The 115,343-nt window shown below is 38.9% G+C and carries 94 protein-coding genes (1 of these 94 only partly in view); 32 read left to right on the forward strand and 62 right to left on the reverse strand.

All coding sequences use genetic code 11. The features are described 5' to 3' along the window. Positions 1-154: 154 nt before the first annotated feature. Entirely contained in the window at positions 155-2,587 is a 2,433-nt protein-coding gene (locus ACSZOX_RS16650; protein ID WP_437921269.1) for a hypothetical protein, read from the reverse strand. 597 nt (positions 2,588-3,184) lie between these two features. Here ACSZOX_RS16650 and ACSZOX_RS16655 point away from each other — a divergent pair. Beyond that, positions 3,185-3,820 (forward strand): porin family protein, encoded by a 636-nt coding sequence (locus ACSZOX_RS16655; RefSeq protein ID WP_437921270.1) that lies wholly within the window; start codon positions 3,185-3,187, stop codon positions 3,818-3,820. Between the two features lie 130 nt (positions 3,821-3,950). On the opposite strand, the gene ACSZOX_RS16660 is transcribed toward ACSZOX_RS16655, so the two are convergent. The 13 genes from ACSZOX_RS16660 to ACSZOX_RS16720 form a co-directional block, all read right to left on the reverse strand. Beyond that, positions 3,951-4,694: a LytR/AlgR family response regulator transcription factor gene (locus ACSZOX_RS16660; protein ID WP_437921271.1), complete on the reverse strand. Its 744-nt coding sequence runs from the start codon at positions 4,692-4,694 to the stop codon at positions 3,951-3,953. A gap of 5 nt (positions 4,695-4,699) precedes the next feature. Beyond that, a complete protein-coding gene (locus ACSZOX_RS16665) occupies positions 4,700-5,731 on the reverse strand; it encodes a sensor histidine kinase (protein WP_437921273.1) in 1,032 nt (343 codons plus the stop codon). After that, positions 5,724-6,944: an ABC transporter permease gene (locus tag ACSZOX_RS16670; RefSeq protein ID WP_437921274.1), complete on the reverse strand. Its 1,221-nt coding sequence runs from the start codon at positions 6,942-6,944 to the stop codon at positions 5,724-5,726. The genes ACSZOX_RS16665 and ACSZOX_RS16670 overlap by 8 nt, the downstream gene beginning before the upstream one ends. Positions 6,945-7,085: 141 nt before the next feature. Then, on the reverse strand, positions 7,086-7,826 hold the full coding sequence (locus ACSZOX_RS16675; RefSeq protein WP_437921276.1) for an ABC transporter ATP-binding protein: 741 nt from the start codon (positions 7,824-7,826) through the stop codon (positions 7,086-7,088). Between the two features lie 10 nt (positions 7,827-7,836). After that, entirely contained in the window at positions 7,837-9,063 is a 1,227-nt protein-coding gene (locus ACSZOX_RS16680; protein ID WP_437921277.1) for an efflux RND transporter periplasmic adaptor subunit, read from the reverse strand. A gap of 156 nt (positions 9,064-9,219) precedes the next feature. After that, the gene (locus ACSZOX_RS16685; RefSeq protein WP_437921278.1) at positions 9,220-10,530 is read right to left on the reverse strand and encodes a TolC family protein; all 1,311 of its coding nucleotides are present in this window, start codon (positions 10,528-10,530) and stop codon (positions 9,220-9,222) included. A 239-nt stretch (positions 10,531-10,769) separates the two neighbouring features. Further along, entirely contained in the window at positions 10,770-13,022 is a 2,253-nt protein-coding gene (locus ACSZOX_RS16690; RefSeq protein WP_437921279.1) for a GH92 family glycosyl hydrolase, read from the reverse strand. Positions 13,023-13,030: 8 nt separating this feature from the next. Beyond that, a complete protein-coding gene (locus tag ACSZOX_RS16695) occupies positions 13,031-15,280 on the reverse strand; it encodes a GH92 family glycosyl hydrolase (protein ID WP_437921280.1) in 2,250 nt (749 codons plus the stop codon). Positions 15,281-16,105: 825 nt separating this feature from the next. After that, positions 16,106-18,697: a TonB-dependent receptor gene (locus ACSZOX_RS16700; RefSeq protein WP_437921281.1), complete on the reverse strand. Its 2,592-nt coding sequence runs from the start codon at positions 18,695-18,697 to the stop codon at positions 16,106-16,108. 389 nt (positions 18,698-19,086) lie between these two features. Continuing rightward, the gene (locus ACSZOX_RS16705; RefSeq protein WP_437921283.1) at positions 19,087-19,362 is read right to left on the reverse strand and encodes an NIL domain-containing protein; all 276 of its coding nucleotides are present in this window, start codon (positions 19,360-19,362) and stop codon (positions 19,087-19,089) included. A 776-nt stretch (positions 19,363-20,138) separates the two neighbouring features. Next, positions 20,139-20,321: a hypothetical protein gene (locus ACSZOX_RS16710; protein ID WP_437921284.1), complete on the reverse strand. Its 183-nt coding sequence runs from the start codon at positions 20,319-20,321 to the stop codon at positions 20,139-20,141. Between the two features lie 67 nt (positions 20,322-20,388). Next, the gene (locus ACSZOX_RS16715) at positions 20,389-21,372 is read right to left on the reverse strand and encodes a helix-turn-helix domain-containing protein (protein ID WP_437921285.1); all 984 of its coding nucleotides are present in this window, start codon (positions 21,370-21,372) and stop codon (positions 20,389-20,391) included. Between the two features lie 85 nt (positions 21,373-21,457). After that, positions 21,458-22,075 (reverse strand): helix-turn-helix domain-containing protein, encoded by a 618-nt coding sequence (locus ACSZOX_RS16720; protein WP_437921286.1) that lies wholly within the window; start codon positions 22,073-22,075, stop codon positions 21,458-21,460. Positions 22,076-22,706: 631 nt separating this feature from the next. Here ACSZOX_RS16720 and ACSZOX_RS16725 point away from each other — a divergent pair. Next, the gene (locus ACSZOX_RS16725) at positions 22,707-23,177 is read left to right on the forward strand and encodes a VOC family protein (RefSeq protein ID WP_437921287.1); all 471 of its coding nucleotides are present in this window, start codon (positions 22,707-22,709) and stop codon (positions 23,175-23,177) included. On the opposite strand, the gene ACSZOX_RS16730 is transcribed toward ACSZOX_RS16725, so the two are convergent. The 13 genes from ACSZOX_RS16730 to ACSZOX_RS16790 form a co-directional block, all read right to left on the reverse strand. Continuing rightward, positions 23,158-23,490, reverse strand: coding sequence for a winged helix-turn-helix transcriptional regulator (locus tag ACSZOX_RS16730; RefSeq protein WP_437921288.1), 333 nt, complete (start codon positions 23,488-23,490; stop codon positions 23,158-23,160). The two genes, ACSZOX_RS16725 and ACSZOX_RS16730, sit on opposite strands and share 20 nt — an antisense overlap. Before the next feature lie 175 nt (positions 23,491-23,665). Continuing rightward, positions 23,666-25,582, reverse strand: a complete 1,917-nt coding sequence (locus ACSZOX_RS16735) for a TonB-dependent receptor plug domain-containing protein (RefSeq protein WP_437921289.1) — start codon at positions 25,580-25,582, stop codon at positions 23,666-23,668. Between the two features lie 121 nt (positions 25,583-25,703). Beyond that, on the reverse strand, positions 25,704-26,756 hold the full coding sequence (locus ACSZOX_RS16740) for an FUSC family protein (RefSeq protein ID WP_437921290.1): 1,053 nt from the start codon (positions 26,754-26,756) through the stop codon (positions 25,704-25,706). 170 nt (positions 26,757-26,926) lie between these two features. Then, the gene (locus ACSZOX_RS16745) at positions 26,927-29,209 is read right to left on the reverse strand and encodes a cation:proton antiporter (protein ID WP_437921291.1); all 2,283 of its coding nucleotides are present in this window, start codon (positions 29,207-29,209) and stop codon (positions 26,927-26,929) included. Between the two features lie 432 nt (positions 29,210-29,641). Beyond that, positions 29,642-32,026 (reverse strand): TonB-dependent receptor, encoded by a 2,385-nt coding sequence (locus ACSZOX_RS16750; protein ID WP_437921292.1) that lies wholly within the window; start codon positions 32,024-32,026, stop codon positions 29,642-29,644. A 44-nt stretch (positions 32,027-32,070) separates the two neighbouring features. After that, positions 32,071-34,431, reverse strand: coding sequence for a TonB-dependent receptor (locus ACSZOX_RS16755; protein WP_437921294.1), 2,361 nt, complete (start codon positions 34,429-34,431; stop codon positions 32,071-32,073). A gap of 33 nt (positions 34,432-34,464) precedes the next feature. Further along, positions 34,465-35,706 (reverse strand): hypothetical protein, encoded by a 1,242-nt coding sequence (locus ACSZOX_RS16760; protein ID WP_437921295.1) that lies wholly within the window; start codon positions 35,704-35,706, stop codon positions 34,465-34,467. A gap of 75 nt (positions 35,707-35,781) precedes the next feature. Then, complete coding sequence (locus ACSZOX_RS16765) at positions 35,782-37,005, reverse strand: hypothetical protein (RefSeq protein ID WP_437921296.1); 1,224 nt, start codon at positions 37,003-37,005, stop codon at positions 35,782-35,784. A 96-nt stretch (positions 37,006-37,101) separates the two neighbouring features. Next, complete coding sequence (locus tag ACSZOX_RS16770; RefSeq protein WP_437921297.1) at positions 37,102-38,193, reverse strand: hypothetical protein; 1,092 nt, start codon at positions 38,191-38,193, stop codon at positions 37,102-37,104. Positions 38,194-38,222: 29 nt separating this feature from the next. Beyond that, positions 38,223-39,149 (reverse strand): HmuY family protein, encoded by a 927-nt coding sequence (locus tag ACSZOX_RS16775; RefSeq protein ID WP_437921298.1) that lies wholly within the window; start codon positions 39,147-39,149, stop codon positions 38,223-38,225. Positions 39,150-39,164: 15 nt separating this feature from the next. Next, entirely contained in the window at positions 39,165-39,872 is a 708-nt protein-coding gene (locus ACSZOX_RS16780; RefSeq protein WP_437921299.1) for an HmuY family protein, read from the reverse strand. A gap of 77 nt (positions 39,873-39,949) precedes the next feature. After that, complete coding sequence (locus tag ACSZOX_RS16785; RefSeq protein WP_437921300.1) at positions 39,950-40,219, reverse strand: hypothetical protein; 270 nt, start codon at positions 40,217-40,219, stop codon at positions 39,950-39,952. A gap of 14 nt (positions 40,220-40,233) precedes the next feature. Beyond that, positions 40,234-40,800 carry a biliverdin-producing heme oxygenase gene (locus ACSZOX_RS16790; protein ID WP_437921301.1) on the reverse strand — a complete coding sequence of 189 codons (567 nt, stop codon included), beginning with the start codon at positions 40,798-40,800 and terminating at the stop codon, positions 40,234-40,236. Positions 40,801-41,028: 228 nt separating this feature from the next. Here ACSZOX_RS16790 and ACSZOX_RS16795 point away from each other — a divergent pair, with 228 nt between their 5' ends. From ACSZOX_RS16795 to ACSZOX_RS16810, 4 genes are all read left to right on the forward strand, one after another. Beyond that, positions 41,029-41,874: a heme/hemin ABC transporter substrate-binding protein gene (locus ACSZOX_RS16795; RefSeq protein ID WP_437921302.1), complete on the forward strand. Its 846-nt coding sequence runs from the start codon at positions 41,029-41,031 to the stop codon at positions 41,872-41,874. Positions 41,875-41,880: 6 nt separating this feature from the next. Beyond that, the gene (locus tag ACSZOX_RS16800; RefSeq protein WP_437921303.1) at positions 41,881-42,921 is read left to right on the forward strand and encodes a FecCD family ABC transporter permease; all 1,041 of its coding nucleotides are present in this window, start codon (positions 41,881-41,883) and stop codon (positions 42,919-42,921) included. A gap of 37 nt (positions 42,922-42,958) precedes the next feature. Beyond that, positions 42,959-43,759, forward strand: a complete 801-nt coding sequence (locus tag ACSZOX_RS16805; protein WP_437921305.1) for a heme ABC transporter ATP-binding protein — start codon at positions 42,959-42,961, stop codon at positions 43,757-43,759. 89 nt (positions 43,760-43,848) lie between these two features. Then, on the forward strand, positions 43,849-44,826 hold the full coding sequence (locus ACSZOX_RS16810; protein ID WP_437921306.1) for a helix-turn-helix transcriptional regulator: 978 nt from the start codon (positions 43,849-43,851) through the stop codon (positions 44,824-44,826). Positions 44,827-45,835: 1,009 nt separating this feature from the next. Here ACSZOX_RS16810 and ACSZOX_RS16815 read toward each other — a convergent pair. Continuing rightward, entirely contained in the window at positions 45,836-46,414 is a 579-nt protein-coding gene (locus tag ACSZOX_RS16815) for a DUF6620 family protein (protein WP_437921307.1), read from the reverse strand. A 277-nt stretch (positions 46,415-46,691) separates the two neighbouring features. On the opposite strand from ACSZOX_RS16815, the gene ACSZOX_RS16820 reads away from it, so the two are divergent. From ACSZOX_RS16820 to ACSZOX_RS16845, 6 genes are all read left to right on the forward strand, one after another. Beyond that, complete coding sequence (locus ACSZOX_RS16820; protein WP_437921308.1) at positions 46,692-47,624, forward strand: ring-cleaving dioxygenase; 933 nt, start codon at positions 46,692-46,694, stop codon at positions 47,622-47,624. Between the two features lie 46 nt (positions 47,625-47,670). Continuing rightward, on the forward strand, positions 47,671-48,291 hold the full coding sequence (locus tag ACSZOX_RS16825; RefSeq protein ID WP_437921309.1) for an alpha/beta hydrolase: 621 nt from the start codon (positions 47,671-47,673) through the stop codon (positions 48,289-48,291). Between the two features lies 1 nt (position 48,292). Then, positions 48,293-48,640 (forward strand): hypothetical protein, encoded by a 348-nt coding sequence (locus tag ACSZOX_RS16830; RefSeq protein WP_437921311.1) that lies wholly within the window; start codon positions 48,293-48,295, stop codon positions 48,638-48,640. A gap of 132 nt (positions 48,641-48,772) precedes the next feature. Next, positions 48,773-49,084: a hypothetical protein gene (locus ACSZOX_RS16835; RefSeq protein ID WP_437921312.1), complete on the forward strand. Its 312-nt coding sequence runs from the start codon at positions 48,773-48,775 to the stop codon at positions 49,082-49,084. Positions 49,085-49,097: 13 nt separating this feature from the next. Next, complete coding sequence (locus ACSZOX_RS16840) at positions 49,098-49,682, forward strand: Crp/Fnr family transcriptional regulator (protein ID WP_437921313.1); 585 nt, start codon at positions 49,098-49,100, stop codon at positions 49,680-49,682. A gap of 103 nt (positions 49,683-49,785) precedes the next feature. Further along, positions 49,786-51,816 carry a M3 family metallopeptidase gene (locus tag ACSZOX_RS16845; protein WP_437921314.1) on the forward strand — a complete coding sequence of 677 codons (2,031 nt, stop codon included), beginning with the start codon at positions 49,786-49,788 and terminating at the stop codon, positions 51,814-51,816. A 25-nt stretch (positions 51,817-51,841) separates the two neighbouring features. On the opposite strand, the gene ACSZOX_RS16850 is transcribed toward ACSZOX_RS16845, so the two are convergent. The 3 genes from ACSZOX_RS16850 to lon all read right to left on the reverse strand — a co-directional run bounded on the left by ACSZOX_RS16850 (position 51,842) and on the right by lon (position 57,205). Then, the gene (locus ACSZOX_RS16850) at positions 51,842-53,839 is read right to left on the reverse strand and encodes a heavy metal translocating P-type ATPase (protein ID WP_437921315.1); all 1,998 of its coding nucleotides are present in this window, start codon (positions 53,837-53,839) and stop codon (positions 51,842-51,844) included. 272 nt (positions 53,840-54,111) lie between these two features. Further along, positions 54,112-54,621: an FUSC family protein gene (locus ACSZOX_RS16855; protein ID WP_437921316.1), complete on the reverse strand. Its 510-nt coding sequence runs from the start codon at positions 54,619-54,621 to the stop codon at positions 54,112-54,114. Between the two features lie 121 nt (positions 54,622-54,742). Continuing rightward, on the reverse strand, positions 54,743-57,205 hold the full coding sequence (gene lon / locus ACSZOX_RS16860; protein WP_437921317.1) for an endopeptidase La: 2,463 nt from the start codon (positions 57,203-57,205) through the stop codon (positions 54,743-54,745). 421 nt (positions 57,206-57,626) lie between these two features. On the opposite strand from lon, the gene ACSZOX_RS16865 reads away from it, so the two are divergent. From ACSZOX_RS16865 to ACSZOX_RS16875, 3 genes are all read left to right on the forward strand, one after another. Next, a complete protein-coding gene (locus ACSZOX_RS16865; RefSeq protein ID WP_437921318.1) occupies positions 57,627-58,298 on the forward strand; it encodes a tetratricopeptide repeat protein in 672 nt (223 codons plus the stop codon). A gap of 169 nt (positions 58,299-58,467) precedes the next feature. Continuing rightward, complete coding sequence (rnhA, locus tag ACSZOX_RS16870; RefSeq protein ID WP_437921319.1) at positions 58,468-58,977, forward strand: ribonuclease HI; 510 nt, start codon at positions 58,468-58,470, stop codon at positions 58,975-58,977. Between the two features lie 14 nt (positions 58,978-58,991). Beyond that, positions 58,992-59,909, forward strand: a complete 918-nt coding sequence (locus ACSZOX_RS16875; protein WP_437921320.1) for a DMT family transporter — start codon at positions 58,992-58,994, stop codon at positions 59,907-59,909. Here the strand turns inward: ACSZOX_RS16875 and ACSZOX_RS16880 are convergent. After that, positions 59,902-60,636, reverse strand: a complete 735-nt coding sequence (locus tag ACSZOX_RS16880) for an SIMPL domain-containing protein (RefSeq protein ID WP_437921321.1) — start codon at positions 60,634-60,636, stop codon at positions 59,902-59,904. The two genes, ACSZOX_RS16875 and ACSZOX_RS16880, sit on opposite strands and share 8 nt — an antisense overlap. Positions 60,637-60,737: 101 nt before the next feature. Here ACSZOX_RS16880 and ACSZOX_RS16885 point away from each other — a divergent pair, with 101 nt between their 5' ends. The 5 genes from ACSZOX_RS16885 to ACSZOX_RS16905 all read left to right on the forward strand — a co-directional run bounded on the left by ACSZOX_RS16885 (position 60,738) and on the right by ACSZOX_RS16905 (position 67,548). Beyond that, positions 60,738-63,542, forward strand: a complete 2,805-nt coding sequence (locus ACSZOX_RS16885) for a prolyl oligopeptidase family serine peptidase (RefSeq protein WP_437921323.1) — start codon at positions 60,738-60,740, stop codon at positions 63,540-63,542. Positions 63,543-63,736: 194 nt separating this feature from the next. After that, on the forward strand, positions 63,737-65,926 hold the full coding sequence (locus tag ACSZOX_RS16890) for a glutamine synthetase III family protein (RefSeq protein WP_437921324.1): 2,190 nt from the start codon (positions 63,737-63,739) through the stop codon (positions 65,924-65,926). A gap of 81 nt (positions 65,927-66,007) precedes the next feature. Further along, positions 66,008-66,571, forward strand: coding sequence for an NADPH-dependent FMN reductase (locus ACSZOX_RS16895; protein ID WP_437921325.1), 564 nt, complete (start codon positions 66,008-66,010; stop codon positions 66,569-66,571). Positions 66,572-66,592: 21 nt separating this feature from the next. Beyond that, positions 66,593-67,171 carry a DJ-1/PfpI family protein gene (locus tag ACSZOX_RS16900; RefSeq protein WP_437921326.1) on the forward strand — a complete coding sequence of 193 codons (579 nt, stop codon included), beginning with the start codon at positions 66,593-66,595 and terminating at the stop codon, positions 67,169-67,171. Then, the gene (locus ACSZOX_RS16905; RefSeq protein WP_437921327.1) at positions 67,171-67,548 is read left to right on the forward strand and encodes a hypothetical protein; all 378 of its coding nucleotides are present in this window, start codon (positions 67,171-67,173) and stop codon (positions 67,546-67,548) included. The genes ACSZOX_RS16900 and ACSZOX_RS16905 overlap by 1 nt, the downstream gene beginning before the upstream one ends. 50 nt (positions 67,549-67,598) lie before the next feature. Here ACSZOX_RS16905 and ACSZOX_RS16910 read toward each other — a convergent pair whose 3' ends face one another. The 13 genes from ACSZOX_RS16910 to ACSZOX_RS16970 form a co-directional block, all read right to left on the reverse strand. Beyond that, on the reverse strand, positions 67,599-68,486 hold the full coding sequence (locus ACSZOX_RS16910; protein ID WP_437921328.1) for a helix-turn-helix domain-containing protein: 888 nt from the start codon (positions 68,484-68,486) through the stop codon (positions 67,599-67,601). A gap of 78 nt (positions 68,487-68,564) precedes the next feature. Beyond that, entirely contained in the window at positions 68,565-70,193 is a 1,629-nt protein-coding gene (pruA, locus tag ACSZOX_RS16915; RefSeq protein ID WP_437921329.1) for an L-glutamate gamma-semialdehyde dehydrogenase, read from the reverse strand. Between the two features lie 958 nt (positions 70,194-71,151). Continuing rightward, positions 71,152-71,679 (reverse strand): hypothetical protein, encoded by a 528-nt coding sequence (locus tag ACSZOX_RS16920; RefSeq protein ID WP_437921330.1) that lies wholly within the window; start codon positions 71,677-71,679, stop codon positions 71,152-71,154. 30 nt (positions 71,680-71,709) lie between these two features. Then, on the reverse strand, positions 71,710-74,817 hold the full coding sequence (locus ACSZOX_RS16925) for an efflux RND transporter permease subunit (protein ID WP_437921331.1): 3,108 nt from the start codon (positions 74,815-74,817) through the stop codon (positions 71,710-71,712). Between the two features lie 14 nt (positions 74,818-74,831). Further along, positions 74,832-75,938: an efflux RND transporter periplasmic adaptor subunit gene (locus ACSZOX_RS16930; RefSeq protein ID WP_437921332.1), complete on the reverse strand. Its 1,107-nt coding sequence runs from the start codon at positions 75,936-75,938 to the stop codon at positions 74,832-74,834. 10 nt (positions 75,939-75,948) lie between these two features. Further along, entirely contained in the window at positions 75,949-77,202 is a 1,254-nt protein-coding gene (locus ACSZOX_RS16935; RefSeq protein ID WP_437921333.1) for a TolC family protein, read from the reverse strand. 69 nt (positions 77,203-77,271) lie between these two features. Beyond that, on the reverse strand, positions 77,272-78,609 hold the full coding sequence (locus ACSZOX_RS16940) for a sensor histidine kinase (protein WP_437921334.1): 1,338 nt from the start codon (positions 78,607-78,609) through the stop codon (positions 77,272-77,274). 4 nt (positions 78,610-78,613) lie between these two features. Continuing rightward, positions 78,614-79,291, reverse strand: a complete 678-nt coding sequence (locus ACSZOX_RS16945) for a response regulator transcription factor (RefSeq protein WP_437921335.1) — start codon at positions 79,289-79,291, stop codon at positions 78,614-78,616. Positions 79,292-79,690: 399 nt separating this feature from the next. After that, positions 79,691-81,250: a ribonuclease Y gene (gene rny / locus ACSZOX_RS16950; protein ID WP_437921337.1), complete on the reverse strand. Its 1,560-nt coding sequence runs from the start codon at positions 81,248-81,250 to the stop codon at positions 79,691-79,693. A 255-nt stretch (positions 81,251-81,505) separates the two neighbouring features. After that, positions 81,506-81,796, reverse strand: a complete 291-nt coding sequence (locus tag ACSZOX_RS16955) for a cell division protein ZapA (RefSeq protein ID WP_437921338.1) — start codon at positions 81,794-81,796, stop codon at positions 81,506-81,508. 46 nt (positions 81,797-81,842) lie between these two features. Continuing rightward, entirely contained in the window at positions 81,843-82,151 is a 309-nt protein-coding gene (locus ACSZOX_RS16960; RefSeq protein ID WP_437921339.1) for a hypothetical protein, read from the reverse strand. 38 nt (positions 82,152-82,189) lie between these two features. Then, complete coding sequence (gene pheT, locus ACSZOX_RS16965; protein ID WP_437921340.1) at positions 82,190-84,583, reverse strand: phenylalanine--tRNA ligase subunit beta; 2,394 nt, start codon at positions 84,581-84,583, stop codon at positions 82,190-82,192. Positions 84,584-84,760: 177 nt separating this feature from the next. Continuing rightward, a complete protein-coding gene (locus tag ACSZOX_RS16970; RefSeq protein ID WP_437921341.1) occupies positions 84,761-85,267 on the reverse strand; it encodes a PepSY-like domain-containing protein in 507 nt (168 codons plus the stop codon). A gap of 257 nt (positions 85,268-85,524) precedes the next feature. Between ACSZOX_RS16970 and purL the strand changes: the two genes are divergently transcribed. Next, positions 85,525-89,199 carry a phosphoribosylformylglycinamidine synthase gene (purL, locus tag ACSZOX_RS16975; protein WP_437921342.1) on the forward strand — a complete coding sequence of 1,225 codons (3,675 nt, stop codon included), beginning with the start codon at positions 85,525-85,527 and terminating at the stop codon, positions 89,197-89,199. A 93-nt stretch (positions 89,200-89,292) separates the two neighbouring features. Here purL and ACSZOX_RS16980 read toward each other — a convergent pair whose 3' ends face one another. Then, positions 89,293-90,264: a 1-acyl-sn-glycerol-3-phosphate acyltransferase gene (locus ACSZOX_RS16980; protein ID WP_437921343.1), complete on the reverse strand. Its 972-nt coding sequence runs from the start codon at positions 90,262-90,264 to the stop codon at positions 89,293-89,295. Between the two features lie 134 nt (positions 90,265-90,398). Here ACSZOX_RS16980 and ACSZOX_RS16985 point away from each other — a divergent pair, with 134 nt between their 5' ends. Both ACSZOX_RS16985 and kdsB read left to right on the forward strand, forming a co-directional pair. Next, a complete protein-coding gene (locus ACSZOX_RS16985; protein ID WP_437921344.1) occupies positions 90,399-90,791 on the forward strand; it encodes a DUF1801 domain-containing protein in 393 nt (130 codons plus the stop codon). 271 nt (positions 90,792-91,062) lie between these two features. Continuing rightward, positions 91,063-91,806: a 3-deoxy-manno-octulosonate cytidylyltransferase gene (gene kdsB, locus ACSZOX_RS16990; protein ID WP_437921345.1), complete on the forward strand. Its 744-nt coding sequence runs from the start codon at positions 91,063-91,065 to the stop codon at positions 91,804-91,806. A 61-nt stretch (positions 91,807-91,867) separates the two neighbouring features. On the opposite strand, the gene ACSZOX_RS16995 is transcribed toward kdsB, so the two are convergent. From ACSZOX_RS16995 to ACSZOX_RS17015, 5 genes are read right to left on the reverse strand one after another with little or no spacing between them, the layout of a single operon-like run. Further along, positions 91,868-92,452 (reverse strand): TetR/AcrR family transcriptional regulator, encoded by a 585-nt coding sequence (locus ACSZOX_RS16995; protein WP_437921347.1) that lies wholly within the window; start codon positions 92,450-92,452, stop codon positions 91,868-91,870. A 51-nt stretch (positions 92,453-92,503) separates the two neighbouring features. Beyond that, on the reverse strand, positions 92,504-93,151 hold the full coding sequence (pdeM, locus tag ACSZOX_RS17000; protein WP_437921348.1) for a ligase-associated DNA damage response endonuclease PdeM: 648 nt from the start codon (positions 93,149-93,151) through the stop codon (positions 92,504-92,506). Further along, the gene (locus ACSZOX_RS17005) at positions 93,151-95,592 is read right to left on the reverse strand and encodes a ligase-associated DNA damage response DEXH box helicase (RefSeq protein WP_437921350.1); all 2,442 of its coding nucleotides are present in this window, start codon (positions 95,590-95,592) and stop codon (positions 93,151-93,153) included. Before ACSZOX_RS17005 ends, pdeM begins: the two co-directional genes overlap by 1 nt. Then, complete coding sequence (locus tag ACSZOX_RS17010; protein WP_437921351.1) at positions 95,576-97,186, reverse strand: ATP-dependent DNA ligase; 1,611 nt, start codon at positions 97,184-97,186, stop codon at positions 95,576-95,578. Before ACSZOX_RS17010 ends, ACSZOX_RS17005 begins: the two co-directional genes overlap by 17 nt. Continuing rightward, positions 97,183-98,181 carry a ligase-associated DNA damage response exonuclease gene (locus ACSZOX_RS17015; RefSeq protein ID WP_437921352.1) on the reverse strand — a complete coding sequence of 333 codons (999 nt, stop codon included), beginning with the start codon at positions 98,179-98,181 and terminating at the stop codon, positions 97,183-97,185. The genes ACSZOX_RS17010 and ACSZOX_RS17015 overlap by 4 nt, the downstream gene beginning before the upstream one ends. Before the next feature lie 81 nt (positions 98,182-98,262). On the opposite strand from ACSZOX_RS17015, the gene ACSZOX_RS17020 reads away from it, so the two are divergent. Next, positions 98,263-98,922, forward strand: a complete 660-nt coding sequence (locus ACSZOX_RS17020) for an HAD family hydrolase (protein WP_437921353.1) — start codon at positions 98,263-98,265, stop codon at positions 98,920-98,922. Positions 98,923-98,925: 3 nt separating this feature from the next. Further along, positions 98,926-99,690 (forward strand): sulfite exporter TauE/SafE family protein, encoded by a 765-nt coding sequence (locus ACSZOX_RS17025; protein WP_437921354.1) that lies wholly within the window; start codon positions 98,926-98,928, stop codon positions 99,688-99,690. Between the two features lie 89 nt (positions 99,691-99,779). On the opposite strand, the gene ACSZOX_RS17030 is transcribed toward ACSZOX_RS17025, so the two are convergent. Both ACSZOX_RS17030 and ACSZOX_RS17035 read right to left on the reverse strand, forming a co-directional pair. Next, the gene (locus ACSZOX_RS17030; RefSeq protein WP_437921355.1) at positions 99,780-100,055 is read right to left on the reverse strand and encodes a GNAT family N-acetyltransferase; all 276 of its coding nucleotides are present in this window, start codon (positions 100,053-100,055) and stop codon (positions 99,780-99,782) included. A gap of 8 nt (positions 100,056-100,063) precedes the next feature. Continuing rightward, positions 100,064-100,501 carry an SRPBCC family protein gene (locus ACSZOX_RS17035; protein ID WP_437921356.1) on the reverse strand — a complete coding sequence of 146 codons (438 nt, stop codon included), beginning with the start codon at positions 100,499-100,501 and terminating at the stop codon, positions 100,064-100,066. Positions 100,502-100,716: 215 nt separating this feature from the next. Here ACSZOX_RS17035 and mqnC point away from each other — a divergent pair, with 215 nt between their 5' ends. The 3 genes from mqnC (at position 100,717) to ACSZOX_RS17050 (ending at position 102,699) form a co-directional block, all read left to right on the forward strand. Beyond that, positions 100,717-101,838, forward strand: a complete 1,122-nt coding sequence (gene mqnC / locus ACSZOX_RS17040; protein ID WP_437921357.1) for a cyclic dehypoxanthinyl futalosine synthase — start codon at positions 100,717-100,719, stop codon at positions 101,836-101,838. A 13-nt stretch (positions 101,839-101,851) separates the two neighbouring features. After that, positions 101,852-102,412, forward strand: coding sequence for an SMC-Scp complex subunit ScpB (scpB, locus tag ACSZOX_RS17045; protein WP_437921358.1), 561 nt, complete (start codon positions 101,852-101,854; stop codon positions 102,410-102,412). Positions 102,413-102,543: 131 nt separating this feature from the next. Continuing rightward, positions 102,544-102,699 (forward strand): hypothetical protein, encoded by a 156-nt coding sequence (locus ACSZOX_RS17050; RefSeq protein WP_437921359.1) that lies wholly within the window; start codon positions 102,544-102,546, stop codon positions 102,697-102,699. A gap of 91 nt (positions 102,700-102,790) precedes the next feature. On the opposite strand, the gene ACSZOX_RS17055 is transcribed toward ACSZOX_RS17050, so the two are convergent. From ACSZOX_RS17055 to ACSZOX_RS17080, 6 genes are all read right to left on the reverse strand, one after another. Further along, the gene (locus ACSZOX_RS17055; RefSeq protein ID WP_437921360.1) at positions 102,791-103,120 is read right to left on the reverse strand and encodes a helix-turn-helix domain-containing protein; all 330 of its coding nucleotides are present in this window, start codon (positions 103,118-103,120) and stop codon (positions 102,791-102,793) included. Positions 103,121-103,189: 69 nt separating this feature from the next. Next, a complete protein-coding gene (locus tag ACSZOX_RS17060; RefSeq protein WP_437921361.1) occupies positions 103,190-104,560 on the reverse strand; it encodes a Mur ligase domain-containing protein in 1,371 nt (456 codons plus the stop codon). After that, positions 104,560-105,405 carry a 50S ribosomal protein L11 methyltransferase gene (prmA, locus tag ACSZOX_RS17065; protein ID WP_437921362.1) on the reverse strand — a complete coding sequence of 282 codons (846 nt, stop codon included), beginning with the start codon at positions 105,403-105,405 and terminating at the stop codon, positions 104,560-104,562. The genes ACSZOX_RS17060 and prmA overlap by 1 nt, the downstream gene beginning before the upstream one ends. Positions 105,406-105,407: 2 nt before the next feature. After that, on the reverse strand, positions 105,408-106,175 hold the full coding sequence (gene tpiA, locus ACSZOX_RS17070) for a triose-phosphate isomerase (RefSeq protein WP_437921363.1): 768 nt from the start codon (positions 106,173-106,175) through the stop codon (positions 105,408-105,410). 20 nt (positions 106,176-106,195) lie between these two features. Further along, positions 106,196-107,386, reverse strand: a complete 1,191-nt coding sequence (locus ACSZOX_RS17075) for a putative sugar nucleotidyl transferase (RefSeq protein ID WP_437921364.1) — start codon at positions 107,384-107,386, stop codon at positions 106,196-106,198. 75 nt (positions 107,387-107,461) lie between these two features. Continuing rightward, on the reverse strand, positions 107,462-107,710 hold the full coding sequence (locus ACSZOX_RS17080; RefSeq protein ID WP_437921365.1) for a type B 50S ribosomal protein L31: 249 nt from the start codon (positions 107,708-107,710) through the stop codon (positions 107,462-107,464). 260 nt (positions 107,711-107,970) lie between these two features. On the opposite strand from ACSZOX_RS17080, the gene lysS reads away from it, so the two are divergent. Next, on the forward strand, positions 107,971-109,689 hold the full coding sequence (gene lysS / locus ACSZOX_RS17085) for a lysine--tRNA ligase (RefSeq protein WP_437921366.1): 1,719 nt from the start codon (positions 107,971-107,973) through the stop codon (positions 109,687-109,689). Positions 109,690-109,859: 170 nt separating this feature from the next. Here lysS and ACSZOX_RS17090 read toward each other — a convergent pair whose 3' ends face one another. After that, positions 109,860-110,885 (reverse strand): quinone-dependent dihydroorotate dehydrogenase, encoded by a 1,026-nt coding sequence (locus tag ACSZOX_RS17090; protein ID WP_437921460.1) that lies wholly within the window; start codon positions 110,883-110,885, stop codon positions 109,860-109,862. A gap of 51 nt (positions 110,886-110,936) precedes the next feature. Between ACSZOX_RS17090 and ACSZOX_RS17095 the strand changes: the two genes are divergently transcribed. Continuing rightward, entirely contained in the window at positions 110,937-112,850 is a 1,914-nt protein-coding gene (locus tag ACSZOX_RS17095) for an ABC-F family ATP-binding cassette domain-containing protein (RefSeq protein ID WP_437921367.1), read from the forward strand. Positions 112,851-113,093: 243 nt separating this feature from the next. After that, on the forward strand, positions 113,094-114,197 hold the full coding sequence (locus tag ACSZOX_RS17100; protein WP_437921368.1) for a serine hydrolase domain-containing protein: 1,104 nt from the start codon (positions 113,094-113,096) through the stop codon (positions 114,195-114,197). Between the two features lie 98 nt (positions 114,198-114,295). Here ACSZOX_RS17100 and ACSZOX_RS17105 read toward each other — a convergent pair whose 3' ends face one another. After that, positions 114,296-114,664 (reverse strand): hypothetical protein, encoded by a 369-nt coding sequence (locus ACSZOX_RS17105; RefSeq protein ID WP_437921369.1) that lies wholly within the window; start codon positions 114,662-114,664, stop codon positions 114,296-114,298. Between the two features lie 168 nt (positions 114,665-114,832). On the opposite strand from ACSZOX_RS17105, the gene ACSZOX_RS17110 reads away from it, so the two are divergent. Then, positions 114,833-115,165, forward strand: a complete 333-nt coding sequence (locus tag ACSZOX_RS17110) for a single-stranded DNA-binding protein (RefSeq protein ID WP_437921370.1) — start codon at positions 114,833-114,835, stop codon at positions 115,163-115,165. A gap of 116 nt (positions 115,166-115,281) precedes the next feature. On the opposite strand, the gene ACSZOX_RS17115 is transcribed toward ACSZOX_RS17110, so the two are convergent. After that, positions 115,282-115,343, reverse strand: partial view of an alkaline phosphatase gene (locus tag ACSZOX_RS17115; RefSeq protein ID WP_437921371.1) — the 3' end only. The gene runs 1,351 nt beyond the window's last position; the window shows 62 of its 1,413 coding nt (coding positions 1,352-1,413); its start codon lies beyond the right edge, outside the window; it ends in the stop codon at positions 115,282-115,284.

Genomic DNA, 115,343 nt, shown 5'->3' on the forward strand with positions numbered 1-115,343 from the left:
AGACTTTCTTGTTTTTTTAGAAAAATTTATTCAAATGATCATAACCAATCCCCAAAGATATTTAACGATTTTTAGATTTCCTACACTTATTAATTTATTTTGTATCCTTCATATTTTTGCAAGAACAGAAACGTCTTTCAGTTACACTGATCTATTATTGCCTATACATTTTCTCTTCAAGTTCGCGAAGCTCTGCTTTATCATTTCGGAGTAAAGACGAAATGTCTTCAAATCTTTTCGTTTCTCTGGCGGTTCCATTCACAAACAGTGAGACGACAACTTGTCCACTAGGCTCAATTGCTATATGCGTACCATTTAAAGGTGAGCCATCATCGTTGCATTCCAAATAAGCTAAATAATTTTGTTCATTTATTGGGTAATTCTCGTCCATCGAAACCTCAAAAATTTCTTCAAAATCCTCTTTCTGGAAGTTGGTGTAAAACTCTTGGAAAACAGATTCCACGTCGCTGAGTTCTCTGAAAAGTAAAGATGAATATAATTTAAATAATAAAGATTGGGAAACCTCTTGATCATCTATATCATCATCCTCGATATTTTCGAAAATAGCGGAAACTAACACAAATTCTTTAAGCTGACTATCCTGCAAGTAATATTGTTTAACTGTACGAAAATCTCCTGTAGTCCTAAGAGGTTTTGTTGATTTCAATATCACATTATCTTTCAAAACAGCTGCAACAATAGTCCCATCTTTTTTCCCTATTTCAAGTTTCAAAGGAGATTCGAGTTCTGAAATAGAAAGCACGTCATTCTCTTTTCTAAAAATAATTTTGTTAAAGTAATGCATAGCGAAAAGATTGACATCAAATGCGGTCAGTTTACCATCTTTATAGAACGAGTTGATTAAACGTTCTTTTCCGACAAGTTTATATCCTGGACCATTTAATATTTTTCCTTTTTCATAACTTGTTTTCTGATTATACGTGTAATGAAGGTAATTTTCCATTTGTTCTAAAAAATCAAACGAAAATTTGGATTCAAGTACTCCTTTGTTAAAAAAACTGACTAATCGGATATCATCGACCAACGTGTCCAATTTGAAATACCCGTCAAAGGGTTTTCCTCCAGAATATCTTCCTTTATATGATTTCTGAGGAACTTCTTCAATAGTGAAATCAAAATATTCGATTTGTGTGATTTGATTGTTTTCATATGTTTCGATATGCGTTAAGGTTTCCTTATCACGCTCGAAAACACTCTTTTTTAGGAGTTGTCCGTTGCTATAAGTTAACTGCGAATCACCCTCCCAAATGCTACCTGATAGGACTTGATCTTCCATATATTGACTTTCAAATTGTACATTTCCTTCGTTATAGATACGTCTAAAACCGTTACGCATCCCTAAGCGCATTTCATATTCTTCATCCAACATTATCCCGTTTTGGTCTATAAATTTTCGCTGTAGTCCATCCAACTCCCCATCTTTATAATTTCTAATCTCTAAATGATCACCTGTATAATAAAAAACACCATTCCAAGGCTTACCATCTCGGAAGATTCCCTCAGCAATTAACGAATCATTAAGTATGGAGTGGACTCGCTCTACACCAATCTTTTGCCCTTGTAAAAGTTGATAACTTATAATCTTATTTTCAATCTCTTCATTAAAATAGCCCTCAAATGGAATTCCGTTACGATATTTCTGTGTGTTCATATACTTATTCTTTTCAAACCACCTTATTTCTGCGACATTCCCATCAGCATAAGTTGTTCTGTTTTTTACATCACCACCGATATTATATACAATGGTTTCAACGGGCGAGAAACCATCTTCGGCAAGGATTTGTTCCGTTTTTACTTGAGCCGCAAATCCATTTTGCATATAATAAGTGAAGTTGATAAGCGGCCTTCCTAGCGAATCTTGATTTACAGGCCGCCCGTCGTTATTCCAATACTGTACTTGCGTTAAAGTGGCAGCATCATTATATTTCTTCTCCATTACCGGAATACCATTAGTCCAAAAGACAACTTCGCTAAACCCTGTTTCACCATCAACACGATTCTTTAGAACTTCATCTGCCTCCATGATCAAAGGAGCTTCTAAAGTAACAACTCTTGGCTCGAGGTCCTCTTCGTACACATGTTCGTAATAAGGATCTGGTATTGATGGGCTAAAAACGCCGTAATATCTATCGGCTGTAACTCGCCCTTCAGCAACGATCTTATCGTTTAAAAAAACGCAAATTTTTTCCTTTTTCCCGTCCCTGTTGTAAACTATTTTCTTCCACAAGGATCCATCATGGTTATAATATATAAGTTCCTTTACAGTACTCGTGTTTAAAATCTGTCTTTGTTCTTGATCATTTCCATCCCTATCATACCAGTATACGTCGCCTACATAGACATCCGGATTATTTGCCAAAGCATAACCCTGCATCTGCAATTTTCCATTCTTGTAAAAATCTTGAATGAGATATAGTTCACCGACCTTCTTCACCGGTAACAACCTGTAATAGCTGTATTGGTCACGCGTAGTCTCCTGCCAATCTTGATCAAAATACAACGTATCCTGAGCAAATATTAATAGAGGTAATTGCATAAAACCTATCAGAACAAGTTGCTTTATCATAATACACTATTTAGTTTCTAGAAAAACGTAATAAAAAATTTTGACAAAACCAGTAATTAATAAATTATAATTCTAACGTATTATAATCTGACCCAACTATTTTTGCGTACAGTAGTATTAAAAATGGAAAGCTCCTTGTGTAGGATTCTATTGGAAATAGGACTGTGACTAACAACCAAGCTTAACAAATACAATGATAAATGAAATATCAAAAAAGCCTACTATAATTCATTGGTAATCTCTATACTGTGTAGGGATTGGAACAATCTCAGTTCTGTGCTTATACCCTCCCTACTACGCAGATTGGGTATTGTTGGCCGCACTACTTACAATCCCTATCAACTTTATAAGTTTTGGTTTGATGTACAGTGATGCGGAAATTGGTGTTTACATCTATTTCTTCATAAAAAACTAGTGCATCTATTCCAATCTTCGCCTCTCTTGATCGCATATAAAACAAAAATTTTAACCTCCATTAACAATAAAGTTAAAAATACGGTTAATTTTTGTTAATAAATTTATTATTACGATATTTTTATGGAATTTAGAACCAACAAAATGGACAACAAAAAGTAAATATAAAATAATAATTAATTTATGTACAGAAAATCAATTTTAATTCTAATGGTTATATTTGGAACACTATCACTCCGTGCACAAACAAGTTGGGGAATAAAAAGTGGCGTCAATCTAAGCAAATACACAGCCTTTGACGATGAACAAAGTACCTATACTGGTTTTCATGTCACCGGATTTGTTGATATACCGCTTTCTACACATTTTTCTATCCAACCTGCCTTATCTTTTCAGAAAAAAGGAACGAAATATGAAGATTATTTTTCTGAAGGACGTGTTCAAACTGTGTTCACCCGCTCTGTCAATTCTGTAGAATTACCCCTCAATGTAATGGTAAATATTCCATTCGGCAACGATAAGATTTTTTTTGGTATGGGACCATATATAGGATACAATCTAAGTGGAAAAGAATGGACAAGGAATGTCACCGGATACGGAAAGGGAAGTTGGGATCTCGAAATCAATGGAAAGTACTCTTCGAGTGACCGAAACATGAATAAATTAGAAGGAGGAGCCAACTTCTTAGGAGGCTACCAAATGAAAAATGGTTTTCTTATCAATGTACAATACGGATGTGGAATGAGCCAGTTAATTCCGGAAGATGACAGCACCGTGAGCAATCGGGTTTGGTCTTTCAGCGTCGGCTATAAATTTTAACTCGTTATCATCATTATAAAAGCTAGATGATGAATTCGGGTTGTTTTCATTATCGTGTTTTGGGCGGAGTACATGGCACTCCGCCTTCTTTATCTTATAGCAATGAATTTATGAAACACTACAGCTAGCCTTACAACGTCCTATTTTCTAAAAATAATTTAAATGCTGATTTATATTGCTCCGCTACGGTTATTCTATTTCCCCGGATGACGATCTGATTGCGCTCGACTTCCTCAATTTTTGAGAGCGAAACGATAAAAGATCGATGTACCCGCATAAATTCGTTATCAGGCAATTCAGCCTCCAACTTTTTCATACTTAAAAGCGTCAATATTGGACTTTCTTGCCGTTCGATATAGATTTTAACATAATCTTTTAACCCTTCAATATAAAGAATATCCGCAAGATTAATTTTTAATGTCTTATATTCCGACTTCACGAAAATATATTTGTTTACATTACTATCAGAAACGGAAACAGCGGGCATATTATCTTTACTATGGTGACTAAACCACGACTTTGCTTTGTTGGCTGCTGTAAGAAATTCGCCATAGTCAATTGGCTTTACCAAATAATCTAACGCATTTACCTTATAACTTTCCAAAGCGTATTGATCAAATGCCGTAGTAAATATTATTTTCGTTTTCTCGGGCAGGTTACGAGAAAGCTGCAGCCCATTTAAATCGGGCATTTGAATATCCAGGAATACCAAATCAGGTGTATGATTCTCCATATATTCAAGAACTTCAATACCATTGTTAAATGTTCCTTGTAACAAAAGATAGGGAGTACGTTCCACATAACGCTTCAATAATTCTAGAGCCATAGGCTCATCATCGACAACTATACACGCTATTTTTATATTTTCCATCATATTGTTCATGAAATTGGGCAAAGTTCCAACTCAACAAAATAGCAATTATCTTTTATACTGTTTGTTAACCTATAGTTTTGAGGATATAAAATATCTAATCTCTTTTGCAAATTAGCCAAACCAATACCCGATACACTGAGATCTTCTTCTTTTTTCGTAAACAATGGATTTGAGGCTGTAAATCGGATTTTCTGATTTCCAAGCACATCAAGTTCAAATTGAATAAGAGATGCCTGCCCTGCCGCAACACCATGTTTGAAAGCATTTTCTACCATAGTGATAAAAAGAAGCGGTGCAATTTTCAAATTAGGCAACAGATCTGGGAAAATTGTTCGCACCTCCACATTGCTAGACATACGCAACTCCATTATTTGGATATACTTTAGTAGAAAATCTACCTCTTCCTCTAACGTAATGGTAACCGCATCTGAAGTATGCATCAGATGTCGCATCAATCTGCTCAAACTGTGTAGTGATTGCTGGGCCTTAATCGGATCTATTTCAATCAACGAATACACATTATTTAAGGCATTAAATACAAAATGAGGCTGAAATTGAAACTTAAGATGTTGTAATTCCGATTGCAAACGAATATTCTCGGCCTCCGCTTTTAGAGACTCTACTTTGAGACCTCGTTTGGCAGTCTTTATAGCAATCGATATGGCTACAGGAATTAAATACATCAAAAAATCCATATACCAGGTCAACTGCTTAGGAGGCCCTCCTCCTTGATGCTCAACCGGAGCAAAATACCAAGAAAATATTTGAATTTTTAGCACAATCATACTCAACAGAGCGACAGCGTTCACAATAAAAAACAACAAAACATACCTTGATTGGAAAAGACACCTATCTATCAGATAAAAATAATTTAGATAGAAAATCACACCAATCAATGCCAACTGCAACCAAAAATGCAATATAATATCTGCCATATCCATGTCACTCCCCGTAGAGAGCGCAAACGGAAGAAAATATAAAACCACCCATACGAGTGTATGGATGGTTACTTCTGTAAATTTATTTCTCTTATTCATAGCGTAAAGCAGTAATTGGATCCAATGCAGCTGCTTTTTTTGCAGGATACCAACCAAAAAAAACACCTGTTATTGTACAGACTAAAAATGAGACGACAATAGACATCATCGTTACATTTACAGGCCAATTCGCCACAGTCGACACAACAAAGGTAGCAATTAGCCCGAGAAAAACCCCTAAAATACCACCTGTCAGACTGATCAATACGGATTCAATAAGAAATTGCATAAGAATCGCCGGCCCCTTCGCTCCGATAGACATTCTTAGGCCGATTTCTTTCGTACGTTCTTTAACCGATACATACATAATATTCATAATCCCAATTCCACCAACAACCAACGATATACTCGCAATTGCCACCAAGAGTATCGTTAACATCTCGCTTGTGGAGCTAAACATACTGATGATTTCTTGTTGAGACGATATATTAAAGTCATTCTCTTGATCTTCTCTTATTTTATGTGTTTCTTCCAGAATACCAGTAGCTTCCTTTACCGCCACAGTGGCCTGATCCTCACTTACGGAAGACGCGACAATAGACTCCAGATGATCCTGCGCTAGTATCCTCTTCATAACAGTACTATATGGAGCTAAGATAATATCATCTTGATCCTGACCAAAAGTATTCTCACCCTTTTCCTTTAATACACCAATTACTTTAAACGGTATTTTATCAAAACGAATTGTTTTCCCTATGGGGTCTATATTTTTTGCAAAGAGATTTTCTTGCACAGTTTTCCCTATCACCGCCACTTTAGCCATTTTCGTCACATCCTCATCCGTGAATATTGTACCAGACTCTACACCCCATTCTCGTATTTGAAGGTAAGAAGGTGCGGCTCCATATATACTCGTTGACCAGTTATTGGAACCAGCAATTGATTGCCCACTCCCATTCACCAAGGGAGAAACATAACGAAGATATTTTGATTGCTTCTTTAAGGCATCATAATCAGTTAATTTCAAGGTCTGCATACTCGACGCATCTCGAACGCCCCCAGGCATCATACCTGCACCTGCACGTACCGTTATCATATTCGCCCCCATACTGGAAATATTTTTCTTTATGCTTTCTTTTGATCCTTCTCCAATAGCGAGCATAGCTATAACCGAAGCGACACCTATTATAATGCCCAACATGGTCAGCATTGCACGGGTCTTATTCAGCAATATTGCCTTCCAAGCGATCTTAAATAAATTTATAACATTCATATGTGTATAATTATTTATGAGTGTTAGATTTCATTGGAATAAATGAGCTCGTTTCACTCGGTTTACTTTTTAATGGTCATATGGGATGTCCAGATTATTTTCATTCGTATTTGTATGCTACAATCGTGGACATTTCATATCTTAATCTGCTAGTGGTAAAGCCAACAATTCTTTGGCTGCGTTTCGACGATTAAGAACAGCGGTATCATTCGTGATACGTCCGTCTCTTAAAATAACAGTCCTTGAACTAAACGCTGCAATATCAGGCTCATGCGTAACGAAACCTATAGTCATACCGTTATCATTCAACTCCTGAAACAATTGCATAACTTCGTAAGAGGTTCTTGTATCCAAGTTTCCGGTAGCTTCATCGGCAAGCAGAATTACAGGATTATTTACCAGAGCCCGTGCAATAGCAACACGTTGCTGCTGCCCTCCAGAAAGTTGACTGGGCATATGGCCAAGTCTCGTCCCCAACCCGACACGTTCCAAAGCATCTACAGCCCTTTCTTTACGTTCACGGGCATTAACTTTCGGATTATATAACAAGGGAAGTTCAACATTTTCCACGGCACTTGTTCGAGCTAACAAATTGTAAGACTGAAAAATAAAACCTATTTTCTCATTACGAATTTCCGCTAATTGATTTTTTGACAGAGCCTTAACAGAAACTCCATCTAGTTTATAATCACCGCTCGTAGGCTGATCTAGGCAACCCAATATATTTAAGAATGTTGATTTTCCAGATCCGCTAGTACCCATTATTGTCACAAATTCACCCTCTTCTATCTGAAGATCTATACCTCTTAAAGCGTGTACAACTTCATCACCCATCCGAAAGTCTCGCTTCAAATCCTGTATTCCAATTATTGTTTTACGCATATCTTTCTTCTTATTGCTGACTCGATTTTTTATTATTTTGGCTTGGTCTTTTTGGCATAAATGGACTACTTTGATCCGTCGCGTCATCTGTCTGAACACCGATATGCTCTTCCAATTGAAGCACCACTTCATCATTATTAGATAAGCCTTTCGTAATTTCAACTTTCAGGCCATCACTCTTACCGACGACCACTTCGCGTTGGCTCAAGGTTCCATCTACATGCTTTAACCAAACATATTTCTTACCATTTTCAGAAAGTTTCATTTCGGAAATCGGCTTATTTAATTGGTTCTGTTGATAATATTTCATTAACAAAAGACTATCCGGGATAAAATTCAAAGCTTGAGCCTCAACCGTAGGCACATCGCTAAGCTCTGATGTGAATATAGATACTGTGGCTGTCAAACCTGGCTTGAGCTTTTTATCGGGGTTATCTGCATCAATGATTACCGTGTAGGTAACCACATTCGACGTTGTCTTCGCACCTAGTCTAACCTGTTTAACTTTTCCAGAAAACACCTCTTCAGGGAAAGCGTCAACAGTAAAAGATACACGAAGACCTTCCTTCACGTCACCAATGTCAGCCTCGTCCACATCTGCTTCTACCTGCATCTGATTAATATCACGGGCAATCGTAAATAGCGTAGGTGTGGTCATAGAAGCAGCTACCGTCTGCCCTTCTTCAATATATTTATTCATCACAATACCGTCAATAGGCGCAAATATATTGGCATAGCTTAGGTTTGTTTGCGCCTGAACGAGCACCGTTTTCGTTTGCGAAACATTAGACTCGGCATTTTTCAATTCGTAAAGTGCTTGTTCATAATCGGCTTTACTAATCACACCTGCTTCATACATATTCTTTTGACGATCGTAATTTTGACGATAATACCGAAGCTGGTTAATTGCCGCATCGTAAGATGCTTTAGCATTACTAACCGATTCGTTCAAATTCGTCTTATCCAATTCTGCAATAAGTTGACCTTCTTTAACCATCGTATTATAAGTAACATAAATCTTTTTTACTTGCCCGGAAACTTGTGTACCAACCTCTACGGTATCGACAGGATTCACTCGACCTGTCGCTGTAATTGCCGTAGTAATTGTTCCTAACTGAATTTTAGAAGTCTCTACTTGAATTGTTGTTTTTTCTTCGCCAAAAATCACCTTTAGCGCGACAAATAAGACTATACAAACTGCTACTGCAGCTATAGCTATTTTAAATGTTTTTTTCATCTGTATAAATTTGTTCTTCGGTTGTAATGAAACTCTATCCGGCGATTTCACAAACGTAAAAACCGGTTCTAAATAAAAGGAGTTTTAAAAGGCTTTCAACAGCTATGAAGCCGTTTATCGCCCGTCCCCATATCATAGTTTAATAGTATTTATGTGTTATGCCTTTTCAGCAGTTCCTTGATAAAAATTTAAAAGAGATAAATACAATTCACTGAGATAGCGAGCCTGAAGGTAAGTCTGTTCAGCACTTAAGTATGTATTTCGACTTACGGTGAGTTCCGTCGTAGTCAGACCTCCAAAATCATATTTCTTCCGCGAGAGCTCATACGCCAATTTCGCGTTATCTCTAGCAATCTTTGCAGACACCTCCTGCGCTTGATTAGAAACGGCATTCTGCCAGACTGTTTCTATTTTAGCGTAGAGCGATTTGCTCGCTGATAGTTTATCGAGCTCGTTTTGCTGTATATTTATCTTCGCCAAAGAAATATTTGTTTTATTTTGTTTTTTTGAAAAAATAGGCACACTAAGGGAAAGACCTATATTTTGACTAAAATTGCCACGAACCTGTGTCCAATAGGAACTAGACAAGGAGTTTGTGTACCCACTATTCAATCCCCCATTTAGGCTCAAGCTAGGTTTATAGGCAGCCTTTGTTATATCCAATTCTTTTTTTAGGATATCTGCCTGTAGATCATAAATCTTAACAGTCGGCAACGTAGCCAATGCATTTTGGAATACCTGATCCTTCCTTGGGATCTCCACTATATCTTCTGATAAAGGATTGTTTTGAATCACAAACTCTTCCTGCGGATCAATCTCCAAAAGCTGTTTTAGCGTTAATACCTGTTGCGCATATTGGTTTTCTGCTGAAACAACAGCATATTGATTCGCGGCATACTGTGTTTCCAAATCGGCCAAATCTTTCCGAGCCAGTGCTCCATTGTTAAACTTAACACGTCCCTGTTCTAATTCTTCCTTTGATGAAGCCAACAAATTCTTGGCAATAGAAATACCTTCGAAATAATAAAGCGATTGAAGATATCCCTCTATTACACTAAGTTGAATATTATTTACCGCTTCACTCTTGTATAACTCACTTTGTTTCACAAGAAGTGCATTCTTTTGAATTTCTAGGTTAAGTCGTCCCCCTTCGTACAGAGACAAAGCGGCTGTTACCCCATAACTGTTGGTCAGTTGGAATTGATTCACAAACTCACTGGTGATTGCATTAATACTGGAGCCATTTGCCGCATTCACCGAACCACTACCAGACACGGTAGGTAATGTTTTATTGTAGCGCGCTTGTTTATAATTGAGCTCTGCAGTACTAATATCCAAAGCTGCAGATTTTACCGATATATTGTTTTCCAATGCATATTGAATACAATCGTTTAAACTCCAAACCTTATTTTGTGCATGGAGTGTTTGGTAGCATATAAACATCAAAACTATTATGATCTTTTTCATTGTATCTTTCATTAATTGACACAATGTTAAGTATTAGGTCAATGGTCTTCGAACGAAATAGACATTCGCTAAAATTCCCTCGACATGGGCCTAATTTTTATCGACCATACCCGAGCAATACAAGAGCATATAATCTGTATACAATACGTTATAGAAACCTCTGGACATTCCTACCAAAAGCAAAAAAAAGGATTGTCTCCAATCCTTTTTTACATCAAATTATACGAGGGTAGCACAACCTATTTAAACCAAATTGGTCCACGTTGGCTGTCCATCTCAAATGTTAAAGTACCACCTGCCATGATTTCTTCATGCGTGATATAACTCCGACGAAGTGGCTTTCCATTCAAACTTACCGAATGTATATATTTGTTTTCTTTACTTTGATTCGGTGCTGAAATTTTAAAACTCTTTCCAGCAGGCAATTTGATTTCTACTTGCGGCAATTGCGGTGCTCCAATTTCATACTGTCCGTTAGCAGGGTTTACTGGATAAAATCCCATAGCACTAAATACATACCAAGAGGACATCTGACCACAATCGTCATTTCCACAAATACCATCCGGCCGATTTAAATACAGTTCATTTGTCACTTTGGCAATATATTCTTGGGTCTTCCAAGGCTGTTTCGCCCTGTTAAATAGATAAATAACATGGTGACTAGGCTCATTGCCATGCGCGTATTGACCGATCATTCCTGTACTAAAAATAGGGAGTTTACTTGTATCTGTCGAATGGAAAGTAAACATGCTATCTAGTTTTTCAGCAAACCTTTTCTTACCCCCTAACAATTTTTCAAGACCATCCACATCGTGCTGCACAGACCAAAGGTACTGCCAAGCATTGCTTTCACAAATATCCTCTGTATAAGCTTCAGGATCAAATGCAATCTTGAATTCCCCTTTCTGATCGCGGGGTTGCATAAAAGTACTAACCGGATTATACATATTTTTATAATTCAATGAACGCTTAGAGAAAGCCTTTGCAAGCTCCTTTTCCCCCATCTTCTCAGCCATTTTTGCGATACAATAATCATCAAAGGCATATTCCAACGTACGCGACAGCGACCAGTTATCTGCATTATATTTATCTTCCACATCATATGGAACATACCCTAATGACTTATAAAGGCCGATCCCTCTATAAGAATCTAAATTCGCCGTTGCAACACAGGCTCTTAGGGCCTTTTCCGGATCGAAGTTTCCAATTCCTTTTAAGTAAGCATCCACAATCACCGGAACCGCATGATAACCAATCATCATATCCGTTTCGCTTCCTTGAAAATTCCAAACGGGCAAACGTCCATTTTGTTCATAAAACGCGATAAAAGATTTTATCATATCATTCACTCGTCCTGGATCCACAATAGTAAAAAGGGGATGTGAAGCACGATATGTGTCCCACAAAGAGAACGTGCTGTAATTCGTCCAACCGTCTGTTTGATGAACATTCCTGTCTGGACCATAGTAACTTCCATCTACATCGCCATAGATCGTCGGAGTGAGCATCGCATGATATAAGGCCGTATAAAACTTGACCTTATCATCCGATACGGCACTTTCTACAACGATTTTACCTAACTCACTATTCCAACTCCGTTGCGCCTCTTTTTTGTAAAAGTTAAAATCATCACGAGGCACCTCCACCTGTAAGTTTGCCCGCGCATTATCCATGCTCACAGCTGAAATAGCTGTACTTAACGTAATCTGCTCGCCTTCTTGTGTGTCAAAATCAAACCTAGCGACATAGGACAAACCAATTTTCTTTCCATCAACGACAATAGCCGTAGTATCCATTTCCAACGTATGAAATGGCTTCGAAAAACGGGTATAAAAATAAACCTTCTGCCCCCGTGCCCAACCGTCTGAAAAACGATAGCCACGTATTGTTACTGAATCGACCTGTTCTATGTAAGAATCTTGCGTAAAATCCCAATTCATTGCTTTTTTGAGATTCAGAAAAATAGCAGCACTAGACTTCGGAAACGTATAACGCTGCACACCACAGCGCGCGGTTGCCGTCAATTCTACGGTAATATTATAATCTTTCAATCGTACACGATAATAACCAGCAGAAGCACTTTCGTCATTATGGGAGAAAGAAGAATAAATTCCCAAAGGTTGATCAGCTTGTTTGTAGGGAAGAGTGACAGGCATGAAAGAGATGTCATAAAGATCACCAGCACCAGTACCGCTTAAATGGGTGTGACTAAAGCCTGCTATCGTACTATCCGGGTAGAAATAACCTGAAATACGATCCCACCCTGGTAGCCCATTATCAGGACTAAGTTGAACCATCCCAAAAGGGACCTGAGCTCCGGGATAGGTATTCCCTGTAAAATCAGTCCCGATAAAAGGATTCACTATCGCCGCGTAGTCCTGAAAAGTCTGAGCAAAATTACTCTTTAATAAAAACAAAAAAGAGAATAATAGAACCATACGTCTCTTAAATAGAGAACGACGTAAAACTTGCATTGTGTATTTAATTGTCATTTTTGGTCTTACTTTCTATTTCCAGTTACGATTACAATTTCTTTACTATTTATCAATTGATCATGCGGGATTTTATAGCTTTTCCATATTTTCCCATCGATTACAATTCTTTTAATATAATCTCCTGATTCTTCTGCTTTCCGCTTGATAACGACCTGGCCATCTCCACCATGATACTTTCTGTCTAAATGGATTGTCACTTTATCAAAAACCGGAGTCACAACCGTATAATCGGGTCTACCTGGACAAAACGGATATACGCCCATCATATTCATCAAAGCCCAGGTAGACATTGTTCCCGTATCGTCATTACCAGGAATTCCTCCTGGACTATTTGTAAAATGTTCGTCTAGAATGGATTTGACAAGTTTTTGCGTCCGCCATTCCTGACCACTAATTTCGGAGAAAACGTGAGGATAAAGCATATCAGGTTCATTTGTCACATCAAAATACCCCTTATCAAAAGTCTCCTGTAACTTATTCACAAAATTTTTCTCTCCGCCCATCAACTTTACAAGTCCAGCAATGTCATGAGGCACCGCAAAAGTATAGTTCCAAGCATTACCTTCGTGAAAACCATGGTTAGGTTCAAAATTAGCACCCAACAAGGGGTCGAAAGGAGTAAAAAAGTTACCATCAGGAAGAATAGGTCTAAACGTACCAAATTCTTTGGAATAATAATTTTTGTATCCCTTTGCCCGCGCAGCAAACAAAGACGCATCAGATTTCTTTCCTAAAGAGTTTGCTAGTTGAGACAAATTCCAATCAGCAACATAATATTCGATAGCATGAGATACCGAGTTATCAAAAGGCTCTCGTAAAGGCACATAACCCAACTTCACATAATCCGCATTATCAGGACGAATTTTGTTTGAGCTATCCGTTGTTTGTGCAGATTTTAAAAACGCTTCATATGCTGCGTCAATATCGTAATCCCGAATTCCTTTCATCCAAGCGTCGACAATAACAGGAATAGCCGGATCCCCATCCATCGTATAACTTTCTCTACTATACAGTTCCCATTTCGGCATCCACCCATTCTCTTTATACATGGCAATCATCGAACGTATCATTTCCGTTTGACGATCGGGAAAAAGCAATGACATCAATGGTTGAACGTTACGATACGTATCCCATAAAGAAAACACCGTATAGCGATTACCATCTGTATGTTTTATCGCTCGATTTTCCATAGCAGGATATTCCCCATTTACATCCTGCAAAATATTAGGGTGTATCAATGCATGGTATAATGCGGTATAAAACACTGTACGTTGATCTTCATTCCCCCCCTCAATTTCTATCTTAGAAAGATCCTCGGTCCACCTTTTTTTTGCTGCCGCTAAAATAGTGTCAAAACCAGCTTTTGGTTGTTCTGCATCTAGATTCTCGCGCGCATTTTTGACACTTACGAAAGAAACGGCAATTTTCACCTCTATCTGCTCATTTTCAACTGTTTCAAACGAAAAAAAAGCACCTAAATCATCTCCAGATAAAGCGTCGTAATAATTTGTAAATATCTTATACTTGCCAGCATCCTTGTTCCAATCGTTTTCCCAAGCTTCTCCCGAACGCTGAAACTTCCAATAACCTCTCGTCTTCGGCTTTTTATTCAAACGCATCACAAAATAGATAGGATAGACAGCTTGATTGTTGACATAACAAAAAGAACCCAGCAATTTGGAGCCTTCAATTTCAGTATCATTCACAAAACGCAAGGTTCCACCGGTTTCATTGGTCAACCCCTCCCCTAAATTTAAAAGGATATTACTTTCTCCTTTAGGAAAAGTAAATCTCGAAATGCCTACTCTAGTTGTAGCACTAGCTTCCGTCTTCACCTTATATTTCGTTAAGAAATTCGTATAGTAACCTGGGCTTGCAGCTTCATTTTCATAGGTACTACCATATTGCTTATAATCAACATTTAGGATTCCTGTAGTAGCCATCAGCAATAAACTTCCCATATCAGGACAGCCTACTCCACTGAGATTCACATGCGAAAAACCGGTAAAATACTTATTATTAAATTCATAGGGGGTCGACCACCATCTCGCATCCTTATCAAATGGATTTAAATCTGATCCCATTACATTGAATGGAGAAACGTTCATCAGTCCTTGAGGCACCTGCGCACCTGGATTCGTTGTTCCGTAATTTGAAGTTCCAATGAAAGGGTTAACATAATCAATAGGTGATTTTTGTGAAAATGTCAATTGTGCTGTACATAGTGCTACAGCCAGCAGAAAAATTCTTAGCATAAAAGATATCAGTTTTATGAATAGCTAAAACGAAAAAGCTAAGATAATATTAAAAAAACACATTTATGTTATTTCCCTCGGATTCTTGATTTTGTTTAAATATTGTTGCATAACAAGATTGGAATATTAGCCGATGCCGAAAAATCAAACAAACAACGGGTAGCTTTACTTACCTGTACGTAGATAGCTGGTTTGGATACCAGAAAAAGGAATAGTCGGGGAAACAAATGTTTCCCCTTCTATTTTCGAGAGAGAAGAGCTTATCGATACATGCTATCAGAAGATTTTACCATTTAGACTTTTCTAAATTTAGAACAAAACCGACCGCTATTTTTCCAGCATATAACAAAAAATATTCTTAACAATTAGATTGATTATGCATCGAAAATCTAATGACATAACAAAGATAAAAATATTTTAAATAAAGTCTAGTGAATTTGTAGATTTTTTTTGTAATTCCATTTTTTCTCTTTAAATTTGTATTATCATAAAAGAACATAGGTTTATAATTGGTTAGCAAAAGGTTCCATTCTCCCCGTTTGGAACCTTTTTTCATTCCAATTAAAATACTAAAAAACAATGTAATAAGCTTATAAAAAATATTCATAAAAACAATTCCGGATTTGTTTAGCACGAAAATAAATCAAAATATATCCAACAAAAAAAGAGGAGCTCATAACTCCTCTTTTCTAAAGTATTGACAGGTAGTAAAATTAATAACAGAACAAATTTTCCATTCTTAAGAAACCCCTCTTTAAAGATTATTTATTAAAATAAAAATTGAATTAATTTTAAAAACAACAAATATATTATTCAACAAAATCATTATTTCAAATTATAACGCAAAGTAACACCATATGTCCGAGGATCACCTATCACTCCCGCATATTGTCCATAACTTCCTGGAGCGGCCAACAGCTGCTCGTAATAATCCTTGTCTGCTAAATTTCTACTCCAAACCAGGACAGATAAACCATTTGCTCCTCTAAAACCAACACGAGCATTGATAAGGCTATATCCTTCTATATTCAAATATTTCGATGGCGACGGGTTGGATGAGAAAGTAGACCGAAAAAACACATCTGCCCCCAAGAAATAGCTGCCCGTTAGCCCAAGAAAATTACCTTTTCGTGTTACTTCTGCACCGAAAGAGCCAGACCATTTTGAGATCCCTGGTAATTCACCGCCAGAAATATCTTTGAAAGCCTCTGCACCTCCAACCTCTTCTAAAGGAACCGGAGCATTGGTAAATTTAACATATTTCCCGTCTGTATAAGCCAACGCCGCATTAAGCTGCAAAACCTTCCAGAGTCGAATATTCCCATCGAGTTCCACACCCTGAACTCTTACTTTTTCAGCATTAGCTAAATATCCTCTATTAACACCTGGATCGGGCGTTTGCACTTGTGTCTGAAAATCTTTAATATCTGTTTGATAAACAGTCAAATTCAAGATAGCAGTTCTAAGTGGTGTAGTTTTTATACCAAACTCTTTATGATGAACAGTTTCAGGTTTGACGCGAGCCAAATCCAGTAATACCTCTCCATTAGCGGTAGGTAATCCTCCTACGTTTATTCCTACAGGCTTATAGCTTACAGAATAAGTACCAAACGTGTTAATTTGTGCATTCCATTTATATTGAACAGAAAGTTGACCCGACCAGTTTCCTGCAGAAGCATCCGTATTAAAGGATTGGTTGGTGTATGTCGCATTTTTTAAAGCTAGTAAAGCGGCATCCGACGTTTCTAATCCTCCGTAACGTTGACGGTCGTAATTCGCTACTTTTTTATCATAGTTATAACGTAATCCAGGCAAAAGATGCAATTTGGACGTAATTTCCCAATCAATTTGAGAATATGCCGCTAAACTAGTCGACTTGATACCATATACCGTACGTATACCAAAATTATCAAAAAGCCCTTCCGTTTTCCAAAGCTCACTTGTAGAACTCTGTGCAAATCGCCAGTAAGCAGAACCAGCTTCTTCCGTATGTACCGGATCCGTTTTTAAATCTTGCCACAAACCATATAGTCCTACAACGCCACTAATCTTATCATTGATCCTGCCAGAGTACCTAAACTCCTGAGACCATTGGTCATGCTTCGAATTTCCAGCCGATATCGTAAAAACCGGAATACCAAGGTAATCTCTGTCATTCAGCGGAACCCAATCCCAATAGCGCCAAGCAGAAGTTGACGTAAGTGTGCCGTTACCTATTTTTATGTCCGCATTAACAGATACACCTCCAAGTTCATTATCCGCTTTCGACTGCGTATCTAAATCTACTTTCCGTTCAAATGCGCTATTATAAGGGATACTGTATCCCAGATCTGCGATAATATTATTAAACTGTCGATAATCAGCACGCTGCGTTTCCACTACCCCAGCAATCCCCCATCCATAGCCATCCGGACGTTGTAATGTTTTATCAGCAGCAACGACAATTTTCACATTATCATTCGGTGTATACAAAAGCTGCCCTCGAAACCCCAGATTATTTATGCTGTTAATATCTCGATTCGTATGCACATTAAATAAAGTACCATTCCGCTGTGTGCCTGAAAAAGACACTCGTGCCGCCAATTTACTTGAAATTGGCCCAGTTAACGATGCTTTCCCCTGCACATAACCGTAATTACCATAACTCAATTCAAAATTAGCTTCCGGATTGAACTGTGGCAAACGCGACGTAATGTTAAAAGCACCCGCTGTCGTATTCTTTCCAAACAATGTTCCCTGAGGCCCACGCAACACTTCAATTTGCTCTATATCAATAAAATCCAATGCAGTAGCCGCAGGACGCGCGATATATACCCCATCGAGATAAAATCCCACACCAGGATCTATCCCATCATTCGTCAAACCATATGTCGATCCAAGTCCACGAATGTTTAGTGTTGTATTACGAGGGTTAGAGCTATACAATTGTACTGTTGGCACCAATTCCTTCAATCTGTTTACATTAAATGCTCCTGCATCTTCTATAGCCGCCCCTCTGATCAACGATACGGGAATAGGAATATCCTGCAATTGCTCACGACGACGTCTCGATGTCACAACCACTTCACTAAGATTTTCAACAATAGGCTTCAACTCTATCACTGTGGGCGAGGCAGATACAACCACCGTCTTTTTTTCATAACCTACATAAGAAACAATGATAGTAAGTGGCAATTTTTGGCCTGTTACAAATTGAAATTTCCCTTCCCTATCTGTCTTCACACTATGAGTCACAGCCTCCAATTGTACTGTCACACCTTCGATAGGCTCTTTATTTTCAGCATCAACCACGGTACCCGTTAATGAAGCATTTATAATAGGTTTTGATTCGACCTGTGCGTTCGCTTGTGTGGATAGATGCAATACGATAAGCGTCAATATCCATACGGAATACGAACGTATTCTATAATTTTTCATAATTTAATTCTTGTTTAATTGTTAATAGAAAAAAGTAACTGTTTGGTAATCTCTTGATGAACCATTGTGATATTCTCGAAGCCCATCTTCAAGAATTCTAGGAACGTTAGAACTTGAGATTACACATTCGAAAGTCGCACATTCGAATGCTTCTGCACCCTAAGGATCGGATAGAAAGAGAAGTCATGTAAAAATTCAACATACTGATAAAGAGTTTAATGTGTTTATTTTTCAATTCGTCAACAACGCCAATTGATCAACGATGCTGCAAATATAAAAATACTTTTAAAAAAGTCTACTAATTTTATAGATTTTTATTTTTTTATCAAAACCTGCATCTCAAGACGATAAAAAACGACAAAAAACACACAGCCTTAACAACCCACAAATTATGCAACTTGCATATAATCTTTTATAACTACCACAATCTTATTTCTTAAAAAATACTGGAATGCCAAACCAAATTGTTCTTCTGATCCCATCAAATGTAAAATCACATGTCCGAAATTCAGGTTGTCTATAAACTCAACCTCCGCTTTCAACAATCTATGAGGGATCTTTAATTCTTCAGCCATCATAGATAATAGATGGAACAACGTAACATTTCCTTTGAGCTCAACCTCTACAACAGGAAAATATTCAAGTAAATTTCTTTGCATTTTCATTGTCGATTTACATATCCTGTGTCATCATATAACATACCACATTCTATGAATTAATAACTGTTCGCAAACACGTTCTCCCTGCCAAATTCCCAATTTACATCTGAACGCCCCCTCTCTCTAAAAAAAATATTGTAAAAAAGGCCCTATGATGAACGTAGAGCCTTGAATAGTAATGATTAAATAAGGCACTAACTCTTTTTAACAGCCATACATCCTTGCATGATCTTTTCGGTATTTTGATAGGCCGTAGTTTCAATCATTACTTTCTTATCATGTTATTTAGTAAATAAAACACGCTATTTTGCTGTTCACACTCTTTTTATTAGAAAAAAAAATAGACATCAATAAAACAGTTGGGGGAAATAACAGCTCCCCCCTTCCATTCATATTTAGAGAGAGAAAAGTCTACTAAAGACACATTCGACAGTATAATGTGGAATTTCTGTCGCCGATTAACCTCAGACAATAAGATGTAATTAAGTTAACAAATGCATTCATGAGATAATTTATTTAATAGTTATACCATCGTTGCCAACACCAATTGAGTAACGATAACGCAAATATAACAATAGTTTAAATAAAGTCTACTAATTTTATAGATTTTATTTTTACACTTGAGGATAACACTAAAAGCGGATGTAATTTCACAAATAAGAAGCTTTAAAAGTAATCATCAAAAAATTGATTACGGGTTAAATGAATAAAAAGGTATAGAGGAATATGGTTAAAAAAATATCCCAAAATCTAATCGGTAAAATACCGATTAGATATGGAATTTATATGGAAACAATACCTGAGAAAGCAGGTGCTTTCTCCAACGTCCCCTCCCCGATCCGTGGAATATTATCCCACAATTTTATCAATATCAAAAAGATTTGGTATCCTAAAACATTGTTATTGAAATCAAAATTCTTAGGACGCTCAAATATCAAAAACATCGCCGATTTCGACTGTCTCATTTTTAATTTTGTTGTTCACTTAAAAATTTGAGACAAGAAAAAGTGTCTCAAAAGCCGAAAAGACAGATTAGGGATTATTTTTTTTCAATTTCACTTCACGGTAAGTCAGGGGGGTACATCCCATTTCTCTGCTAAAATTCCGGTAAAAAGAAGCTCTGGAATTAAAGCCACACTGAGCGGCCAATTCCTCCATACTATAATCCAGCTGTTCATGGAGCAATAAACGACAAGCATGGACAATACGCATACTATTGATACATTTAGAAAATGTCTCGTCATGGTATTGAACAAAATATTGGGCAATAGTGGATTTGGGAAGCTGGAGATCCTTCACCATAGTTTCCTGTTTAAACTCAGGTTCAAGGTATTTACCTTCCTGCAGATACGCGTCTATTTTTATCTTTATAACAGACGGAATTTCTTTCACCTCAGGAAATCGGAGCATCTCTTCCTCAGATTTTTTTTCCAAGATTTTCGATTCAAGAAATTCTTTACGAACAAGCATATTCCGGACGAAGTACAAATATACAGCAGCCACGCCCAAGAACATAAAGGTCGCCATTATCATATCGATCGTTGCTCCATCATCATTCCTATTGGCTATTTTTAGCATAGCAAGTGGCAACATCAAAGCAAATAATGATGCAAATACAAGCATCCCGTATTTGTAAAGCCTATCCAACCAATGCGATACTTGCAGTATTCGAAACAGAAAGACCACCGTATAAACAGCCCAAGATATCCCCGTCATTCCATAAAGAAAAATAGCATAAAACATATCGTATGCACCAAAAAACCTTCGCTTGGAGATAAATATGAAATAAATAGTAACGGCTAAAAAGAAAGGAATCAAATGAAAATAATATATGCGTCTTAAAATCGTGGTATTGCAAGCTGCACAATAGACGAAATAAGCTAACGGTCCATACAAAAGACCAAAAGGCAGTACCGTATAGATACGCCTCTCTTCCGTACAGTTTCGAAACACACATCCTTGAATAGCTTGAATTAAGATCGTCAACAGAAACAACAACAAGATTTTATCTAACAAAGAGCGCTGTTTTCGAATACAATATAAGTGAATGCCAACCAAAGCTAGCATAATCGTAGCAATATGTAAAAAATACAGAAGCATCTTACCTTGATTCGATAGACGATCGATAATTTGAAGGCGAGATACCAACCTGTGTCTTAAAATGTTTATTAAAGCTCGTCTTCGAGAGGAAACCACTTTCCTTCGCTAATGCTTCCATTTTTAATGGTTGAAATTCGCAATCCAACAATGCTATTGCATATGTTATTCTGTAAGAAGCTACCCATTCATAAAAATTGCTTTTTTTATAAACACGTAAATATTCGGAAATATGTGCTTTTGAAATTCCCGTCTCTTCAGCAAGCGCATCTAATGTCAATTTAGGGTTGAGAAACACTTTCTTTTTTTGCATAGATTCCACAAGACGTTCTTCATATTGCTCAATAATTTTCTCGTTATGCCAAAAAGTGAGATGAAGAGGCTGCTCTTCTATATACACTTGAGCCGTAGATAACCTACTTCTAACAAATAAAAAATGTAAAAGTAAGATAACAGCAAAAAGCATAGCAATAGCAACAACATGCAAAGGGTTGATATCTAACTCCAAGGCCAAAAATTCACTTGACATAAGGAGCGTAATAAATACAGAAACAGCAAGCCCATATCCTATTAACTGTCTTAATAACTGCACCTGCAGGTCTTCACTCGAAGCTAACCTCATTTGATACAATACATACAAAGGATAACTAAGCATAGAAAATGACATGAAAGGCAAATACCATTGAAAATAAAACCATTGAAACTCAAACCTTAGGATCAAATTCCAAACAAAATATACGACAAAAGGAATATAATGCAACAGTATAGTCCATTTACCTCTGCGATTTCCCTCCCTCACTTGCTTGTACATTCCGTAAATAAAAGGGCCATACAATAACGGAAACGGTATGCTATGGACATGGAAAAGAAATAGCAAATGTATTAACAGCGTGACTGAGAACAAAACCACATACATGTTAAAACATTTTTTTTGCGGTAAGTTAAATTTGTACACGCTATCCGTCATTCCAATAGTCCTATTTTTCTGCTAATTTCTTCTGTAGATTAATCCGTTTTACAAACCTAAATAAATTCACTTTTATATGCAATTTACCTTCTCGGACATCTTACATAAATTGGAGCAAAAAGCGATTGAATTTTAACTATTGATGAAATCTAGTTTTCTATCTCTACGCTTCAGCCGAAAAAAATAATGTTTAAAAGCACTTCTCTAACCTGTATTTCACTTTTACTTACAATAAAGTAAGTACTTTCTTTTGGCGTTTTCGTTGTCTAAGTTTACAAAAAAAATTATGACACTATCAACAAATATTATTGGCTTCCACCATTATGCCATAAAAGCTCAGGATTTTGAACAAACTACTGCTTTTTATCAAACTTTAGGGTTTGAGATTCTACACGAATGGTCGCTTCCAAACTTTAATTTAAAAAGATGCGCTATGCTTTATCAACCTTCTATTGCTGTCCACCTTGAAATTTGCGATAAGGATGCAGACATGCCCACACAAGGAAGAAAAAGGTCAGCCGATGACGATATCACAGAAAACGCCCTTCTACATATCTGCTTTATCGTACAAGATGCAGAGCAGGCTCGATTAGCCGCCATAGACGCAGGTGCAAAAGACTTAAGTAAGGGAACTTCCCATTTAGATCTCATTGCCAAAAATAAAAAGGTATCTGTCACCAACAGTTTAGTATTTAGCCCAAATGGCGAAGTAATCGAGTTTTTAGAGGCTGTAGATTTTAGGGGCCATCGTGATTAAAATTACGTAAGGAAAGAAGTAAAGGATAAATCCGCAATCCCTTGTCGGTAAATTGATAGGAAGAGGAAATCTTGCCTTTGGTTTTAAACAACAGACCGTCTTCCACTAATTCAGTCAACTGCTTTGCCAACACACGATCGGTTATCGTTGGCAAAGCCTTCTTCAATTCAGAAAAGCTATTTCCCACCCTATCAATTGAAAATAAGATCGACAATTTCCATCGTCCACTAATCATCCTCAACGTACGATGCGCATTGCAGGACGCCGTAATGTGAACATCGTTAAGCGTATTCGTTGAATTTTCTTTTCGCATTCTTATTTTTCTGTCTATTTATACGAACTTCACCAACCTTCAAGTGCGTTAATCACAGGAAGCAATCTATCCCCTAATCTTACCCAACGTCGCAATATACCAGATATTGCACCAACAAAAAAGAAGACCAAGTTTGATCGTTCATAGCAAGGTCAAACTTGGCCTGTAACTATTGTTACTTTAACGAAGAATGATTGCTCTTCGACGGTACAAATCTAAATCTCGCACCTAAACTAACCCATCTACCCGGCATAGGTACTGCAGCAGCTTCAATGTAGGTCATATTAAATATATTTTGAGCATCTACATATAACTCCATTGGCTTAAACCGATAAGCGAATCTAGCGTCAGCTAAAAAATAACTTTTATAACTAATACGTTCGTTAAAACGTCCTGCTACTGTAGCAGAAAACCCCTTAAAGCCCCAATTGATATTCCCTGTAAGCTGTTGACGCAAACTTTCAATAGCATACTTTGAATTCACCTCATCGGCATCATTCTGATCAATAGAAGGAGACAACCAAGTGTAGGCTAGACCTGCAGACCAACGATGTTGATCAGAAGGCTTTGAAAACTGATAATTTACATTTGATGAAATTCCATGTACACGATTACCAGAAAAATTAAGTGGTTGATAAGGCATATCCTCTCCTGACCGTACCCAATCTATAAAATCACGAATATTTCTATAAAAATAACGAGCCTGACCAGATAAATGCTCGCCCAAATATTTCATTCCTCCCTCCATATGCCATGCTCTTTCTGGTAATACAGAAGGGTTTCCAACATTGACCGTCTGGTTGAGATACAGATCCGTAAACGAAGGGATGCGTTGCCCCGTACCGGTGTGCGCAACAATTTGCCAATTGTCATTGAGTTTATACCCGAGATCTATACCAGGAAACACCTCCCATCCATAATCCGAATTATAATTGATATAAGCACCGACGTTGAGTAATACATTTGCTATACGTTGTGTTTTAAATTCGGCGTACATCCCATAGTTATTTCGATCGTGAACCCCTATATTAGAACTACTTATCGTCTCCCTTCTCATTTCTACTCCTGCGCCGAAATCGCCGATATTAGTTTGGTAAATACTATTCACTTCCGCGTTAAGGGCATGCCCATAATGTTGGCTCCTTGCGCGGCTCAAATCATTTCTAAAATAACGGTAATCGTCATAAGTATAGCGATAACTTACACGAGGCGTTAGTGAAAACCGTTCGGATAGTTTTGTTCTGTAACTTATTGCTGCCATGATCGTTTGCACCACCTCTTGTGACTCTTTATCACCCGGAGCTGCATAAAAGCCATTTGCACCAAAGTCACTATCTACATATCCTCCCATAAGCGATAAGGCACTTGTCGCATTTGTTGGAACCTCACCTTCATAAAAAATTTTGTTGTTACGAAAGGCCGTGTTGTATCGGTAACCGTTTCCCGATTCGTGACTGCCATAAATAGCGTGTCGCCCCAAACGCCCAACAAGCGATCCCCCAAGTTGTACTCCCCGTCCATTGAAAAGTTCGTCATTATTGGAGGTATCTCTTTTGAAACCTGTACCGGCATAAGTATGAGCAAGAACTTCAGAATGGGAAGGTTTACGCGTTACGATATTGATAGCCCCCGTCAGGCTATTAATTCCATATAAACGTGCCGCTGGGCCTCGAATGATTTCAATACGCTCGATCGCATCAACCGGTATGGGCAAATTCAAGGTATTGTGGGCCGTCTGCGCATCCAACATTTTCACCCCATTTACAAGTACTAAGGTCTGCTCAAAACTACCTCCATCTATACTGATATCTGCTTGGGAACCAAATGGGCCTCGTTGCCGGATGTCTACACCAGAAACATAGGTTAACAATTCATTTATAGATTTCGCCGGCAATGCTTCTATTTGTTGCCTATCAAGAATTTGAATATTACGATTCTGTTGTTCAAAGGGAATCTGTAGACGATTACCGTAAATTATAACTTCCCCAATAGGCTTATATACGGTATCGGGAACAATTTGAGCCTGGACCATTTCCATCCAACATACAAACAAAGGCAAAAAAGACAACGTTCGAATTAAAAGTGAATTCATAATAAAATTAAATTTTGCCAAAAGTCGTATCTTCTCCCCTCATTCAAGTAGTCCGGTTTTTATTTAATAGACAGTCCAGTAAAACATTCCCTTTAACTTGTCAAAAATTAATGACGTAGCGCTACCTTCTTCTCTTGAGACGCACATAGGTTTTTCGAATCTGCTTTCTGGAATAAAAGTGAACAGTATTATTGTACAGTATCCACCCGCCCACAGCTCCTACTGCACTTCCTATAACGGTATCAACCAACCGGCTATAAATAAGAACGTTGGACTGCTGGGTTAACGAAATATTCGGCTCGGCTAAAAAGATTGTCAGCATACTGATAAAAATCACCGCCAAACCATAATTTCTAACGACAAGAAATTCGACAAATGCTTGCAACAGAAGAATACAGATACAAACTTGCCAAATCGTCAGCGGTAACTGTAATGTGATCCACGTTAATCCTAAACCTATAATCGTTCCTAATACCCGATGTAACGTCCGCTCCCAAACATGCGTCGAGGAAACACCTTGCATTACAGCCATACACGAAACTGGAATCCAGTAAGGGTTCTCCATATGTAGTAATTTAGCAACCAGCAACGCCAGTCCCACAGTCACACCAAATATGACGGATTCCGTCATATTAACATACTTGTTTTGAGCAAAAACAACAACTTTTTCAGGTTGCTGTTCTCTTTTTAAGGTCATAAGACTGTACAAGAGACCAATTGTCCAAGCCAACATGACGCCTAATGCAACATACCCAACGTTAATAGCTATACTACCCAAAGCTTTCGGCGTCGAGATAGCCATAGAAGTTAGCATGGTAAAGAAAAAATTTCCCGGCGGCTTATTGAGGTTAAATTGAAATAATGCATAATGCACCGCAAAGGTGTAAACAGCCAATATAACGGGAGGCAACAACCAATACCCAGAAGAAAAAACGCTGCCAACCGCATACGATAAAATAAAGCCGAAACCACAGATCATCAGCGTCATCAGTCGATTCGCTAAATGATTCGATTGCATATAGAGAATAACCAATGCGCCGACAGAAGCTAACTTACCTGCGGCTATATTATCAAAATATACGCCTAGTAACAGCGGAATACCAACACATAGTCCAGCAACAACAGGGAGATGCCAAGGCCTCGTTGTCTTCTTTAATGTAAATAACTGTCTCAAAACAAATCTCCTATTTCGTAAGAAGTACGATGCGAGCTATACAGCAATAAATGCAACCTACACCTACAAAAATACAACTTAATAAGCGAGGCTTTTTTATTATCTATACCAAAATAAAAAACAAGGTACATAAGGCACCTTGTTTTATAAATTAGAGGTAGATGTATCTTTTAACGTTTTGTAGCCGCAGAAATGATAAGCATAGAGGTACGCAATGTAGCTTCATTCTTTTTTCCAAATGTATTTTTCCAGCTATCTAGACTAAGGATCAAAATATCGTAAGCAGAAAGATCCGCATCTTTTATATTAGATTCTCCTTGCAAAACTTCTATCTGCCCTGGATATTCCAATTCCAACTTTTTTAAACGTGAGACAATTTCTTCCGCTTTTGTTATCCTGTTAGTCAATACAATGTTGACTTCCGCTTCATTAAAACGAACCAATCGCTCAGCGTAATCCAAAAGATATTGATCTTGCTCTTCTTGCAGGTAAATCAATACACGTTTTGCCGATGTAAAACTCTTGCTTATAAAAATCCCGACAGGCACCTTTACTTTGGCAACAATCTGTTTCAAACCTTCATCAAAACTATTACTTTGGAACAACTGTTCCTTTCCCGTAACCGTATTAACCAAAGTTTCTGGATTGATGAGACGAGTTGTGAACCCTAGAACATTCCCGAGCAACGTCCCCTTATAGATTGACTTACCTAACCCCACTAAGAGTAAATTAAAACTATCTTCATCATTTGCCACGTCGACAATTTCAGCGTCGATATCTGACGAGGTTTTGAACATCGTGGTTACTCTACGATCCAATTGCCTCGACTCATCAAGTATCACCTGAAACTTCTCCTGCTCCAGTTGTTCCGTATCGAAATGATGCAATTTGTCCGAAGCAACGATATGCATCGCTGTAATCTGCGCCTCATCTTTGCCTTTCTCCGTTAAATTATCAGCTAAACGAAGTAGATACCGACCTGTAAGAGGATTACTGAATGATATCAGTATTTTAAAATGTTCAACTAATGACGTTTCTTTTATCGAAGTCTTTGATTTTCTCTTAAAAATCCAGTCAATAAGATCCAATGTAGGTCCTGTCATAAAAGTTGTCGCAAGCGCCATAATCACCATCATAGAGAACAGCTCTGGTGTCAAAACCCCTAAGTCATAACCAATATTTAGAGCCACCAACTCCGTCAGGCCTCTGGTATTCATCAGTGCTCCAACAGCTAAGCTATCCCGCCAACTTTGTCCAACAAACTTAGCAGCAAGCGCACTACTCACAAATTTGCCTATGACCGCAACTAGAAAGATTAAAATTGTAATTTTCCATAAATAAGGATCATTAATCAAACCAATTTGCGTGCGTAAACCTGTAAACACAAAAAACAACGGAAGTAAGAGCACCAATGCGACATCTTCAACCTTCTCTATAAAAATATTTCGGAACTTCACACTCTCTGGCATAATTGCGCCAGCAATAAATGCACCAAATAAAGCGTGAATACCAATAACCTCCGTAGCATAAGCCGATAAAATCAATACCAAAAAGAAAATAGCCACGATTCCTTTATTCAAGCTTTCTCTTGAGGCATTAAGTTCACCTATACGGATAAGGAAAGGTCGCACAACTTTTATCATCACGATGACGTAAGCGATAGCCAACAAGATAGTATAAACGGCACTTCCCAAAGATCCCGCTTTTACGATAGCGATAACAGCAGCCAATATACACCAGGCGGTGATGTCGTCAGCAGCTGCACAGGTAATCACAATAGTACCTAAACGTGTTTTGTTGATCCCTCTTTCCTGCACAATACGAGCTAAAACTGGAAATGCCGTTATACTCATAGCTATGCCCGCAAACAACCCAAACGAGAGAAATTGGACATTGGCTGGAGCAAATTGGTCATAAAGAAAGTAAGCCAAACCTAATCCCATCACAAAAGGCATAATAATACTTGCATGGCTAATCACGACAGCATCGTGTGCCTTACGCCGCAGTATTTTCATATCGATTTCCATACCGACAATGTACATGAAAAGAATCAATCCAATTTGACTTAGAAATTGCAGATTACCAAAAGATTCCTTCGGAAATAAAGCTGCGGAAAACTCGGGAAAATACATCCCTATCAAAGATGGACCTAAAACAATACCCGCTATCATTTCGCCAATAACCACAGGTTGTTTTAATTTCATACAGATCCACCCAAATAATCGAGCTACGAGGATAATCGTTACAATTTGTGCCAACAATATGGCCAAAGGATGTTTCAAATTATAAATCAGCGAAGTCAAGAAATCCTGCCACTGGCTATCCGTAGCCTGCGGAACAGCAATATCTTTGCCATCCTCTAACTTATAGCCCTGCAAAATAATCCAATACATCAGCAAGGAAAACCCTCCAATGATTCCAACATAAAAAATTACATTTCTGAATTTCCTCATATGATCTAAACTATGTATTTCAAAAACAGTTAATATCGAGATTCCTCGTCGGCATCTCTAGGTTTTCGGTCTAATTATTTACCCCCAATTATTCATTTTCAAACATCTCATCCAGACGTTCAACACACCAAATTATGTATAATATTATCCTGAGGCAAAAGAGTTGTTCTATTATGTAATAAAAGGGGTAAAATATGTAATAAAACTCCGAAACAAAGATCTCCATAGCATGGATACTGTATCATTAGTAATAAGTTCAACAAAATCACAAGGATAATTTGTTAAACAATCGCTACTAACACGAAAAGCCTCAATGAGATTGTCATAACAACGCATTGAGGCTTAGAAAACTTAATATGGAAAGGGAAATAGAATATTGCTTCTCAGCACATTTTCAAAAACAGAAAGGCAACATTTTTAAGACAGATTTTTTCAACGTCTAAACTGGTACGAGATTCCTCCTATAAACGATCTTCCTGGTTGTCCAGGCATCCATTGATGTCTAAAATCCGTTATATTATCAATAGACAGAGAAACACGCATACGTCCTTCCATAAATCGTTTCTCGATAAAAGCATTCAACAAAAGATGATGAGGTACGAAGCTATCGTAACGATCTATAAATTGATTATTGTTATAGTCTGCAAAAGGATATTTTCCGCGATAATTGGCTCGTACCGACAGCCTGCTATCCCAAGGTTTATATTCATAAAATGCTCGAATATTAAGCATATGGCGAGAACGATTCACAATACCCCAATAGTCAGACACTTTTGGAGGAGAAGATTCTCCAGTAGCCGGATTGTGAAGATTTTGGTTATAGGGCCAATTCCCTGCTCGTATACTATCCTTGACACTCAAATCTTTAGCGATAAGATACTGGTACCCCACCTGTACATTAAGATCAGAAACAACTTGCCATTGTAAATTCATTTCAATTCCCTTATTCGTCGCCTTCGGTAAATTTCTATACGTATAGATCTGGCTAATCTGCGTACCCGTTGCAACAGCTACCGCATCAATTTGGTTTTTCAGATAATGGTAGAATATGCTAGTCTCCACTTGAACGGAATTAGTCGGTTTATACTGAACCCCATAATTCAATGATATACTTTTTTCGGCCTTTAGGTTTTGATTTAAGTCATTCGCCACGTTGAAAATTTCACTAATTTCTCCGGCATTTTGCATCTGCTGTAAAGTTTCCTGCAACACATCATTTCCAACAACAAGATAACTAGAAGATGGATTGAAAAACACCAAGTATCGCATCCGATAATCGGGAGCTTTAAATCCTGAAGCAATACCACTTTTGAATGCTATTTTTTCGTTCAGGTAATACTGCAATCCAAAGCTAGGATTAATTTTGCCGCCATATGAATTCGTCCGATCGTAACGCAATCCCCCCCTTACCTCTAATTTTTCCCACAAACGTTTATCTCCTTGAAGATAAGCGAACGCCGTAGACAAGGGTTCCGTGTTATCTAATGCACGATCTTTCATATTTTCTAAGCTCCCTCCAAATCCTCCCGTCACATTTATTCCATTTCGGTAACTCTTTGAAAACTGTTGTTCAAAACGATGAACCATTTGCTTGAATGACAGTTCTCCAGTATTCCCTAAATTTGACTGCCACCGCGTCGCTTGATCCACATCATAATAAGTTAAATAATAGCGACTCAGACTCCTTAGTCCAGACCTAAATGTGTGATCGAAATGGAGAGCGATGTTTAAATCGCGCTCATCTTGCTCATCACTAGATTGCCACTCTTCACCCCAATTTTTAGTCATATCAGATAACCGAATCCCGTACCGAATGGTTGTTCCCAGATATGTTTTACGTGCGAGTTGATAGCGCAAACGTGTTTGGAGATCTAAATTTCTATACGGGGGGCTTGACTGACCCGAGGATAAATAAGGATTGGTATTGAAACCATCAGTTTTATAATAATTGGCACTGAAATGTGCCTCTCCACGTTCACTTGCAAAAGGAGTCTCACCGTCAACCGTAGCATCAAGTACTCCAAACGAACCATAGCGGACACCGATTTGTCCTTGCGGTTGAACGGCACCATAGCGTGTAATAATATTAATCGCACCACCTAAAGCATCACTACCAAATAAGCATGATGAAGCTCCTTTAATAATTTCAATACGTTCAATATTACTTACGGATATACGCGAAAGATCGAAGTTGCCATTATTACGCCCCACCATAGGTTGGCCATCGATAAGAACCATGACATATTCACTGCCAAATCCCTGTAATTGTACCCCCGTTGAGCGACTCCCACCAGCTATATTACTGACGATAGCGATACCCGTTTGTTCTTTAAGCACCTCATCAAGACGCCGACTTCCCATCCGTTCAATCATTTCCCGTGTGATAACTTGTGTCGGCATAGCCGAACGACTCAGTTTGAGCAACTGCCCCGGTGATTCCAGTTCAGGAGCATTTCGCGTAATTTTAACTTCATCAATATGTCGCGCGGCTGGTAACAGTTCAATCGTTTTGACAACGGTTTCACCAACATTAATCCGTATTGTATCGGAGAACAACTCATAGTCATTGTGGTTGATGACAACTTGATAAAAGCCCGGATATAGCACATTGAAATTGAATAGACCATTTAAATCAGTTTGCATCATATGCTTATCGGGCTCCAATTCAACCATTATCCCCTGTAAGGGTAGTCCTTCTTTGTCTACAATTTTACCTTTGAATTTCCCTGTTTGCCCATAAGCGAGTATAGATAACAGCGTAGCTATCATAAAAACTATAGATCGAAGGAGTACAAAGAACAACTTATCCATCATCATTTTCGATTAAAATTTTGTGAAGACATAGCAGCGTTTAGCTTATACTATTTATGTAAGTTGTATGTTATCCCTACAAAATATACACGTCCCGGTTGAAAAGGCATTTTCGGATCAACAAAATTCAACATATTTTCCGATGAAGCTCTAACCGCCAAATTCTGCTTAGGAAATTTTTTCTCAATCCCCGCATTCAGAAGGTAATGTCCTCGAACAAATGTGTCAAATCGATCTAGATATCCATTATCATTCAAATCACTAAAACCGTACTTCCCTCTGTAATTAAGTCGCAGATTGAAAGTCAACTGCAAAGGTTGGTAAGTATAAAATACCCTTGCATTAAACATATGTCTTGATCTATTTTCCATTCCCCAATAATCTTTAGCAGATGGGGAATAATCCACCGTCCCTCCTACCGGGTCAAACAAGGGGTCGAAGTATTTACCATCTTCCCGAATCTCAGCAGCTATACTTCTATCTTTGGCGATGAGGTATTGATAACCACCACTAATAATCAAATCTTCAATTGGTTTGTAAGTAAATGAAAGATCAGCACCTTGATAATAAGCCTCTGGGTTATTCCGGAAAGAATAGATTAATCCCCCTTGCACATCAGTTCCAATCAACACTCTATTTATCTGATTTTTAATATCATGATAAAAAGCACTCGCTTCTACCCGAAGTTTTCTACTCGGCAATTCCCAAATCAAATTGAAATTATAAGACTTACTCATTTCTGCATTCAACGCCAAGTCTTTAATTTCATCATAAATAGGCTCTAATTCATATTGACTAACCTGACCACTTTCACGCATGGAATTAATTACACTACGCATTGTATAAGTACCAAGTACCATACTATTAATCCCTGGATCATAAGAAATTTGATATAGCTTTTTCATATCAGGTGCTTTGAAGGCAGTCCCGTAAGCCATTTTCGCGGTCAAATTGGGCAAAATCTTATATTGTATTGCCGCACTTGGATCCAAACGCCATCCATAATCAATAATCTTGTCGTAACGAAGTCCAAAAGTCAGTTCTAATTTTGGAATGATGTCCCAATTCACTTGCGAATAAGCAAAGTAATTCTTAATCTGATTGACATCACTCAGAATATTTTGATCAATCTGGTCTATGGTTCCTCCCCCGCCAGTAATAACATCCAAACGATTGGGAATCGAATAAGATATCTGTTGTTCAAAGCGATGAAGACCTTGTCCAAAGGTACTTTGGCTCAAGCTATCTCCTTGCGTTAATGAAACGAAATTATCAAAGTTAAACCGGGTAAAATAATAACGTGTCATACTACGCCATCGATCATTAAACCGATGATCGAAATTAAACATAAGGTTCAAATCCTTTTCATCCAAAGCATCGCCAGTTTGGTAAGAAGTTCCTTCAAACGACTTGTTCATAAAACTTCTACGCATACCATAACGTGCACTGACGGAAACTGTATTTTTAGTATCAAATATATAACGAAAACGTCCATGAGCGGCATAGCTATCGTAAGGAGGAAGCGTACTCCCTTGTATCAAGCCCTGTGAAGTGTTAAAACCATCAGTATGATAGTAATTCCCACCTAAAGCTAATGTACCCTTATTTTTCAGAACAGGAGATTCTCCATCTGCCATCAGATCGATCGTTTGATTACTGCCATAATTTGCTGTAACCACAACTTGAGGGTCTTGGACTATTTGCTTGGTAATTACATTAATAGTCCCCCCTAACGCATCACCGCCATATACAAGTGCAGCAGAACCCTTGGTAATTTCTATACGTTCTATATTGGCAACACTGATACGCGATAAGTCAAAATTTCCGTTATTGCGCCCAACAATTGGTTGTCCATCAATCATCACGAGGATGTATTCACTACCAAATCCCTGCATCTGTACACCAACGGCGCGAGCGCCTGCACCGATATCATTGACAATTGCAATACCCGTCTGCTCTTTGACGACTTCATCAAGTCGACGGCTACCCATAAGTTCAATAGTACGTCTATCGATAACCGTCACAGGCATTATACTATTTTCGAGCTTGACCAACGTTTCCATATTAGCATTAACACGTCGTCCCTGTACCATAACCTGTTCAATAGCTTGCTCATCGTGTTCTAAAACAATGTACTGCGTTGTTTTAGCATCGGCAAGACTAATCTTACGAACTAAACTTTTGTAACCTAAAGCCGATATTTCGAGGATATTCTGTTGATCTTTTAACGGCAAACTGAAATAACCATTTTCGTCTGATTGAACCACCGACATGGTTCCTTGTATGCGTAAATTGGCACCTGGAATAACTTCCTTTTTACTGTTGTAGATTTGTCCCTGCAATTGAACTGTTTGTGCTTCTAGCCTGAACACAGCGAACAACAAACCTACAATAATGATATATATTTTCATTTTTGGAATAAAATAACACGTAAAGCAATTCGACTAATCTTTGGTTTTTAGATTACGACTACCATCTTTCTGTATAAAATATCGAAAGGTTAAATAAGGAGCCGGCCAATTCTGATCGGTAAGAACTTCTGGCGCACCTTTATACATGGATATGAGCTGCAATTTTCCATAAAGATAAGATCCATCAGATTGTTCGAGCCTGAGGTAGTAAGCTCTGTAAGGATAAGGCTTTGCGATAAAGGTACTCCCATATTCGAACCAAGGATTAACACCTTCAGTATACTGTGTACGTCCTCCCATCTGCATATTATCAGCAGGTCTATTATCAAAAAATTCATCTTCAGGAGCTTCGTCCATAAATTCATAACCGTATTCGTACATGATCAAAGACGATTTTGTTACCGGACTTCCCTTAGCTGGGCCAAAAGTTGTACGTCCATTATTCAGCCACACCGTACTATTCAGCTCCTCTGTAAAAGCAAGATCCCATTCATTGGTTGTCAGAAATCGAGACGAATCTGCAGCATCCCGCAAAAAATGCTGCCACTGATCTTCAAAACGAAAAAGAAACATACTGTAAATACCAGCCTCTTTACCGCTTTTGCTATATTCAACCTGAATGAAATCTATATTTTCGTTATAATTGGCGTCATTTACCATCAATTCCCAAGCAGTTCCATTGTGCATGTACACGCGATAATTTTCATTATCACGATAGGCCCATCCTTTACTTGCATTACTTGGAGGACTAGACAGAAATCCTCTCCAATTAACGTAAATACTATCATTTTCAGCAACTCCACGAGTACCTAATATTTCCATTTGATACCAATTATTACTTCTACGGATATAATGATATTGTGTTTCCGTATTGAAATAAGCATCGTTATTAGCGGCATTAGATGGGTGAATCGAGGCATTACTCAACCAATTGATAGCGGCCTCACGCGCCTTTACCTCGGCTTTCCATTCATCAGCAGTCTTACCTGTTTGGGTCAGATCGACGCCTTCCGCTGAATTAATAATCTCATCACCATATGGAACAAATCGTATCGAGTCCGTCCACCGTGAATTGTAATAGCGCTGCCTTAAATAAGTATCATTTTCTTCGTAATTGTCGCCCCATCCATCTGTAGCGAGGGTATCTCCAGGTAAGTCGTAAACAACTGTACTGACACCATCCTCATAATTGAGAGACAAATCTTCCAGTTTATAACAGGAAGATAGTAGGGTAACCACCAACAAAATGAATGTAAAGTGATGAATATTCTTCATGATTTAAATAATATTTTAATTGCTGATGTGCTTTTACACCACATCAGCAACCAAATAGATTATTATGCTTTTATATTACTCAATAATTAAGGCGTTTTCAGGCATGGGAAATACTTTCTTTGCAGCAACATAACCCGTTGTACCACGTCTATCAGAATATGGATAAACAAAAGATATTGTACGTAACTTCATCGTAGCCAAGTTCATGGTTTTCATCCAAGAAGGAACTTCATGAATTAAGCTATTACCCTCAAGCCTGAAATTGCCAGTAGTTATATTACCATAGCTTACTCCTGTACCTCCGTCAGCTGCAAAGACATACTCGATTGCGGTCACCTTATCCAATCCATAGAATCGCGTAACAGATCCCTCGTAATCATCATGCATGTTATCAAAAGTGAATTTAATTTCATCGCCCACCTGTAGTGCTTGTCCTTGCTGGTGAAATGTAAAATCTCCTTTTAAGTAGCCTGGAGCTGGCGCGCCAATACTAATTTCACTTCCTTGAAATTCCCTTCCGTTCATTTGAAAAATAAGCTGATGCTTTCCCGTATCTAATTCTGCCGTATAATCCGGAAAGCGAGCAGTTATTAAGTTCTCACTTAAAGTCTCGATCGGAGTTTCTATTTCATAACCATCAGTTAGTCGACGAATAAATACACGAAAATCATCGCTACCACCTTGGCCTGTCAAGAAATATTCACCCGTGATATTTATCGTATGTTTAGGCACAACCGTCTCTAACGCATAACTTACTGTCTCCCGTGCGGAAGTACTTAATATTTTAACGGTTTCGCCATCCTGTTCATCACCAGCAAAAATATAATTAGCTCGTTTGCTATTTAAGGTCATATTTTGATAAGAGAATAAAATAGCATGTCCCCAAGCAACTACAGGCGAGGATGCTGCAAACGAACTGATCGTTGGGATAGGAACATTAAATATTGGTGTTAATCTAAATGTTCTTGTAGTTCCATCCTCTGCTGTAACGGTATAGACCGTATTTTTAGAGAAGTCTACAGCTTCTCCTGAAGCTGGACTGATCGTCGCGCCGGCGGAAAGTTTGATAACTGGAGAAATACGCGTAGGCACATCAATAAGCTGGTCCCAATAGATAGAGATGCTATCTCCCGCTATGATCGCACTAAGACTATCAATGCCGCTATTCTCTCCCGCTATCCGAAAGCTTAAAATATCATTATAAGGTTGCTTAGTCTGTTCATACTCAGTTTTTGTACAAGCTGAGAAGAAAAATATAGCGCAAAAGAAAAAGTTTATAGTTATGTATATCGTTTTCATATTATTTTTAGTTACATACGTTATGTAGAACTACCAAAGAGTTTGATCGAAGCGTAAAACATATATTAATCCTCGTCAAATAGATAGATTATATAATTATTCTGATTTAGGGGTAATTAAAAACTGTGTACTGACCACCCCTGTCCTAACGCCTTTAGCCCAACCTGTACTTTCGGCATAGTCGAAATAGAAAACCATTGCGTTGGAAGTGCTACCGTAAACTCCGGTTGCCAATGTTTCAGGTACAATAATTTTGACTTCACGTCGGGTTACAGAAGCAATTTCAAATTCTATTTCTGTTCCGTATAGATCGGTGTTAAAGCCCGCTGGAACAGTCGCAGTGTTAAGAATACGAAGATATATCCGATCGAGATCAAGATAAACGCCGCCACCTCCTGCCGTCGCATAAGAAGGCGTAAAAGTTATGGTATCACCAATAGCGTAGCTAGCGGATGAACTAAAAAATGTCGGATATGGCATACTGTAGGTCAAATTCATGTCTGGTAATTTGGTAGAACGTCCTTGATGTTCAACCGATACCTCATATTCTCCGGCTATTGCTTCTGGAACGATCTCTGTTACCATGGTGTAATACGCTTCACTTGGAGACATACTAACGACTCTCGTAAAGTTTTTGTATTCCACCCCCGTTTCTTTATTTGTGAATGTAAAACGAGCATTGGTACTCGTTGACGCGAAATTCCCATAGATATTAATATATTGGGTGACACTAGCCGCTTTAGCAACGGAGTCAATCATCGAAGTTGTATAACCCGCAGTTAATGCTTCACTAAATGGCAGATATTGTTGTATGAAGGTGTAGTGTCTTGTTACACTATCTGCACTACGAACATGATAGTATGCCGTATCACCAATAGCAATAGGGTCGACACCACCATCTAAATTGATTTCATTACCCTCTTCATCCACCAGTATAGCACCGGTTTCCAATGTAATAGATGGGGTAAGAAAATCTACTCCCAGATAAAACGGAACATATAACCTAATCGTATTCTCATTGTTATCGATGGCTCCGTAAAGTTCCTGTGTACTGTTTGTAATCTTGAATTCTATAATTTTGTTTAGGGGCTGTTGTTCGTATTCTAGGTATTCCGTTTTTGTGCAAGAGGCAAATAGCGCTAATGCCAAAACCCACAGGAATTTGTTAAGGGATATAGTATTTTTCATTATTGTGAAATTTGATTAATTGTTTAATTTTATTCTCCTACAGTTGTTACGTTTCTTGAAAGATCGATAGTTAAGGATGGTTGGCGTACAACAAAGCCAAATCTCTTTTCATCCTCCTTAATTACCATATATCTGAAACTTAAATAAGGAATAGGTATCCCTCTTTTCATTAATAGGGGATCTAATGTATCTTTGTAAATAGACTGTACCTCCAATTTTGCATAATTCCCATTAGCAGTTCGCAATAGCATGGTCCTCGGTCTTAATGCTGTTTTTTGCAAGTTTTTTGCATCAGGAAAAGCTTTTAGCAAATCTTCAGATAAGCCATAAATCATATGCCTATACAAATTAGCCTCCGCAGCAGCATTAGCATCATTCTCGTCATAATTGGAAACTTTATCTGGACGGACAAAATTACCTCCATAAGTATAGACTGCATATCCTATGACGTAACTCATTGTCCCTTGGTAATCTAGCCCTATGCTGCCAGGTGTGGTAAAGACAATATCTTCAGGCACCTCGGTTAACTTGCTATAAGGAGTATCTAGAATGGCGATTCCACCTAGTCCAGAGCTTCCATATCCTAACCCCTGAGCTGTTCCATTATTCGTAGTTATGTACATCCCGCTGAAAGCAATATCCCAACGTTTCGTCGATTTGTAATTAGGATTTATAGCAGAAAATCTCTCCAAACTGAAATAACGACTATCACTATTATCCCAAAAATTCTGACCAGTACTTTCGTCATAATAATTGACAATTTGTATCTCTCGATTGAATACGGAATCGCTTAATGGAAGCTCAGGTTCCCAATCGAAACCATTCAGATCATATACTTCACCACAAGAGCTCATGAAGAGAATGACCGAAAATATGGTAAATAGATATCGAAACCGGAGCCCCCTTCCTACAACTTTTTGGAACGATTTAGGGTATGTTTTATTTTTTCTTTTCATGTCAAGTATCAAAAACTACTTCGTACTCAAATCTCTACTTCCGTCTTCTTGGATAAAATAGCGAAAGGTGAAATATGGCGCAGGCCAATAAAGATCAGTTACCGCCGGCGGATTTCCTTTGTATGCACTTAGGATCTGAAGCTTAGCATATTTACCACTGGCCAATCTCAACGCATAGGTTCGATTTGGATACGCTTTCATAATATGCGTCGTCATATCATATGTATACCAACCTGAAGAATTACTATCTTGGGCAATTCCGATGGTACTAAGGCTACTTTGCTCGAATTCTGCATCGGTGGGAGCAATTTGAACCGCATCATAAGATTGATTAAGGAGAATAATGGATGTATGATCTATTTCACCTTCATAACCTGGAGTGCCGGTATAATTTTTATTATTTATCTGTATATCGGCATTATAATTTCCTGTAAAGGCTAAATCCCATTCATCTGTTTTAAACCATTGTAAAGAATCTTCTTTCGTATGGATCCAAATTTGCTTCTTTTGTTCCAAACTATACAAAAAGGTATAAAATGGACGTTGCTCCTTCCCATCTATTCCTTCCGCGATGGAAGCCTTCGTATCTCCGGCCAAGTCGTAAACAACAGTACTCTTTCCGTCCTCAAGGCTCTGGGACAACTCATCGTCTTTACTGCAGCTCATTAAACAGAGAGCAAGAACGATTGTCAAGATTTTATTTAAATTAATTCTAAATAGCATGCTGCAAAAATGTGTAATCTTATTCGAAAAGTTTATATGCAATCCGTATTATTTTATATGCGTTCTGTATTTCTGCTTTAGTTTGCCACTGGAAAACACAAGTCAAACCCTTGGTAGTTGCTATTTCCCTGTTTAGGAACGAGATAGCCTATTTCAATCAACAGTCGAATAGTATTCCGAACCGTCGCCCAACTGACAGCATGTTCTTTGCGTATGCCCAGCCAAAACTCATCGACATTTTCTATAGATCTAAGCCTACATAAGTACGCGACAATAACTTGGCGTTTTTGACTGACCAAATAGCCATGATCAGCCAACGCTCCTAGAATGCGAATAGATGTATCCATCAAAAGTCTGCAGTTTACATCGTAGCTTCTGTACGACTAAATACCTCTCCAAAACAGCGGAAGGTTTCACCTGCTGCTTCTAACATCAGATGCTCATCCGCTTCATTCTTTGGAATGCCATTTAAAACAGTAGTAAATGCCTCCCACATTTTACCGCTCTCTTCACCATATCCTGAGAAAAAATTAAAGCCTTTATCCATCCCATATTTTTTAAGCATCTGGACAATGTATGGTCCTCCCATTATCGACCCTTCTAAAACATACAGCGCACCAAAAGCCTGAGCAAGGTTCGTTATCGTCGGTAAACGCAGTGCGGATATCTCTTCTACAACAGCGTTAAGTTCCTCTAGGTCTTTTCTTAAATAAGATGAATTACGTCTTTGTGTAATATCTGGCAAAACCTCACTGGTAATAAATGGGGCTATTGCTTGTTCAATCGCTTTAAAATAAACATAGAAATTCTTTAACACCTCTGCATAATCTGCTGCAGTTCTCACATTCTTTAATTGGTATACGACTGTCTTCTCCAGGTCTTGATGTGCCTGCTTTGTAGCCTCTTTTATTTTTAAGTTAATCATCATGCTACAAAGTTGGGCAAGCCTCGTCAAATTGTTTATATGACATCCGTATTAGTTTATATGCAATCCGTATTATTTTTAATCAGTCTATATAAAAGCTTGTTTTTGCTTTAATTTAATTATTCCTTTGCAGGTAAATTAAGGAGGGAGCTCCTTCAATACGTTATTTTAGATTAAGGTATGAGTATACAATGTGTGTATCCCATACAGTTTGTTAAACATATAGTAAATATGAAAATTTGGATTCGATTGCTTGCTGTGACGTTGCATCTACTGCTTCTACAGACTACTATTGCTCAGCATCGTATTATCACACTGAGTGGTGCACTTAGTGAGACAGCATATGCTCTTGGAAAAGGAGCACACATCGTCGCCGTCGATGTTACCAGCGAATTTCCGCAAGCTATTAAACAAAAACCAAGAGCAAGCCGTGATCGGACTTTTTCTTTAGAAGGCTTACTAAGCTTCAAACCGGATCTCATTTTAGCACATCCGAAAGATATAAGCTATGCGGTTGAAAGTAAGTTGAAGCGATTAGGTGTTCGCGTTATCCTCATCGAACAAATTTACACTGTCAAAGGAGCCGAACGATTTATAAAGGACGTTGGCACGGCCTTGGGGGCTGAAAAGCAGGCCGCAGCTTTGGTCGAAAAATTTACGCGAAATATGCAACAAGTGCAGGCCAATCTAAAAAAAGGAAGCACAAAACCAAAGGTTTTGTTTATCTATGCGCGGGGAGCTGGACTAATGAGCGTAGCAGGTAAAGGAAGCCATATCGATGCAATTATCAACCTCGCTGGTGGACAAAATGCAGTACAACAGTTTTCTGATTTTAAACCTTACACCACTGAGTCGCTAATTAAATCTAATCCAGACGTGCTTTTGCTATTTGACTTTGGTACCAGCAGTCTAGGTGGAAAGAATGCCGTCTTGAGTATGCCTGGAGTATCCCTAACGCGTGCTGGTAAAAACAAAAATGTAATTTCCATGGATGGAAATTTACTAATTAATTTCTCTACTCGTCTTCCTGAAGCCATTAAAACATTAAATCAGCAATTATACGAATCTAAAAATTAGAAAAGTTTGAAGAATAAATTAATATTCCTTGCATTAAGCATTTTACTTCTATTTGCTATCTTACTTTCACTGAGCTTCGGAGCCTTTGAAATTCCACTGAAAGAAGTTGGGTTAAGCATTGCGCATAAATTCAATTTATTTACCTCCATTCCAAGTGATGATCTGTATACTGGTGTTATCGACTTAGTGCGGTGGCCAAGAACACTATTAGGTCTATTAGTTGGGGCCGCTTTGGGCATTAGTGGGGCCGGAATACAAGCCGTTTTTCGCAATCCGCTAGCAGAACCTGGTTTAATTGGAATTTCAGCAGGAGCTTCTCTTTTAGCAGCTTCTGTAATTGCTTTTGAAGCATTACTTTTCGTCAGCTTAGGCCAATTGCTAGGACACTACCTTCTGGCAATCGCCGCATTTATCGGCGCAGGAGGAGCCACTTTAATTGTATATCGGATATCTTTATACGATGGTAAGCCGCACATTGGAACCATGATATTGGCTGGTGTCGCCATCAACGCCTTAGCAGGATCTTTAACCGGATTAATCTCCTTTGCTTCCGACGAGCAACAGTTACGATCCATTACATTTTGGATGTTAGGTAGCTTGGGAGGGGCAACATGGACCTCCGTCTTTACCCTATTACCATTTGTTACATTCGTACTGATCGGGCTTCCAATGTTGGCAAAATCCCTCAATGTATTTTCTTTGGGAGAGCAAGAAGCTGCTCAACTTGGCCAACGCCCCAATCGGGTAAAGGTTCGCGTTATTGTATTAGCTACTTTAGCCGTAGGTGCCGCAGTATCTGTTTCCGGTATAATTGGTTTTGTCGGCTTACTCGTTCCACATGCCGTGCGTATGATTGGAAATTCTGATAATAGATATGTGTTACCAGCATCAGCACTTTTAGGGAGCCTAATTCTGACCCTAGCCGATTTAATTGCACGTACCATAGCCGTCCCATCAGAAGTACCCATTGGAGTTGTAACTGCATTATTGGGAACGCCTTTATTCCTGTACATCTTGATTCGGGATAAAAAGAAAATTATGGTTTAATGGAAATAAGAGAAAAGATATATTAAGTTTATACAAGATGCTTATTGCAGAAAATCTAAGCTATACAATAAAGAAACACCATATCCTGAAAGGGATAAATTTTTCCATACGACCAGGAGAATTAGTTGCTGTCCTTGGTGCAAATGGTGCTGGTAAATCGAGTTTAATTAAACTTCTAAATGCAGAGAACAATCCGACAGAGGGAAAAATCACGTTCTCCGGCGCAGATCTACAATCATACTCGCCAGTCACACTTGCAAAACTACGAGCTACCATGGCACAACAACACCATGTTTCAGCAGACTTCACCGTCGAAGAGATTGTCTTAATGGGACGATATCCTCACTATAGTGCTAAACCTTCCTCCGCAGATTTAGAGGCCGTAGCCACTACGATGCAGTTATGCGGTGTAGATCATCTTTCGGAACGTTCCATATTGCATCTTTCCGGAGGGGAGAAACAGCGCGTGCATTTTGCTCGTATTCTAGCTCAATTGTGGAACCAACAAAATGCGTTGTTATTACTCGATGAACCTATTGCAGCCATGGATATTAAATTCCAGCATCAAACACTTTCTTTAGCTAGATCCTTAGCAAATAAGGGTTGGATGGTTGTTGCCGTATTACATGACATTAATCTTGCTGCGCAATACGCCGACCGTCTCTTTTTAATGAAAAACGGACGAAAAATGATGGATGGCACCCCTTCTGAGGTCCTTAACGCCCGAAATATCTATACGATATTTGGAATAGATGCAGATATCGTAGTTAATCCGCAGACGTTACATACCTATATCGTTCCTCAACTGTTGCAACCTATAGTATTAAACGATAAGTAACTCATCTAAAATAGTATGACAAATATATTATTTAGAATGATTTTAAATTAAGTACTAAAAGTTTATATTTGTAAAAGAGACTGACGCACATGTTGATCAAATCAAGGATAGAAGGACTTAAGGACTGGCTTTTTGAAGAAAACCTGCCAGATGCTTATGTACCTAACTATCATTTAGCAGAGAGAAAAATTAGTATTAACGACACGCCTATCTTTTTAGAGAACAATCAATTGACCTCCGGCGGGCTTTTCTTGATGCACTCATCCATGCGGTTTGAGAAACCGACCACTATTTACACCGAAGTTGGCGGTGAAACAGTAAGTAGTCAATTTATATTTTACAAAAAATCTACAGAACAGTTAAAGGGAAAGTCCAATGCCTTATATGGAAGAAGCAGACATAATATTCATTACATTCCGACCAATAGTAGCGAGCATGAGGTAAAGGAAGGAATAGACTATATGTATTTCCTTATTGTTTTAAGTAAAGACTATTATTTTAATTTAATCGATCGACATTCCATTTTACACGAGGACTTCGTACGGGAAATAGAGCACGGAAACTATACATCATTCGCTTCAGAAGATTTCTTTGTTACGCTAGAAATGCGTCGCGTTATCGATGATATGATCAATTGCAGACAACAAGGCGAATTGAAGCGAATGCATACCGAAGCCCGAATATTAGAACTTCTAATGTATCAATTGGAACAATTGGGTGGTAACGGCCAGGAACAAGAATTGATAAAAGGCAACGATATCTTTAAGTTAGAGGAAGCACGCGAACTATTAAAAAATCGCTATGTTTCTCCGCCTACACAAAAAGATCTATCTCGCGCAGTAGGTCTCAATGAATTCAAGTTGAGAAGAGGATTTAAAGAATATTTTGGTATCACAGTCTACGATTATATTACGAGATTACGTATGGAGAAAGCACGCCATTTGCTCCTAAAAGAGCACATGCCAATCAGTGAAGTCTCCAACAGCGTCGGGTTTTCTCATCAAAATAATTTCAGCATAGCTTTTAAGAAATATTTTGGCTTACCTCCTAGTGAACTAAAATCTTAATTACCAACAAATTTACACATCATATTTCTCCAAATATCGGTACAGAAAATCCGCGTATTTATTATTTATATCCTACTTACGCATTTTTAAAAAAAATAAATAGTAAAAAAATTTCATAGCAGGCAAACCTTTTTGTTAGTTCGGGGTTCTACTAACAGATTCATATTATTCGAAAATAATATCAGATACGGTTTAGGTTAATGAAAGTCCTGAGGTTCCCCGCCTCCGGACTTTTCTTTATTTTACTTATTGAACGGAATCTCACCCGGAACTAGGCATTGACCTGATCTGACTCTTTCTTACCATGAAAAACTTTATGGGACACTGCCAAGTTTTTGTCACAAGCTACAATCAATTTATCACAAACGTAACTACTTTCATCACAAACTAGAATCAGTTTATCACAAACGCAACTACTTTCATCACAAACTAGGATCAGTTTATCACAAACACAACTACTTTCATCACAAACTAGAATCAGTTTATCACAAACACAACTACTTTCATCACAAACTAGAATCAGTTTATCACAAACACAACTACGTTCATCACAAGCTAGAATCAGTTTATCACAAACACAACTACGTTCATCACAAACTAGAATCAGTTTATCACAAACGCAACTACGTTCATCACAAACTAGAATCAGTTTATCACAAACACAACTACTTTCATCACAAACTAGAATCAGTTTATCACAAACGCAACTACGTTCATCACAAACTAGAATCAGTTTATCACAAACTAGAATCAGTTTATCACAAACTAGAATCAGTTTATCACAAACGCAACTACTTTCATCACAAACTAGAATCAGTTTATCACAAATGCAACCACGTTCATCACAAACTAGAATCAGTTTATCACAAACGCAACTACTTTCATCACAAAATTTTCAGAATCTGCCCTTATTCCGGCTCTCTTCGGATAGGAAATCGCGAGTGGACTAGCCTAGACGGATAGCTGTTGAAAAGCATTTCGTAAAACATAAAGCCAATATTCTAAACCCCTAAAATTCAATATCGTCAGCTACATTATCCGCTTGCTCTGTGGCAAATCTATCCGCATATTGTTCCTGTTTCTTTTGTTGATAATCTAAAAAATGCTTCGTTGTTGCATATTCACCTCGTTCAAACTCCTTCTGCTGTACATCGCTCCATTTGATCGCAACAGACTGAAAATCGCCCAAGTTAATTCCAAATTTTTCAAATATCCATTGTGCTCCATCGTATCCATATGCATAGGCAGCCTGTCTAGCACCATTCAATTCCTCATAAAAATAGCGATCATTTTTAAGCTTATCGAGATTAGCTTTCCCCTCCTCACTTACCTCAGTTTGAATATTTCCTAGTTTAGGATGTTGATCAGCTTCACCAAAATACTGTCCAAACAAAGTTGTTATTTCGAAGGAATTATCTTCCTGCATTCTCCCTATCCAGCGTGCCGAAGCTTCTTCGTAAATAGCAGGCTCAATTCCCAACAGTTGACAAACTTCTTTTTCACTTGCACCAGATGCAATTTTTGCGGATATGGCAGCATAATCGTACAACGATACACCATGGATCGGTTCTAATAGTGGATTACTCATGTTCTTCAAATTTAAATGTGTTGTATTAAAACGACCCTTATTCAAAAATAGGATCGACAGCATTAATGCAAAGTAAATTCATGACACCATTGATTTATATGCATCTTCCGTTTTCTGTTTTAGACCTAACAATTTTTTTGCCAATGTACAGAAATACGTAAAGTCATTGGAATAATGTATTCCCGGATTCAAAACAATCTTCTTTTTTTACGCTTTCTTAAACTAGTTAAATGACGTCGTATTATCGAACCTGTACCTTAGCATAAAAATAAAGATCATGGAAAATAAAATATTAGGGTTACACCACATTACAGCAATAGCAAACCTGGCAAAGAGAAACTTAGATTTTTACACCCATACGCTCGGTGTGCGTTTGGTGAAGAAAACCGTAAATTTTGATGATCCGGGAACGTATCATTTTTATTTCGGTGATGAGATTGGCACCCCTGGCACCATACTTACCTTTTTCCCTTGGGAAGGTATTGGAACAGGACGGAACGGTACAGGTATGGCAACACATATAGGCTATTCTGTTCCCAAAGGAAGCTTAACGTTTTGGAAAAACAGGCTTGAAGCGCAACAAATAGCTGTTGAAGAAGGAGAAATTTTTGGGGAACAACTAATCTCATTTACGGATCCGGATGGGCTACAACTTCAATTCATAGAATCTAATCAAGAAGATAACAGAAAACCATGGTTGACAAATGAAATTCAATCGAATACAGCATTAAGAGGTTTTCATAACGTCACATTGACCTTGCAGCAAGCGGAACAAACCGCTAAAGTCTTAACGGACATTTTAGGCTATGACTTCCAAGATCAAGCTGGAAATCGTTCAAGATTTGCTACAAAAGCCATTGAGACCGCGAATCTGATTGATATTATAGAAGATCCTAGCGCAAAAAGAGGACATAATGCAGCTGGTACCAACCATCATATTGCATTTCGCGTAAAAGATGAAGAAACACTGATGGCTTATCGGGAAAAAGTATTGTCAGCAGGACTTCAGATCACGCCTAAAATAGATAGAGATTACTTCTTTTCGTTGTACTTCCGTGAGCCAGGAGGAGTCTTATTTGAGATTGCGACCGATAATCCCGGGTTTACACGTGATGAAGCATTAGCAGAACTTGGTAGCAACTTGAAATTACCAAAACAATACGAAGGTATACGTTCTGACATTGAAAAGTCGTTGCCTACACTATCGTAAAAACAACAACAGAAACCACTCTTTTTTAACCATACAACTAAAATAAATGACACCGACATTCAACATACAGCATGCAGGCCTACCGCTGAGTGCGACAACCAAAGTATTAATTATGCTGCACGGAAGAGGCGGTAATGCACAAGATATCTTAAGCTTAGCTCCCCATCTCCAAGTAGCTGACTATACGTTATTGGCACCACAAGCTATTCATAATACGTGGTATCCCTATTCTTTTCTAGCCGCTGTCGAACAAAATGAACCATCGCTAAGCACAGCCTTAGCGACGGTCCTTGCGACCGTGGACACAGCTATACAAGCTGGTGTGAAACATGAAAACATCTATTTCTTCGGCTTTTCACAAGGGGCATGCCTTACTCTAGAATTCTTAGCAAGAAACGCCCAACGATATGGCGGAGCAGTAGCCATCATCGGTGGACTTATCGGTGAAACTATAGATACATCAAATTATCAAGGTGATTTTGGAAAAACCCCGATCTTTCTAGGAACAAGCAATCCTGATTTTCACGTTCCCTTAAGCCGCGTACAAGACACCGCAACTATCCTACAACAAATGAATGCACAAGTCACGGAACGTGTATTTGAAAATTTTGGACATGGAATTCATCCTGAAGAAATCAAACTTGCTAACGATTTAATTTTCAACTAAAATGACCATTACCCGCATTTTTAATGACAGGCATGGAGATAGCCACTTCGAAGATTTACACATCCCTTTGATTGATCAGGGTGAAATAGGCTTTCTATCGGCACCTCTACCTGTTAATATACTTCAATTACGCAAAGTCGCTGCTAGTTACAACTTTGATTTTCATTGTGCCCCCCAACAACAATATATCATCTTATTGGACGGTGGGGTAGAAATTGAAAATTCTTTGGGCGAAATCCGACAATTTCCAACAGGAAGCATCCTTCTTGTCGAAGATACCGAGGGCAAGGGACATCGAACGAAAAATTTGGAAAATAAGGAACGTACCTCTTTATTTATACATCTTTAACCTATTGTCCATTCTTTGTATATAATTGAACTGACCTTAGGAAGGAGTTAGATACTTCGACTTAGCTTATCAAAACAAAAAATGAATTTAATACTTTCCATACACAATAAATATCTTAAATAGAAAACAACAATGCGCGCATTACAATTTTTAGTTATCGGTACACATACGGAGATCGTAAACACATTAAAAAGACTTCTTGAACAGCAAGTTGAATGGTCGGCACAGGTACTATTTGACGCAGAAGAAGCATATACGTATATTCGTAAGCACAAAATTGACGTAATACTGCTGAGTTCTGGTTTGACGGAGGCATTTGAAAAGGACATTAAAATCTATGCTTCATCGCTACAAAACGGTCCTCAGGTTATATTACACTATGGCGGAGGAAGCGGACTACTGAAAAATGAAATTTTCAGTTTGTTTCCAGAATTAATCACTTAAAAAATTGCTTGCTATGTTTGAAGATATCTTGGCCAACGTATCAAAATGTATTCGCTTAACTGCGGAAGAAATTCCACAATTCACCGACTTACTCACAACAAGAAGTGTCCCAAAAAAAACTATGCTTTTACGAGAAGGTGAAATCTGTCAGTTTGAGGGATACATACAAAAAGGCTGTGTACGCATCTATTATTTAGACGAAAACGGATTTGAAGTTACGTTAGCCTTTGCTGTTGAAGACTGGTGGGTCAGCGATATCGCTTCTTTCAACTATCAAGTCCCTTCTAGCCTTTATATGGAAACGTTGGAGGATTGCGAACTATTTATACTTAGCCCGCAAACCAAAGAAAAACTTCTCGATACTATTCCAAAGTTCGAGCGGGTATTCCGCATGTTGGTTCAACGCAGACTTTCCGCATTGCAAGATCGACTGATCCATACGATTTCCAAACCCGCTGCCGATCGATATCTTGAGTTTATCCATCTCTATCCAAACATCTCGCAACGTGTTCCACAATATTACATAGCCTCTTACTTAGGTGTTTCCCCCGAGTTTGTCAGCACGATTCGCAAACGACTTGCTGCAAAAATAAAATAGAGAAACACAGCTCGCCTTTTATGTTCGTCAACAAACTGCAAGAACCACGCTAGGATCCTATAAATGCTTCTTTCCCTAGCGAAAAAAATGTATTTTTATCCCTATGAGTATATTGACCGAAAAATTCAAAACGCTGCATGATACAGCTCCGTTTTCACAAATAAAAAATGAAGATTATCTCCCGGCTTTTGAAGAAGCTATTCAGCACAGCAAGCAGGAAATTAAAGACATCGCCGAAGCCGATACAGTACCGGATTTCGAGAATACAATTGCGGCATTAGCCTTCTCGGGCATGACATTAGACCGTATATCTTCTATCTTTTTTAACCTACATTCTGCCGAAACAAATGAGGAATTAGATAAGATAGCGCAAAAAGTTGCACCGCAACTCTCCGAATTAGCGAATGACATCAATCTTAACCTCACACTATTTGCACGGGTGAAAGCGGTCTATGAGCAAAAATCTCAGCTAAAACTCAGTGAAGAGCAGCAGAGGCTCCTAGACAAAACATACAAAGGATTTGTACGGAATGGTGCCCTCCTCGAGGATCAAAGTAAGGAGAGGTTGCGTAAAATAGATGCCGAACTGGCCGTCATCAAATTGAAATTCGGAGAAAACGTTTTGGCAGAAACAAATGCCTACCAACTACATATCAAACACGAGGAGGATCTAGCCGGTCTACCAGAGGGAGCTATCGAAGCCGCACGTGGATTAGCGGAATCACTCGAGCAGCCTGGATGGATTTTTACCTTAGATTATCCAAGCTATATTCCCTTTGTAACCTATGCAGACAATCGCGAACTTAGAAAGGAAATTACGTTGGCAGCGGGCCGTAAAGCGTTTCAAGATAATGAATACAACAATTCAGCCCATGTCCTCGCCATTGTAAAACTTCGATTTGAACGCGCACAACTTTTAGGGTACGAAACACATGCGCATTTTGTTCTCGAAGAGCGTATGGCAAAACAGCCAGAAAATGTCACACATTTTCTAAACGATTTATTGTCAAAAGCAAAACCTGCTGCCGAAGATGAATTTCAGGAACTACGCGATTTTGCTAAAAAACGAGATGGTATCGAACATTTAGAAAAATGGGATGGAGCCTATTATGGCGAAAAACTAAAACAGGAAAGGTTTAGTTTAGATGACGAGCAGCTTAAACCTTATTTCGAATTGGATCGCGTTCTAAATGGAGCATTTCGTGTAGCGGAAAAACTATTTGGACTGCAATTCATCGCTGAAGATACCATTGAAAAATACCATCCTGATGTCCAAACTTTTAAAGTAGAAAACACGGATGGGGAACTAATTGCAATTTTTTATGCGGATTTCTTTCCTAGAAAAGGGAAGCGAAATGGTGCTTGGATGACTTCCTTTAAATCACAATACCGCAAAGATGGAACAAATGAACGTCCACATGTTTCTATTGTATGTAATTTCACGAAGCCAACAAGCAGTAAACCATCGTTATTGACATTCAACGAGGTGACTACGCTGTTTCATGAATTTGGACATGCACTCCACGGCATGCTCGCAAATACAACCTACCCAAATCTATCAGGGACATCCGTGTTTTGGGATTTCGTTGAACTTCCAAGTCAAATTATGGAAAATTGGTGCTACGAAGAAGAAGCATTAGCCCTATTTGCGAAACATTACCAAACCGAAGAACTTATTCCGATGGAACTTGTCGATCGAATCAAAGCCTCCGCATCCTTTTTGGAAGGTATGGCCACACTCAGACAACTTAGCTTTGGCTTACTAGATATGAGTTGGCACGGCCAAGATCCATCGGCTGTAACGAGTATAAAAACTTTTGAAAACACCGCATTCGCTTCGACACAATTGTATCCCGATGTCGCAGAAAATGCAATGAGCCCTTCGTTCTCCCATATTTTCAATGGTGGATATTCTTCGGGATACTACAGTTACAAATGGGCTGAAGTTCTTGACGCAGACGCTTTCGCTTATTTCAAAGAAAAAGGGATTTTTGACAAGACAGTGGCAAAAAAATTTCAAGAACATATTTTATCCAAAGGCGGAACCTCCCATCCTATGGATTTATATTTAGCGTTCCGTGGAAAAGAACCTCAAGTCGATGCCTTATTAATACGTGCAGGACTACTAAAATAGTGCGGTACACACCCTGCTATTCTTTTTAAAATTTTGTCCGTTGTATCCTTATGGCATTTAAAATTGCCATAAGGGCAACACCGACATCCGCAAACACTGCTTCCCACATCGTAGCCACTCCCCATGCTCCTAAAAATAAGACCAATCCTTTCACTACAAATGCCATTAGGATATTTTGCCAAACAATCACCTTGGTTTGGCGTCCAATTTGAATAGCCATGCCAATCCGTGCAGGTCGATCATCTTGAATAACCACATCAGCAGTCTCTATTGCGGCATCACTTCCCAATCCCCCCATTGCCATGCCCACATCACTACCAGCAATAACGGGTGCATCATTGACACCATCCCCGACAAAAACTACCGTTTCTTTCTCCTTCTTTAACGCTTCTACTTTCGCTAGCTTATCCGCCGGCAAGAGATCACCAAAGGATCGCTTAACGTTTAACTTCGCTGCAATATCATGTACGACATTTTCTTTGTCGCCACTCAATATCGTTGTTTCTACGCCCAGTTTATGAAGACGCTCAATGGCAAACTTTGCATCTTCTTTCAACCGATCAGCAATAGTTAAGTAGCCTACAAATTTACCGTCGAATGCCACAGCAATCGTTGTATACACTATAGTAGACAAATCGATGTCGTAAGTGATGCCAAATTTATCCATCAACTTAAAATTGCCCACCAACAACGACCGGTTATCAGAAACAGTTGCACGCATCCCCAATCCTGCAAGTTCCTCTACCTCTTCGAAAACAACTCGTTGTTTTTCTTCACCAACATATTGTCGAATGGCTGTCGCAACAGGATGGGTACTCTTCGCTTCCAATGCCTGCACCAAACACAGTATTTCTTCCTTGTCGAATCCGGCATTAAAAACAACATCCTGTACTTGAAAAACGCCTTCCGTTAATGTACCCGTTTTATCCATCACCACATGTGTCGTCTTGGCTAGCGTATCTAAGAAATTGCTTCCTTTCACTAAAATACCATGTCGACTAGCGGCTCCAATTCCACCAAAATACCCTAAAGGAATGGAAATGACCAATGCACAAGGACAAGAGATAACCAGAAAAACAAGTGCTCTATAAAGCCAATCCGTAAATTGATAATCCTGTACAATAAAATAGGGTAACAGACAGATTCCGACAGCCAACAAGGCAACTATAGGTGTGTATATACGAGCAAACTTGCGGATAAATAATTCCGTAGGAGCCTTTTTCGACGTAGCATCCTGAACGAGCTTTAAAATTTTACTGAGTTTACTATCCTGATAAGCAGCAGTCACCTTAACCTCAGCGAGAGTGTGCAAATTGATCATGCCCGCTAACACCATATCCCCTTGTTTTTTTGTATCAGGTCTACTCTCTCCTGTCAAAGCTGACGTATTGAAAGAAGCCGAAGCCGATAGGAGTTCACCATCTAACCCCAGCTTTTCTCCAGGCTTTAGTTGCAAAACATCCCCTATGCGAGCTTTCTCTGCGCGAATCAACTGAGGAACATGGTCCACCAATACCGTAACTTCGTCTGGACGCTGATCCAACAATGCTTTAATACTTCCTTTTGCTTTTGATACTGCCAACGATTGAAAAATTTCTCCTACGGCATAAAAAAGCATCACCGCGACAGCTTCGGGGTATTCTCCTATAGCAAATGCACCAATGGTAGCTATTCCCATTAAGAAAAACTCGGAAAACAGGTCTCCCGCCCTAGCACTAAGAAAAGCATCTCGCAATACAGGAAATCCAACAGGAATATAAGCTAGCCCATACCAAATCCATCTTACCTCCCCACTAAACCAAGCCTGCTTCCATCCATAATCGAAAAGCAATGCAACTCCAAGAAGTACCAAGGAGATAAGGGCCGGTAGAAAAAGACGATACCCAGTGGCAACATCGTCATGGCTATGTCCCGCATGATTTTCTTCTTCTTTGTGCTCCTGATCATGCGTACAGCAACAGGAAGGAGCAGTCCTCTTTGTCTTGTTGGTAGATTTCACTGTATCGCTTAAATTTTCTTCCATATATGCGTCTTTGCGAAATTTAATTCTTAACATCTATTGATATCCAGTATCATAAAAGGTGAAAATGATGACCGGAAACGATTTGCGGGGAAATAAAGAAATACCCGCGCGATAAACAAATCTAATCATTAATTGCACGCAACGGTATTGCAACAGGAATTTGACAAGAAAAAAAACGTGAAATTAAGTTTTTTAAGACACAAATATTACACGAAGGAAACCTTCGACAAGGAGATCCAATCTAATACTAGCGTTTAGATACTGTAGGACGATTACTCCTGCAGTATACCGTATCTCTTTCGAAGCACACGGATAACATAAGACGAACTGATTACAATAGATAGACCAATCAGGCACCCAATCCCGACAGAAGCAAAACGGAGTATGGGTGTATAAGATAATTCCTCTTGGTGAGGTTGTACCATAATAATGAGCAGCGCAACAATGGCAACTCTTGCCATATTCATGATACGGAAGAAACGGCAAGTAAGGATGGTCAACACAATGCCGATAACGATCATGTAGAGCGAATTTCCTTTGATAATAATACAGACCAAAGCCACAGTAGATCCAATAAAGTTAGACTTGAATCGTTCAATAGAAAGGCGTTTAGAGTCGTTCTCTTCTGGCGAAATGACCAACATGATGGATAACATGGCCCAAAATAACTCGAAGTGCGCAAAATTATTGTAGAGCACATAACCAATAGAGAAGCCTATTAAGCATCGTATTATGTATATGAGAACCGGAGAAGCTATGCTTCTTTTAATTAACTCGATCATTTCTTTTGTTCTGTATGGATTTTGGGAATCCATATATGTTGTTGGCGGGCAAAGGTAAGTGATTTGAAATTAACTTTCAAGAAATTAATCATTAAAAAAGGTGGGGAAAAATCCCCACCTGCTATACGATTGTAAAATTTAAATCTTTTGGCTCTTTTACCTGTTGTTTCAATAAGGCCAAATCAATTACTTCCGACATCTTCGTCACATAGTGAAACTTCAGATCCTTGATGTAATCTTCTTTAATTTCCAAGATATCTTTTTCATTGGCTTTACATAAGATAATCTCCTTAATATTTGCGCGCTTTGCCGCCAAAATTTTCTCTTTTATTCCCCCTACTGGCAATACACGTCCGCGCAAAGTGATCTCCCCTGTCATCGCCAGCTTTTCTTTCACCTTACGTTGCGTAAACAACGATGTTAATGCGGTAAGCATTGTGATCCCAGCGGAAGGTCCGTCTTTGGGAGTCGCACCTGCAGGCACGTGCACATTCACATCCCAGCGGTCAAAATACTTATAATCGATTCCAAAATCACTAGCATGTGAACGGAGATAAGCCATTGCAATAGCAGCAGACTCTTTCATCACGTCTCCGAGATTCCCCGTCAAACTGAGCTTTCCTTTACCAGGACTCAAACTGGATTCGATAAAAAGAATATCACCACCAACGGATGTCCAAGCGAGACCAGTTACAACACCGGCGACCTCATTATCTTCATACAAGTCTTTCTCAAAAATCGGTGCACCAAGTATCTCTTCCACCATAGGAGAATCAATCTTCGGAGAATACGCTTTCTCCATAACGATACGCGTAGCCACCCCTCGAACAATAGAACCTATTTTCTTCTCTAAGCCCCGAACGCCGGATTCCCGCGTATACTCTTCAATGATCTTTTCTATAGTTTTATTATGCAGCGTCGCATCTTTCTTCGTTAACCCATGTACTTCGAGTTGTTTTGGCAAAAGATGTTTCTTCGCAATCTCTATTTTCTCTTCAATCGTATAACCATTCACTTCAATGATCTCCATCCTATCCAATAAGGCTGGCTGAATGCCACTTAGTGAATTCGCAGTTGCAATAAACATTACTTTTGACAGATCATACTCCATTTCTACATAGTGATCGTAGAAATTCGTATTTTGTTCTGGATCTAGTACTTCCAACAGTGCAGAGGATGGATCACCTTTAAAATCAGCCCCTAACTTATCGATCTCATCAAGAACAAACACTGGATTCGATGCCCCGGCTTTCTTTAACGACTGAATAATCCGTCCTGGCATAGCACCTATATAAGTCTTTCTATGACCGCGAATTTCGGCTTCATCACGTACACCACCGAGCGCCATGCGGGTATATTTCCTACCCAAAGCTTTTGCTATCGATTTACCCAACGATGTCTTACCAACTCCCGGAGGGCCTACCAAACACAGAATAGGTGCCTTCATATCATTTTTAAGCTTGAGTACAGCCAAATATTCAACAATACGTTGCTTCACCTTTTCCAAACCATAATGATCCTTATCCAACACCTTGACCGCACGATTGAGGTCAAAGTTATCCTTGGTAAACTCGCCCCAAGGTAAATCCAAAAGAAGTTCAAGATAATTAATCTGCACGGAATAATCTGCCGCCGCCGGATTAATACGCGCCAATTTTTCGAGCTCTTTGCTAAAATGTTTGTACACATCTTGCGACCATTTCTTCGTTTTCGCGCGCTTTTCCAGCTCCTGCAACTCCAAATCAGGCGTATTTCCACCAAGTTCCTCCTGAATGGTCTTCAGTTGTTGATTTAAAAAATAGTCACGTTGCTGCTTATCTAAATCTATACGGACCTTATTCTGGATTTGATTTTTTAGCTCCAAAAGTTGAATTTCCGTTGTCAGATGCTCCAACAAATTCTTCGCCCTCTTTACAAAATCCTTGATCTCTAATAAATTTTGCTTTTGTTCCGTTTCCAAAGACATATTGGACGAAATAAAATTAACCAAAAAGGTTGGGCTCTCAATGTTCTTAATAGCTAGTCCCGCCTCGCTTGGCAAATTTGGAGACAGTTGAATGATCTGTAATGCCAACTCTTTGATCGAAGAAATTAAAGCCTTGAATTCACGATTTGAAATTTTGGGCTTATCTTCGGGGACGCGCTCCACTTTGGCTTTTAAATAAGGATCTGTAGTCAACATTTCGGTAATCTTGAAACGTTGTTTTCCCTGAATAATAACCGTCGTATTGCCATCAGGCATCTGTAAAATCTTGATAATATTGGCCACTGTACCAACTTTGTGCAGTTGATCTGCTGTTGGTTCCTCGATATTCATATCTTTTTGTGATACCACACCTATCGTACGATCGCCTTTATACGCTTCTTTTACCAGCTTAATAGATTTGTCTCTCCCTACCGTAATAGGAATAACAACGCCAGGAAATAAAACAGTGTTTCTCAGTGGAAGAATCGGAAGTATTTCGGGGATATCCGCCTTGCTCATTTCTTCCTCATCTTGAGAACTTAACAACGGAAAAAATTCCGTGTCTTCATTTATGACAGAAAGTACTTGGTTGATATCGAAAGTGTCGTTTTTGTTCATATATTATATGTTCATCCGACAAAATGTCAGATTTTTAGATTGTTTCTTCGTTAATAAATTATTTACCCTATAATTGCAAGAGCGATGCCAAGTTTAAAAATTGGTACTATTTATGTTAAGTAATCGCTGTTGCCTGTTAAATCGACAGAAAAATAGGTATAATAGTTATAAAAATGTGGAAATGTTAATAACTTCGCATTGTTTAGGTAAACTATTTCCAGGAGATTTATTGAGGTAAATTGTTCTTATCGCAAAGTAAAACGGCGACAATATAATTCAACTATCTAAAAATCAACAAGGAGTAAGAGACCTGGTTATAATAAATAGCAAATAAAAAAGCAAATATGAAATATTCATGTTAGATAAAAACACAAACACGCATGAATATTCCATATGGCCATTAAAAACAAATAATATTCATATGAAACGTAGATTCTTGAGTAACCCGTGGAAAGCAGTAAAGTTGGGTCTTGCGTCAACAGCTTTAGCCTTGTTGGCAATAACAGTACAGGCACAAGATCAATCCCAGCATAGCAATCCCAATGTACGCCTAGGACAAAAGGCTTTATTAGAAGGTGATTTTAAATCTGCGGCGACGCATTTACAAAAAGCGTTACCAGCAGAAGCAAATGATCCGGATGTACAGTATCTTTTGGGTTATTCACAATTCCATAATGGCGAGTACACAAAAGCAATTGAGACCTTCAAAAAGGTTATCACATTAGATCCAAAACATACTTCCGCTTATTATTATAAAGCAAAAGCAAGTAATAATTTGGCGGTAGCAAGTGCCAGCAAATTGACAGAAAGCTCAAAAGAGCAATTGTTAAAGACAGCTATCGAAGACTATAGCAAAGCTATTGCAATTACGGCAAATGACGCTAAACTCTACCAAAATCGCGCTATTGCCTACCGTGATCTTGGAATTTTAACAGGTACCAACGGCGCTGGAAACTACGATAAAGCGAAAGCCTCCGATGCCTACAACAAAGCTGTTGCTGACTATGAAAAAGTATTGACTTACGATGCTTCACGTAAGGATATCCAAACAGAAGTCAAAAAAGCTAAAGTATACAGAGACAATTTAAAGTAAGGACTACTTACGTAGCTAAAATAGAAGAAGCGCTGAGAAAATCAGCGCTTCTTCTATTTTAACGGAGGCTTATTGTTCTTTTTTTTATCGCTATTTAAAAGAGAACGATAAGAGGGGTTGCACGTCAAAGATATAAAAAGGTTAAAAAGATATTCCGTACTTTTGGCCAATGATTGAACTTTATACAGACGGTGCCTCTAGCGGAAACCCTGGACCGGGCGGATATGGCACTATTTTAAGAACAATTTACCAAGGGAGTAATGAAGCTTATCAAGGAAAACTCATTGAGAAAGAATTTTCAGGCGGTTTCCGGAAAACCACCAATAACAGAATGGAACTTCTTGCTGTCATTATTGGATTAGAGGCATTAAAAAACATACGACAAAAGGTCACCATTTATTCCGATTCCAAATATGTTATTGACGCGATAGACAAAAGATGGGTTTATGGCTGGATACAGAAAGGATTTCAGGGAAAGAAAAACAAGGACCTATGGATTCGATTAATGAACCTTCATAAGTTACATGAGGTACGTTTAGTATGGGTCAAAGGTCATGCAGGACACCCACTCAATGAAAGATGTGATCAGCTGGCAGTAAAGGCATCTAAAGATAAAGCAAATTGGAAAATCGACTCTGTTTTCGAAGTGGAAGAGCAAAAAGGAGCAATTGATCTTTAGAAAAGCACCGATCCATGAATACAAAAAGTAAAGCGATTCTCCTAGGCTTATTATCTGCCCTATTCTTTGCTGTCACATTTATCCTGAACCGGGCCATGTCATTACAGGGAGGATCTTGGATATGGAGCGCAGCGTTTCGTTATTATTGGATGGCCATTTTGCTCCTCCCTCTTCTTTTGGGAGGAAACAAACTACGCACACTTTTTCAAGTCATGCGCAAAAACCTTTGGGCTTGGATCTTATGGAGTAATATCGGCTTTGGGGTCTTCTACGGCGGTCTGACCTACGCCGCTTCCTTTGCTCCGGCCTGGCTTGTAGCAAGCACTTGGCAGCTCACCATTATAGCAGGTATGTGCATCGCGCCCTACTTAGGAAACAAGTCGGATCACAAACTTTCGTGGAAAACGGTGAGTTTTTCGTTAATCATCTTATTTGGAATACTACTCCTACAAATACCTCAAGCAAAAAATGTATCGGCCAGTGAACTTATACGAGGTACAGTTCCGATTTTGCTTGCAGCCTTCGCATATCCTCTTGGAAATCGAAAAATGATGCTAATCATTGATGGTGAACTGTCTGCCATTCAACGACTGTTCGGCATGACACTTTCGAGCCTTCCCTGCTGGCTTATACTATCCGTCTATGGCTTATCCCAAGAGGCTCTACCGGATTCAACTATAATCTTGCAAACCTTTTTAGTCGCACTTTCCTCTGGAGTCGTCGCAACATGGTTGTTTTTTAAAGCAACAGATATCGTGCGAAATAATGGGCGAAACTTAGCAGCGGTAGAAGCGACACAATCCACTGAAGTTATTTTCGCATTAGTCGGCGAGCTTGTTTTCCTACATGCAGCAACACCCGACGCCCTATCATTCCTTGGCATCAGCATTGTCATTATTGGAATGATCTTACATAGTATAAATCCTAGTTAGCACCGTAACTTGCTTTCACCGTTATATTCGCAGTTTTACTACGGGACGTTGTATTGAAAGCTCCGCCATAGGAGTACTCTTCATTATCGTTCTGCCCTGTAATCTGAAAAATGCCAAGATCCGCTTTAATCAGATTACCTAATGAAGAGCCCGCTTCATTTGCGATATTCGATGCGCGTTGTTTTGCATTCTGAGAAGCTTGAGAAATCAATTCGAGCTTAAGATCCTCTAATTTGGAATAGTAATAACTTGGTGAATTAGAGCTAAGTTCTAAACCTTGTGAAATCAACGCAGAAATCTCGCGCGAAGCATTATCCACTTTATCTAAATCTTTTGATTCCACACTTACATTTTGAGATAGACTATACCCCGTAAATGTGTTGTAACTGTTACCATTTCCATCCGATTGGTAGGCAAATTCCCGATTAATATTGACAGCATTAAACAGTATTTCTTTTGGATTTATCCCTTGCTGAATTAAAAACTGCTTCACCAACTCCCGATCTTGTTTCAACTGATCGGAGGCAGCACTTAGATCCATAGACTTCCGACTATACGAGGCAGACCACTTGACAAGATCCGATTCAAAGTCTTTTTTTGCATTACCAGTAACATTCACCGTATTGCTGGTTTTATATTTGAACGTATAGGCATTGCCTAGTATGAACGCAAATAAGACAACCGATAGTCCCCCTATTACAGCGATGATAAGATTTGTTGACTTCATAACACGATTATAAACGTTAAACTTGTAAAAATGTTAAAACATCAGGTTGAATTTAAGCATTTTTTTCTATTTTTCGGCTTGAAATTTAGTTTATCCACTCTATGAATGTAAAAATAGCCAGCCTTGGCGTTTATCTTTTTTTTTCTGGGGTTTTGTTTGCTCAGAAACAGCCTCTAGATCATACCGTGTACGACGGTTGGAACAGTATCTCCGATGCAGCAATTAGTAAAAGCGGTCAATTCATTACGTATCAAATAATACCTCAAGAAGGTGATGGCGTTTTTCAAGTAAAAAATAAGGAGAATGACTTACTGATATCTATTCCAAGAGGTCATCAAGGAAAAATCACCAGCAATGAAACACACATCATATCGCTGATAAAACCCCTGTTTTCGGAAACCCGGCAAGCTAAGATCAAAAAAAAGAAAAGTGAAGATATGCCAAAAGATTCGCTTGCCATATTTCATCTTGCAGATAAGTCGTTGTGGAAAGTTGGAGATGTAAATTCCTACAAGCTCGCACAGAACAAAAACGACTACATTGCTTTCTTAAGAGAACAAAAAAACACATCAGCTCAGACCACAGACTCGACAACGACGAAAGGAAAAGTAAAAAAAGACAAAACCGAATCCGTTTTAACATTAAAAAATTTGACAACCGGCGATACTGTAAACTTCCACAAAGTAGATCTCTACATTTGGAGTCCGAGTGAAGATTTCCTTGTTTTCTCAAAAAAGAACGATGAGAAAGACTCTTTGGCAAACGATGCTGGAATTTACCTTTATGATGTCGTTAAAAAGACTGTAAAGAAAATAAGTAACGGAAAAGGAACATATAAAAATCTTACATTCGATGATCAAAGTGCTCAATTGGCCTTTTTAGCGGACAAATCGCCAGAAAAATCGTTGCTCAAGGACTTTAAATTATATTACTATACCCCACTTCTAGACTCTGCCCTTGCCATCGCACACCAACAAAGTGCTGGCGTACCGCAACAATGGTATATCAGTGGCGATGGACAATTGAACTTTAGCGCAGATGGACAAAAACTATTTTTTGGATTAGCGCCCGTTCCACGTGTGAAAGACACAACTTTGGTGGAATTTGAACACGCGCAAGTCGATATCTGGCACTGGCAAGATGACTACCTGCAACCGCAACAGCTTGTCAATTTGAAACGTGATCAAACGAAAAGTTACTTGGCGGTTATCTACCCAAAAAATCGCAACCAAATACGCTCTCTTGTTGACAACAAATTCAATAGGACGATGACAACTGACGACGCTAATTCCGAATGGATTCTTGCAACATCGGATTTCGGCAAACGCATATCAGGTCAATGGGAAGGATCAACACGCTCCGATATCTACATCATTTCCACCCTAACGGGCGAGAAAAAACTTATCAAAAAAGATTTAGACGGTTACGCCTCCATCTCCCCTCAGGGAGACTTTGTGCTCTACTTTGACCAAGAAAACGCGAATTGGTACAGTTATCAAATAAAAAACAATAGTACAGTATTATTGAATGACGGCCTACCAGTAAGTTTTGTAGATGAAGAAAACGATTCTCCGACGCTGCCAGGAGATTATGGTATAGCAGGTTGGTCGTCAGACGGAAAAAATGTATTTCTTTACGATCGTTTCGATATCTGGAAATTTGCTTTGGCAGGAAAAGACAAGAAACTGATGACTAATGGCGAAGGAAGAGCAACTCAAACGGTCTTCCGTTACATCGATCTCACACGTAAGGAAAATATACGCAACAAAACCACCCTCATTCCTGAAAAACAGACCATCTATTTGTCTGCATTCAATGAAGAAACAAAAGAACGGGGTATTTTCGAATCTAATTCTTCAAAAAATGGACGCCCTGACGAACGCTTCTTAACCGGGCATACCTATCGCTATTTTTTAGCTTCTGCAGATGGCAAAATAATACTCTACACGAAAGAAAACTACAAGGAGTCTCCCAATTTGTATGTCAACAAACTGTTAAAGGACGAAATTGTCCTAACGGATATCAATCCTCAACAAGCGCGTTACAACTGGGGAACAGCGGAACTGGTAAAATGGACAACTCCATCAGGCTTTGAAGCAGAAGGGATCCTGTACAAACCTGAAAATTTTGACCCTAACAAAAAATACCCCATCATTGCCTATTTCTACGAGAAACTTACCGATGGCTTGTACAGCTATCAAGCGCCAGCGCCTACCCCTTCACGTCTAAACATCCCCTATTACGTCAGTAATGAATATTTAGTTTTTGCACCGGACATTCGTTACGAAATCGGGCATCCTGGAAAATCTGCCGAAGAATATGTGAATTCGGGCATGCAGCACCTAGCAAAGAACAGTTGGGTGGACGATACGAAAATGGCTATCCAGGGGCAAAGCTGGGGCGGATATCAGGTTGCACACCTGATCACGCGAACCAATATGTATGCTGCCGCTTGGACAGGCGCACCCGTAGCGAATATGACTTCTGCTTATGGCGGAATACGCTGGCAAACCGGACTTTCCCGACAATTTCAATATGAGCACACCCAATCCCGCATCGGCAAGACACTTTGGGAAGACCGTGAACTTTACATCGAAAATTCACCCCTTTTCTTTTTAGATCGCGTTTCTACCCCAGTTGTCATCATGCATAACGACAACGACGGTGCAGTACCATGGTATCAAGGAATAGAAATGTTTACGGCCCTACGCAGACTGCAAAAACCTGTATGGCTATTAAACTATAACGGCGATGAGCACAATCTCATGAAGCGACAAAATAGAAAAGACATTCAAATACGTCAGGCACAATTCTTCGATCACTTCTTGAAAGGAAAACCTGCCCCAAAATGGATATCAACCGGAGTTCCTGCAATAGAAAAAGGAATAGACTGGGGACTTGAATAAAAGTCACAAAAAAAACAGTATAAAAATGCGGTTTCGTTACATAACGGAACCGCATTTTCATTTTATTCATAAAAAAAACATAAAAAAATTATATTTTTTTCATTTTGACTATTTGTTTTTTAAAAATAAGTGTACATTTACAACGCAAAACAACCAAGAACTGTATAAAAATATAAAAAACTATTAAACAGAAAATGTCAAGCCTTAGATTTAAAGCAGCAGAGTCGGCCGTATCGCGACCACTGGGAGATGGTAAGAAAGTACAATCATTGAAAGCAACCGAAATTTACGGAAAGAATGTATTCTCGATTGCGAAAATGAAAGACTACTTGTCGAAAAACACCTATAAAGAGTTAGCACAAGTTGTGGAAGAAGGATCGCAGATTTCTAGAGATATTGCAGATCATATTGCACAAGCAATGAAAACTTGGGCGATAGAGAATGGTGCAACACACTACACACACTGGTTCCAACCATTGACAGGTTCTACAGCAGAAAAACACGATGCGTTCTTCGAGCCTGATGAAAATGGTGCAGCAATTGAGAAATTCACAGGTGATGCTTTAGCGCAACAAGAGCCTGATGCTTCTTCTTTCCCTAATGGCGGTATCCGTAACACATTTGAAGCACGCGGTTATACAGCTTGGGATCCATCTTCTCCAGCATTTATCTTTGAAACAGTAGCTGGAAAAACACTTTGTATCCCTACCGTTTTCGTTTCTTATACAGGAGAATCGCTTGACTATAAAGCACCTTTATTAAAAGCGGTTGCTGCAGTAGATAAGGCTGCAACTGATGTTGTACAACTTTTTGACAAATCTGTATCTAAAGTAAATGCATCTTTAGGTATTGAACAAGAATATTTCTTAGTTGACCTTTCTTTATTCCATGGCCGTCCAGATCTTCAATTGACTGGTCGTACATTGTTCGGCCACATGGCTGCAAAAGGTCAGCAATTAGAAGACCACTATTTCGGAGCTATTCCTGAACGCGTATTAGCCTACATGGTAGATCTAGAAAACGAGGCTCTTAAACTTGGTATTCCTCTAAAAACCCGTCACAATGAGGTAGCTCCTTCACAGTTTGAATGTGCTCCAATGTACGAGGAAATCAACTTGGCTATTGACCATAACCAATTGTTGATGAACTTAATGGAACAAGTAGCTGTTCGCCACAACTTCAAAGTTTTATTGCATGAAAAACCATACAGTGGTGTAAACGGTTCGGGTAAACACAATAACTGGTCGTTAATTACGAATACAGGTGTGAACTTGTTGTCTCCTGGTAAAACACCAAAAAACAACTTGATGTTCATCACGTTCTTCGTAAATACGATTAGAGCGGTTTATCAATATGCAGACTTGTTGCGTGCTTCTATCGCAAGCCACAGTAACGATCACCGTTTAGGTGCTAACGAAGCTCCTCCAGCAATTATTTCGATCTTCTTAGGCTCTCAGTTAGATGAAATCTTAGAAGAAGTTGAATCTGCACGTGTAGCGAAAAAGGTTAAAAACGACACAAACTTATGGCACGGTATTCCTAAAATTCCAGAATTGAAAATGGATAGTACCGATCGTAACCGTACGTCGCCTTTCGCTTTCACAGGTAATAAATTTGAATTCCGTGCGGTTGGTTCGTCTGCAAACTCAGCACTACCAATGACGATCTTAAATGCTATCGTTGCTGCACAATTGATCGATTTCAAAGTTGAAGTAGACAAGCAGATCAAAAAAGGAACGAAAAAAGATCTTGCAATCTTAAACGTTGTTCGTAAATACATCAAAGAATCTAAAGCGATTCGTTTTGAAGGTAATGGTTACAGCGATGAGTGGGCTGCAGAAGCTGAAACTCGTGGCTTATCAAATATCAAATCAACACCTAAAGCACTTGACGTATACGTAAAAGAAGAAAGCTTAGAGTTATTTGAGAAGTTGGGAATCTACTCGAAACGTGAATCAGAGGCTCGTCATGAAATTTTGTTAGAAAACTTCTACAAAAAACTTCAAATCGAAGCACGCGTTATTGGAGAAGTTGTAACGAGCCAGATTGTACCAGCTTGTATCATTTACCAAAATGAGTTGATTGAAAACGTAAAAGGCTTAAAAGATCTAGGTTTACCAAAAGAATCTTACAGCTCTCAATTAAATCTTGTTGAGCGTATTTCAAAACATACAAACTTGATTCTTGAAAAAGCAGAAGAAATGCGTCAATCTCGTAAAACAGCAAACAACATCGAAGAAGTACGTGAGCGTGCTATCGCTTATGACGAGGTTGTTAAACCTTACTTCGATGAGATTCGTTACCACGTAAACAAATTGGAGAAAATTGTGGATGACAATAAATGGCCACTACCGAAATTACGTGAGTTGTTATTCTTAAGATAGTTAATAGACTACTAACCACCTATTAATAAATCCGGCACTCAGCAATTTGTTGAGTGCCTTTTTTTATGCTAAATTTAGGGTATGAAAATACTCGCATTCGCAGGCAGCAACAGTAGCCATTCAATCAATAAAAAACTGGTTTCCAGTGTGAGCAAATATTACAAAGAAGCTGATGACAGCATTGAAATATTAGATCTTAATGATTTTGAACTTCCCCTTTTCTCTGTTGATCGGGAAAAACAAAACGGAATTCCTCCGCACGCCTTGGCTTTCGCAGAAAAAATCGATCATTCCGATTTTATTTTGATTTCCTTAGCCGAAAATAATGGAAATTACAATGCGGCATACAAAAATCTGACGGATTGGATCTCACGGATCCCTGGTCGAAAAATCTATAACGGCAAGCCTGTACTACTAATGGCCACAAGCCCCGGAAAGCGAGGAGGACAAAGTGTACTCGACATCGCCCTGCATCGTTTGCCCTTTGATGGTGCTGAAATCTTAGAATCCTTTAGTCTGCCCGAGTTCCAGCAAAATTTCGAAGAAGGTAAAGGTTTGACAAACATCTTGTATAGAAGTCAACTCGAAGCGAAGGTCAGAAAGACCAAAAGAATGCTAAAAGAAAAATTAAATCAAGAGAATTAATTCACTTAACAGATCATATATATGGCAAAGAAAATATTATTAATGGTAGGCGACTTTGTAGAAGACTATGAAGCAATGGTACCCTTTCAGGCAATGGGCTCCTTGGGTATAGAAGTGCATGCTATCGCGCCAGATCGCAAAAACGGAGATGTAGTTCCCACAGCAGTACATGACTTTACAGGTGATCAGACCTACAAAGAGCTGCGTGGACACAACTTTGCAATCAATAAAGACTTCGATAGTATCCGAGCAGAGGAATATGACGGCCTGTATATCGCAGGCGGCCGCTCTGCAGAATATATACGTCTCAACAAACGGATTATTGAGCTTACACGTCATTTTTTTGAAGCAAACAAACCTGTTGCTGCCATCTGCCATGGCATCCAGGTATTGACGGCAGCCCATGTATTGCAAGGACGCACATTAACAGCCTATGTCGCAGTCGGACCCGATATCGAATTAGCAGGAGGAACTTGGAAAAATATTCCTGCCGATCAAGCGGTAGTCGATGGAAACCTAGTAACTTCTCCAGCTTGGCCTGGTCACCAAGCGATATTAAAGGAATTCTATAAACTCTTAGGAATAACAATACAATTATAATGCAACGGAATAAAAGAATTTGGTGGATAGCCTTCGGATTGATTGTCATACTTTCTTACGGTATTTGGGAAGCTTATAATCAACCTTCTATTAAAGATCTTCCCGGACAGTTTGAAGAAGTTGCTTTTGTCAGAAATGAACAGAACAAAGGCGGAATTGTACGCGTTTATGCAGTATCCGTTGGCGACATAGCCAATGCAAATTACGAAGCCTGTGCTGATTTGTTCCCAACAAACGATTATGGAAGTATCACAAAAATATACTTCTTCGATAAGAATAAACCCTATCCCAATGCATTGCAAATTGATACACCGCATTACGACGGTAAAAAATATGAAGCAATCATGATTGTCAAACGAGCAGGAAAAGAAAAGTAAAAACAATCTCGATGAACATGCCCCAAAAAGCTACATTTTTTGGGGCATGTCTATTTCTCTACAGCATGCTGCGCAATAAATGTTGTAGGACAAACGTGCATAACACTTTTAAAGACCCGATTAAAGTGCACAGCCGTATTAAAGCCACATTGATATGCCGCTTCAGAAATACTTTCCACGCGCTTGTTGACAAGCAATTGACAAGCTTTCTCGATGCGAATCTCATTAAGGAACGTAATGAAATTTTTCTTTGTTCTTTTTTTAAAGAATTTACAAAAAGCCGTTGGTGTAAGATGAATAAGTGCAGAAATTTCTTCTATAGTGACATTCCGTTTGTAATTCTCTATCGCATATTTAACTACGGTATTGATGCGAAGACCATCCGAATCTTGAAAATCGACTTTATGCAGTCCCGAGTACAGTGAAATAAGTTGATTCTCGTGGTATCTTAAATAATCAAAAATTTCTAAGATCCGTACCAGTTTATGAATCCCCTCTTCTCGATGCAAATTTAAAAAGGCATCTTTGATATACAAGGCATGTTCAGCTGACAATAATTTACTGGATGGAATGAGATAAAACAGACTTTGTATACTCTGCAGTTCCTCCATATCAAAAAAAGAACGTAACTTCTCCAATGAGAAAAAGAGATGGACAATATGCACGTTATCCTCTTCATTTTCAGCATTGGCTTCTTTAAAAAAAAGATGAGGGTCATTAGGCTTTATCAGGAAAATCTCATTTTCGGAACAAGGACGAATTAGATTACCCAACATCAAGGAGCCACTTCCTTTCACAATATAACTGATCTGAAATTCGCGATGCCGATGATAATATCCATAAAAATCTGGACCAATATCGTCCATAACATAAAAAGCACCATCACCATGGGCTGGAACAGTAAATTCAATTGGTTTTCTATACTCTGGAGTTTTCATCTTATTTAAGCATAATCGGTAAAAGAAAAGATGGGCATCTTAATAAGATGCCCAAAGCAAAACAAAAACTATATAATATTATCCCAAAAACGGATAACGATAATCCGTATCTGGATTAAAAGTTTCTTTTATTGTACGTGGAGATACCCAACGCAGCAAGTTAATCATAGACCCAGCTTTGTCATTCGTTCCAGATCCCCTCGCTCCTCCGAAAGGCTGTTGTCCCACCACAGCACCAGTACACTTATCATTGATGTAGAAATTACCCGCTGCATTACGAAGGGCATAAGTTGCTTCTTCTATAGCATAACGATCTTGTGCAATTACAGCTCCCGTCAATGCGTATATAGAAGTTTGGTCCACCAAACGTAAGGTTTCTTCCCATTGAGCATCCTCGTATACATAAATAGTCAACACAGGTCCGAAAAGCTCTTCTGACAGTGTTTCATAATCCGGAGTTTTAGCTAAAATAACCGTCGGATGAATAAAATATCCCTTCGATTTATCGTACTGACCACCAATAACAACTTCCGCATCCGTACTATTTTTTGCACGTTCAATATACGAAGTAATTTTATCGAAAGCCTTTTCATCTATCACAGCATTGATAAAATTGCTAAAATCTTCCGTTCCGCCAATCTTAAACGAATTGATGTCGTTTTCCATGCGCTCAAGCAACGATGACCACAACGATTGTGGAATATAGGCACGTGATGCCGCAGAGCATTTCTGGCCTTGATATTCAAAAGCTCCGCGTACCAATGCAGTGTTTAATACCGCTAAATCCGCAGATGGATGCGCTAAAATAAAATCTTTACCTCCAGTCTCGCCGACTATTCGTGGATAGGTTTTATACCGATGAATATGTTCACCGATAGTTTTCCATATATCCTGGAATACACCTGTTGACCCTGTAAAGTGAATACCTGCAAAATCAGGATGTTTGAAGATCACATCACCAGCATCCGGACCTGAAACATAAATCAGATTGATAACACCATCTGGTAATCCAGCTTCCTTGAAGACTTCCATAAGTACATTAGCTGAATAAATCTGTGTATTGGAAGGTTTCCAAACGACAACATTACCCATCATGGCGACACAAGACGGAAGATTTCCCGCTATTGCCGTAAAATTGAACGGTGTCAACGCAAATACAAATCCCTCTAATGGACGCTGTTCTACCCTATTCCAAACCCCCTTTGCATTTGCAGGAGGTTGCTGACTATAGATCTCACTCATATAAGCAACATTAAAACGAAGGAAATCGGTAAATTCACAAGCAGCATCTATTTCTGCTTGGTAAGCATTCTTCGATTGTCCCAACATTGTAGCAGCATTGAGTTTATAACGATATTTAGTCGATGCCAATTCTGCAGCTTTCAAGAAAATAGCCGCGCGTTGCTCCCACTGTAAATTTTCCCAGTCACTTTTTGCCGCCAGTGCCGCGTCAATAGCCGATTGGACGTGCTCTTTCGTTCCTTGATGGAAATAGCCTAGCACATGTTGATGATCGTGTGGTGGCGTTAACTTCGTCGTGATATCCGTACGTATTTCTTTACCACCTATATACATTGGAATATCCACTTCTTGAGCCCTAGCCTCTTGGATAGCGGCTTCCAATAATGTCTTTTCTTTCGTACCTGGAGCATACGAGTATACCGGTTCGTTACTCGGAGCTGGAACATTAAAAAATCCTTTTAACATAGCCTTTTGTTATTTAATATATACCAAAGTTACTTATTGCAAAGAATATAGACTAAACCTATTATAGTTAACAATAAACACATCCTGCCCACAACAATACAATATGAACTCTTAAAGGCAAAAATACGTTATTAAATTATTCTTTCCTACAACCAAAAGCAAGGTTGAAGAAAAGCACAAAACCATTGGAAGCAACCTCATCTTAATAGCTAGATGCTTTCTAACGACAGAATGACAAAATAACGTATAGTTCGTTCTTTTTCGGGAATGAAGTCGAGGTAATTATCTTCTGATGTCTATTACGAAGCAACATTGTACTTTGTCTTTTTTGTAATGTAGGTATACATATTCTTTCTGTCTCTAGACAACGTGTTGAACACAGCATACATGCTCTTGGAAGATCGAGACTTTGTCTCGGTTTACTTATACAAACGAAGCCCGAGATAGGAATTTCTTCTGTACAGGTATGCCCTATTAAGGCACACACATAACACTGTCGCTTTGTCACATGACTTTCTTACAGTTGCATTGTACTTCAAGACAGTGTATTCCTACAGGACTTCAATGTATATGTACACTGACTCAGTGTATATATACATTGCGTCGATCTCTATGTAATTGTTGGCAAACTACACCGCGTTCTTTATAAACTACATATACATCTTGGCAAACTACATATAGTTCAATATCTACTACATAGCATTTGTCTCTTTCTATACTGTGTTTGCTTCAATGTATATATACACTGGCTTTATGTACATGTACAAAATGGAAGTATTTTTAAAAAATTTCCTCAGAAAATAATAAAAACCCTAAAACTCAACTAAAAATATCCATAAAAGAAAAATAAAAACGTTAGAGTTAATTTTCGGGTTTCAAAAAAGAAGGCACCCACGGATACAGACAGTTCGGATACAGCGAATCCCTTCAGACTTTTTGTCATGCACCGAAGTATTTATTAATATTTTATCTTCAAAGAAAGAAAGACTTTGGACCATAACCAAACTGGCCCAAGGGTAAGAAAACGAAGATACGTTTGTATGGAAAGGGATTTACTTTCTTTCGCCAATGTAACATATAATCCAATACCACCAAGAAGTGCAACAACAAGTGCAATCAACCATACTGCCGGCCCGGAAGCTTTCTCTAAATATTCTAATTGTACGATAAAAAAACTCATGATACCGATACTAAACAGCATCGCGTAAGATAAAGTAGGCGCTAATTTCAGATACAGATAAATCATAATCGCAATGTAGAATGATCCCCAATTGAGAAAAGTATGCATATTCATTCGTTCTAACCAACCTAACTTGGGAAACGGAATCATCCATACCAACCCTAAAACACCAAAGAACATCAGCGTGAGAAAAGCTCCATAAATCCACTTATTTCCTTGAAATTGATCATCCATTTCATAAAAATAGCGATCTACGGGTCTTTCAAATGTTGGCTTTGTACTTAATGTCTTTTCTTTTTTCTTCATGCAACAAAGGTAACTAATATTCGTTGCAAATTACCTAGGCTTCAAGCGTTCTTCCTCTCGTCGATGTACCCAATAAAAAACAACAGGGATAACAGTAAAACTCAATAATAGACAGATAATTAACCCGCCGACAATCATAATTGCCAATGGTTTTTGAATCTCAGAGCCCATCCCCGTAGACATAGCGGCTGGCAGCAAGCCCATAGATCCCATCAACGCAATCATAACAACAGGTCTGATCCTGCTCTTAACCCCCATTTCTATCGCGTTTAAGAGCGGTATTTTATGTCTCATATTATCTCTAATCACACCAATGAGTACAATTCCATCAATTGTGGCTACACCGAATAGAATAATGAACCCAATACCTGCCGAAATACCGAAAATTGTACCCGTAACCCATAGCGAAATAAAGCCGCCTATGAACGCAAAGGCCAACGTGAGCGATGAAATTAACGTATCTTTTACATTTCCAAAATTCACATACAACAACAGTAATATAAGAACCAACGAAATAGGAACAACCATCGTCAGCTGTTTTGCAGCACGTTCTTTACTTTCGAATTCCCCTGCCCATTCCATATGGTTTTCTTTTGGCAGCGATACTTCCGTACCTACCACTTTCTTCGCTTCCTCGATGGTGCTTCCTAAATCTCGACCTTCGATACTAAATCCGACACCAATATAGCGGCTGTTTCCTTCGCGATAGATAAACGCTGGCCCCGTTTGATAGCCTACCGTAGCGATTTCTTGAAGCGGCACATTCTGTCCGTTACTGGTTGGAATCAATATATTCCTTATTTTTTCTGGCGTGTCCCGGTACGCTTCGTTGAAGCGCAAGACGACATCAAATTGACGGTCGCCCTCATAAAATTTCGTTGCAGCCTGTCCTCCAATAGTCATGGCAATAACCGCCTGCACGTCCGACGTAAAAACGCCATATTTCGCCATTTTTGAATCATGCAACTGAATCCTCAGCTCCGGTAATCCAATATTTTTGTACACATTGACATCTGTAACACCATGCACTTTACCAATGGCAGAAGATACTTGATTTGCATATTTTTCAAGATCATAAAGGTCATCCCCAAATATCTTAATCACCAACGAACTTTTTACTCCGGCAACATATTCTTCGACATTGTCTTGGATAGGCTGACTAAATCCAAAATTTATCCCAGGGTAGTGATTAAGTTGCTCACGAAGCTGTTGGATAATATCTTCTTTGCTCACTTTCCTCTTCCATAAATTTTCATCTTTCAGCTGCACATTAAATTCGATATTAAAAAAGCCTGTTGGATCGGTACCATCATTCGGCCTCCCCGTTTGCGTTAAAATAAAATCAATTTCTTCACAATTATCGAACATGATCTTCTTCATCTCCTTCGTCAACCTCGTAGATTCTGTTAAATTGACACTATTAGGCAAGGTCGCGCGGATGTAAATTGCTCCTTCATTCAACTTTGGAAGAAATTCAGAACCATAGTGCAGAAACTTGACCAAACAAATAGCGAGAACGGCAATAAAAGCGGCTATTGTAGTTTTCTTGTACCGAAAAGCGTAAGCAAACATACCGTATATGGTCCGTTGAAAAAATCTTGTCACCCAATTCTCTTTCTCATCCATACCTTTTGTAAACAACAGCTTACACATTGCAGGAACATAGGTCAAACTTAATAACAATGACCCCAATAGCGCGTAGCCTAATGTGAAAGCCAACGGTGTAAACATCTTGCCTTCCACCTTTTGAAAAGAAAAGATCGGCAATAAAGCGACAATCAATATCAGTAATGCAAAGAAAATATAAGAAGCTACGCTACCTGCACTCTTTTTAATGACGCCCAGCTTACTCATTTTTGCAAAACGTGCAGGCCCTACCCGGTGAGACAATCCAGCGAGGGCTACGAAAACCGTCTCTACGATAACCAAGGTCCCCTCCAACAGCAATCCAAAATCTAACGACCCCATCGAAATCAAATTGGCCGGCAAACCTTGTATTTTAAGCATGATGATAGCAAACAAGAACGATAACGGAATAACCGATGCGACGATAAGCGTTGATTTCCAATTGTATAAAAAGACAAATACAATCAATGAAACAAGCAAGATTCCTTCGATCAGATTTTTAGAAACGGTATGTACCGTATTGTCCACCAACTTTGTGCGATCAACTACCGTCTCTATTTTCACACCTGCAGGCAGTATCCGATTGTTTAATTCTTCTATCTTTGCACGCAAGTTGCCAATAACTTCCGACGGATTCTCCCCACGTAACATAATTACGATCCCCTCGACAAGATCATCTTCCTTATTAAATCCCACTTGTCCCAGCCTAGGTTTATGCGAAACCACAACCTCTGCAACATTTTTTATCAACACAGGTGTAGATCCATTCAGTTTGATCGTAATATTCCCTATATCATCTAATTTATCTAAAAGTCCTACCCCTCGCACAACATAAGCCTGGTCTCCTTGTTGAATAACATCCCCACCAACATTGATATTAGATTTCGATACAGCCTCATAAACATCGAGCGGCGACAGGTCATAATTCTTCAGTTCGGTAGGATTAATTTTAATCTCAAAAATTTTTTCTTCTCCGCCAAAGCTAACAACATCCGCCACACCAGAAACACTAAGCAATTCGCGTTCAATAACCCAATCCTGAATCGCTGACATTTCCTTTATAGGCAAATCACCCTTCACCACATAACGGAAAATCTCACCTGTAGCGCCTGAGGGTGGCTCAATAGAAGCATCAGCACCTTCCGGAAGCTCCACACCTCCCAATTTGTTGGAAACGTACTGTTGTGCATAAAAATCTTCTACACCATCTTCAAACTGTACAGTGACTACGGAAAGCCCGAATAACGAAATAGAACGCACATTAGACTTTCTAGGAATACTATTCATCTGCTTAGATATGGGCAAAGTCACTAACTTCTCCATCTCTTCTGCACTCCTACCAGGCCATTGTGTGATAATACGCGCACGCGTATTCGTTACATCGGGAAATGCTTCTATTGCCGTATGTTTTAACGCATAAATTCCCCCAAAGAGCAATGCGAAAACAAGAAATAAAACAAACGTTGTATTACGTAAAGAAAAGGTAACGACCTTTTGTACAAACTTCTTCATCCTTCTCTCTTTTATTAGTGATTCAATTGCTCAAAAATGAGCAATGCATTCGAACCTATTACTTTTTCGTCCTGTGCCAACCGTTCCTGGATGTACGTATATTCTTCATTTTCTCCAATATTTGTTATTCGCCTTACTTCCAAATGGCAATCATCTTTATACAGCACCACATATTCTTTATTATTGCTAAAAACTTTGGCCCTGTTCGGAATGGCAAAGGCTTTACCCAAATCATTCTTCATCGTAATAATAATATCAGCACTTAATCCCGGCATCAGTTTCAAATTTTGATTAGAAAGAACCACACGTGCTTTAAGGACATGCTCATTGTCATCAAATACATTATATATCTTGTCGATTTTTCCCGCATAAAATTGATCGGGATAAGCTATTGTGCGCACCTTTACATCGTCACCTACATGGATATATTGTAGATTATTGGCATAGATGTTCACCATCACCCACACTTCCTTCAAATTGGATATCGAGAAAATGGGATCACTTTCCGTGGTAATACTTTGTCCTGCACTCACTGATTTTTGAATGATATACCCATTCTTAGGTGCTAAAATCTGGAAACTGCCGTCACCTACCGCCCTATACAGTTGTAAACTTTGTTGTATCCGCTCCAATTCTATCTTTGCACTTTCTAATTCGTGTTCGGCACTTAACACCTCAGGCGTTGTCAATAATCCGTCTGCCGCCAGTTCCTTCTTGCTTTGTATTTGTTTTTCTAATAATGCAATCTGGTTTTCCTGAAAACGTTTCTGTTGATGTAATTCTTGAATTTGTGTAGATTTTATTGTTGCCAGAACTTGTCCTTTTTGCACATGATCGCCCAATTCAAAACGTACATTTTCCACCACCCCTTCCAACAAACTTCTAAAGACCGCTAAATCATTCTCGTTATATTCTATTTTTCCTGAAAGGGTTAGTTGTTCATGAATAGGTTGCTCCGATACCGCAATAATTTCTGTAGATTTTTTCAGCTGATCATTCATACAAAAGGAACTTTTACCTGCTGTATCAATTTGCACAGCATTCTTCTGTTCCTCTACCTGTCCGCAACCCGCCAATAGTGCGTTTAAACTAAAAAATAAAAAAAAATAAGACTGTTTCATCAAAACGTTTTTAAAAATCTTTTCCAACCAAATACTGCAATTCCTCATAAGTACTGTTATAATTTTCCCAAGTATCCAAAAATGCTTTATGCGCTTCTCTAGAAGCTTGTGTAAAGTCGATAAATTCCATTAAGGTCACCTGTCCGGATTGCAGATGTTTTTTATAACGTTCCACCATCTCTTGCTGCTCCTTTTCCGTTTCTACCGGCCAACCTTCTAAAGTTTCCTTGTACTTAGTCAGTTGGTTTTCCAGCCTTATTACGGTATTTTTAAGTTCCCCCTGTAAAAGCTTATCGGTTGCATCTTCCTTCTCAATCTGCAATTGGGCCGCTTTTATATTGCCTTTATTCCGATTAAAAATCGGCAAATCGACGCTTAGCCCCACACCGATAAAATCACGCATGATATTTCCTCCACGGTCATAGCCTAACTGAAATGTCAAATCAGGCTTACGCATTGCTTTCTCCAACTCCAATTCTTTATTAGCAATATCCATTTGAACGTGCTGCTTTTGCAACCCAATATTTTGTGTCAACGCCAACTGCAATACATCAGACGGGATTTCCTTATAGAGGGATTTGTCCACAGAAGAAAAATCCAAATCAGTTATTGTTAAATCATCGAGCTGTGTTAATATGCGTATGTTTTTCACCGTTTCAGCAGCCTCTTCTTCGAGATCAAAAAGTTCCTTCTTCAACGCAACCAACTCACTTTGTATTCTGTAATAATCTACTTTCGCAATATTTTGTAACTGTACCTGTCGTTGATATTGTTCTTTTAACTGTGTAAATAAATGAACAAGTGTAGAGAGCCTGCTTTGTTCGCTGGAGAGGTTTGCTAAATGATAGAAATTCTGACGCAGTTCTTTTTTTAATTCACGCAACAACTCTTCAAATTCGAATTGACTTGTTTTTTGCTCTAGCTGTTTAATCGCCACTCTTTTGCGTCGTTTTCCAGCTGTTTCGATCAGCTGTTCCAATTCTACTGAAATCTGTTGCTTCTGTCCATAATTCCCAACAAGCGGTGGGAGAACTTCACTTGTTCCATTAGCCCAGAGATTAACCTCTCCAATCGCCAATGTCGGATTGTTCCAAAGCTTTTCTTGAATAATGAGCGCTTCTGTCCGTCCAATTTCAAATTTACCAGCTATCAAGGCATAGTTATTCTTCAAAAAACTGCCTTCCAACCTATCCAATGTGTAAGATTGCCCTTTGCAAAGCGGCGCCAAGAAAATGATACAGATAGTTATATATACGTATTTCACCTTAAAAACATTTCCAGCAAAACTAGCGTAATGGTATTAACAGGAATTTTAAGATAGATTAGAATTTCATTAGAAATAAAGAGAAACGGTCGTACCGCTAGCACCATCGGACGCGATATTCATCTCCACGCGGTGTAAAGTCAGAATAATACTTGCTATGGATAAACCGATCCCTTTGCCTTGATACTTCTGTGTATTGTTTCCCCGGTAAAAATTCTGCCGGATATGTTGTAAATCATTCTCTGATATACCAATACCATGATCTACGATAGACAGGTGCAAATGCCCCCCTTTTTCTGCAAAAAGAATCTTTACCACTTGGTTATCGGAATATTTTATGGCATTCCCTAATAGGTTACCGATGGCCAACTCCAACAATTTATCATTGCCTTCGACAGTAAGCAAGCTCTGATCATTAACCTGGATATCCACTTCAATATGAGCTTGATGATAGAGCACCATGTTTTCGACGATCTGCCAAATGATCTCATCTACGCGAATCGATTTAAATTCAAAGTTGGTCTTCGCGCCAGATAAGAGCATCATTTGATCCAGTGTTTCTTGAAGATCTGTCGTATATTGCTTTAGTTGCGCTATGACTTGCTCATACTCTTCCGTAGACCTCCGCTTTGTCTTCGTAACTTCTAGCGTCCCAAGTAAAGCGGTTATCGGAGTACGCAATTCGTGCGACACGTAATCGATAAAGTTCTTCTGTACATTAAATGTCTCGGCAATCCGGGTAATAAAATGGTTGTACGTTTCCACTAGATCTTCTACCTCCGCATAGGTCCTCTGAAGAGAAAGTGGTTCATTAAAATTTTTGGTATCTCTTTCCTTGATCTGATCAATAATACGGATAATAGGTTGATAGGCTATATAACTTAAGTATTGTGAAAAAAGGAATATAAAAGCAATACCTAAAAAAAACACGATAAGCAATATATGGAACAGCGATAACATCTGCGCATTAAATTCATCTTTGGGTTCCCGAGTAATGACCACAAAATCACCTTCGTTATCGTGATAAAAAATACCGTTATAGAAGAATGAGTCACTAACGAAAAAAGCATTACGTTCATCTCGAACCTGCTTGAGAAATGCACTAGAAATCTCATCGGTAGACGGCATATCACCGTTTTTTAAGCTATTCTGTTTATCGAAGACAGCGATATTGGTACGAGAAATTGTCTTCGATAATTGACTTTTCACATTCGCGTGCTCCGTTAGCGAAAGCTCATCTTGTTCGAGATAGTAGATCGCAGCTAATAACGATTTGCTCTCCAAAGATTGATTTTCTTTTTCTTGCATCTGTGCGTAGTAAGAAAAATAGATCAAAATCGAGAAGAACAGCATGATAATGCTAAAAAAAACAAGCGAATAGAGCGAAAGTCGATGCCGTAATTTCATCGTCTTACACTTTAAACATGTATCCTACACCTTTTACCGTATAGATATACTTACGATCTTGCCTTTCTATTTTATTACGCAAGTAAGATATATATACATCTACAACGTTGGTATGATTATCAAATGTAATCCCCCAAACGGCATTCAATATCTGTATACGCCCTACTGTTTTATCTATGTTTTCAATCAGATACAATAACAGTTTATACTCACGAGGTGATAATTCAATTGGCTCGTTATCGATACTCACTTGATATTGCTCTAGATTAATGTGCATATCACCAAACGTTAATTCAGCTTTTGGGGTTTCCTGCTGTTGATATTGCTGACGACGTGTGAGTGCCTTTATTCGCGACAATAGTTCATCAAAGTGAAAAGGTTTTGTAAGGTAATCATCCGCTCCATAGTCAAGTGCTGACACCTTATCCTGCACACTGTTTAGCGCACTTAACATCAATACCGGCGTATAAACTTTCTTATAACGCAGTGTCTGCAGCAGTTGGACACCATCCATTCCTTCCAACATAATATCTAAAATAATCAGGTCCCACTCCAAATGCATGTAATGTGTTAATACATCCTCCGCATTTTTACAAAGTGTTACCAGGTAACCAAATTCCTCCAGTCCCTTAATTAAGAAATTACTAATCCGACTATCGTCTTCTACTACAAGAATTTGCATATATAAGAGATTTATACAAAAGTAGTGATTTTGGACGAGCATCATCAAGGAGATGATCTATTCTAATCTGCTTCTAATCCGATCTTAAAGAAGAAACCTTTCGTTTGAAAAGGGATCTAACAGCACAAGACGAATGCAAACGCTTTGTGCATTATTATTAAAGGTTACCCCCTAGGCAAAGAGAGCTAGCAATCCATAGCTATTTTCAGAGATTGATATGACCTCACATTGGTAAAGTCTGCGGGTGCTAGCCTTAGAAAATATCGAGCAATACATGAATCTAATACACAAAAAATGCCTATATCCTCCGTTGACTGGCTTTATAGGAAGAGATCACAAGTATGCTATTGAAACAAAAAAGGGAAGTCAATGACTCCCCTTTCTCTCCATATTAAATCTTTATTTTGCGTAAGATACGGATCTTGTTTCTCGGATAACCGTAACCTTAATTTGACCTGGATATGTCATCTCCGTTTGGATACGGTTCGAAATATCAGCGGCTAAAATTTCCGCTTGTGCATCCGAAACTTTTTCAGACTCGACCACAACGCGTAATTCTCTACCCGCTTGAATCGCAAATGTTTTCTCAACCCCTGGATAAGAAAGAGCTAACTCTTCTAATTCTTTCAAACGTTTGATATAACTCTCTACCACCTCACGGCGAGCACCTGGACGAGCACCTGATATCGCATCGCAAGCTTGAATAACCGGAGAAATTAAAGACGTCATCTCTATTTCGTCGTGGTGTGCTCCAATGGCATTGCAGACTTCTGGATGTTCTTTATATTTCTCAGCTAACTGCATTCCTAAAATGGCATGCGGTAATTCTGGGTTATCATCAGGCACCTTTCCAATATCGTGAAGCAAACCAGCCCGTTTTGCCAACTTCACATTCAATCCAAGTTCAGCAGCCATAGTTGCTGCAAAATTTGCGACTTCACGCGAATGTTGTAATAGATTCTGCCCATATGAAGAACGATAGCGCATACGTCCCACCATACGAATAAGTTCCGGGTGTAAGCCATGAATACCTAAATCAATAACTGTACGTTCACCAATTTCGACAATCTCATCCTCTATCTGCGTACGCGTCTTCGCCACAACCTCTTCAATACGAGCCGGGTGAATACGACCATCAGTTACCAATCTGTGCAACGAAAGCCTGGCGATTTCACGACGTACAGGATCAAATCCAGAAAGAATGATCGCTTCCGGTGTATCATCAACAATAATTTCCACACCAGTTGCAGCCTCCAGCGCACGAATATTACGCCCTTCACGACCAATTATACGCCCTTTTATTTCATCGTTTTCAATGTTGAAAATCGATACGGTATTTTCTATAGCGGACTCTGTAGCTGTACGTTGTATGGTTTGAATAACTACTTTTTTCGCTTCTTTAGAGGCCGTTAGCTTTGCCTCATCAATAACATCCTTAATTTGAATAATAGCTTGAGAACGCGCTTCCTCACGTAAAGAGTTAATTAACTGTTCTCTTGCCTCATCAGCAGATAAACCCGCAATTGTCTCCAATTGTTTAATATGCTGGTTTTTGAGATGCTCAACTTCTTCTTTCTTTTTTTCGTTCACTTCCAGCAATTGATCCAACTTCTTATTCTTGTTGTCGAGCTCCTGCTTATCGCGATTGGTGTTTTCCAATTTTTGGTTTAAAGAAGTTTCCTTCTGCCGTAAAGTATTTTCTTTCTGCGCCAACGAATTGTTTCGTTGGTTTACTTCTTTCTCATGCTCACCCTTAAGTTGTAAAAACTTCTCCTTCGCCTCTAGAGCACGTTGCTTTTTATGATGTTCTGCTTGTTGTTCGGCCTCCTTAACTATGCGTTCTGCCTTTTCCTGCGCCAATTGTTCTTGCTTCTTAAAAACCAATTGTAACAAAAAACGACCAATAACAACACCTATAATGAGCGAAATTATAATCGATATTGTGGTTAGTAAATCCATCTGTGTATACGTATATATATTTATTCTGTTTTATAGTTAAAAAAAAACCGCAATTAAATGTACAGGTCCCATGTATTATTAAACTTCGATTACACATGATTTGAGCATTTGATCATGACCTAGATGGCATATAGCAAAATGGCCTACATCTTATATTCGCTCGTGATATTGAAGCGTTAAGTTTAAAATAGTGACAACCCGAATTTAATTGCGGCAAATTCGTCGTTATAAAGCTCTAAATAAAGAACGATATGTTTATTTCTTAAAGAAATCTGTCAATAATTGATCCAATTCGTGAACCTTCTCTTCAAGGCCTTCTTCATGCTGCTGCGCATTACGCTCCGCTTTGATCATTCCCGTGGCATATTGCAATACACACATAGAAAGCAAATCTTGTTTATCACGAACGGCATAGTTATCTTGCAGTTCCTTTATCTTTTCATTTATTAATTTCGCAGCATGCCGAATAACCTCTTCCTCTTCTGTGTTCACCCGTAATGGATAAACGCGATCTGCGATATTTATTTTTATGGAAATCTCTCCCATTTCTTTCGAGCTTAAATAACGTATTAGGTTTTATTCAATTTCACAATTACTTTAACAAACCTATACATCTGTCTATTTCTCGCACAAAATCGTTAATTTTTTGCTTTGTGTCAAGTATTTTTTCATTTATTGCATCTCTATCCACATCCGAATCTTCTAAAGTCTTTGCAACTGCCAATGCCTTAAGCTTTTCCTCCAACTGCTGGATTTTATCCGTACTTGTCTGAAAAGCCACTTGCAACGATTGCACTTCTAACTTCAAAAGATCATTCTCTTCTTGAAGAGCGTCGCACAATTGAATAAGGTTACTCGTCTTCTCGACGATAATATTCATTTGTGTAGATAAAGTAGCCATATAATCCGTTTCGCAATTAAAATGTGAATGTTAAGAAACTAGCGCACTGTAGCACCTATTTCTTTCTCAAAGTTAAGCATTAATTTTTTAATTATAGCGTCAATTTGCTTGTCATTAAGCGTTTTTTCCTCATCCTGAAGCACAAAACTCAAGGCATAAGACTTTTTGCCTTCAGGCAATTTTTCACCTTTATAGACGTCAAAAATACGAACGTCCTTCAATAGTTTTCGTTCGCTTTTGATAGCCACCATTTTAAGTTGTTCGAACGTTACCGCATCATCCACCAACAATGCTAAATCACGTCGTACTGCCGGAAATTTAGAGACCTCTTGATATTTGATGGTATTTTTGCGTATTACTTTTAAGACAAGATCCCAATCAAACGTAGCAAAGAATACTTTTCCATCGACATCTGCCTTTGCTAAATTTTCGGCAGAAACACATCCAAATGTAACAAGAACTTTTTGCCCTTTCATGTAGGACAATCCGTAATCAAAATAGCTATTATCGGATTCAACAACCTGCACGCCACTGATATTTAAGCGACGGACGATGGTATCAACAGCAGCCTTTATATGATAGAAATTACTTTTCTTGCCCCCCAAACTCCAATGCTCATCAATTTGATTACCGGCAATACAAATGGCTAAATTCTGATTTTCAACATAGCCTGTTTCACTTTTGAAATATGTTTTACCATATTCAAAGTATTTTGCATTAGGACTTTTTCGCTTTTGATTATAAGACACCGAAGTCAGCGCAGAAAACAGTAAATTTTGGCGCATCACATCCAAATCTGAACTTAAAGGGTTCAACAAACGTACGGCATTAGCTTCATTTTCAAGGAAAGCGGTTTTCGTGAGGGAGTTATTTAAAATTTCTTGATAACCGTTTCCTATCAACAAATCAGCAACCTGATTCAAGACAACTTCTTTATCTGGCTTTTCCGTTGTATTCAAGGAAGATTTTATCTGTGGCTTCAATTCGATATTGTTATAGCCATAGATCCGCAGAACCTCCTCGATAACATCAACCTCACGCGTAACGTCTACTTTGTAGGCAGGAACACTAACGGTTATTGTATCATCTTGCTCATTACTGATACCTATTCCCAGTGCCAAGATAATCGCTTTGATCTCCTCGCTTGGAATATCTTTTCCGATGAGCCGCTGCACACGACTATAACGAACCTCAAACACAAACGGAGAAACTGGATTTGGATAGAAATCGGTCACAGGAGATGCTATTTTACCACCTGCAACTTCAAGAATAAGCAACGCCGCCTTTTTAAGTGCGTAAACCGGCATATTGGGGTCTGTTCCTCGTTCAAAACGAAACGAAGAATCCGTTTTTATACCATGTCTTTTGGATGTCTTACGTACAGAAACAGCATTGAAGTAAGCCGATTCTAAAAAAATCTTGTTCGTCGACGTGGAAACACCAGCATACTGCCCTCCAAACACCCCAGCAATACACATCGGTTTTTCTACATCAGCAATAACCAAATCTTCTGACGAAAGCTTACGCTCTTCACCATCCAATGTTACAAAAGATTCGCCTTCACTGGCTTTACGCACGACAATCTGATTACCTGCAATACGATCAGCATCAAAAGCATGTAATGGTTGACCTAAATCATGTAAAATATAATTGGTAACGTCCACAATATTGTTTATCGGACGAACCCCTATTGTATTCAGTCTATCCTTTAACCATGCTGGTGATTCAGCAACCTGAATTCCTTCGATCGTGACGCCACTATAACGTGGTGCATTTGTAGGATCCGTAACCTGAACCTTAACTCCCGACGCATCGCCCTCTTGAAAAGCAGACACATCTGCAGTGCTGTAAGCTGTCCGAAAATACGCCGCGATATCACGAGCTACACCTAAATGCGAAGCTGCATCCGCACGGTTCGGTGTGAGTCCTATTTCATATTTATAATCATCTGTTAGCTCATAGTAGTCTTTTACAAGAGAGCCTACCACTGCACTATCTGCTAGTTCTACTAAGCCAGCATGTGAAGAACCGAGCCCAATTTCATCTTCTCCGCACAACATACCCTCCGACACTTCCCCTCTAATCTTCGATTTCGTAATCTTGAAAGGCTCACCCGTTGTAGGGAAACACGTTGTCCCCACTGGCGCAACAATAACTTTCAATCCCATCCGTACATTGGGTGCACCACAAACGATATGCAATAGCGCCTCAGCTCCGATGTCAACTGTAGTCAATTTCAATTTGTCAGCATTCGGATGTTGTTCACACGTCTTCACCTCACCGACTACAAGACCTTCAAGACCACCTTTAATTTGCTGCACAGTTTCCAGCAATTCAACCTCTAGACCTATATCCGTCAAAATTAGAGAAAGGTCTTCTGGTGATGTATTTGTATCAATGTAATTCTTTAGCCAATTATAGGAAATATTCATCTCGAAATTCTGTTTAAAGCACAAAGATAGAATTTTAGAGCTTTGCCTCCCATTTACAGGCGATAAAATTTCATTTTCAATATGCTCGGCTATCGGTTGTTCCGCTATATAAAACAAAAAAGGCTTTCTCCATCCTCGAGAAAGCCAGTTTAAAGGGTACTTAAAAAACAAAAAAATCTAAAGCGTTTTCAGCAGCTTTCCCGCTGTATTATAATACAACGATAGTTGTTTCCCATTCAACAATACATTGAGAACATACACACCGCTTGTATAGCTTTTACTCTTCACGAAAGAATATTCATTAACCTTACTATCTTTATATTTAGACTTCTGAAACGCATTCAAAACGGTAGAAGGCATTGTCTTTTTTGTCATATACCGCTCCGTAGATGTCCATTCGCCATTTTTAGTATAACGAGCTGTATACTCTTTACCGTTTTCTGAAAATTCATTGCGGTAGCTTCCGTCAGAGTCTGCGCTCCACTTTGTACTGGATGCTTTCTTATAGTTTGTACCAAAATGACTTTGCGCTTTTGTTGGTATATTTGTACTACTTTTGTCATTCGACTTGCTAGACCTTGTTGTCGAGGTTTCAGCGCTCACCTTAACGGCTTCTTTTCTTGACTGCGCCATACTGATATTAGCGACCATTGCTAATGCGAGAATACCTAATAACTTCTTCATATCTTCTAATTTTTCTGCAAGATAATATATCAGGAGAGACGGCTTATCCTTTTTAACTTACGATAACTTTAGTTCACATTCAATAACAAATGTTAACACTTGTTTACAAAAATCAAGCACTTTTGGCCATCAACTTAGCCGGATAAATAACTGCTATATACTTCCCAAAGAAATTAGACGGAAAATCATCTGCAAGCATGAAAATATTCCGTAACTTTGTGCTTTGATTTGAATAACGTTCAAAATACACAGTTATAATGATTCATTTCTTTGTGAACCCCAGCAACACCGTTTACGGTGTTCAAACCCAACAAGAACTATCCGCAGAAGATATTTCTAAACTCAACTGGCTCTTTGGAAACGCTAAAAAACTAACGGAAGAAACACTCAGCGATTATTATGTAGGTCCTCGTGCTGCGATGATCACACCATGGAGTACAAACGCCGTAGAAATCACCCAAAACATGGGTATTCAAGGAATTATACGTATCGAGGAATTCCACAAAGTGGACGAGCAATACCTCGATTTCGACCCTATGATTTCTCAAAAGTATACAGCACTCACACAGGAGGTCTACACAATAAACATACAACCTGAACCTATCTTAGAAATTGAAGACATTGCGGCTTATAATGCACAAGAAGGTTTATCTTTAAGCTCCGAGGAAGTTGACTATCTTGATAACTTATCAAAAAAACTAAACAGAAAGCTAACAGACTCGGAAGTTTTCGCCTTCTCACAAGCCAACTCTGAACATTGTCGCCATAAGATTTTCAATGGCACTTTTGTTATTGATGGCGAAGAACACCCCACATCACTCTTTAAGCTTATCAAAAAGACTTCGGAGACAAATCCAAACGACATTGTTTCTGCTTACAAAGATAATGTTGCTTTTATCAAAGGACCAGAAGTTACTCAATTTGCGCCACTATCTGGGGATCAACCCGATTTTTACGCAGAGAAGGCATTTGAATCTGTCATCTCGTTAAAAGCTGAAACGCATAACTTTCCCACTACGGTAGAACCCTTTGCTGGAGCAGCTACGGGATCTGGTGGTGAAATCCGGGATCGTTTAGCGGGTGGTCAAGGAGCCCTCCCTCTAGCAGGAACGGCAATCTACATGACGGCATATTCGCGTTTGACGGAAGACAGGCCATGGGAAAAGGCGGTAGAAGAACGTGAATGGCTCTACCAGACACCGATGGATATCCTCATCAAAGCCTCCAATGGAGCTTCTGATTTTGGAAATAAATTTGGACAACCGCTTATCACGGGTTCTGTTTTAACCTTTGAACATGAAGAAGAAGGTCGTAAATTGGGCTACGACAAAGTGATTATGCAAGCTGGTGGTATTGGCTACGGAAAATTGAGTCAAGCAAAAAAACACGAGCCTAAAGTGGGTGACAAAATTGTCGTATTGGGCGGCGAAAATTACCGTATCGGTATGGGCGGCGCTGCTGTATCTTCAGCTGACACTGGTGCATTTGGATCGGGCATTGAACTGAATGCGATCCAACGTTCGAATCCAGAAATGCAAAAACGTGCCGCAAATGCCGTTCGTGCTTTCGTCGAATCGGACCACAATCCTATAGTATCAATACATGACCACGGTGCTGGAGGTCATTTAAACTGTCTTTCCGAACTTGTTGAAGCTACAGGCGGACTTATCGATTTGGATAAATTGCCTGTAGGAGATCCTACCCTATCTGCAAAAGAGATCATCGGTAATGAGTCCCAAGAACGCATGGGATTGGTTATTGCTGAAAAAGACATCGCTCAATTGCAACGTGTAGCCGAGCGTGAACGTTCGCCAATGTATGCAGTAGGCGAAGTAACAGGTGACCATCGCTTTACCTTTGCCTCAACGTCTACAGGTGAAAAACCTATGGACTACGACTTGGCTGATTTCTTCGGATCTTCTCCGAAAACGATCATGAACGATAGCACAGTGAATCGATCCTATGCCGATCTTACTTATGACGCAAAGCAAATCCCAACATATCTTAATCAAGTACTACAGTTAGAAGCAGTTGCCGCTAAAGATTGGTTAACAAATAAAGTGGACCGTTGTGTCGGTGGACGTGTAGCGAAACAACAATGTGTAGGCCCATTGCAACTTCCATTAAACAATGTGGGGGTTATGGCACTGGATTACAAATCTGCGCAAGGTATTGCAACAACAGTTGGACACTCGCCTTTAACAGCTTTAGTTGATCCAGTAGCGGGCTCTCGTAACGCAATCGGTGAAGCACTATCCAACTTGGTATTCGCTCCTATTAAAGATGGTTTAACAGGGGTTTCCCTTTCTGCCAACTGGATGTGGCCTTGCAACAACGAGGGCGAAGATGCACGCTTGTATCAAGCTGTAAAAAGTTGTTCTGATTTTGCCATAGAATTAGGTATCAACATTCCTACGGGCAAAGATTCTTTGTCCATGAAGCAGAAATATCCAAATGGCGAGCACGTGATTGCACCAGGAACGCTTATTATCTCTGCTGGGGGAAATTGTATAAACATTCATAACGTAGTAGAGCCGGTTTTAAACAAAAATGCAGGTTCTATCTATTACATCAACCTTTCGCAAGATAGCTTTAAACTTGGAGGCTCGTCCTTCGCTCAAATCAATAATAAAATTGGGCAAGAAGTGCCAACTATCCAAAGTGCTTCTTATTTCAAAAAGGCCTTCAATACTGTTCAGGACCTGATTTTATCTGGACACATTGCCGCGGGTCACGATGTTGGATCAGGTGGGTTAATTACCACACTCTTGGAAATGACTTTTGCAGATGTCAATCTGGCCGCAGACTATAATCTCTCTGGTTTAGATGAAGCGGATACAGTAAAAGCCTTTTTCAACGAAAATATCGCTATTGTATTACAGGCAAACGACGATAGTAGTTTTGAAACAGCATTAAACAATGCTGGAGTATCCGCTATTAAAATTGGAAAGGTGACCGACAAGCAATATGTTACGATCCAAAACAATAGTGATATCTTTCAATTTGACGTAGCGGAAACACGTGATGTGTGGTTTAAAACGTCTTACTTACTCGATCAAAAGCAATCAAAAAATGGTATGGCAGATGTGCGTTTTGCGAACTATAAACATCAGCCACTAAATTATACGTTCCCTACACACTTTACTGGTCAAAAACCCGATAATAGCAGTTTGACGAAGCGACCAAAAGCGGCCATCATTCGTGAAAAAGGATCCAACTCCGAGCGTGAAATGGCTAACGCCATGTTCCTGGCAGGCTTCGACGTTAAAGATGTTCACATGACAGACCTGATATCAGGTCGCGAGACATTAGATGATATTCAATTTATCGGTGCCGTTGGTGGTTTTTCCAATTCTGACGTACTGGGATCTGCAAAAGGCTGGGCTGGCGCATTTCTCTACAACGAAAAGGCAAAAACAGCCTTAGCGAATTTTTTCGCTAGACCGGATACACTTTCCGTGGGTATATGTAATGGCTGTCAATTGTTTATGGAACTCGAGCTGATCAACCCAGATCATAGTGAACATGGCAAGATGCACCATAACACCTCACAAAAGCACGAATCAAACTTTGTTTCCGTCAAAATACAAGACAATAATTCGGTTATGTTATCTAGCTTGGCTGGTAGCACTTTGGGGGTATGGATATCACACGGTGAAGGAAAATTCAACTTACCGAATACGGAGGATCAATACGCTATTGTCGCAAAATATGCTTACGATCAATACCCACACAATCCAAACGGATCAGATTTCAATACAGCGATGATGTGTGATAAAACCGGACGTCATTTGGTAACGATGCCTCATATTGAGCGTTCGATTTTTCAGTGGAATTGGGCAAACTATCCCGCGAATCGTCAAGATGATGTATCTCCGTGGATAGAAGCATTCGTAAATGCCCGTCTCTGGATAGAAGAACAGACCAAATAAGGTCCATTGTTCACATAATAAAAAAACAGCTCTTCCATATTCGAAGAGCTGTTTTTTTTATGTAATACGATAGTAAATTCCTGCAGAAATTTGCTATTTTAATGAATTACGTTTGGTGGTCGTTAAATCTGTTTCTGTTTTAATTTTCTGATATCGAGACATACAATAAGCCGTCCCTGGAAGCAATAAAAAAATGAATAAGCCCGACCAGAATCCAAAGAACTTCCCTATAATAAAACTGCAAAAAAAGACAAATATTGGATACGAAAACAAAAGACAAGCGAACAGTAGAGAATCAAAGAAAATCGTATCTTTTGTTTTCTTTTTTATATAGTTACGCCAACCCCTGTAAAACCAAAATTGGGTATAATAGCCTATTTTTGCTGGAATTTTATAAAAACGTTGCTGTTTCGCCGACAATGCATTTCCCAATAGCGGCTGACTTTCCATACCTTCCAATAAAAGAGTCCGCAACGCACCAATAACAGCAGCAGGTTGAATACGGTGATCTTCCAAATAATCGGTGGTGTCCAGCGTTGGTAAAGCGGATATCGCTACCGACTTCGGAACATCTTGAAAAGAACTATAATTTAATCGATAAGGCTGTATCTGCAGTGGTAGATCAAGTCGGTAAGCACGCTCCAACAAAGAGGTAAGTCCTCCATTCATAAATGGCTGCAAACTCCAGGTATTCAATGACCGTCCTTCAGGAAATATAAGAATATGTTTTCCTGCTGCCAAAGTCCGCATACATTCGTCAAAAGTAAAATCATTTTTCACCGCATATTCTTCATCGTCTTTTTTCTTGTAAATGGGCAATTGGAATAGTCCTCGCAATAGCACATTAGCCACTGGGGTTTTAAATATATCACCTCGGGTTAAAAAGCGAAGTTCGACAGGGCAATAAGCAGCAATAACCAACGCATCGAAAAGTGAATTAGGATGATTCGAAACAACAACAGTTGGGCCCGTGTACTTAGCCAGCTCCAGTTGCTTTAACCTTAGGTCGGGAGCATACCAGTGCAGTCCAATTCGCACAAAACGTCGTAATAAGGAATAAAACATATAAATACAGTCTACCGATCAAAAATTGATCAAACCAAGATAGCAAAAAGCAAGCCTTTTTTAACAATCATTTTTTCAAACATAGTTTGTATTTTTATCATCTACAAGAAATCCGTTCGAACGACAATATGCTTATGATACATCCGGAAACGCTTCAATACAACGATAAACAAACCGAATCTGACGCAATGATTTGCAGACTTCTAAGTCGTATCATTAGCGACTATCTTCCCGCAGCTGAAAATAAATTATGGCATGCTCATCCAGTATGGTTTTTAGACGACAATCCGATCGTAGGATATAGCAAACTAAAAGATTCCGTCCGTTTAATGTTTTGGAGCGGTCAATCTTTTGAGGCACCCGAACTTCTTACAGAAGGTAAATTTAAGGCCGCAGAAATCAGGTATACTGATGTTAAACAAGTAAATGAAAAGCAAATCAGTGAATGGCTTCGAAAAGCTAACGATATCCAATGGGATTACAAAAACCTAGTTAAACGTAAAGGTGTGTTAGAAAGGTTGAAGTAAACCGATGTAAGGGGATAAATTAGTTAAAAATTAACATTTACATTTCCACATATTGGAATTTACTTGTTACTTTGAAACGGAAGCCTCTGTATCGTATTTCATCATCGAGCCTATATGCTCATGTACTAAATAGGGGTAATTTCACCACAACTAAAAACAAACCGAGTATGACGAATACATAGGGATAAGTCCTGATTCGAAACACTCCTACTGCCAATGGCAGTGCCAATACATGTGAAAACAGACACAAATGAGTAAATAATTTGTCAAGATGAAAATAATAGGGATTATTCCAGCAAGATATGCCTCCTCGCGCTTTCCAGGAAAACCACTTGTCGCTATAGAGGGTAAATCAATGATACAACGTGTTTATGAACAAGTAAAAAGTTGCAGAAGTCTTTCCGAGGTTGTTGTCGCAACCGATGACATCCGGATTCAAGAGCATGTACAATCATTCGCAGGTAATGTGGTTATGACAGCAGCTACCCACGAGTCAGGTACGGATCGTTGTGCAGAAGTAATTTCAAAAGTCGATGGATTCGATATTGCAATCAATATACAAGGCGATGAACCATTTATCAATCCCTTACAAATCGAATTATTATGTTCTTTATTCGAAGATGAAGCGACAGAGATAGGCACACTTGTGAAACGAATTAAAACAAAAGAGGAGCTATTCAACGAAAACACACCGAAAGTCGTAATTAGCAAAGAAAACGAGGCTCTCTATTTCTCACGGCAAACTATTCCTTTTCTTCGCAATACAGAGGTATCATCTTGGTTAGAAAAACACGAATTCTTCAAGCACATTGGCATCTATGGCTATCGAACAGAAGTTTTAAAAGCAATAACACAACTTCCCCTATCTACGCTGGAGAAGGCAGAAGCACTGGAACAATTGCGTTGGATAGAAAACGGATACAGAATCAAAATCGCCGAAACAGCATTTGACACCATAGCCGTTGATAGACCCGAAGATCTGGAAACAATAAGAGCCACCTATTTCAACCTGTAAGGTCTGCTAGAAAGTTAATAAACTAGCATAAATGTCTTTGATGTTTGTTGCGAAAACAGCATCAAAGGCACTTGTCAATAATACTCCGTATGCCATCCAACACCCGTTCACGATCCTTTTCCTCATTTAGATTCAAGCCACAAAATGCACTGCCGTTAATATCATTATGGATAGTCAGGTAGTAAATTCCCGAAACAAGCAATGCAAAAATAGGATTAACATCAGCTTTCGGATTTTGTTGTTGCTTATATAAATCAATCAGTCTATCGCCCAACTCCTCCCGATCGTCTGCCAATTTACGAAGAACAGGATTTCGATCACTGAGTTCCCACGCCAGCAGGTTTTTCAATAGGCTAGATTCGTGCAAAGTCGCAAACTGTCGTTTAAACAATTCGAAAGAAGCATCTTTATCAGCAACAGCTGGCACACCTACTGCCGTCATCCAGAAATCATTAGATTTTAAGAAATGTTCAATAAGACCATTTAAATCTCCAAAGTGAAAATAGATTAACTTCTTATCAATACCGGACTCCTCGCAGATATTATTTACTTTCAATTCTGTAAATCCTTTCTTCGCAAGAACATTTCCTACTGCTTCGAGCAATTTTCTTTTTGTCCTGCTAGGATCTCTTTTCTTTTCTGCCATTGCTTTGATTTTGAGAAGTTGAAATTAGTAAAATAATTCAATTGGTTGTACCTATAGAACCTCTAAAACCTCATTTCCAGCTATAGAAAAAATTCTATTGTAGCGATTCTTCGACATGAGATGAAGTCCCGTCCAACGTCCGAAGGCAGGCAAAGTCAAGACCTTGTTCTCTAATAGGAAACAAGGAACTCTATAATATTGCCTACCTAGCATCATAATTTCATATCCAGGATGAATATGCCCTACAATATTATACAAAAAATCGCTTCTTTCCTGCAGTGGTTGATGTGACAGAATGAGACCTTCGTCAAGAAGTATACTATTTTGAACGGAGATAATGGATTGTGTTCGAAAAGACTCCGGTAGCATATCATGGTTTCCAAGTGTCAGCTTAAAATTCACTTGGGGAAACTTACGCAAGAAATTATGTAATTCGTCCCATTCGTAGTTCCAATCCGAATGAAAAAGATCCCCCAAGAAAACAACCTGAAGGACAGACAATTCATTAATCAAAAGATCTAATCTTGAAAAATCCTCTTGTAAATGCATCTGCGGAACAAAAAGTCCCTCTTTTCTAAAATGTCCCAATTTCCCCACATGCCAATCGGATACGATAAGCATCCTGTAAGCGGGTAAAAATGCTGCTTTTTGAGGAAGTAGATAAATCTCTACACCGTTTAATATGAGCTTCTTTGACATTATTCTATTTTTCCTTCGAGTTGCAATTTTAAGAGTTCTAGGCGGCTTTGCCAATCTTCATTGCTGTATTTTTCCCGAAAAGATTCTGAAAAAATGGGAAAAGAAAAAGGCGTCAACTGCTTCGGAAAAGATAAAATAATAACATGCTGAGCAATACGTTCGAAAGCCAATTGCATACGTCCTTCTTCTAATTGAAAGTCAAACACCTCATCATATGCTTCACGGAGTAAGAGGTTTTGTGGATCGTACTCTTCGAAAACTGAAAAAAACAGTCCCGCATTCGCTTGGAGGTGCTTCGTCTTCATGACTTTGCCCGGAAAGCCCTGAAATACCAATCCTGCAATACCTGCGATATCTCTAAAACGGCGTCGCGCCATTTCCTGCACATTAATGCCAGAGGTGATGTCCTGATGCAAATGATAGGGGGATAGCAGTTCTTTTATCAGTGTGTCTGTCATTTCGTAGGCCGTAGCAGATAGCAGCTCGAAGCCATATTCATTGCTGGCAATACTAAAAGTTGCTGGTTTTATCTTTCCTAATCGATACGCCAATACTTGGGCCATACCTTCATGCACCAGTTTACCATCAAAAGGATATACAAAAAGATGATACCCATATCGTGTGCTTATATATTCAACCAAAAGCTCATTTTCTCGCGGCAACGCAGATCGCCGCGCTTGTTCATCGAATAAAGGGCGCAGAAACCGAACCTCTGGACCTTGCCCCTTCGATTGATGAATACTTTTAAAACTATGTCTTATGGCGATTCCCAAATCTGGCGAAATAGAAAACCGCCCCCCCATCCATGAGGGAACAACCCCTTTTGATTTATTGGTTGGACGAACAACTACCTCCATACTGCGCATGTGCAGTAATTCCAACTGCCGACCAGAAAACCAAAAAACATCTCCTGTATTTAATTTAGATATAAAGGACTCTTCAATAGAACCTAAATATTTACCATTCATAAATTTCACTTTCACCATCGCATCGGAAATTATTGCACCGATACTTAGGCGATGCCGCATTGCTAGTTTCTTCGACTCAACATAATATTTTTTCCCATCGAACAGCAATTTATGAAAATCATCATAGGCATCCAACGCCTTCCCACCTTGAATTAGTAGGGAAAGACATTCATTAAACTCGTTTCTACTTATCGTAGCAAAACAATGGGTGGATTGTATTTCCAAAAATAGCTGATCTGCCTCAAAACCATCTCCAACCGCTAAGGTCATGAGGTATTGGACAAGAACATCGAAACTGCGGATGTAGGGAATACGTTGTTCAATAATTTGTTCCTTTACCGCATATTTAAGTGAATCTCCTTCTATAATTTCTAAGGAATTGGTGGGTACATAATAAATATGGGAAACCTCATGAGGTCTATGCCCTGAGCGTCCTGCACGTTGTAAGAATCTAGCCACTCCTTTTGGAGAGCCAATTTGAATCACGCAGTCTACAGGGCGAAAATCCACACCTAGATCTAAACTACTTGTACAAACCACAGCTTTTAATCGTCCCTCATGTAATGCTTCTTCCACCCAAAAACGAACCTCATCACTTAGCGAACCGTGATGAATAGCTAAGATGCCCGCAAATTCGGGAAAATGGGTGATAATTTGCTGGTACCATATTTCGGCTTGAGACCGGGTATTGGTAAAAATCAGAGTAGACTGATAGCGACGAACAATAGCCACAACTTTTTCTAATAATCGTATTCCTAAGTGCCCCGACCAAGGAAACTTTTCTAAGGTATCAGGCAGCACTGTTTCAATAGAAATTCGCTTTTTAAGATGAGCCCGAACCATAACTCCTTGATGGTTTTTGCCCAATAATATTTCCTGAGCACTCTCCAAATTACCGATGGTTGCCGATATCCCCCATATTTTCAATCTGGGATTTAGCGTTTTCAATCGACTCAACGCCAACTCTACTAATACGCCACGTTTACTACCCAACAATTCATGCCATTCGTCAACAACAATAAACTCCAATTGACTAAAATATGCTGTAGCATCTTTAGAAGCTAATAGAAGATGTACACTCTCTGGTGTTGTAATTAATGCTTGAGGTGGCGCTTTCCGTTGCCGCTGACGCTGACTGATACTGGTATCCCCCGTGCGAAGCTCCACATTATAATCAACATCTAAATCACGGCTAACCTGTGTGGTAGCTTTATAAATTTCTTTTGAAAGTGCCCGTAAGGGAGTGATCCAAATCGCATGTAGTTTATTTGTACGAGACTTTTGCTTTTGGTATTCTTTATTATCGTAATAATGGGCAAGCACACCAAACCAAATAGCAAAGGTCTTCCCAAAGCCCGTTGGTGCATTGAGCAGACCAGATTTGTTTTTTGCAATTGCTTTCCACGCATCGCGTTGAAACTTATGTGGCTCCCAACCTTGGTTATGAAACCATACTTCAGCGAATTGATTCATTTTTTGATACAATCAAATTTAACAAATCGTCCTTGCTATTCGCCTCACTTGCGGGCTTATCTTGCCGCCAACGCAATATACGAGGGAATCGCAACGCAACCCCTGACTTATGCCGTTTGCTGACATTAATCCCCTCAAACGCCAATTCAAAAACTAACATTGGCGTCACACTGCGCACCGGACCAAACTTCTCAATTGTATTTCGCTTTATCCAATGATCGATATGTTGCAGCTCTTTATCGGTTAAGCCCGAGTAGGCTTTAGCAAATGGAACAAGCTCCCCATTGTCCCAAACCGCAAATGTATAGTCGGTAAATAAATTAGCTCTTCTTCCATGTCCCGATTGCGCATAAATCAATACCCCATCAATGGTCATTGGATTTGTTTTCCACTTCCACCAATTCCCTCGCTTTCGGCCGACTTCATATACACTATCCCGATGTTTCAGCATCAGTCCTTCCGATTTATACCGACGAGCTTCCTGTCGATAAGTTTCTGCCGTATTCCAGTCGTTAAAGGTTAACGATTCCGAAAGTTTAAGTATCTGGGCTACTGGAAAGCTGTCCAAAACATGTTTTAACTGCTTCCGACGTTTATGTAATGGCCAAGAACGAATATCCTCACCTTTCCACTCCAACAAATCATAACAAACCATAATGAGCGGAGCTGCAACTAGGGTGTTTTTTGATACATTCTTGCGTCCGATTCGAGTCTGCATGATGGCGAAATCTAATATCTCCCCCTCTTTCCATGGAATAATCTCTCCATCAATCACGGTTCCGTCCGGCAATATATGGCCCAAGGGTGCAAATTCTACAAATTTGTCGGTCATCAAATCTTCCCCTCTACTCCACACAAAGAGCTCTCCTTTTCTCACAATTAATTGACCGCGAATACCGTCCAACTTGGCTTCAAGAATCCAGTCCGCTATACTTCCCAATGCTGTGGGATCTTTATCAAGTGCATATGCCAGATAAAAGGGATAAGGTAGGAAATGTTTTGTAGCCTGGACGTCTTCTTTAAATAGGGACTTCATAGTTTCTTCAAACGGGCTCCATTTCCCCATCAGTCTGTGCTCTATTTCCGGCGCTGCCAATTGCAAATATTCTGAAATAGCCTTTATAACCAACTTCTTCGATACACCAACACGAAGATTTCCGGTTAACAATTTGTTAAATAGAAAGAGTGAAGTACCGCCTAACCATTGCCAATATGTTGTAATCAGATCACGTTGTTCTTCGGCCGTCGAGGTACGGATATTGATCAGCATCTCAAACAATGTTTTCAGTGTAATATTCTCCATCGGCTTGACTTCCGTTTTGGGGAGAATCAATGCGATAGTTTCTGCCAGATCGCCTACAATATAGTAACATTCTTCTATCAGCCAAAAAGGAATATGAGACTCTTCAGAAGCCCATAAACGCAGGTCGGTTGTTTTGATAGGACGTTTAGGCTTATTACCTATCAAGATAGCAATAGCAAATAGCTTATCTTCTTCATTGGCTTTTTCAAGATAATCGACAACCGCAGCGACCTTCCTGTTCGTTTTCGTCGTGCTGTCAATGGCCTCAAATAGTTGAACAAAATCTATCATACAATTTCCTCCTCAGCGTCGTTGTATAATGTTTTGAAAATAGAGGCTCCGATATTATACTTTTCACGTACCCATTTACTAAAATTATGTTCATACCCATGTGTGACATAAACTTCGCGAGCCCCCGTTTGTACAACAGCCTGATTCAATTGACGCCAATCGCAATGATCCGATAGCACAAAACCACGGTCGACGCCTTTTCTTCTACGGGCACCTCTTAACTGCATCCAACCACTACACATTGCAATCCGATAAGGATGCAACGACCGTAACCAAGGGGTATCCATTGCCGATGGCGGTGCTACAACGAGCGCCCCTCGGATAGCATCTCGCTTTATATCGGCTGTAATTCGTGTCCCTACAAACCGGTAGCCTACTTCTTCAAGGGCTTTATTCACATTATCGACTGCTCCATGTAGAAACACAGGCCCTAAATTTACATCGGCATGGGCGAGAATATTCTGCGCCTTCCCTAATGCGTATCCTAAAAGCACTGTATTTAATCCTCCTTCCCTATTTGCCTTCCACCAACTGTTTATATCGCCATAAACAGAGCTATGAGAGGGAAAATTATAAATTGGTAGCCCAAATGTACTTTCTGTAATAAAATGATCACATTTCACTAAAGAATAAGGTTGGCTCACGCCGTCTGCTTCCAATTTATAATCTCCGGTAAAGAGCCAAACCTCTCCCTGATATTCCATCCGTATCTGGGCCGAACCGATAATGTGCCCCGCAGGATGAAAGGAAACCTTCACCCCCTTGAATTCCATAACCTCTTCGTAAGCTACGCCCTGTACAGAATTATCTGCTCCTAAACGTAAATGAAGTAGCGGGACGGTATGGTGATGACAAACATAATGAGCCATTCCCCAGCGCATGTGATCACTATGTCCATGTGTGATCAATGCCGTTTTAACCGGTTTCCATGGGTCAATATAAAAATCACCCTGCTTACAATAAAGACCACATTCATTAACTGTCAATAAACTCATCCAAAAGTCACTTTCTTTCTACACGTTTGCTTTTACAGCTAACATCATGAACGCTAAAATAGTTTTGATTATCTTTACCTCATGAATCAATATGCTGTTATTTTTGATATGGACGGCGTAATCTGCCACACGAATCCGTATCACGCTAAGGCCTTCGCTAGTTTTTTCGATAAATACAAAATCCCGTACACCGATAAAGAATTTGAAGATCATATGTTTGGCAAGCACAATAGTTATATTATGACACATTTCTTCAAAAGAAATATTGTTGGTAATGAACTTTTGACACTTGAAGGCGAAAAAGAAGCGTTGTTTAGGGAAATCTATAAAGATGAAGTAACAACCCTTCCGCATTATCTGACTTTTCTAGCAGATCTAAAAGATCATCAATTCAAAACAGCAGTAGGCACTTCTGCTCCTAGGGCAAATCTCGATCTAATTATCGATGCCTTACAAATAGAAAAACAAATGGATTCACTTCTCGCTAGCGAAGACGTAAAACTACACAAACCACATCCAGAAGTTTATCTGAAATCGGCAGAAAATATCGGCGTCCCGCCTAGCCGCTGCCTCGTATTCGAAGATTCCTTTTCGGGGGTTACGGCAGGATTAAATGCTGGAATGAAGGTCGTAGGCGTATTAAGTTCACATACACGGAAAGAACTTCCGCCATGTGTCCATTATATAAACGACTATAAAGAGATTGATGCTGCAACTGTGCGCAGGTTAATTGATGGATAGAAGATGGCAGATGCGCTACACTTAATCTCCTCCCCTTCGGGATGGATACTTTATTTCCTGTGTGCAATGCTCATTGGCATGTCAAAAACGGGCATACAAAATATTGGAACATTGGCCGTACCCTTATTTGCTTTTCTTTTTGGCGCCAAGTATTCGACGGGTATTGTCTTAATTTTGTTATGCTTTGCAGATGTCGTTGCGGTCATCTATTACAGAAAGGCATTTCTTTGGTCGGAAGTTAAAAAGCTTCTTCCAGCGGCCATTATAGGGCTAATTATCGGATTATTCCTTGGAAATTACCTCAACGATAAAACGTTTAAAATATTAATCGGAATCTGCATAATTATCGGAATGATCATCATGATTTGGTTAGAAAAAGTATCTACCAAAACACAAGAGCGACTAACGGAACACCGATGGTATTCCCCAATTTTTGGCTTCATACTTGGATTTTCTACCATGATCGGCAATGCAGCAGGACCAGCTTTGTCTGTATATATGCTTTCAAAGCGTCTAGACAAAATTACATTTGCGGCAACCTCGGCTTGGTTTATTATCCTTTTAAATTTTACAAAAATTCCTTTACAGGCTTTCGTCTGGCATAACCTGAGTTGGGCCGGATTCTACCTGAATGTATTGGCTTTTCCTTTCATCTTCCTAGGAGGCATCATCGGCATACGATTAGTCAAAATCATTCCTGAAAAGCAGTTTAGAGCGCTTATCATGACTCTAGTAATAATATCGGCCACTTTACTTATTATTATCTAATAGAATTCATTCCCCTTCATTGGGAAACAAAATCTACAAAAAAGGCTCCCAAAGAGGAGCCTAATACAATACCTATTAAAACCGATAAACTAAGGCGCTAAAACATCTCGTTCTTCTGGATAACGTTCGAAAACCGTCACCGCAAAAGAACAGTCAGGAACAACTTTTAGCCCCGCATCTCTCGCCTGTTTGATCGCCGCGAGAACAAGTTCTTCCGCAATTTTATTACCCCTGTAAAAAGGCTCCACTTCCGTATAAGTAATAATCAAATTCCCCTCTCCAAATTCATAGACAAGTTCACCGATCTGTACTTCGTCATTTAAAGCTAACCATTTGTTTTGATCTACGACATGTATTAATTCCATAACACTAACTAATTATTATCTTCCAAAAAATGGGCTAATGAAGAGCCTAAAATAATATCCCAACCTTTTTCAAATCTTGCTCTACCAAAAAATTCGCCTGCATCCGAAAAATTTTCAATTCCTTCATGTACAATACGTACCGCAGTAGCATTTCCTCGTGGTGTAAGATACCATGTAACGATGGAACTACCTTTACTTTCTGAAGGATGGCTCCACGAGTAACGCAACAACTCTCGAGGTTTAAATTCTAAGATTTTAATGCGGTAATGGAAATTATTCCCTCCCTTAGACTCATAAAAATCAAATTCTGCACCTTTTTGCAATTCAAAATTTGGTATTTCAAAATACCAGATGGCCAATTTATCCTTTTCAGTAAGGGCTTCCCAAATACTTTGAGGACTTGCGGAGTAAGTTCGTTCGACTAAGATTGGTGCAGGCTCTATCATAACCTCAATTGTTTTTCAATAAATATAACAAATTTCCTATAAAATAGTTTCTATAAGACCCAAAATTATGCTGTTATTTTGAAATATTTTTCTACCATCGCAAGGACAGGGTTGATCATGCTACTTTGCCTAAATAATAAGAACAAAACAGGATAATCATCTTCCACAAATGAAACATTTCAGACTAAAAAAAATCCTGTGTATCTTTGTTTACGATGAATGTAGATAAATTACTTGAACGGGCATTAAACTTTGAGTTCTTAAGCAAAGAAGAAGGAATTTTCCTGTACCATCAGGCGGCAACAGCTGATCTCACCTATGTTGCCAACACGCTTAGAAAAAAGCAAGTACCGCACGGAAAAGTGACTTGGCAAATTGACCGCAATGTAAACACGACAAATGTTTGTATTGCCAATTGCAAATTTTGCAATTTTTTCCGCCGACCGGGGCATGATGACAGCTATATAACAGATATCGAAACCTACAAACAAAAAATTGAAGAGACTTTTCGTTATGGTGGAGATCAATTGCTATTGCAAGGCGGACATCATCCCGATCTTGGGCTTTCTTTTTATAGCACATTATTTAAACAACTGAAAGAATTATACCCCGCTCTCAAACTTCATTCGTTAGGTCCCCCAGAAATTGCACACGTTGCCAAACTGGAAGGAATGAGCCATCTGGAAGTTTTGACGGCACTAAAAGAAGCGGGATTAGATTCTTTACCCGGTGCTGGCGCTGAAATCTTAAATGACCGTGTTCGCCGACTCATATCAAAAGGAAAATGTGGTGGACAAGAATGGCTCGACGTCATGCGTGCAGCACATAAGATTAATTTACCTACATCCGCGACAATGATGTTCGGACATATCGAGACTATTGAGGAGCGTTTTGAGCATCTTGTTTGGATCAGAGAAGTGCAGAACGAAAAGCCTGCAGATGCGCATGGTTTTATAGCTTTTATACCATGGCCTTTTCAGGACGACGGCACGCTATTAAAACGCTTGAGAGGCATCACGAACAACGTTACGGGCGAAGAGTATATCCGCATGATTGCATTAAGTCGAATAATGCTACCTAACATTAAAAATATTCAAGCTTCTTGGCTAACAGTAGGAAAACGGACTGCGCAGCTTTGTTTGCATGCGGGAGCGAATGATTTCGGCTCCATTATGATTGAAGAAAATGTGGTTTCTGCAGCTGGAGCACCACATCGCTTTACCTCAAAATCAATTCAGGAAGCCATAACAGAAGCAGGATTTGAACCGCAGTTGCGCACACAAAAATATGAATTTAGGGCGCTACCTAACATGGAAGAGCAAGTCATTAACTACTAAAAAGTAACAAACATTGAAAGATATTCTCTTAAATATAGAAGCAGCTATTTTTGCTTCAGAGGAAGGTATAGGAGCAGCTGAGTTAAAACAAATCCTTCAAGATGCGTTGGCTATTGATATCAATAAACAAGAAGTTGTTGATTTAGTAAAGAAAATTCAGGATAAATATGAAGACGATGAACATGTCTTTCGTTTGAAGGAAATCAACAATCAGTATCAATTCCTTACAAAAGAAACATACCATGAAGTCGTCAATCAGTTGCAGGCCCACAAAGATCGTAAAAAATTAAGTCAATCGGCATTAGAGACGCTCGCAATCATTGCATATCGTCAACCGATTACCAAATTAGAAGTGGAACAGATAAGAGGTGTAAACTGTGATTATTCGATACAACGACTGTTAGAAAAAAAGTTGATTCAAATTGCTGGAAAATCAGATAGTATCGGTAAACCTTTGCTCTACGCCACAAGTGATCAATTCATGCAGCACTTTGGAATAAACTCTGCAAAAGATCTTCCTCAACTAAAAGATATCGTTGCAGAAGAGAATAGTATTGGAGAAATCGTAGAATAGCAGAAGCACCACATAACACATTGATTTACAAATAATAAAAAAACAAAAAAAATTTAAAGTTAGCGTATTGTTGATTATTTTTACGATCAGTAACAAACAATAGATTTACCATTTTTTAATACGAGAAGACTATGATGCAAGTGGCAGAACAAGAAGTTTTAGTTGATGAGATTGTCAATTTTAACGGTCCAGAGGATGATGCTGATGATGTCTATGATGACGACTTCGAATTGGATGAAATCGATTCAATTGGAGATCTTGAGGACTTCGATGACGACGATTTTTAATCCGTTCTACTATTGAACTTGGACAAAAGAATTAAAAAAGGCAGCGTTTTAACGAACTCTGCCTTTTTATTTTAAAATATATTTTTGCTGCCTATCGTTTATGCAATTGCTCGTACAAATCGATAACTTTTTTCTGTAACTCGATAACCTCAGCTTCTCTCGCTTGCAATTTCTTATGCAATTCTCCCATTTCATCTTGAATCTGTTTTTCTTCTTCGGAATCCGATGTAGACAACAATTGCACAAGAGATAGTCCAAAAAGCTTAGAAATTTGATTCAACCTCGATAAGTTAACATCAGTAATCCCTGTTTCTATTTTCGAGAAAGCCGGAATGGAAATATCTAATCGCTTAGCTACATCCTCCTGGCTCCATCCTTTTTGGTGTCTTAATAAACGTATTTTTTTTCCTAAAGCATTCATTGGTAAATTGTTTTTCTTATTCCAAAAGTAATAAAAAAAATATTAAAGAAAAAAATTAACGAGGACTAATCATTCGTTTTTGAGAAATTTGTCTGCAAAGTTAACGATATTGATACTATTATGGTTCGGAGAAACCATAAACAACAAATTGAAACTCAAAGATTTAAAACTCTCTAAATAAGATTCCAATGAAATCACATCGGTTAGAAACGTAAAATTCCTATGATTAAAAACTTGTTTTATATCCTCTTCTAAATTACTTATTAATACATTTTTCTCCTTTATCGCATCCTTATTTACCAAAACAACAGCATAATCCGACTCATCTAAAGAGGATGAATATGTTGCAAGAAAATTTTTATCAAGAGCATCATAAGGATTTAACTCTACAATAGTCACCAGACTTTGGTCAGGAAACTGCTCTTTCACAGCATGAATACTTGTCCGTAATTTATAGGGCGAATAGTTAAAGTCTTGATATACGACACTTTCGTCATCACTTGCCACAAATTCCAAATAACGAATAGAACTCCTAAAATCTTTAATAGCTTCGTAAAATTCAACACGCTTGACTCCTAACCATTCGCAAACAGTATAGGCTCCTGCGATGTTAGAAAGGTTCAATTTACCAAAAACCTGCAGCGGTATCTTTTCTTCCCCTAAATGTAAATAGGTTACCCCTTTATTAATGGAATATTCCGGCAATTTGTAACCATGTCGATTGATTTTACAATCAAAAGTCTCTTCGACAATTTCACGTAAAACCTGGTTATCTTTGTTGTAAATTAATGTCCCCTTATTAACAATAGTATCAATAAAAGTCTCGAATTGAAGAAAATAATCTTCTTCACTAATATTTGAACGACTCGCGTTCCACTCTACTCCACTTATGAGGGCTATATTCGGGTGGAATAGATGAAATTTTGAACGATGATCGATTGGAGAAGCATAATATTCATCGCCCTCCAATAAAATTATTTTGTTATGTGTCGTTAATTTAACCAACGAATCAAAGCCTTCGAGTTTCGCACCAACAAGATAATCAAAGTCCCTTCCCAACTTTTTAAGAACATGCATAATCATACTCATAATTGTTGTTTTACCATAAGTACCGGCAATTACAACACGCGTTTTCTGAACGCTTTGTTCATAAATAAACGCTGGAAATGAATATATCTTGATTTTAAGTTCTTGTGCTTTTGCCAGTTCAGGGTTGTCGACTTCAGCGTGCATTCCCACAATCACGGCATCGATGTCTTCCGATATCTTTTCAGGAAACCAGCCTACTTTCACCGGAAGTAGTCCCGCTTTTTTTAGTCTGGATTTGGACGGCTCGACGATTTGGTCGTCCGAACCAGACACTTGATGCCCCTGTTCCGCTAACGAAATTGCTAAATTATGCATTACAGCACCACCGATGGCTATAAAATGAATTCGCATTATCCGATTTTGTTAAACTTAGCCGAGCACCAATTATCCAACACCTTCTTCTCCTCATACTGAAAGCCCAATGAAGCCGCTTTTTCGATAAGTAACTCTAGATCTTCTCCGTCGTAAAAACCACTCATGTATAATCGACCACCAATACCTATAGAAAGGCTATACTGATCTAATTGATCTAAGAGAATATTCCGATTAATATTTGCTAAGATAATATCAAATACTTTCCCGGCCAAAACCTCTTTGGAACCGAGTGCTGACATAATCGTATCAGCAACGCCGTTGCGCACCTTATTTTCTTCTACACTATCGACACACAATTCATCATAGTCTACCGCCAATATCGGACTAGCCCCTCTTTTAGCAGCTAAAATAGCTAAAATACCTGTTCCACAGCCCATATCCAATACGTTTTTCCCTTCAAAATCTCCCTCCAAAACAAAAGAAAGCATCATGGATGTTGTCTGATGGTGCCCTGTACCAAAGGACATCTTCGGATCAATAACAATTTCATAAGCTATGTCTGGTTGAGGATCATGAAACGTCGCACGGACATAACAAAGACCATCTACCGTAATGGGATTAAAATTACTTTCCCAAAGTTTATTCCAATTTTGATCTTCGAGATCCTGAATGACATAGGAAATTTCCAAGTCTGTAGCCTCTGTCAAGAGTAGCGTCTCCAAGACTTGTAAATCGAGGTTTGCAGTCGGTATATACGCTGCAAACCCTTCTTCTACATCTTCAAAGGTATCATATCCTACTTCCGCAAGTGAAGATATCAACAGATCTTTCTGCCAATCTTCCATAGTGGAAGAAGAAAAGGTAACAGAAGAATACTTCATTATTAAGCGTTAAAAACCTTAACGATATCAAGAAAATCACGTGATTTCAAAGAAGCACCTCCAATCAAACCACCATCGATATCTGCTTGCGAAAATAAATCTCTCGCATTACCGGGGTTACAGCTTCCACCGTAGAGGATAGTTGTGTTATCCGCTATTTCCTGTCCATATTTTGCAGCAACTGTTTCGCGAATAAATGCGTGTACTTCCTGTGCTTGCTCTGGAGAAGCGGTCAACCCTGTACCAATCGCCCAAACGGGTTCATATGCAAGAACTACTTTGCTGAACTCCTCATTAGACAAATGAAAGATTCCTGCCTCTAATTGCGTTTTTATAACATCAAAGAATTTACCGCTTTCGCGCTCTTCCTTTGTTTCACCTATACAGAAAATTGGAGCAAGCTCATGCTTTAACGCAGCGTCAACTTTCTCCGCCAACAATGCGTCTGTTTCTCCGAAATAAGCTCTGCGCTCCGAGTGTCCCAATATTACATATGTTGCACCAGTAGATTTTACCTGAGCAGCAGATATTTCACCTGTATAAGCTCCAGATTCTGCTTGGTGAATATTCTGTGAGCCAACAGCAACATTTGAAACTGGAGAAGCTAATTTTCCAATACTGTAAAGATGGATAGCTGGACTACAAACAATTACTTCTTGTGTACCAACAACCTCATCTTTTACCATGTTAACGATTTCTGAAAAAAGACTTAATCCTTTTTCGTAGTCTAAATTCATTTTCCAGTTACCTGCAACGATGTTTTTACGCATAATAGTGTTTTTTATTTATCTTATTTAATATACTCTTGTCTAATCGTTGAGGTCAACTCATAAACAACTTTTAATATATCGCGATCCAAAATGGACAAACTTTCTTTTTTCAGTGCCGCACGATGTTGCAGCATCTCTTCAAATTTGTGCCAGAAATACGTCTCTTTCTTTTGGTCGGTAAACCAAGAAAAATCAGGCACAAATTTGGGAATAATATTTGACATTGCAACCTGTGCTCCCACGCCAATTACGCTGCCTGTTGTGAGGGATGAATTAATACCACACATCGCGTAATCTGCCATAAAAGTACCTACTTTCGGCAACAATGTATCTCTATATCCAACTTCTTTATAATCGAATATTTTTACTGTTGCCCAATTGTTTTGCAAGTTAGAATTACTGGTACCGGCCCCCAAGTTACAACCTTCACCGAGAACAGCGCAGCCCAAATAACCGTCATGTCCTTTCGCACAATTTCCCCAGAGGACGGCATTATTTACTTCTCCAGCTATGGTACAACCTGGACCTATGCTTACATTTGGATATAGCTTACTTCCCATCTTAACCCTTGCCCCTACTCCTATAGCTAAGGGGCCTTTTAAATGAGAACCCTCCTCGATAACAGCATCATTCCCAATATAAATAGACCCCTCCGTTGTATTAAATGTACTACATAACGCGTGTACATTTTTACCCACAAAAAGTTGATCTCCGATAATTACATTGGATGCATGCAAAGACATCGATACAACACCATTGGTGAGCAGTTCATAATCAAACTGCAATTGTGAAAGATTATGTCGGTAAATATCTTCCAGACTTCGAACAGAAATTAACGGATGCGAAAAGGGAATTTCTGTTAAAGGCAGTTCATTAGGTTCGGCGACCCACGTTTCTACTTTATAGGCAATCCATTCGCCAGCTTCAGTAAGAACAGCGTTTAAAGGCAAATCGTTTAGTGCATTCACCAAAGGCAACGAAGGGCAGATATTTCCACGAATAACAAGATAGGATGTGGCTTGAGGAGATTTTTGGAATTTCGGTTGTAAATAAGGCTCGGTATAATAATAGACAGTTGAACCTAAAAGATGTTGCCATTTCTGCTGTAAGGTTAGAATTCCTACGCGGAGATCCCCTACCGGTCTTGTATAAACCAAAGGCAACAAATGCTGTCGCCAAGGGGCCCAATCATGTAAAACAACTTCCAACATAGCTGACGATAAAATTACATAAAAAAATCCCGATAAGTAAACTTATCGGGACAATGTTTTAAGCAAGCCTTAAAATTACTTTTTATTGTAACGGCTACGGAATTTATCGATACGTCCTGCTGTATCAACCAATTTCATTTTACCTGTATAAAATGGGTGTGAAGTGTGCGAAATCTCCAATTTAACCAATGGATATTCATTACCATCTTCCCAAGTAATTGTTTCTTTTGTATCTACACATGATTTAGTTACGAAAGCATAGTCATTCGACATATCTTTGAAAACCACTAATCTGTAGCTTGATGGATGCAAATCTTTTTTCATTTTTATCTTATGATTACTTATATTCTACAATCGAGGTGCAAAGATAATTTATATTTTAAAAAAAACAAAACAATAATTATCCACATAAATACCTTTTATGCACATACCGCTCCTCCTACTGCTTGATAGCAAAGATACGATTTTTTATTTTAGCTATCAATTACTCCACTCATCCCATTTGTTATTTTTCACATCTTCATCCATAAACTGGTGTTTTTTTGCTAGTTTTGCATTCTTATTTAGCAGATTAACGATAGACAATGAGTACTGTATTATCCGAACAGGAACAACAACGCAGACTAAATCTTCAAGCCATTATTGATTTGGGTATTAATCCTTACCCAGCAGACGAATTTGAAGTAAATGTTTCTGCAGCAGACATTTTAGAAAATTACGAACGAGATAAATTAAACTATAAACGCATTCGTTTTGCAGGTCGAATCATGAGTCGACGTGTTATGGGTAGTGCCTCATTCGTCGAACTTCAAGATTCAACAGGCCGTATTCAAGCCTACGTCAAACGGGATGATATATGTCCAGAAGAAGATAAAACTTTTTACAATAGCGTTTTCAAGAAACTTCTAGATATAGGTGATATTATCGGTGTAGAAGGTTTTGTGTTTACAACCCAAACGGGAGAAATCTCAATTCACGTCGAGAAATTAACAATATTAACAAAGTCACTTCGCCCACTACCTATCGTGAAAGAGGCGGATGGTAAAACTTTCGATGCGTTCACCGATCCGGAACAACGCTACAGAATGCGCTACGTAGACCTCATCGTAAATCCACAGAATCGTGATATTTTCGTAAAGCGTACAAAACTTTTTAGTGCGATGCGTGAGTTCTTTAACAACGCAGGCTATATGGAAGTTGAGACGCCAGTTTTGCAGTCTATTCCTGGTGGAGCAACAGCACGTCCATTCATCACCCATCATAATGCATTGGATATTCCACTATACCTACGCATTGCAAACGAGCTGTATTTAAAACGTCTTATCGTTGGCGGATTTGATGGAGTATATGAATTTTCTAAAAACTTCCGCAACGAAGGAATGGATAGAACCCATAATCCGGAATTTACCGCAATGGAAATTTACGTAGCCTATAAAGACTACAATTGGATGATGGACTTCACGGAACGTCTACTGGAACACTGTGCTTTAGCTGTAAATGGAACAACTAAAGCAGTCTTTGGTGAGCATGAGGTTGATTTCAAAGCTCCTTACAAGCGTATATCAATGGCGCAATCCATATTGGATTTTACGGGTTTTGATATCATCGGAAAATCAGAAGAACAAATTAGGAGTGCCGCAAAAGATATGGGAATCGCTGTAAACGATACCATGGGCAAAGGAAAACTAATCGATGAGATCTTCGGCGAAAAATGTGAAGGAAATTATATACAGCCAACATTTATTACCGATTACCCAATCGAAATGTCGCCACTGACGAAAAAACACCGGGATAATCCAGAACTAACGGAGCGTTTTGAACTTATGGTATGTGGTAAAGAAATCGCAAATGCTTATTCGGAATTAAATGACCCTATTGATCAACGCGAACGCTTCGAAGATCAATTGCGCTTATCCGAAAAAGGAGACGATGAAGCGATGTTTATCGATCAAGATTTCTTGCGTGCATTAGAATATGGAATGCCTCCAACATCCGGACTAGGAATAGGTATGGATCGATTAATCATGTTTTTGACGAATAACCCTTCGATTCAAGAAGTTTTATTTTTCCCACAGATGCGTCCTGAAAAAGTAGCGAAAGTAGCCTCTGACAGTGATTATATTGCTTTAGGTATTCCTGCCGAGTGGGTCCCTGTACTACAAAAAATGGGATTCACAACAATAGAATCTTTAAAAGAAGCGAACCCAAATAAAGTTTTTAATGACTTAGGTGGAATGCGTAAAAAAATGAAACTCGACATTGCGATGCCGGGTAAAGAAGATGTTTTAGCTTGGTTTAATTAAGTTAATACCTTCTTTTACAAAAAAAGCGATCAAACAAATTTGATCGCTTTTTTTGTAATTACCGATAAGAGATCCCAGACCTGAACATGCTAAAATAGCCTATTCATCATTGAGCTATCTACAACGTTATTGCTGTAATCACACTTATAAGATGAGCTAAAACAGGATTACTAGCGTAACAAGCCTTTACAAATACGACTTACTAATGCTGGCCCTTCATAAATAAAACCAGTATAAACCTGTACCAAACTCGCTCCCGCTTCGAGTTTCTCAAGGGCATCTTCCGCAGAATGAATCCCTCCTACGCCGATAATCGGGAAAGCACCATTTGATTTTTCAAACAGATAACGTACAACCTCTGTAGACCGTTTTGTCAAAGGTTTTCCACTGACGCCTCCCATTTCTTGTGCTAAAGTGGGGTCACATAATAGACCTTCACGCGAGATCGTCGTATTCGTTGCAATAACCCCTGCAATCTGCGTTTCTGCCACAATTTCCACAATATCATCCAATTGTGATTCACTTAAATCTGGCGCAATCTTCAGTAAAATAGGTTTCGAATTCTTCTTTTCAACATTGAGCTGTTGAAGGGTGTTTAAAAGATGTTTCAAGGGCTCTTTATCTTGCAGATCACGAAGCCCTGGGGTATTTGGCGAACTCACATTCACTACGAAATAATCTACGTAGTCAAAAAGCGCATGGAAACAATATACATAGTCGTTAACAGCGTCTTCATTTGGCGTTAATTTATTTTTACCAATATTACCTCCGATGATTAAATTTTTTCGATCTTTCAACGCCTTTAATCGCGCAGCTGCGACATCAGCGCCTTGATTATTGAAGCCCATACGATTGATCAAGGCATGATCAGGCAACAAACGAAACATCCTTGGCTTTTCATTACCAGGTTGTGGACGTGGTGTGACGGTACCAATTTCAATAAAACCGAAACCCAATCCTGCCATATCCTCGATATACTCTGCATTTTTGTCAAAACCAGCTGCAAGGCCTACTGGATTTTTAAATTTCAAGCCGAAAACTTCTCGTTCTAACCTTTTATCTTCTATGGTGTAAATCGATTTCAAAAGAGACTTTGCGCCCCATAACTTGCTAAATTTACGTAGACCTCCTGTCACTTGGTGATGTGCCGTTTCGGGATCCATAGTGAAGAACAATGGTTTGACTAGTTTGTACATAGATGCAAAGTTAGCCAAAGAAGCAGAAATATTCATTACTTTTGTAGCGAAATGATATCAATTAATAATTTAACATTCGAAATTGGCTCACGTGCACTGTATGATGAAGCCAATTGGCATATAAAACCAGGCGACAAAGCGGGACTTATCGGCGCCAATGGGGCTGGAAAATCTACACTATTAAAACTTATAGTAGGTGATTATACACCGACGTCGGGAAGCATATCCATGGCTAAGGATCTTAAAATCGGTTACCTAAACCAAGATCTTTTGTCATATCACTCGGATAAGAGTATTGTACATGTCGCTATGGAAGCTTTCGAAAGACAGAATCAGCTCCATGCTGAAATAGAAGTTTTACTGCAGAAGCTAGAGACGGATTACTCGGATGAAATTTTAAATAAACTGAGCGACAAGCAAATGGAATTTGAAGCGCTCGACGGTTATAACATCGAATTCCGTGCCCATGAAATACTCGCTGGACTTGGTTTTTCTGAAGAAGAGCAACAACGCCCGTTGGCAACATTCTCAGGCGGTTGGCGCATGCGGGTCATGCTGGCGAGAATCCTGCTGCAAACACCGGATATACTTCTTCTCGATGAACCTACCAACCACTTAGATTTACCTTCCATTAAATGGTTGGAAAATTACCTACAAGCTTTCGAAGGTTCTATCGTCATCGTTTCTCATGATAGATATTTCCTAGATCGCATCATTAACAAAACAGTGGAGTCTCGAAAAGGTAAACTAACAGCTTATGCGGGAAACTACACGTTTTACTTGGAAGAAAAATCCCTTCGAGAGGAAATCCAAAGCAATCAGTTTAAAAATCAGCAAGCTAAGATCAAGCAAGAGGAAAAACTAATTGAACGCTTTCGCGCAAAAGCAAGCAAAGCAAAAATGGTGCAATCGCGTATCAAAGCGCTTGATCGAATGGAAAAAATCGATGACATCGACGATGATAACCCAGTGGTTAATTTCAGTTTTAAGTTTTCCAAGCCTTCGGGGCGACATGTGGTAACACTTGAACATTTATCCAAATCCTATCCTAATCTTGAAATTCTTCGAAATACAGACGCGATTATAGAAAAAGGTGATAAGATAGCACTCATAGGAGCCAACGGAAAAGGAAAGTCTACGTTGCTACGCATAGTAGCCGATGCCGATACAGCATATACGGGAACTAGCACTAAAGGACACAATGTTTCGCAAACATTCTTCGCTCAACATCAGCTCGAAGCGCTACATCTTGAAAACAGCCTTCTACAAGAATTAATCGCTTTTGCACCAAAACACACAGAAACAGAGCTTCGATCGATACTAGGCTGTTTTCTCTTTACAGGTGATGATGTGTTTAAAAAGATTAAGGTGCTTTCCGGTGGTGAAAAATCCCGGGTTGCTCTAGCTAAAGCATTAACCGCTGATGCTAACTTTTTGGTACTCGACGAACCAACCAACCACTTGGACATGGCCTCGGTTAATATTTTGATACAAGCTCTACAGCAATACGAAGGAACGCTCATCGTTGTATCACACGATAGGTATTTCTTAGATCACGTAGCCAACAAAATATGGTTTATAGAAGATAAGGAGATTAAAGAATATCCAGGCACCTATGAAGAGTATGAAATCTGGAATTCCAAACGAGTAGTCAAGAGTGAGCCTAAACCAGAAAAAAAAGCTGTTAAAGAAGAACCTAAAAAGGAGAAGACTCCACCTTCAGAAGATAAAGTTCGTTTATTACAGCGCAAAAATAAAGAATTGTCGACGCTTGAACAGAAACTAAATGAAAACGAAAAGCATCTAAAAGAGCTTGAATTTAATCTGGCAAAGGAAGATGTGTATTCCGATGCTGTCAAGCTACAAGAAGCAACCCGTGCTTATAATTCCGCTAAAGCTAGTTTTGAAAAGTCACAACAGGACTGGGAATCGTTAGCCGAGGAAATCATGGAACTAGAAAACTAGTAAAAAATAAAAGGAACGAAAACTATCGTTCCTTTTATTTTTTTACTAAACAGGCTTTGATTTATTGGATATAATAAAGAAATTTACGTCAGTAGATTTCAAATATATGAAATGTCCATGCTTACAAAGTACAAACCGAGTGAAAATAACCCGGACATTCCATATGGCCTTTAAAAAACAAACCGAGAGAAACGAGCTCATTTATTCCAATGAAATCTAACACTGATAAATATTTATTTACATATGAATAGGATAAGCCAAGTATTCCTTATTATTGTTATTATAGGAACATGCAGTGCCTGTAAATTTGGCCGTTTTGTTTTTTACAACTTTGCCAATATTACGGACTATAAAATTTTTCCCTACCGAGAAATATCCAAGTCTACCAATCCCTTTATTTTTCCACAGGCAAAAACTCCAAAAATCCCCAAGAATATTACCATCGAAGGACAACAGCAATCTTTTGATAGCTATTTAACACAAAACCATACGGTAGCATTTATTGCAATACAGCATGACAGTATACAGTATGAAAAATATTTTGACGATTATGTCGATTCGTCGATTGTTGCTTCTTTCTCTATGGCGAAATCTATCACATCCTTGCTTATTGGCATTGCTATAGACGATGGACATATCCAATCAGTTGAAGAACCTATTACCAACTATATACCTGAACTAAAATCGAATGGATTCGAACGTGTAACATTAAAACACCTCCTCCAAATGACATCTGGATTAGAATTTAACGAAGGCTACAGTAATCCTTTTGGACATGTCGCTACTTTCTATTATGGAACCGATCTACGCCGTGCGATCAAAAAACTAAAGCTAGCGGAGCAACCGGGACAGCAGTTTCGCTATACAAGTGGACAAACTCAATTGCTTGGATTAGCCTTAGAACGAGCATTAAAGAGTCAGACAATAAGCAGCTATCTAGAAGAAAAAATATGGAAACCATTGGGCATGGAATACGATGCTAGTTGGAGTTTGGATCGTAAAAAGAATGGACTAGAAAAGACTTTCTGTTGTGTTAATGCGAGAGCGCGTGATTTTGCTAAACTGGGCAGGCTGTATTTAAACAATGGAAATTGGAACGGCAAGCAAATCGTTTCAAAAAAATGGATCGCTGAGTCAACAAAAGTAGATACATCAGCTGGCAGTGCTTGGAATTATCAATATCAATGGTGGCTTCCTACGAAGCATGGTGATTTCTTAGCTGACGGACTGCTCGGGCAATACATTTATGTCAATCCAGAAAAAGATCTTATCCTCGTAAGACTTGGAAAAAAAACAGGCAAGATCAATTGGCAGCAATTTCTTCCGGAAATAGCAAATTCTTATTAAAATCGATCTGACCTCGTTTTTTAATTGTGTTAAGGCATGATACAACGCATTGATCCATATCCAAAATATATTCCAGTATAGATCATAATGCTCTTAAATTAGGCTCCTCTAGACAACGACTGACGCACAAGTAAGAACTGATCATTTTCGAGAGACAAGTAACCAAACTCGTAAACGAAAAAATACACCTGTCCTTTTGTTGTACTTAATTGACTTGTAAAGCAATTAAAATGTAACCCTCTGGCTAATAATTTTTCACGAGAAACTTTCAACATTTTTTCGTCCCCCAAGAGTTCACCTAAAATCCTCCGATTTCTCGCTAATGTATGGTTAATTCTCTTAACAAAACTATTGGGAGCACTATTCAATTTGTTATTGTAGCTGCTGCGACAACCATCGTCACAGAATCTTTTATCAGATCGACCACGAATAAGAGCATTGCAAGCTAAGCATTTTTTTTCTTCCATAATCCAAAAGTTTGTAAACGTTTACAATCGTATATAAACAGATATAATTGGTTAACTGCCGACTAGCACAAACCAGTCTTTGCAATTTTGTCCTGTCAATCCCGTTAAGCGTATTGACACTATAAATTTAATAGATTGAAAACTGTTTTACAATTAAAATTGAACATTATGAACATGCTCGTAAATTCAGTCCAACTCATTGGACGCTTAGGCGCAGACGCCGAAATCAAAACCACTACCCAAGGTGCAAAAGTCGTCAATGTACGTTTTGCAACAAATGAATACAGCAAAAACAGTAAAGGCGACTGGCTGGAAATCACATACTGGCACAATTTAGTATTCTGGGGAAAGCTAGCCGATAAGCTAGAAAAAAACAATAAAAAAGGAACAAGATTAATGATCCAAGGATCGTTGTCGTATCGGGAATACACAGATGTACATGATATAAAACGAGAAGTTGTTGATATTCGTGTGCAACAATTCTTAGTTTTGAACCCTTAGCAGGGACAAGCCTCAATCCAGAAAGCCTTACGGATGAGATCCCCCAAAAAAAACGCAGATCCCTTTTAGAGAGACCTGCGTTTTTCATTACGTTTACGTAAATCCGCTAACGGTGTCTAATCGAGAACAAAGCCTGTTATCTCCGCCAATTTGCTAGGAATATCCGTATTCTCCATCT

The sequence above is a fragment of the Sphingobacterium sp. LRF_L2 genome, from assembly GCF_965644235.1.
Taxonomy (GTDB): Bacteria; Bacteroidota; Bacteroidia; order Sphingobacteriales; family Sphingobacteriaceae; genus Sphingobacterium.

Coding starts and splice junctions, on each gene's coding strand:
- ACSZOX_RS16650 (WP_437921269.1), bottom strand. CDS start 2,587: ATGATAAAGCAACTTGTTCTGATAGGTTTTATGCAATTACCTCTATTA.
- ACSZOX_RS16655 (WP_437921270.1), top strand. CDS start 3,185: ATGTACAGAAAATCAATTTTAATTCTAATGGTTATATTTGGAACACTA.
- ACSZOX_RS16660 (WP_437921271.1), bottom strand. CDS start 4,694: ATGATGGAAAATATAAAAATAGCGTGTATAGTTGTCGATGATGAGCCT.
- ACSZOX_RS16665 (WP_437921273.1), bottom strand. CDS start 5,731: ATGAATAAGAGAAATAAATTTACAGAAGTAACCATCCATACACTCGTA.
- ACSZOX_RS16670 (WP_437921274.1), bottom strand. CDS start 6,944: ATGAATGTTATAAATTTATTTAAGATCGCTTGGAAGGCAATATTGCTG.
- ACSZOX_RS16675 (WP_437921276.1), bottom strand. CDS start 7,826: ATGCGTAAAACAATAATTGGAATACAGGATTTGAAGCGAGACTTTCGG.
- ACSZOX_RS16680 (WP_437921277.1), bottom strand. CDS start 9,063: ATGAAAAAAACATTTAAAATAGCTATAGCTGCAGTAGCAGTTTGTATA.
- ACSZOX_RS16685 (WP_437921278.1), bottom strand. CDS start 10,530: ATGAAAAAGATCATAATAGTTTTGATGTTTATATGCTACCAAACACTC.
- ACSZOX_RS16690 (WP_437921279.1), bottom strand. CDS start 13,022: ATGACAATTAAATACACAATGCAAGTTTTACGTCGTTCTCTATTTAAG.
- ACSZOX_RS16695 (WP_437921280.1), bottom strand. CDS start 15,280: ATGCTAAGAATTTTTCTGCTGGCTGTAGCACTATGTACAGCACAATTG.
- ACSZOX_RS16700 (WP_437921281.1), bottom strand. CDS start 18,697: ATGAAAAATTATAGAATACGTTCGTATTCCGTATGGATATTGACGCTT.
- ACSZOX_RS16705 (WP_437921283.1), bottom strand. CDS start 19,362: ATGAAAATGCAAAGAAATTTACTTGAATATTTTCCTGTTGTAGAGGTT.
- ACSZOX_RS16710 (WP_437921284.1), bottom strand. CDS start 20,321: ATGAGACAGTCGAAATCGGCGATGTTTTTGATATTTGAGCGTCCTAAG.
- ACSZOX_RS16720 (WP_437921286.1), bottom strand. CDS start 22,075: ATGAGGTTAGCTTCGAGTGAAGACCTGCAGGTGCAGTTATTAAGACAG.
- ACSZOX_RS16725 (WP_437921287.1), top strand. CDS start 22,707: ATGACACTATCAACAAATATTATTGGCTTCCACCATTATGCCATAAAA.
- ACSZOX_RS16730 (WP_437921288.1), bottom strand. CDS start 23,490: ATGCGAAAAGAAAATTCAACGAATACGCTTAACGATGTTCACATTACG.
- ACSZOX_RS16735 (WP_437921289.1), bottom strand. CDS start 25,582: ATGAATTCACTTTTAATTCGAACGTTGTCTTTTTTGCCTTTGTTTGTA.
- ACSZOX_RS16745 (WP_437921291.1), bottom strand. CDS start 29,209: ATGAGGAAATTCAGAAATGTAATTTTTTATGTTGGAATCATTGGAGGG.
- ACSZOX_RS16750 (WP_437921292.1), bottom strand. CDS start 32,026: ATGATGATGGATAAGTTGTTCTTTGTACTCCTTCGATCTATAGTTTTT.
- ACSZOX_RS16755 (WP_437921294.1), bottom strand. CDS start 34,431: ATGAAAATATATATCATTATTGTAGGTTTGTTGTTCGCTGTGTTCAGG.
- ACSZOX_RS16760 (WP_437921295.1), bottom strand. CDS start 35,706: ATGAAGAATATTCATCACTTTACATTCATTTTGTTGGTGGTTACCCTA.
- ACSZOX_RS16765 (WP_437921296.1), bottom strand. CDS start 37,005: ATGAAAACGATATACATAACTATAAACTTTTTCTTTTGCGCTATATTT.
- ACSZOX_RS16770 (WP_437921297.1), bottom strand. CDS start 38,193: ATGAAAAATACTATATCCCTTAACAAATTCCTGTGGGTTTTGGCATTA.
- ACSZOX_RS16775 (WP_437921298.1), bottom strand. CDS start 39,149: ATGAAAAGAAAAAATAAAACATACCCTAAATCGTTCCAAAAAGTTGTA.
- ACSZOX_RS16780 (WP_437921299.1), bottom strand. CDS start 39,872: ATGCTATTTAGAATTAATTTAAATAAAATCTTGACAATCGTTCTTGCT.
- ACSZOX_RS16785 (WP_437921300.1), bottom strand. CDS start 40,219: ATGGATACATCTATTCGCATTCTAGGAGCGTTGGCTGATCATGGCTAT.
- ACSZOX_RS16790 (WP_437921301.1), bottom strand. CDS start 40,800: ATGATGATTAACTTAAAAATAAAAGAGGCTACAAAGCAGGCACATCAA.
- ACSZOX_RS16795 (WP_437921302.1), top strand. CDS start 41,029: ATGAAAATTTGGATTCGATTGCTTGCTGTGACGTTGCATCTACTGCTT.
- ACSZOX_RS16805 (WP_437921305.1), top strand. CDS start 42,959: ATGCTTATTGCAGAAAATCTAAGCTATACAATAAAGAAACACCATATC.
- ACSZOX_RS16810 (WP_437921306.1), top strand. CDS start 43,849: ATGTTGATCAAATCAAGGATAGAAGGACTTAAGGACTGGCTTTTTGAA.
- ACSZOX_RS16815 (WP_437921307.1), bottom strand. CDS start 46,414: ATGAGTAATCCACTATTAGAACCGATCCATGGTGTATCGTTGTACGAT.
- ACSZOX_RS16820 (WP_437921308.1), top strand. CDS start 46,692: ATGGAAAATAAAATATTAGGGTTACACCACATTACAGCAATAGCAAAC.
- ACSZOX_RS16825 (WP_437921309.1), top strand. CDS start 47,671: ATGACACCGACATTCAACATACAGCATGCAGGCCTACCGCTGAGTGCG.
- ACSZOX_RS16830 (WP_437921311.1), top strand. CDS start 48,293: ATGACCATTACCCGCATTTTTAATGACAGGCATGGAGATAGCCACTTC.
- ACSZOX_RS16835 (WP_437921312.1), top strand. CDS start 48,773: ATGCGCGCATTACAATTTTTAGTTATCGGTACACATACGGAGATCGTA.
- ACSZOX_RS16840 (WP_437921313.1), top strand. CDS start 49,098: ATGTTTGAAGATATCTTGGCCAACGTATCAAAATGTATTCGCTTAACT.
- ACSZOX_RS16845 (WP_437921314.1), top strand. CDS start 49,786: ATGAGTATATTGACCGAAAAATTCAAAACGCTGCATGATACAGCTCCG.
- ACSZOX_RS16850 (WP_437921315.1), bottom strand. CDS start 53,839: ATGGAAGAAAATTTAAGCGATACAGTGAAATCTACCAACAAGACAAAG.
- ACSZOX_RS16855 (WP_437921316.1), bottom strand. CDS start 54,621: ATGATCGAGTTAATTAAAAGAAGCATAGCTTCTCCGGTTCTCATATAC.
- lon (WP_437921317.1), bottom strand. CDS start 57,205: ATGAACAAAAACGACACTTTCGATATCAACCAAGTACTTTCTGTCATA.
- ACSZOX_RS16865 (WP_437921318.1), top strand. CDS start 57,627: ATGAAACGTAGATTCTTGAGTAACCCGTGGAAAGCAGTAAAGTTGGGT.
- rnhA (WP_437921319.1), top strand. CDS start 58,468: ATGATTGAACTTTATACAGACGGTGCCTCTAGCGGAAACCCTGGACCG.
- ACSZOX_RS16875 (WP_437921320.1), top strand. CDS start 58,992: ATGAATACAAAAAGTAAAGCGATTCTCCTAGGCTTATTATCTGCCCTA.
- ACSZOX_RS16880 (WP_437921321.1), bottom strand. CDS start 60,636: ATGAAGTCAACAAATCTTATCATCGCTGTAATAGGGGGACTATCGGTT.
- ACSZOX_RS16885 (WP_437921323.1), top strand. CDS start 60,738: ATGAATGTAAAAATAGCCAGCCTTGGCGTTTATCTTTTTTTTTCTGGG.
- ACSZOX_RS16890 (WP_437921324.1), top strand. CDS start 63,737: ATGTCAAGCCTTAGATTTAAAGCAGCAGAGTCGGCCGTATCGCGACCA.
- ACSZOX_RS16895 (WP_437921325.1), top strand. CDS start 66,008: ATGAAAATACTCGCATTCGCAGGCAGCAACAGTAGCCATTCAATCAAT.
- ACSZOX_RS16900 (WP_437921326.1), top strand. CDS start 66,593: ATGGCAAAGAAAATATTATTAATGGTAGGCGACTTTGTAGAAGACTAT.
- ACSZOX_RS16905 (WP_437921327.1), top strand. CDS start 67,171: ATGCAACGGAATAAAAGAATTTGGTGGATAGCCTTCGGATTGATTGTC.
- ACSZOX_RS16910 (WP_437921328.1), bottom strand. CDS start 68,486: ATGAAAACTCCAGAGTATAGAAAACCAATTGAATTTACTGTTCCAGCC.
- pruA (WP_437921329.1), bottom strand. CDS start 70,193: ATGTTAAAAGGATTTTTTAATGTTCCAGCTCCGAGTAACGAACCGGTA.
- ACSZOX_RS16920 (WP_437921330.1), bottom strand. CDS start 71,679: ATGAAGAAAAAAGAAAAGACATTAAGTACAAAGCCAACATTTGAAAGA.
- ACSZOX_RS16925 (WP_437921331.1), bottom strand. CDS start 74,817: ATGAAGAAGTTTGTACAAAAGGTCGTTACCTTTTCTTTACGTAATACA.
- ACSZOX_RS16930 (WP_437921332.1), bottom strand. CDS start 75,938: ATGAAACAGTCTTATTTTTTTTTATTTTTTAGTTTAAACGCACTATTG.
- ACSZOX_RS16940 (WP_437921334.1), bottom strand. CDS start 78,609: ATGAAATTACGGCATCGACTTTCGCTCTATTCGCTTGTTTTTTTTAGC.
- ACSZOX_RS16945 (WP_437921335.1), bottom strand. CDS start 79,291: ATGCAAATTCTTGTAGTAGAAGACGATAGTCGGATTAGTAATTTCTTA.
- rny (WP_437921337.1), bottom strand. CDS start 81,250: ATGGATTTACTAACCACAATATCGATTATAATTTCGCTCATTATAGGT.
- ACSZOX_RS16955 (WP_437921338.1), bottom strand. CDS start 81,796: ATGGGAGAGATTTCCATAAAAATAAATATCGCAGATCGCGTTTATCCA.
- ACSZOX_RS16960 (WP_437921339.1), bottom strand. CDS start 82,151: ATGGCTACTTTATCTACACAAATGAATATTATCGTCGAGAAGACGAGT.
- pheT (WP_437921340.1), bottom strand. CDS start 84,583: ATGAATATTTCCTATAATTGGCTAAAGAATTACATTGATACAAATACA.
- ACSZOX_RS16970 (WP_437921341.1), bottom strand. CDS start 85,267: ATGAAGAAGTTATTAGGTATTCTCGCATTAGCAATGGTCGCTAATATC.
- purL (WP_437921342.1), top strand. CDS start 85,525: ATGATTCATTTCTTTGTGAACCCCAGCAACACCGTTTACGGTGTTCAA.
- ACSZOX_RS16980 (WP_437921343.1), bottom strand. CDS start 90,264: ATGTTTTATTCCTTATTACGACGTTTTGTGCGAATTGGACTGCACTGG.
- ACSZOX_RS16985 (WP_437921344.1), top strand. CDS start 90,399: ATGATACATCCGGAAACGCTTCAATACAACGATAAACAAACCGAATCT.
- kdsB (WP_437921345.1), top strand. CDS start 91,063: ATGAAAATAATAGGGATTATTCCAGCAAGATATGCCTCCTCGCGCTTT.
- ACSZOX_RS16995 (WP_437921347.1), bottom strand. CDS start 92,452: ATGGCAGAAAAGAAAAGAGATCCTAGCAGGACAAAAAGAAAATTGCTC.
- pdeM (WP_437921348.1), bottom strand. CDS start 93,151: ATGTCAAAGAAGCTCATATTAAACGGTGTAGAGATTTATCTACTTCCT.
- ACSZOX_RS17005 (WP_437921350.1), bottom strand. CDS start 95,592: ATGAATCAATTCGCTGAAGTATGGTTTCATAACCAAGGTTGGGAGCCA.
- ACSZOX_RS17010 (WP_437921351.1), bottom strand. CDS start 97,186: ATGATAGATTTTGTTCAACTATTTGAGGCCATTGACAGCACGACGAAA.
- ACSZOX_RS17015 (WP_437921352.1), bottom strand. CDS start 98,181: ATGAGTTTATTGACAGTTAATGAATGTGGTCTTTATTGTAAGCAGGGT.
- ACSZOX_RS17020 (WP_437921353.1), top strand. CDS start 98,263: ATGAATCAATATGCTGTTATTTTTGATATGGACGGCGTAATCTGCCAC.
- ACSZOX_RS17025 (WP_437921354.1), top strand. CDS start 98,926: ATGGCAGATGCGCTACACTTAATCTCCTCCCCTTCGGGATGGATACTT.
- ACSZOX_RS17030 (WP_437921355.1), bottom strand. CDS start 100,055: ATGGAATTAATACATGTCGTAGATCAAAACAAATGGTTAGCTTTAAAT.
- ACSZOX_RS17035 (WP_437921356.1), bottom strand. CDS start 100,501: ATGATAGAGCCTGCACCAATCTTAGTCGAACGAACTTACTCCGCAAGT.
- mqnC (WP_437921357.1), top strand. CDS start 100,717: ATGAATGTAGATAAATTACTTGAACGGGCATTAAACTTTGAGTTCTTA.
- ACSZOX_RS17050 (WP_437921359.1), top strand. CDS start 102,544: ATGATGCAAGTGGCAGAACAAGAAGTTTTAGTTGATGAGATTGTCAAT.
- ACSZOX_RS17055 (WP_437921360.1), bottom strand. CDS start 103,120: ATGAATGCTTTAGGAAAAAAAATACGTTTATTAAGACACCAAAAAGGA.
- ACSZOX_RS17060 (WP_437921361.1), bottom strand. CDS start 104,560: ATGCGAATTCATTTTATAGCCATCGGTGGTGCTGTAATGCATAATTTA.
- prmA (WP_437921362.1), bottom strand. CDS start 105,405: ATGAAGTATTCTTCTGTTACCTTTTCTTCTTCCACTATGGAAGATTGG.
- tpiA (WP_437921363.1), bottom strand. CDS start 106,175: ATGCGTAAAAACATCGTTGCAGGTAACTGGAAAATGAATTTAGACTAC.
- ACSZOX_RS17075 (WP_437921364.1), bottom strand. CDS start 107,386: ATGTTGGAAGTTGTTTTACATGATTGGGCCCCTTGGCGACAGCATTTG.
- ACSZOX_RS17080 (WP_437921365.1), bottom strand. CDS start 107,710: ATGAAAAAAGATTTGCATCCATCAAGCTACAGATTAGTGGTTTTCAAA.
- lysS (WP_437921366.1), top strand. CDS start 107,971: ATGAGTACTGTATTATCCGAACAGGAACAACAACGCAGACTAAATCTT.
- ACSZOX_RS17090 (WP_437921460.1), bottom strand. CDS start 110,885: ATGTACAAACTAGTCAAACCATTGTTCTTCACTATGGATCCCGAAACG.
- ACSZOX_RS17095 (WP_437921367.1), top strand. CDS start 110,937: ATGATATCAATTAATAATTTAACATTCGAAATTGGCTCACGTGCACTG.
- ACSZOX_RS17100 (WP_437921368.1), top strand. CDS start 113,094: ATGAATAGGATAAGCCAAGTATTCCTTATTATTGTTATTATAGGAACA.
- ACSZOX_RS17105 (WP_437921369.1), bottom strand. CDS start 114,664: ATGGAAGAAAAAAAATGCTTAGCTTGCAATGCTCTTATTCGTGGTCGA.
- ACSZOX_RS17110 (WP_437921370.1), top strand. CDS start 114,833: ATGAACATGCTCGTAAATTCAGTCCAACTCATTGGACGCTTAGGCGCA.